At 37.6% G+C, this 83,145-nt stretch carries 74 protein-coding genes and 2 tRNA genes (1 of these 76 cut by a window edge); 31 read left to right on the top strand and 45 right to left on the bottom strand.

The features are described from left to right. Together ACFSQP_RS00585 and uvrB are read left to right on the top strand one after the other, a co-directional pair. Nucleotides 1-617, top strand: a 617-nt coding sequence (locus ACFSQP_RS00585; RefSeq protein ID WP_376891021.1) for a T9SS type B sorting domain-containing protein, incomplete at its 5' end; no start/stop codon positions are given. A gap of 136 nt (nt 618-753) precedes the next feature. Continuing rightward, complete coding sequence (gene uvrB, locus ACFSQP_RS00580; protein WP_376891019.1) at nt 754-2,757, top strand: excinuclease ABC subunit UvrB; 2,004 nt, start codon at nt 754-756, stop codon at nt 2,755-2,757. 36 nt (nt 2,758-2,793) lie between these two features. Here the strand turns inward: uvrB and ACFSQP_RS00575 are convergent, their stop codons facing one another. Continuing rightward, entirely contained in the window at nt 2,794-3,174 is a 381-nt protein-coding gene (locus ACFSQP_RS00575) for a TerB family tellurite resistance protein (RefSeq protein ID WP_376891018.1), read from the bottom strand. A 258-nt stretch (nt 3,175-3,432) separates the two neighbouring features. On the opposite strand from ACFSQP_RS00575, the gene ACFSQP_RS00570 reads away from it, so the two are divergent. Further along, nucleotides 3,433-3,732 carry a DUF1456 family protein gene (locus ACFSQP_RS00570; protein ID WP_376891016.1) on the top strand — a complete coding sequence of 100 codons (300 nt, stop codon included), beginning with the start codon at nt 3,433-3,435 and terminating at the stop codon, nt 3,730-3,732. 100 nt (nt 3,733-3,832) lie between these two features. Here the strand turns inward: ACFSQP_RS00570 and sucC are convergent, their stop codons facing one another. The 10 genes from sucC to ACFSQP_RS00520 form a co-directional block, all read right to left on the bottom strand. After that, nucleotides 3,833-5,023 carry an ADP-forming succinate--CoA ligase subunit beta gene (sucC, locus tag ACFSQP_RS00565; protein ID WP_376891014.1) on the bottom strand — a complete coding sequence of 397 codons (1,191 nt, stop codon included), beginning with the start codon at nt 5,021-5,023 and terminating at the stop codon, nt 3,833-3,835. A 125-nt stretch (nt 5,024-5,148) separates the two neighbouring features. Beyond that, complete coding sequence (locus ACFSQP_RS00560) at nt 5,149-6,159, bottom strand: T9SS type A sorting domain-containing protein (protein ID WP_376891013.1); 1,011 nt, start codon at nt 6,157-6,159, stop codon at nt 5,149-5,151. Nucleotides 6,160-6,322: 163 nt separating this feature from the next. After that, complete coding sequence (locus tag ACFSQP_RS00555) at nt 6,323-7,693, bottom strand: M20/M25/M40 family metallo-hydrolase (protein WP_376891012.1); 1,371 nt, start codon at nt 7,691-7,693, stop codon at nt 6,323-6,325. Nucleotides 7,694-7,753: 60 nt separating this feature from the next. Beyond that, nucleotides 7,754-8,632 carry a PPK2 family polyphosphate kinase gene (locus tag ACFSQP_RS00550; RefSeq protein ID WP_376892104.1) on the bottom strand — a complete coding sequence of 293 codons (879 nt, stop codon included), beginning with the start codon at nt 8,630-8,632 and terminating at the stop codon, nt 7,754-7,756. Between the two features lie 132 nt (nt 8,633-8,764). Beyond that, a complete protein-coding gene (locus tag ACFSQP_RS00545; protein WP_376891010.1) occupies nt 8,765-9,928 on the bottom strand; it encodes a sigma-54-dependent transcriptional regulator in 1,164 nt (387 codons plus the stop codon). Between the two features lie 2 nt (nt 9,929-9,930). Then, nucleotides 9,931-10,824, bottom strand: coding sequence for a mechanosensitive ion channel family protein (locus tag ACFSQP_RS00540; protein WP_376891008.1), 894 nt, complete (start codon nt 10,822-10,824; stop codon nt 9,931-9,933). A 7-nt stretch (nt 10,825-10,831) separates the two neighbouring features. Continuing rightward, entirely contained in the window at nt 10,832-12,142 is a 1,311-nt protein-coding gene (locus ACFSQP_RS00535) for an ABC transporter permease (RefSeq protein WP_376891007.1), read from the bottom strand. Between the two features lie 3 nt (nt 12,143-12,145). Next, nucleotides 12,146-13,072: an ABC transporter ATP-binding protein gene (locus ACFSQP_RS00530; RefSeq protein ID WP_376891006.1), complete on the bottom strand. Its 927-nt coding sequence runs from the start codon at nt 13,070-13,072 to the stop codon at nt 12,146-12,148. Nucleotides 13,073-13,360: 288 nt separating this feature from the next. Continuing rightward, nucleotides 13,361-14,488: a molecular chaperone DnaJ gene (dnaJ, locus tag ACFSQP_RS00525; protein WP_376891005.1), complete on the bottom strand. Its 1,128-nt coding sequence runs from the start codon at nt 14,486-14,488 to the stop codon at nt 13,361-13,363. A gap of 3 nt (nt 14,489-14,491) precedes the next feature. Then, nucleotides 14,492-15,049, bottom strand: coding sequence for a nucleotide exchange factor GrpE (locus ACFSQP_RS00520; protein ID WP_376891004.1), 558 nt, complete (start codon nt 15,047-15,049; stop codon nt 14,492-14,494). 155 nt (nt 15,050-15,204) lie between these two features. Between ACFSQP_RS00520 and ACFSQP_RS00515 the strand changes: the two genes are divergently transcribed. Beyond that, complete coding sequence (locus ACFSQP_RS00515; protein ID WP_376891002.1) at nt 15,205-15,861, top strand: YceI family protein; 657 nt, start codon at nt 15,205-15,207, stop codon at nt 15,859-15,861. Between the two features lie 99 nt (nt 15,862-15,960). On the opposite strand, the gene ACFSQP_RS00510 is transcribed toward ACFSQP_RS00515, so the two are convergent. The 4 genes from ACFSQP_RS00510 to ACFSQP_RS00495 form a co-directional block, all read right to left on the bottom strand. After that, nucleotides 15,961-16,863, bottom strand: a complete 903-nt coding sequence (locus ACFSQP_RS00510) for a TIGR01777 family oxidoreductase (protein ID WP_376891000.1) — start codon at nt 16,861-16,863, stop codon at nt 15,961-15,963. A gap of 195 nt (nt 16,864-17,058) precedes the next feature. Then, nucleotides 17,059-17,742, bottom strand: coding sequence for a tRNA (5-methylaminomethyl-2-thiouridine)(34)-methyltransferase MnmD (mnmD, locus tag ACFSQP_RS00505; RefSeq protein ID WP_376890999.1), 684 nt, complete (start codon nt 17,740-17,742; stop codon nt 17,059-17,061). Nucleotides 17,743-17,748: 6 nt separating this feature from the next. After that, nucleotides 17,749-18,195 carry a hypothetical protein gene (locus ACFSQP_RS00500; protein ID WP_376890998.1) on the bottom strand — a complete coding sequence of 149 codons (447 nt, stop codon included), beginning with the start codon at nt 18,193-18,195 and terminating at the stop codon, nt 17,749-17,751. Further along, complete coding sequence (locus ACFSQP_RS00495; protein WP_376890996.1) at nt 18,195-18,701, bottom strand: DUF4920 domain-containing protein; 507 nt, start codon at nt 18,699-18,701, stop codon at nt 18,195-18,197. The genes ACFSQP_RS00500 and ACFSQP_RS00495 overlap by 1 nt, the downstream gene beginning before the upstream one ends. A 109-nt stretch (nt 18,702-18,810) precedes the next feature. Here ACFSQP_RS00495 and ACFSQP_RS00490 point away from each other — a divergent pair, with 109 nt between their 5' ends. Then, on the top strand, nt 18,811-19,881 hold the full coding sequence (locus tag ACFSQP_RS00490; protein ID WP_376890994.1) for a branched-chain amino acid aminotransferase: 1,071 nt from the start codon (nt 18,811-18,813) through the stop codon (nt 19,879-19,881). Nucleotides 19,882-19,901: 20 nt separating this feature from the next. Here the strand turns inward: ACFSQP_RS00490 and ACFSQP_RS00485 are convergent, their stop codons facing one another. Both ACFSQP_RS00485 and ACFSQP_RS00480 read right to left on the bottom strand, forming a co-directional pair. Beyond that, the gene (locus tag ACFSQP_RS00485) at nt 19,902-20,300 is read right to left on the bottom strand and encodes a pyrophosphohydrolase domain-containing protein (RefSeq protein WP_376890992.1); all 399 of its coding nucleotides are present in this window, start codon (nt 20,298-20,300) and stop codon (nt 19,902-19,904) included. A gap of 515 nt (nt 20,301-20,815) precedes the next feature. After that, nucleotides 20,816-22,864 (bottom strand): dipeptidyl-peptidase 3 family protein, encoded by a 2,049-nt coding sequence (locus ACFSQP_RS00480; RefSeq protein WP_376890990.1) that lies wholly within the window; start codon nt 22,862-22,864, stop codon nt 20,816-20,818. Between the two features lie 87 nt (nt 22,865-22,951). Here ACFSQP_RS00480 and ACFSQP_RS00475 point away from each other — a divergent pair, with 87 nt between their 5' ends. After that, nucleotides 22,952-23,971 carry a transcription activator effector-binding protein gene (locus ACFSQP_RS00475; protein ID WP_376890989.1) on the top strand — a complete coding sequence of 340 codons (1,020 nt, stop codon included), beginning with the start codon at nt 22,952-22,954 and terminating at the stop codon, nt 23,969-23,971. 6 nt (nt 23,972-23,977) lie between these two features. Next, nucleotides 23,978-24,343: a fluoride efflux transporter CrcB gene (gene crcB / locus ACFSQP_RS00470; RefSeq protein ID WP_376890986.1), complete on the top strand. Its 366-nt coding sequence runs from the start codon at nt 23,978-23,980 to the stop codon at nt 24,341-24,343. A gap of 3 nt (nt 24,344-24,346) precedes the next feature. Here crcB and ACFSQP_RS00465 read toward each other — a convergent pair whose 3' ends face one another. Further along, a complete protein-coding gene (locus ACFSQP_RS00465) occupies nt 24,347-24,949 on the bottom strand; it encodes a DUF1684 domain-containing protein (RefSeq protein WP_376890984.1) in 603 nt (200 codons plus the stop codon). Between the two features lie 192 nt (nt 24,950-25,141). Further along, on the bottom strand, nt 25,142-25,594 hold the full coding sequence (locus ACFSQP_RS00460; protein WP_376890983.1) for an Lrp/AsnC family transcriptional regulator: 453 nt from the start codon (nt 25,592-25,594) through the stop codon (nt 25,142-25,144). A gap of 117 nt (nt 25,595-25,711) precedes the next feature. On the opposite strand from ACFSQP_RS00460, the gene ACFSQP_RS00455 reads away from it, so the two are divergent. Then, a complete protein-coding gene (locus ACFSQP_RS00455) occupies nt 25,712-26,107 on the top strand; it encodes a hypothetical protein (RefSeq protein ID WP_376890981.1) in 396 nt (131 codons plus the stop codon). 6 nt (nt 26,108-26,113) lie between these two features. Here ACFSQP_RS00455 and ACFSQP_RS00450 read toward each other — a convergent pair whose 3' ends face one another. Both ACFSQP_RS00450 and ACFSQP_RS00445 read right to left on the bottom strand, forming a co-directional pair. Beyond that, nucleotides 26,114-26,725: a DEAD/DEAH box helicase gene (locus ACFSQP_RS00450; RefSeq protein ID WP_376890980.1), complete on the bottom strand. Its 612-nt coding sequence runs from the start codon at nt 26,723-26,725 to the stop codon at nt 26,114-26,116. Nucleotides 26,726-26,864: 139 nt separating this feature from the next. Next, nucleotides 26,865-30,314: a methylmalonyl-CoA mutase family protein gene (locus ACFSQP_RS00445; protein WP_376890979.1), complete on the bottom strand. Its 3,450-nt coding sequence runs from the start codon at nt 30,312-30,314 to the stop codon at nt 26,865-26,867. A gap of 301 nt (nt 30,315-30,615) precedes the next feature. On the opposite strand from ACFSQP_RS00445, the gene ACFSQP_RS00440 reads away from it, so the two are divergent. The 5 genes from ACFSQP_RS00440 to ACFSQP_RS00420 all read left to right on the top strand — a co-directional run bounded on the left by ACFSQP_RS00440 (nt 30,616) and on the right by ACFSQP_RS00420 (nt 33,989). Next, the gene (locus ACFSQP_RS00440; protein ID WP_376890977.1) at nt 30,616-32,193 is read left to right on the top strand and encodes a sensor histidine kinase; all 1,578 of its coding nucleotides are present in this window, start codon (nt 30,616-30,618) and stop codon (nt 32,191-32,193) included. A 1-nt stretch (nt 32,194) separates the two neighbouring features. Further along, the gene (locus tag ACFSQP_RS00435) at nt 32,195-32,593 is read left to right on the top strand and encodes a response regulator (RefSeq protein WP_376890975.1); all 399 of its coding nucleotides are present in this window, start codon (nt 32,195-32,197) and stop codon (nt 32,591-32,593) included. Between the two features lie 19 nt (nt 32,594-32,612). After that, nucleotides 32,613-33,359 (top strand): DUF4197 domain-containing protein, encoded by a 747-nt coding sequence (locus tag ACFSQP_RS00430; protein WP_376890973.1) that lies wholly within the window; start codon nt 32,613-32,615, stop codon nt 33,357-33,359. A gap of 142 nt (nt 33,360-33,501) precedes the next feature. Further along, nucleotides 33,502-33,705, top strand: a complete 204-nt coding sequence (locus ACFSQP_RS00425) for a Lacal_2735 family protein (RefSeq protein ID WP_376890972.1) — start codon at nt 33,502-33,504, stop codon at nt 33,703-33,705. 71 nt (nt 33,706-33,776) lie between these two features. Next, nucleotides 33,777-33,989, top strand: coding sequence for a hypothetical protein (locus tag ACFSQP_RS00420; protein WP_376890971.1), 213 nt, complete (start codon nt 33,777-33,779; stop codon nt 33,987-33,989). Here ACFSQP_RS00420 and ACFSQP_RS00415 read toward each other — a convergent pair. The 3 genes from ACFSQP_RS00415 to prfA are packed head-to-tail and all read right to left on the bottom strand — an operon-like array spanning nt 33,952 to nt 36,674. Beyond that, entirely contained in the window at nt 33,952-34,749 is a 798-nt protein-coding gene (locus tag ACFSQP_RS00415) for an ABC transporter substrate-binding protein (protein ID WP_376890970.1), read from the bottom strand. The genes ACFSQP_RS00420 and ACFSQP_RS00415 overlap by 38 nt on opposite strands. Then, a complete protein-coding gene (pyrF, locus tag ACFSQP_RS00410; protein WP_376890968.1) occupies nt 34,739-35,560 on the bottom strand; it encodes an orotidine-5'-phosphate decarboxylase in 822 nt (273 codons plus the stop codon). The genes ACFSQP_RS00415 and pyrF overlap by 11 nt, the downstream gene beginning before the upstream one ends. A 37-nt stretch (nt 35,561-35,597) precedes the next feature. Further along, a complete protein-coding gene (prfA, locus tag ACFSQP_RS00405; RefSeq protein ID WP_376890967.1) occupies nt 35,598-36,674 on the bottom strand; it encodes a peptide chain release factor 1 in 1,077 nt (358 codons plus the stop codon). A 105-nt stretch (nt 36,675-36,779) separates the two neighbouring features. Here prfA and ACFSQP_RS00400 point away from each other — a divergent pair, with 105 nt between their 5' ends. Next, nucleotides 36,780-37,067, top strand: coding sequence for a hypothetical protein (locus ACFSQP_RS00400; protein ID WP_376890965.1), 288 nt, complete (start codon nt 36,780-36,782; stop codon nt 37,065-37,067). Further along, nucleotides 37,064-37,723, top strand: coding sequence for an ATP-binding cassette domain-containing protein (locus ACFSQP_RS00395; RefSeq protein WP_376890963.1), 660 nt, complete (start codon nt 37,064-37,066; stop codon nt 37,721-37,723). Before ACFSQP_RS00400 ends, ACFSQP_RS00395 begins: the two co-directional genes overlap by 4 nt. 191 nt (nt 37,724-37,914) lie before the next feature. Here the strand turns inward: ACFSQP_RS00395 and ACFSQP_RS00390 are convergent, their stop codons facing one another. From ACFSQP_RS00390 to ACFSQP_RS00370, 5 genes are all read right to left on the bottom strand, one after another. After that, on the bottom strand, nt 37,915-40,473 hold the full coding sequence (locus ACFSQP_RS00390; protein WP_376890961.1) for an adenosylcobalamin-dependent ribonucleoside-diphosphate reductase: 2,559 nt from the start codon (nt 40,471-40,473) through the stop codon (nt 37,915-37,917). A 173-nt stretch (nt 40,474-40,646) separates the two neighbouring features. Next, on the bottom strand, nt 40,647-41,612 hold the full coding sequence (locus ACFSQP_RS00385; protein WP_376890960.1) for a DUF3078 domain-containing protein: 966 nt from the start codon (nt 41,610-41,612) through the stop codon (nt 40,647-40,649). Between the two features lie 32 nt (nt 41,613-41,644). Beyond that, on the bottom strand, nt 41,645-42,826 hold the full coding sequence (locus ACFSQP_RS00380; RefSeq protein ID WP_376890958.1) for an AIR synthase related protein: 1,182 nt from the start codon (nt 42,824-42,826) through the stop codon (nt 41,645-41,647). Between the two features lie 291 nt (nt 42,827-43,117). Then, complete coding sequence (locus ACFSQP_RS00375; protein ID WP_376890956.1) at nt 43,118-45,304, bottom strand: glutamine synthetase III family protein; 2,187 nt, start codon at nt 45,302-45,304, stop codon at nt 43,118-43,120. Between the two features lie 118 nt (nt 45,305-45,422). Next, the gene (locus ACFSQP_RS00370; RefSeq protein ID WP_376890954.1) at nt 45,423-46,382 is read right to left on the bottom strand and encodes a calcium/sodium antiporter; all 960 of its coding nucleotides are present in this window, start codon (nt 46,380-46,382) and stop codon (nt 45,423-45,425) included. Between the two features lie 199 nt (nt 46,383-46,581). Between ACFSQP_RS00370 and ACFSQP_RS00365 the strand changes: the two genes are divergently transcribed. Together ACFSQP_RS00365 and ACFSQP_RS00360 are read left to right on the top strand one after the other, a co-directional pair. Further along, a complete protein-coding gene (locus ACFSQP_RS00365; RefSeq protein ID WP_376890952.1) occupies nt 46,582-46,941 on the top strand; it encodes a BlaI/MecI/CopY family transcriptional regulator in 360 nt (119 codons plus the stop codon). A gap of 2 nt (nt 46,942-46,943) precedes the next feature. Continuing rightward, the gene (locus ACFSQP_RS00360) at nt 46,944-48,773 is read left to right on the top strand and encodes a M56 family metallopeptidase (RefSeq protein ID WP_376890951.1); all 1,830 of its coding nucleotides are present in this window, start codon (nt 46,944-46,946) and stop codon (nt 48,771-48,773) included. A gap of 74 nt (nt 48,774-48,847) precedes the next feature. Here ACFSQP_RS00360 and ACFSQP_RS00355 read toward each other — a convergent pair whose 3' ends face one another. Beyond that, nucleotides 48,848-50,812 (bottom strand): endonuclease, encoded by a 1,965-nt coding sequence (locus tag ACFSQP_RS00355; protein WP_376890950.1) that lies wholly within the window; start codon nt 50,810-50,812, stop codon nt 48,848-48,850. Nucleotides 50,813-50,921: 109 nt separating this feature from the next. Here ACFSQP_RS00355 and ACFSQP_RS00350 point away from each other — a divergent pair, with 109 nt between their 5' ends. After that, entirely contained in the window at nt 50,922-51,074 is a 153-nt protein-coding gene (locus tag ACFSQP_RS00350; protein ID WP_376890948.1) for an SsrA-binding protein, read from the top strand. A gap of 55 nt (nt 51,075-51,129) precedes the next feature. Next, a tRNA-Arg gene (locus ACFSQP_RS00345) sits at nt 51,130-51,203 on the top strand. A 342-nt stretch (nt 51,204-51,545) separates the two neighbouring features. Here the strand turns inward: ACFSQP_RS00345 and ACFSQP_RS00340 are convergent. The 6 genes from ACFSQP_RS00340 to ACFSQP_RS00315 all read right to left on the bottom strand — a co-directional run bounded on the left by ACFSQP_RS00340 (nt 51,546) and on the right by ACFSQP_RS00315 (nt 56,338). Then, nucleotides 51,546-51,821, bottom strand: coding sequence for an ATP-dependent Clp protease adaptor ClpS (locus ACFSQP_RS00340; RefSeq protein WP_376890947.1), 276 nt, complete (start codon nt 51,819-51,821; stop codon nt 51,546-51,548). A 36-nt stretch (nt 51,822-51,857) separates the two neighbouring features. Continuing rightward, a complete protein-coding gene (prmA, locus tag ACFSQP_RS00335; protein ID WP_376890946.1) occupies nt 51,858-52,700 on the bottom strand; it encodes a 50S ribosomal protein L11 methyltransferase in 843 nt (280 codons plus the stop codon). Between the two features lie 11 nt (nt 52,701-52,711). Next, nucleotides 52,712-53,461, bottom strand: a complete 750-nt coding sequence (tpiA, locus tag ACFSQP_RS00330) for a triose-phosphate isomerase (RefSeq protein WP_376890944.1) — start codon at nt 53,459-53,461, stop codon at nt 52,712-52,714. A gap of 94 nt (nt 53,462-53,555) precedes the next feature. Beyond that, nucleotides 53,556-54,635, bottom strand: coding sequence for an ABC transporter permease (locus ACFSQP_RS00325; RefSeq protein WP_376892101.1), 1,080 nt, complete (start codon nt 54,633-54,635; stop codon nt 53,556-53,558). A 12-nt stretch (nt 54,636-54,647) separates the two neighbouring features. Continuing rightward, nucleotides 54,648-55,745 (bottom strand): BT_3928 family protein, encoded by a 1,098-nt coding sequence (locus tag ACFSQP_RS00320; protein WP_376890943.1) that lies wholly within the window; start codon nt 55,743-55,745, stop codon nt 54,648-54,650. A 53-nt stretch (nt 55,746-55,798) separates the two neighbouring features. Continuing rightward, nucleotides 55,799-56,338 carry a DUF1599 domain-containing protein gene (locus ACFSQP_RS00315; RefSeq protein ID WP_376890941.1) on the bottom strand — a complete coding sequence of 180 codons (540 nt, stop codon included), beginning with the start codon at nt 56,336-56,338 and terminating at the stop codon, nt 55,799-55,801. A 187-nt stretch (nt 56,339-56,525) separates the two neighbouring features. Between ACFSQP_RS00315 and folP the strand changes: the two genes are divergently transcribed. From folP to cdaA, 3 genes are read left to right on the top strand one after another with little or no spacing between them, the layout of a single operon-like run. Further along, nucleotides 56,526-57,350 (top strand): dihydropteroate synthase, encoded by an 825-nt coding sequence (gene folP, locus ACFSQP_RS00310; protein WP_376890939.1) that lies wholly within the window; start codon nt 56,526-56,528, stop codon nt 57,348-57,350. A gap of 3 nt (nt 57,351-57,353) precedes the next feature. Further along, nucleotides 57,354-58,019, top strand: coding sequence for a hypothetical protein (locus ACFSQP_RS00305; protein WP_376890938.1), 666 nt, complete (start codon nt 57,354-57,356; stop codon nt 58,017-58,019). Nucleotides 58,020-58,055: 36 nt separating this feature from the next. Then, complete coding sequence (gene cdaA / locus ACFSQP_RS00300; protein WP_376890936.1) at nt 58,056-58,841, top strand: diadenylate cyclase CdaA; 786 nt, start codon at nt 58,056-58,058, stop codon at nt 58,839-58,841. Between the two features lie 23 nt (nt 58,842-58,864). On the opposite strand, the gene ACFSQP_RS00295 is transcribed toward cdaA, so the two are convergent. Both ACFSQP_RS00295 and truA read right to left on the bottom strand, forming a co-directional pair. Continuing rightward, on the bottom strand, nt 58,865-60,634 hold the full coding sequence (locus ACFSQP_RS00295) for an ABC transporter ATP-binding protein (RefSeq protein WP_376890935.1): 1,770 nt from the start codon (nt 60,632-60,634) through the stop codon (nt 58,865-58,867). Next, nucleotides 60,615-61,373: a tRNA pseudouridine(38-40) synthase TruA gene (truA, locus tag ACFSQP_RS00290; protein ID WP_376890934.1), complete on the bottom strand. Its 759-nt coding sequence runs from the start codon at nt 61,371-61,373 to the stop codon at nt 60,615-60,617. The genes ACFSQP_RS00295 and truA overlap by 20 nt, the downstream gene beginning before the upstream one ends. Before the next feature lie 121 nt (nt 61,374-61,494). Between truA and ACFSQP_RS00285 the strand changes: the two genes are divergently transcribed. Then, entirely contained in the window at nt 61,495-61,986 is a 492-nt protein-coding gene (locus ACFSQP_RS00285) for a metallophosphoesterase family protein (RefSeq protein ID WP_376890932.1), read from the top strand. 207 nt (nt 61,987-62,193) lie between these two features. Here the strand turns inward: ACFSQP_RS00285 and ACFSQP_RS00280 are convergent, their stop codons facing one another. The 3 genes from ACFSQP_RS00280 to ACFSQP_RS00270 form a co-directional block, all read right to left on the bottom strand. Next, nucleotides 62,194-62,358, bottom strand: coding sequence for a hypothetical protein (locus ACFSQP_RS00280; protein WP_376890930.1), 165 nt, complete (start codon nt 62,356-62,358; stop codon nt 62,194-62,196). 108 nt (nt 62,359-62,466) lie between these two features. After that, nucleotides 62,467-62,655: a hypothetical protein gene (locus tag ACFSQP_RS00275; RefSeq protein ID WP_376890929.1), complete on the bottom strand. Its 189-nt coding sequence runs from the start codon at nt 62,653-62,655 to the stop codon at nt 62,467-62,469. Between the two features lie 533 nt (nt 62,656-63,188). Continuing rightward, entirely contained in the window at nt 63,189-63,599 is a 411-nt protein-coding gene (locus tag ACFSQP_RS00270; protein WP_376890927.1) for a DUF4293 domain-containing protein, read from the bottom strand. Nucleotides 63,600-63,803: 204 nt separating this feature from the next. Here ACFSQP_RS00270 and rho point away from each other — a divergent pair, with 204 nt between their 5' ends. Next, the gene (gene rho, locus ACFSQP_RS00265; RefSeq protein ID WP_376890925.1) at nt 63,804-65,492 is read left to right on the top strand and encodes a transcription termination factor Rho; all 1,689 of its coding nucleotides are present in this window, start codon (nt 63,804-63,806) and stop codon (nt 65,490-65,492) included. A 157-nt stretch (nt 65,493-65,649) separates the two neighbouring features. Here the strand turns inward: rho and rpsT are convergent, their stop codons facing one another. From rpsT to proS, 3 genes are all read right to left on the bottom strand, one after another. Continuing rightward, on the bottom strand, nt 65,650-65,901 hold the full coding sequence (rpsT, locus tag ACFSQP_RS00260; protein ID WP_376890923.1) for a 30S ribosomal protein S20: 252 nt from the start codon (nt 65,899-65,901) through the stop codon (nt 65,650-65,652). 25 nt (nt 65,902-65,926) lie between these two features. After that, nucleotides 65,927-65,998, bottom strand: a tRNA-Glu gene (locus ACFSQP_RS00255). A 158-nt stretch (nt 65,999-66,156) separates the two neighbouring features. Beyond that, nucleotides 66,157-67,635, bottom strand: a complete 1,479-nt coding sequence (gene proS, locus ACFSQP_RS00250; RefSeq protein ID WP_376890921.1) for a proline--tRNA ligase — start codon at nt 67,633-67,635, stop codon at nt 66,157-66,159. Nucleotides 67,636-67,734: 99 nt separating this feature from the next. On the opposite strand from proS, the gene ACFSQP_RS00245 reads away from it, so the two are divergent. After that, a complete protein-coding gene (locus ACFSQP_RS00245; RefSeq protein WP_376890920.1) occupies nt 67,735-68,763 on the top strand; it encodes a hypothetical protein in 1,029 nt (342 codons plus the stop codon). A 29-nt stretch (nt 68,764-68,792) separates the two neighbouring features. Continuing rightward, complete coding sequence (locus ACFSQP_RS00240) at nt 68,793-70,316, top strand: OmpP1/FadL family transporter (protein WP_376890919.1); 1,524 nt, start codon at nt 68,793-68,795, stop codon at nt 70,314-70,316. A 515-nt stretch (nt 70,317-70,831) separates the two neighbouring features. Here the strand turns inward: ACFSQP_RS00240 and ACFSQP_RS00235 are convergent. Continuing rightward, nucleotides 70,832-78,811 carry a T9SS type B sorting domain-containing protein gene (locus ACFSQP_RS00235; protein WP_376890917.1) on the bottom strand — a complete coding sequence of 2,660 codons (7,980 nt, stop codon included), beginning with the start codon at nt 78,809-78,811 and terminating at the stop codon, nt 70,832-70,834. 206 nt (nt 78,812-79,017) lie between these two features. Here ACFSQP_RS00235 and folE point away from each other — a divergent pair, with 206 nt between their 5' ends. From folE to ACFSQP_RS00210, 5 genes are all read left to right on the top strand, one after another. Further along, a complete protein-coding gene (gene folE, locus ACFSQP_RS00230; protein ID WP_376890915.1) occupies nt 79,018-79,695 on the top strand; it encodes a GTP cyclohydrolase I FolE in 678 nt (225 codons plus the stop codon). 381 nt (nt 79,696-80,076) lie between these two features. Continuing rightward, nucleotides 80,077-81,555: a cysteine--tRNA ligase gene (gene cysS, locus ACFSQP_RS00225; RefSeq protein ID WP_376890914.1), complete on the top strand. Its 1,479-nt coding sequence runs from the start codon at nt 80,077-80,079 to the stop codon at nt 81,553-81,555. 97 nt (nt 81,556-81,652) lie between these two features. After that, nucleotides 81,653-81,889, top strand: coding sequence for a membrane protein insertion efficiency factor YidD (yidD, locus tag ACFSQP_RS00220; protein ID WP_376892098.1), 237 nt, complete (start codon nt 81,653-81,655; stop codon nt 81,887-81,889). Between the two features lie 151 nt (nt 81,890-82,040). Further along, on the top strand, nt 82,041-82,970 hold the full coding sequence (gene lgt / locus ACFSQP_RS00215) for a prolipoprotein diacylglyceryl transferase (RefSeq protein WP_376890913.1): 930 nt from the start codon (nt 82,041-82,043) through the stop codon (nt 82,968-82,970). Between the two features lies 1 nt (nt 82,971). After that, nucleotides 82,972-83,145 carry the 5' portion of a DUF192 domain-containing protein gene (locus ACFSQP_RS00210; RefSeq protein ID WP_376890911.1) on the top strand. Its footprint extends 321 nt past the window's final position, so 174 of the gene's 495 nt are visible here — the first part of the coding sequence; the start codon lies at nt 82,972-82,974; its stop codon lies beyond the right edge, outside the window.

Genomic DNA, 83,145 nt, shown 5'->3' with positions numbered 1-83,145 from the left:
CTAACGGAACGGGAACGCCGCTTTTTGCTGGGAATATTATAACAAGCACGCAGACAATTTATATTTATAACGAATCTGGCACCACACCTAACACCTGCTCTAACGAATCTAGTTTTACGGTTAGCGTTTATCCTGCTATAAATTTCACGCTAACCGAAAACAATATTTCAATAAATGGCGATACCGTAACGGTTACTATGGCAAACACAGCAATTACTTATGAGTATGCGCTAGATACTGGCAGTTTCCAGTTAGGCAATATATTTAGCGGCTTAACGCCTGGAACGCATATTTTATATGTGCAAGACGAAAATGGCTGCGTCATAAAATCTGTTATGTTTGAAATTGAAGGACCTGAATCCATAATAATCCCTTTATTTTTTACACCTAACGGCGATGGACAAAACGATATCTGGCAAGTAACAGACCCAAAAAACAGCATTCAAAGCATCGTTATTTTCGATAGGTATGGAAAACTTTTAAAGCAACTAGCGGTTCGATCTAAAATGTGGGACGGTTTTTACAACGGTAACCTCATGCCTTCAAATGATTATTGGTACTTGATAACCTTAAAATCTGGAGAACAACGCACAGGTCATTTTACCTTAAAGCGCTAGATTTTACGTATTTTTGTAATGCCTTTTCGGCAGCTGCTAGGTTCTTTTTTGGCAGCACTGTTTCAAGGCAAGGGCTTGGGCTGTTTCAAGCTTCAGAAGTCTAAAAATTATACCGTATTAGTAACAAGAAGCTATCATGAAATTCAAAATAAAATCCGATTTCAAACCTACAGGCGACCAGCCGCAAGCCATTAAAAAACTGGCAATAGGTATTCAATCTAATGAAAAATACCAAACATTACTTGGTGTTACAGGATCGGGTAAAACCTTTACTGTTGCCAATGTTATTCAGGATGTGCAGAAACCCACATTAGTATTGGCACACAATAAAACGCTAGCAGCCCAACTATACTCGGAGTTTAAACAGTTTTTCCCTGAAAATGCTGTAGAATATTTTGTGTCCTATTACGATTACTACCAACCAGAAGCCTATATTCCCGTTACAGGAACTTACATAGAAAAGGATTTATCCATAAACGAGGAAATAGAAAAAATGCGTTTAAGTACCACCTCCTCTTTATTATCTGGTAGGCGCGATGTTATTGTAATTGCCTCCGTGTCCTGTTTATATGGTATTGGAAATCCTGTAGAGTTTCAGAAAAATGTTATTTCAATTCAACGAGACGACGTCCTTTCCCGAACAAAATTATTGCACCGCTTGGTACAAAGTTTATATTCCAGAACAGAGGACGAATTTAAACACGGAAATTTTAGAATAAAAGGCGATACGGTAGATGTATTTCCTAGTTATGATGACCACGCATTTCGCATTCATTTTTTTGGAGATGAAATTGAAGAAATTGAAGCATTTAACGTGCAAACCAATGAGGTTATAGAAAAATACGACCGCCTAAATATATATCCTGCTAATATGTTTGTTACCTCGCCAGATGTGCTTCAAGGTGCTATTAAAAACATACAAGACGATTTAGTAAAACAATACGACTATTTTACCGAAATTGGCAAACATTTGGAAGCTAAACGGCTAAAAGAGCGCACGGAATTCGATTTAGAAATGATTCGCGAACTGGGTTACTGCTCGGGTATTGAAAACTATTCGCGCTATCTAGATGGCAGACAACCTGGCACCAGACCATTCTGCTTGCTAGACTATTTTCCAGACGATTATTTAATGGTTGTAGATGAGAGCCATGTAACCATTTCGCAGGTGCACGCTATGTACGGCGGAGACCGCAGCCGAAAAGAAAATTTGGTAGAATACGGTTTCCGATTGCCAGCGGCTATGGATAACAGACCACTAAAATTTGAAGAGTTTGAAGCCCTACAAAACCAAGTTATTTATGTGAGTGCTACACCAGCCGACTATGAAATGGAAAAAACAGACGGTGTTTACGTGGAGCAAATAATTAGGCCCACCGGTTTATTGGATCCTATTATTGAAGTAAGACCAAGTTTAAATCAGATTGATGATTTAATTGAAGAAATTCAAATCCGTGTTGAAAAAGACGAACGCACCTTGGTAACAACCCTAACCAAACGGATGGCCGAAGAGTTAACTAAATACCTAGACCGCATTCAAATAAGGTGCCGTTATATACATAGCGATGTGGATACTTTAGAGCGCGTAGAAATCATGCAAGATTTACGAAAAGGCTTATTTGATGTTTTGGTTGGTGTTAATTTACTTCGTGAAGGACTGGATTTACCCGAAGTATCTTTAGTAGCTATTTTAGACGCAGATAAAGAAGGCTTTTTGCGTAGCACCCGATCCTTGACACAAACGGTGGGGCGCGCCGCCAGAAATTTAAATGGAAAGGCCATTATGTATGCCGATAAAATTACCAAAAGCATGCAAAAAACCATAGACGAAACCGAGTACAGACGGGAAAAGCAAATTGCTTACAACACCAAACACAACCTTAAACCAAAAGCCTTAAACAAAAGTTTGGATAATGCCTTAACGCAAAATTCGGTAAGTACCTACAGTTATGAACTTGAAGCTGCCAAAGCGGCAGAACCGGAAAGTGCCTATTTAAACAAATCTGAATTAGAAAAGAAAATACGCGAAAACCGAAAACAAATGGAGCAGGCAGCCAAGGAATTAGATTTTATGCAAGCCGCTAAATTTAGAGATTTAATAAAGGGGTATCAAGAAAAACTAGAAGCGCTTAAAAGTTAATTATAAATAGGCTTTACATGGTAACAACTTGGTTGTTTAATTATATTGCAATTTAAAAATATCAATTAAAACGCCAGTTGGTACTAACCTATTCGGGAAATTTTCCATTAAGAACAGTACTTTGTTAATGGACTCAAAATTTAATCCCATACGCAGGCCATAGTTATAAAGCTTTACCTTTACTTTAGCTGAAGGCGTTCCATTAATATTCATTAATAATATCAATCTATGAAACTGAACAATGCGTTCGCTATGTGTTTTTAAATGAATATAATTAACCGGATGTTCAATAAGGTAGTCAAAATCTTCGCGAGAAATTTCTAACTGTCTGGAAACAGCTAAAAGGAAGTTATACTCAACCGATTTTATATGATTATCGTGTTTGGCAAAGGCAATCATTTCAGAGAGTAGACTCAATTTTTCAACACGGTTTATCATTCTATAGCTGGTTCCTGTTTGTTTCTAAAGATACGCATGAACACCATTTAATAATCCGTGATAAATTGTAACTTGTCGAAAAAAATAACACATTTAAACGATTATAAGCTCATTTTATCTGTATAAATTTTATAAAACACTGTTTTTATGCTAATTATATAAAATAAACAATAAAACGGTTAAACGCTAAAAACCTTATTTTACATAACATTAAACCAATTTATATTAAGAAATACCATGACCAATAATGACATTTTTAAAAAATTGCGTGTGGCCTTGCAACTTCGCGACGACGACATCATTAAAATTCTAGAACTGGTAGATTTTAGAATTACAAAAAGTGAATTAGGTGCCTTTTTCAGAAAAGAGGACCATCCAAAATATATGGAGTGTGGCGATCAAATTTTAAGAAACTTCCTAAACGGTTTGGTTATTCACTTACGTGGCCCAAAACTTGAAAAAAAGCCAAAATTAAAAGGCAAAGTCCCTCTGGACAAAACACCCAAAAACACCAAAGATGCGCCAAACAAGAATTAAAGTTGTTTGGCACCACAACCTTTAAGCTAGTGCTAACTAGTAAAAACAAAAAACTCTCCGAAACGGAGAGTTTTTTTATCTACAAAATTAATTTGTTTTATTATGAAAGTACTTCATGCACCTTATCTGCGGCTTCTTGGAATTCAGTGGCACTTAAAACAGCTAAACCAGAATTGTCAATAAGTTCTTTGGCTACATCGGCATTAGTACCTTGTAAACGTACAATAATAGGCACTTGAATATTACCCATGTTTTTGTAGGCATCAATAACACCCTGCGCAACACGATCGCAACGAACAATACCACCAAAAATATTAATTAGAATGGCTTTTACGTTTGGATCTCTTAAAATTAGTTCAAAGGCTAATTCCACACGCGCAGCATCAGCAGTACCTCCTACATCTAGGAAGTTTGCTGGCTCACCACCTGCTTGCTTAATAAGGTCCATAGTTGCCATAGCTAGTCCAGCGCCATTTACCATACAACCCACGTTACCGTCTAGGTCTACGTAGTTTAAGCCAGCTTCTTTGGCTTCTACCTCTACTGGGTTTTCCTCGCGTAAATCACGTAATGTAGCATAGTCCTTATGACGGAATAATGCATTTTCATCCATGGTTACTTTCGCATCCACAGCCATAATTTTATCATCGCTGGTTTTTAAAACCGGATTGATTTCAAATAAAGACGAATCGGATTTGTCGTAAGCCGTATATAAGGCTGTTACAAATTTTGTCATTTCTTTAAAGGCCGTACCAGACAAGCCTAAATTGAATGCAATTTTGCGCGCTTGAAAAGGCATTATGCCCACTGCTGGATCAATTTCTTCTGTAAAAATTAAATGCGGTGTTTCTTCGGCTACTGTTTCAATATCCATACCACCTTCCGTAGAATACATAATCATATTACGACCTGTTGCACGGTTTAATAACACAGACATATAGTATTCCTCTGGCTCACTATCGCCTGGGTAATACACATCTTCGGCAACTAAAACTTGATGCACACGCTTACCTTCTGCAGATGTTTGCGGTGTTACTAAATCCATTCCAATAATTTCGCCAGCAATACGCTCTACTTCTTGCAGGTTTTTGGCTAATTTCACACCACCACCTTTTCCACGTCCACCAGCATGAACTTGGGCTTTAATTACGTGCCATCCTGTACCAGTATCTTCGGTTAGTTTTTTGGCCGCTTCAACCGCTTCTTGAGCATTTTGGGCAACAATACCACGTTGGATACGTACACCAAAACTACTTAACATTTCTTTTCCTTGATATTCGTGTAAATTCATTTTATAACTTGGTTTGGAGTTTTCTCACTAAGAGAAAGTCGTTTAATTTTAGTTGCACAAAAGTAAGCAACCTCGCGGTTTTAACCAATAAAATTTAAAAGTTGTTTTAGCCGCTACTTAAAATTTTATTTCTTCAAAAACTTTTGAGTAAAAATACCATTTTCCGTTTGTACATAAACCACATACATACCGCCAGCCAAATGTGGCAAACCAATAGTGTTTAAAGGCCCTGATGTTTCGGCAACCTTACGCCCGTGCATATCGCATACGCGAATAGATTTTATAGGATTTTGGTATTTATTTTTAAGGGTTAAAACCTCTGAAACAGGGTTTGGCACAACCTGAAAAGCATCAGCCACATCTTGGTTAATAACCTCTTGAGACAGCGGATTACTTAAAAAGCTTTCGTATGTAGAAATAGTTTCATTCACATTCACTAAATCAAAAACCACAGTTGCTGTATTCGATCTAAAAATAAGATTACCCGAAGCGTTATCGTAATAGTAATACGAAGTTTGGGTGACAGTCCCTTCAAAAATTACGACTGTAAGTGTTAAATTTTGGACCACTTTTAGCCTTGTTACGTTGCCAGTATAAGCGCCTTGACCTACATTGTTTGTAGTAAGCGTTCCGTGTGCATCCACCGTGGTTACAATGGTTCCAACAAAAGATCCGGAGGCATCCGGACTTGAAAATGTGCCACCAACGGCATCCGTAACTTGATTTTGATACATGAGCGGAAATGTTCCTAAAAAGGCATTATCGCTGTTGTAATTTAAAATAATGTCACCTGCAGAAACCCCTGTAAAATAAAAGTTATCGGCTTCGTTTTTAGCAAAAATAGTGTTCACATTGTCCGACCCTGTAGTTGTAATTGACAATACATTAGTTGTACCTGGATAAGTTTGTAATTGCTGACTGGTAGGTGCCGCATAGGTATCCGTATTAACGCCAAGAGGTGTTAAATTTGTAAAATCCCAAACCATGTTTGCTCCCGCCGTTGTTTGATCCAGCCCTCCCGTAGGCTCAACCAAGGCATATTGCGACATAGGCAGGCTGAAAAAATTAGTAATGGGTGCTTGCGCAAAACTAAAGGTAGTAATTAGTGTTAAAATGGCTTGTAATGTTGTTTTCATAATCGAGCGGTTTTATTAATAGCTTCGGAAAGGTAATAAACCAAAAAAACAACAGCGAGTTAAAACCGTTAAAAACCTATTTTAATAGTTAAAAAACACTTTACGTTATCTGTTAAAATACAAAGTCTGCAAGGTCCAATTACTTAAACCTAGCAGCTGCAAGCTAAATACCGTATTTGTCTATTAAATATATTAAACTCGCCATGGTTGCTGCTCCCAGCTCTAATTCGCGTTTGTTTACATGTTCAAATACGTCATTAGCGGCGTGGTGATGATCGAAGTAACGTTGCGAATCTGGTCTTAAACCAGCACACACGTTGGAATCTGTTTTTAGCGGTGCTACATCGGCGCCACTGAAACCTCTTTCGAAATAATGAATTAAATACGGTTTAAATAAGGGTTCCCATTTTGCCATTTTATCCATAAAAGCATCATCGCAATCGAACTGGAAGCCGCGTGGTGTAAAAGCTCCTGCATCACTTTCTAATGAAAAAATATGATTTTCATTTTTTTGTTTTGCTTCTTCCGCATATTTTTTAGCCCCCCGGAGACCGTTTTCTTCGTTCATGAATAACACCACACGCAGGGTGCGTTTTGGTTTTATACCTAATTCCTTAAACAAGCGTAGCACTTCCATAGACTGAGCACAACCGGCACCATCGTCGTGCGATCCGTCGCCTAAATCCCATGAATCTAAATGGCCACCAACAATAATATATTCGTTTGGAAATTCGCTACCTATTATCTCGCCAATAACGTTGAATGATTCCACATCTGCTAACTGTCGGCAGGTTTGATTAAAGAAAAATTTTAATGACGGATCCAACGCAAGCATAGCACTCAACTTTTCGGCATCGTTGGTACTAATTGCAGCGGATGGAATGCGTTGTGCATTGGGCAAGTTGCCGTAAGTCATGCTTCCCGTGTGCGGTAAATCGTCCATTCTTAATGTTAAAGACCTAACTATTACACCAACAGCCCCCAATTTTCCGGCCTCCATAGCACCGGCATACCGTTGGTCTACGCAACCACCATAAGCTTCGAATGTTTGAATAATATCGGGCTGCATGGGTCTGTTAAAAAACACAATTTTTCCAGCCACCTGTTCTTTACCTAAAGCCTGTAAGGACGCTATACCATCTACCTCCAAGACCGGCGCTTTTAAACCCCCAATTGGTGTTGCCACAGAGCCCCCAAGCGCACAAATATTAACCGTAGTTGTAACCCCAGAACCCGACTCTATGAAAGCATATTCCTTATTGCCTCTTACCCATTTTGGCACCATTACGGGTTGCAACCAAACCTTGTCTAAACCTAATTTTTCCAGCTCCTCTTTAGTATATTGCACCGCTTTTTCCGCATTTAAAGACCCCGACAAACGCCCGCCAATTTGATTAGACAAATAGTCCAACCACTCATAACTTTTCCCTTTGGTTAGTGAGGCACTGTAAATAGATTTAAAAACTTGGGCATCTGTTTGGGCAAAGCCGCTGAAGGACAGGAGCATGGCCAGAGTAAGTGCAAGGTGTTTCATAATATTTTTTCTACATTAAATTAGTTCAACAGGTTTAATAAGGCCTGTTTGGTAGGTTTATTAGTCGTTTTCCAATTGATTTATATAAGCCGCCAAATTGTCTTTTATGGTCTCGTCCAGTTCAGGTTCCTTAATATCGTCGTACGTTTTTAAGGTGTCCAATAAAATTTTAGCCACAACGTACCGTGCGGTTGGTTTATGATCTGAAGGAATAATAAACCAAGGTGCATATGGTTTTGATGTTTTTGTAATTAAATCCTGATAACAAGCTTGATAATGTCCCCAAAGTTTGCGCTCTTCGAGATCGCTAGGCGAAAATTTCCATTGCTTATTTGGTTTGTGCAAGCGCCTTAAAAGTCTATTTTTTTGTTCGTCTTTGGAAATATTTAAAAAGAATTTAAAAATTAAGGTCCCGTTTTGCGAAATCGTTTTTTCAAAGTTATTAATCTCTTCAAAACGACGCTCCCAAAAATCGTGGTTTACATCTGCTAAAGTGGCCACATTTGGTAGATTTTCGTTTAAAATATACTCGGGATGAACACGTGTAATGAGGACGTTTTCATAATGCGTTCTGTTAAATACACTAAACTTACCACGCTCTGGCAAGGCCACATAATGCCGCCACAAATAATTATGTCGTAACTCTAGGGCTGTGGGGGTTTTAAAACTGTGTACAACAATACCACGAGCATTGAATTCTTTAAAAACTTCGCGAATTAAGCTATCTTTTCCTGCAGTATCCATTCCTTGAATACAAATTAAAACAGCGTATTTTCCATGGGCATACATGGCGTTTTGAATTTTAGCCAGCTTTTTACAGGCTTTTTTTAAGGTCTGTTCTATTTGAGCGTCATCGGCCTCTAGATTCAAATTGGTGGGGTGCTTTTGTAAGGGCACCGTTGGTTGTGCCTTAAAATCTTGTAAATGAATAGATTTTATAGAATTCATAGCCGTTTCTAGTTATATTTTTAAGATACCAACACCCATTATTGGGATGTTTAGCCACCAATATACGCATTTATAAAAAACCCCAAAAACCCGGCTTGTTGTATTTACAATGCAAAACACAGGCTATTTGGATGCAAATAAGTTTACATCCTGAACACTAATTTCCTTTTCACCTAAAATAATTAAACGCTCCACGACATTGCGCAATTCGCGTATATTTCCGGTCCAATCGTAGGCCTGTAATTTTTTTATAGCCTCTTTGGAAAACGTTTTCTGGGCCGTGCCGTGTTCCTGCGAAATCTTTTCAGAAAAATGCTCAATCAGTAGGGGTATATCTTCACGCCTATCGTTTAAGGACGGAACTTGAATTAAAATAACTGCTAGCCTGTGGTATAAATCCTCCCGAAAGCGTCCTTCTGCAATTTCAGTTTTTAAGTCCTTATTAGTTGCCGCAATAACGCGCACATCTACTTTTATATCTTTATCGTTGCCCACACGCTGAATTTTATTTTCTTGCAAGGCTCTTAAAACTTTTGCTTGGGCGGACAAACTCATATCGCCAATTTCATCTAAAAATAGTGTTCCACCATTTGCAGCTTCAAATTTTCCAGCTCGGTCTTTTACGGCGCTGGTAAAAGCGCCCTTTACATGCCCAAATAATTCGCTTTCTATCAGTTCGGCTGGTATTGCAGCGCAATTTACTTCCACTAAATTGCCTTTGGATCGCTCACTTTTTTGATGTAACCAGTGTGCCACCAACTCTTTACCAGTACCATTAGGTCCCGTTATAAGCACACGGGCATCAGTTGGTGCCACTTTTTCAATCATGTCCTTAATGTGCGCAATGGCATCGCTTTTGCCAATCATTTCGTAATTTTTGCTAACCTTCTTTTTCAGCATTTTATTTTCAACCACAAGCACTTTAGTATCCAGAGCAATGCGCACAGTGTTTAATAGTCTATTTAAATCTGGTGGTTTCGAAATATAGTCGAAAGCGCCTAAACGCATCGTATTTACAGCAGTATCCAAATCGCCATGACCTGAAATCATAACCATTGGAATTTCTGGTTTTAATTTTTTCACGGCCTGAAGCACTTCCACGCCATCCATTTTTGGCATTTTAATATCGCAGAATACCAAATCGAAATCTTCATTTTTTATTTTTTCGAGCCCTTCTAAACCATCGGCGGCTTCAGCAACTTGGTAGCTGTCGTTTTCTTCTGAAAGAATTTTAACAAGTACGCGCCTAATGGCTGCTTCATCTTCAATAACTAATATTTTTGACATACTTATGTAGTTTTTGGTTGTATAAGGTGAACATCCCTTTGCGGAAATGGTATGGATATATTGTGTTCTCGAAATAATCTATCTATTTCAAAACGAATATCGCTTTTTGGAAAAACGGCTTTAAAGCTATCTTTTACCGTAAAAATAACCTTAAAATTTAAGGAACTGTCTCCAAAATCGGTAAACAATACAACGGTTGATTCTTTTTCGAGTACCTCGGGATGTGAGTTAGCTGCCTGAATTAATAATGTTTTTACCAATTGTATATCGCTACCGTAAGCAACACCTATTGTAATATTTTCTCGTGTGGAAATATCGTTTTGTGTCCAGTTATACAAACTATTGGTTAGGTACAAGTGGTTGGGAATAACTAACACCCGATTATCGATGGTTACTGCACGTGTGGTTCTTAATTTTATCTCATCCACACGACCTACCTTGCCTTCTATTTCAATAATATCGCCAACGTGCAAGCTTTGATCGACCAGAATAAAAACGCCCGAGATAATATCTTGAAATAAGGTTTGCAGGGCTAAACCAATACCAATAAGCAAAGCTGCAGAAGCCGCAAAAATAGCTGTAACATTTACCCCAACTGAATCGAAAACAATTAAAATAACAATTAAGTAAATTAGCCATCTGCCAAAAGAGAATACGGTATTAAATTTGGCTTTATCTTCCTGTGGCAAGCGTTTGGCATACATACGCTTTACAAAATTTAACACCAAAGTAGTACCACCGTAAATAACAATTAACAAAAGTATGAGCCCAATGGTAACATTAATTGGATTTTTTTCGGAACCCAACTGAAAACCAATATTTAGAAAATCAATTATCCCGTCAATTATACGGCTATCGCCAACAACTTCTTCTAAATTATCTAAATGATTTTGCATAACTTATTTAGTATTTTATCCATTTTAAAATATCCTTGTAGCTGGCTTTTTTCCCATACATTAAAATACCAACCCGATAAATTTTGGCTGCAAACCAGACCGTAAACATAAAAGTACTGATTAAAATTAAAACCGAAACTATTTGCTGCCAAACAGGCACACCAAATGGAATACGCATAAGCATAACCACGGGCGAGGTTAATGGTATAAACGAAAATACAGTAGATACGGTGCCATGGGGATCTTCAATAACGGTAAAAAATCCGATATACACTGCCAAGATGAGCGGCATTAAAACTGGAAACAAAAATTGTTGCGTATCGGTTTCATTATCTACAGCAGCCCCAATGGCAGCGTAAAATGAACTGTACAACAAATAACCGCCAATAAAAAATACCAAAAACGCTGCTATTAAATTACCTAAAGGTAAATTAACAAAAGCCTGTAAAATAGCTGCTACCATATCTGCAGAAGCTTCTTGATTTGCCGACTGACTCATAATCTGCCCAGATGGAGTAGCTTGAACCAAATCGAGCCCCAATAAAGCGGATACACCCGATATTAAAATAGCGCCTAACAAAATCCATATAACAAATTGGGTTACACCAGCAAGCGAGGTACCAATTATTTTGCCTAACATTAATTGAATTGGCTTTACCGAAGAAATAATAATTTCGATAATACGACTTGTTTTTTCTTCTATTACCGAGCGCATAATCATATTCCCATAAATAATGATAAACATAAAAAGTAAATAACCAGCGGCTCCACCAAAAATAAGCTTTACCAAACTATCGGCTTTAGATGTTTTTTGACCAAGAAAACTCTCCTGACTTATAGTTACATTGGTTTTAGCCAATTCTATTTTAGCCACATCTACACCTTGGCTTTTAAGCTTTAAGTTGGTAAAATATGTTTCCAGCTGTTGCTCCAAATTACTAATTATGGATAAGGACGGTGTCTCTTCTGAATAGAATTTTATTTCAGGAATGCCAGCTTGAGAGCTTGTACTATTAGCCACATGCAACAAGCCATAGTAACTTTGTGTACTGGTAAGGGTTTTGGCTGTTTCCAGGCTTATATCTTCAAGCACAACAAACGCTACATTGGGGGTGTTTTGGATGGCTGGAGCCACTAACCCAGACGCATCTAAAACAGCTATATTACGCACCGCATTATTATTTAACTGCGATAAATAGGCCACAAGTGCAATAAGTCCAATCATAATAATGGGACTTAAAAATGTCATGATAACAAAGGATTTGTTGCGCACCTTGGTAAGGTATTCACGTTTTATAATAAGTGGTAAATGATTCATGATCTAGTTATTCTTAATAGCTTGGATGAAAATATCGTTTACGCTAGGTATGTGTTCCACAAAATGGGTTACCTGCCCTTTGGTAGTTAAAAAGTTTAATAAACTATTTGGTGTTTGGTGACTTTGCAGTTTAACAATGCGCTTAAAAGGACTGTCTAGCGTTACAAAATTACCAGGCGTTACGTCAAAGTTTGCTTCCAAAGCCCTGTCCACTTCCGTGTTATTGGTACCCCGCATGCCAATTTGAAACGTATTGGTTTTAAATTGGTTTTTTATATCGATTAATTTTCCGTCTAAAATTTTGTTAGATTTATGAATGAGTGCAATATAATCGCACATCTCTTCAACAGATTCCATACGGTGCGTTGAAAATATAACCGTAGCACCTGCATTGCGCAGACGCAGTATTTCATCTTTAATCACATTAGCATTAATAGGGTCGAAACCAGAAAAAGGCTCATCAAAAATAAGCAGTTTAGGCTCGTGTAATACGGTAACAATAAACTGTACTTTTTGTGCCATGCCTTTGGAAAGCTCTTGAATTTTTTTATGCCACCAATTACCAATATCAAACCTATCGAACCAATATAACAAGCGTTTTTTAGCCTCTGCTTTGCTCAAACCTTTTAATTGGGCCAAATAAAGCGCCTGTTCGCCAACTTTCATGGATTTATACAAACCACGTTCCTCTGGCAAATAGCCAATATCTTTAATATGATGTGTTTGTAGCGGCTCGTTATCTAGAATTACCTGTCCGGAATCGGGCATTGTAATTTGATTTATAATGCGAATAAGTGTTGTTTTTCCGGCGCCATTAGGCCCTAATAGTCCAAAAATACTCCCTTTAGGAACGGCAATAGACACGTTATTTAAAGCTTTATACTGCCCGTATTGTTTAGAAACCTGATGTGTTTCTAATAAGTTGTTCATACCTGATTATTACGTAAGTGAAATAGCTGTAAAGATATTAAATGCCTTAGGCTAACACTATAAAATAGATTTAAATTTTTTTTAAAATTGTTATAAAAACAAAACCCATCCTAAAACTTGCGCTAAAGGATGGGAAAAAATTGCTATGAAAAAGAAAAATTATTACTATTCTGCATAGTAATAAATCAAATATAGTAATTTTTCTGTAACTACGCTAAAAAGAAACGAATAACCTATTTCAAAAACAGAAAACAGGTATGTTTCTGATGGGATTACAGAATTTAGTCGTTAAGAAAACATGTCTTTTACTTTTTCAAAAAACGATTTATCGCCAACTTCTGGCTTTGGTTCAAAATGACTATCATCGCGCATGGATTCGAAAAACGCTCTTTGGTTTTTATCCAATGTTTTTGGTGTCCAAACATTTACATGCACCAATAAATCGCCTTTGCCGTAACCGTTTATAGACGGGATACCTTTGCCGCGTAGCCTTAAAATTTTACCAGATTGAACACCGGCCTCTATTTTAATGCGCACTTTTCCGGTTACGGTATCTATTTCTTTAGAAGTTCCTAAAACTGCATCTGGTAGGCTAATATACAAATCGTAGTGCAGGTTATCACCCTCGCGCTGCAAACTAGGATGATTTTCTTCTTCAATAGCCACTAGCAAGTCGCCAGAAATACCATTGCCTGGTGCCTCGTTGCCTTTTCCAGTAACCTTTAGCTGCATACCGTCTACCACGCCCGCAGGAATTTTAATAGATACGGTTTCCTCTTTAACCAGCATGCCTTGGGCATCGGCATCGTTAGGTTTTTTATCAATTGTTTGGCCAGCACCACCGCAGGTTGTACAAGTTGTAGCGGTTTGCATTCTTCCTAAAATGGTGTTGGTAACGCGCATTACCTGCCCTGCTCCGTTGCAGGTTTCGCAGGTTTTGTAGGTAGTACCTGGCGCTTGTACCTTACGCCTTACTTTAACTTTTTTCTCGACACCATTAGCTATTTCTTCCAATGTTAGTTTTACCCGAATACGCATATTGGTGCCCTTAACACGGCGTTGTCCGCCACCGCCAAAACCACCACTAAATCCGGAAAAACCGCCGCCGCCAAAAGCACCGCCAAAAATATCGCCAAACTGGCTAAATATGTCGTCCATATTCATGCCGCCACCGCCAAAACCGCCGTTACCATCAAAAGCTTGATGGCCATACTGGTCGTAGCGTGCCTTTTTGTCTGGATTACTTAAAACCTCGTACGCTTCGGCTGCTTCTTTAAATTTTGTTTCTGCTTCGGTATCATCTGGGTTTTTGTCTGGATGATATTTAATAGCCATTTTCCGGTATGCCTTTTTAATTTCGGCAGCCGTTGCATTTTTATCTATCCCTAAAACCTCGTAATAATCTCTTTTTGCCATATTTTATTGTCCTATAACTACTTTTGGAAATCTAATAATTTTGTCGCCCAGCTTGTATCCATTTTCTACCACATCCACAATTTTTCCTTTTAACGAGTCGTTAGGCGCTGGTATTTGCGTTACCGCTTCGTGTACATCTGGATTAAAGTCGTCGCCGGCTTTTAATTCTATTTGCTCCAAACCTTTATTATTAAGGGTGTTTCTTAATTTATTTTTAATAAGTTCCACACCTTTAAGTAAGTCTTTTTCTTGGGTTTTTGATATTTCGTTATAAGCCCTATCAAAATCATCCAAAATAGGAAGCAACGCAATCATTACGTCCTGATTAGCTGTTTTAAACAAGTCTATACGCTCTTTAGCGGTGCGCCTTTTGTAATTTTCAAACTCTGCAAACAAACGCATAAATTTATCTTTCTCTTGCGCAAGTGCTTCTGTAAGCTTTTCCTCCGGTGTTTGGTCGGTATTGGCATCAGAGGTTTCTTCTGTTGCTTCGGTTGTATCGGTTGTTTGATTTTCTAATAAATCATCTGTAGCCGTTTCGTTTTTATCTTTCTTACTCATTGGGATGCATATTTTAAATACAGTTTTTGAACGGCAAAAGTACTGCCATAATTGGAAAAATGACAGAATGTCATAAAATATTTTAATATTTTTTTAAAGCTTTTGTAATTCAAAAATACTACTTTTGACCTAAACACTAATTTAAATAAACTATTATGAAAACACGCTATGTATCAATACTTGCAATAGCATTTGCCCTAACTTTTTCAAGCTGTGGAGACAAGGCTAAAGAAGCCGAAACAACTGCTGCAGAAGCACCAGCAGCAGAAGAAACTGAAAATGCTGTTAATTATGCCGTAGACACTGAAGCATCTACCATTATGTGGAAAGGCTTTAAACCAACTGGCTCCCACACTGGAACCATTAAAATAGAAAACGGCGAATTTGCTATGGCAAACAATGCTATTGAAAGTGGTAAATTTACCATTGATATGGCTTCATTGTATGTTACCGATCTTCCGGAAGACTCTGAAGGTCATGGTAAACTATCTGGCCATTTAAAAAGTGCCGATTTCTTTGATGTTGAAATGTACCCAACTTCTACGTTTGAAGTAACTGAATTTAAAACTGAAAATGGCGCTACGCTTCTTTCTGGTAATTTAAAAATGAAAGATACTGAAAACAACGTAACTATACCAGTAATGGTAACTGAAACGGACAACATGGTAACTATTAAAAGTGAAGCGTTTACTATAGATCGTTCTAAATGGAATGTAAAATATGGTTCTAAATCATTTTTTGACGATTTAGGCGACAAGTTTATTAACGACGATATAGAATTACAACTGTCTATTACAGCGAACAAGCAATAAGCCTCGGCCCAAACACATTTAAAAAATCCGCTACATATGATTTATGTAGCGGATTTTTTGTTTTTAGACAAGAGCCCAATTAATAAGTTTGTATGTTTATTAAAGTAAATTCTGTAAAGCCGGCTTAATACAAACAAATTGAAACTGAAAACCAGCCTCTTCAATTTTTTTACTACTTACTCGTTGACTTTCAAATAACAGAATATGCATCTCTCCTAAAACCAATTTCATTGCCGATTTTGGAATATTTGGCAGAAATAGCGGTTTTTTTAACACGCTGGCAACTGCTTTGGTTAATTCGGTATTGGTGACTGGATTTGGTGCCACCGCATTGAACACGCCAGGCATTTTTTGTTCCATTACAAACATAAAAACTCGTGCTAAATCGGTTATATGGATCCAAGATTGCCATTGATTGCCACTACCAAAAGCGGCGCCTGCTCCAAATTTTACAGGTTTTACTATTTGTGGTAAAGCACCTTCTTTAGCATCTAATACCAAACCTATTCTAACTTTAGACACCAATACATTTAAGGATTTAAACTGATCTGTCATGGCCTCCCATTGTTCAACCACCTGCCCCAAAAAACTGGCAGACACACCAGGTGTATCCTCGTCGTAATAATTGGTTAAAGAGTCCGGATATATCCCAATGGCGCTAGCCGATATAACATGACTTACGGTGTGCGGATTGTTCTCCAAGGTTTGCTTCATTAAACGCAACGTGTTTAAGCGGCTATTTAAAATCGTATTTTTATAAGCGGCCGTCCACCTATTGGCAATTGTTGCACCAGCTAAATTAATAACCACCTCAACACCCTCCAAACAAGCCGTATCTATTTCATGATTGCTTGGATTCCAATAAAATCCTTTATAATTTTCTTTATTTTCAAGTTTATCTTTAGAGGTTGTTAAATAGTGAACCACTATATTTTGCTGATGACATTGCGCCACTATTGCCTTTCCAACTAAACCTGTTGCACCTGTAATTAATACCTTCATTTACAAATTTTTTATAAAGATAGGCATTGCAAAAGGAGTGATAATTCTTTTTAGAGAAGGTTTAACAGAATTAACGAAAGCTTAAGTTTTTAGTATCTTCACCGCCGTTAAATAGGTAAAGATGTTTTTAAAGATACCCGCGTAACCAGCTAAATTGAAGTGCAGAGTAAAAGTAATTATGAAAGCAACATAAATCTAGCTACTAGTTTTTCTGGCACGTAACATTTCTCGTTTTCCTGGCGGACCAGGTAAGCGCTCCACCGTAAAACCAACAGCCTGCATGGCACGCCTAACACTACCTTTGGCCGAATAGGTAACTAAAATACCATCTGGTTTTAAAGCCTGAAACATTTTTAAAAATATAGTCTCTGTCCATAATTCTGGTTGAACGCGTGGCCCAAAAGCATCGAAATAAATAAGATTAAACTGATTGATAACCGTAATATCCTGAAATTTTTTTTGCTGCTTCCGTAACTGAAAATTAGGACAAATAACTACCTCTTGCTCCCAAGGCGTATTGTGCATAGCATAATAAGGTGCTTGGGCCAGTTTGGGTGTGAGTAGGGCTGTGTAATTTAGTTGCTCTATTTCGTCCTTGGAAACTGGAAATGCTTCCACGGCAGTGTAACGCACATTGCTTTGATACTTTTTAGCTGCTAACAGCGTTAAAATGGCGTTTAAACCTGTACCAAAACCAATTTCAAGAATGGCTATTGGGTTAATTTTGGTATCGGCTTCAAGAATAGCTTGTAGGCCCTGTGTTATATAAACATGTTCCGCTTCTTGAATGGCACCATGAACCGAGTGGTATTGCTCCGCCCAGTCGGTTATTTGAATGGTTCGAGAGCCGTCGGCGGTTGTAATGATTTCCCGTTTCAAAAAACCTTATTTAATGTGTAGTTTTTTTATTCTGGAAATAGGTCCTGTGCATTCTGTTTGGTGGCATGCAATGCACAAATTTACAACATTGTTAAACCTACTAACTTGGGAGGTTTCTGCATCCGGATTGTAGAGCTCTTTTTGGGCTAGAATAAATAATTGGGAAAAACTTTGAAATGTTTCATTTCTGTATTTAAATTCCGATAATTCTGCTGTATGAATTTCTAAAAAATCCATCGGGAATTGACCAATATCCTCACCCGCTAATATCGCCTCTTTTACCGTTTCGTTGTGTGCATACATAGCATTCATAAGGTTTGCCATTTCAGAAGGTTGGTACATGTCGTAAACTATTTTTTCTGAATTTTCTATGGCAGCAGGTTGCTCCTGTTCGGCGTTCTGACAACTCATTACCAATAATAACAAGCCGAAACAGCTAGACATTATTTTCATTACTCTTCTATTAATAACACGCCATCTGCTTCAAATGAAAGTGTTCGTTTTGGTTCGGTAATGGCTGCTATTTCGTCGGTAGATTTTCCGGCATCTTCGGCGTAATGACGCAGTTCATCTACAGATACTTCCGTGATATACGCCTTACCGTTTATAATAACTTCTTTGTCTGCTATATTTTTTGGCATAAAAAAACCATAGTCTTTAAACTTCACCATCACTTCCTCATCATTCTCTAAATCCAATCGCATCCAACAGCCTTTGGCTTGACACACGCTATTTACTTTAGCCATAACCTTTGTTTTAAGCGTATCGCCAGGTTTCATATTCTGGTACTGCAAACTTATTTCTGCAGCGCTCAAAGCACTATCGGCTTTAATTTCTTCACCAAAAGGCACATAAACAATATTGCTTGCATCAGATACTTCTACCGCTTGCGATTTTTCGCTGTTGTTGCAGGATACCATAAAAAGTAAAATTGATGCCGCAAAGAGTATATTTTTCATTTTCTTGGGTTTATAAATTACTGTCAAAAGTACAATTTTTTTTAAGACAAGTTTAATTTTTTATCAGCGTAAAAATGAGTATTTTCGCAAAACATTAAAATGAATACACATGACGGATCAAAAGTACTCGGAACTAGCCATAGAAAAAATAGCAAAAACAAAAATTAACGACGTTGATTTTGATAATATTAACTTTGGCCGCAAGTTTACCGATCATATGTTTTACTGCGATTTTATTGACGGTGCTTGGCAGCAGCCAAAAATAGTACCTTACCAGCCAATGACTTTGGAGCCTTCTGCCCGTGCCTTACATTATGGTCAGGCTGTATTTGAAGGTATGAAGGCGTATAAGGACGACAATGGAAACGCTTTTTTATTTAGACCAGAGGACAACCACAGACGCATAAATATTTCGGCTGCCCGTTTGGCTATGCCAGAATTCCCGAAAGAATATTTTATGGAAGGCCTAACTACCCTAATGAAAATGGATAAGGATTGGATTAAACCTGGTGTTGGGAATTCACTTTACGTAAGACCATTTATGTTTGCTATAGACCCAGCTATTGCGGCAGCTCCATCGGAAGCTTATAGGTTTATGATTATCTGTTCGCCAGCTAAAGCGTACTACACCAGCAAAATTAGAGTTCTTTTTTCCGAAAAATATAGCCGATCTGCTGATGGCGGCGTAGGGTATGCCAAAGCGGCTGGTAACTATGCAGCGCAATTTTACCCTACAGGCTTGGCACAAAAACGCGGTTACCAACAAATAATTTGGACCGATGCCAAAACACATGAGTTTTTGGAAGAAGCCGGCACCATGAATATTTTCTTTAGAGTTAACGATACCTTGTTAACAGCGCCTATTAGCGACAGAATATTAGATGGTATAACTAGAAAGAGTGTTATCCAATTGGCAGAAGATAGTAACATACCTGTAGAAGTGCGTCGCGTTACCGTAAGTGAAATTAAAGAAGCGGCTACAAACGGTAGTTTAAAAGAAATATTTGGCGCAGGAACAGCAGCTGTTATTAGTCCGATTTCGGCTTTTGAACACGGCGGCGAAGTATTTGAAATTCCAGATACCGAGAATTCATATGCTTTAAGACTTAAAAAACAATTATTAGATATCCAACATAACCTATCTGAAGATAAACACGGATGGCGTTATGAAGTAAAATAATTTTAAAGCAAAGCAGTCTTTTAAGGCTGCTTTTTTATTTCAAGTACCGCTTTAACATTGGGCTTGCAGTAATTAGGACCTTTTAACACTTTGCCATCTGCCCTGTAAATTGGTTGGCCATTAGCACCCAGCTTACTCATATTACTTTGTTGTATTTCATTAAATACCGCATCTATTTTATCCTGTAATCCGTGCGCAATTATGGTGCCGCATAACACATAAAGCATATCGCCCAAGGCATCGGCTACTGCCACTAAATCGTTATCAGAGGCAGCTTGAAAATACTCCTCATTTTCTTCGCGCATTAATTTGTAGCGCAACATGTTTTTATCGGCACCCAAACTTGCTGTTGGCTGCGTATTGTATCCTAATTTAAAGGCCTCATGAAAAGCTTTTACTGCGTTAATTTTATGTTTCATAGGTATGTTGTTTATTGTTTTATATTGCTATTGCAACTCCTGCATAACATGGTAGCTTCTAGTTAGCGCACACATCGTGTTTTCGCTAAAATGTATAAAAATACAAATTTCAAGAAGAACAAAAATTGTGCTTATGCCGGTTCCAGACCAGCAATTTTACCCATTAGCAGGATTATATGATTAAAAGAATAATTAAAATGGGTTTGTTTTCGTAAATTCGCAAAAAATATGCGTTATGTTTAGTAGAGGTCAATTAATTTTTACCGGGTTATTTACAATAGCTTTTATTTTTGTTTTAATTTACGCCTATCGTAAAGATATCGTACTTCACAGAAAGCACTACAAAGGTACCTTATGGGTGTTGTTAGCATTTATAGGTTTCATTCTGTTTATTGCCTCTATAAAATGGTTGTTTCAATAACCAATTTACAGAACCAACATTAAATGTATTCGTTTTTTAACTAATAAAGCCCCAACTATTTGTTGAGGCTTTACATTACTAACTTTTAGTTGTTTTAATTTACTTCTGGCAGAAAATTATACGTTTTACTGTACATAAGCATTTGTTCGGCAAAGGTTTCTGGTTGCTTAATAGTAATTTTTGTAATAACGCCATTAGCGTCCATTTCTGGCACTAAAACCGGATTTACAAAACCACTGTATGGCGCCGCATTAAATTGTGCGTTGCGCTCCAATACTTCTGCGTGAATCTCCTGATCTACTTTTACACCATAGCCTTCTACTAACGCTTGCGCCGCTTCAAAATCGCCTTCAGATTTAATACGCTGTGTTTCGCGCAGTAATTCGCCAAACAAAGCGTGTAATTTATCGTAGTCGGTTATGTTAAAATAAGTTTTTCCATCGCGTTTTACCTTTTCTATAACCTGATTTTCTTGTCCTTTTTCAAAAACCCAGGCGCTAACCCATTGTCTGTTTCGCATGTGGGCCTCTTCTACATCGTCCCCTAATTGTAAGCGTATTAATTGCGTCATTAAACCATTTCTGATGTAACCGTCGTAGGCCGCTTTTCCTAAAGATTTCCAATCGTCTATTAAACCCAATTCTTGTAATTTAGGATTGTAAAGAAAGTACAATCCTACTAAATCGGCACGACCTTCCTCCAATGTAGAGGCATAATTTTTTAGCGTTTCTTTCGTTTCGCCCACACCAGGGTTTAGTTGTCCAGAAGCATGCCCAATAACCTCATGCAAGGCGGTGTGTAATTTATCTGCAACTTGTCCGTACTGTTCTTCCAAAGCCACTTCCTCTGCATCATGAGCAAATTCTTTTAAACGGCCGGTGCTACCTGCATTATTGTAGGCATGAATAATGTTTCCGAGCGATACAGATTTAGAACCTACTGCCGCACGAATCCAGTTGGCATTTGGTAAGTTTACACCTATAGGCGTACTTGGAGAGGCGTCGCCAGCCTCGGATGCCACATTAACAACCTTATACGAAACACCCACAACATTTTTCTTTTTGTGCGCTTCTATTAAAGGCGAATTATCTTCAAACCACTGGGCATTTTCGGCTAAAACGGCCATTTTTTCAGACATGTCGAAATCTTTAATTTGAACAATAGATTCAAAACTACCTGTATAGCCAAGTGGATCGTTATAGACTTCAATAAAGCTATTTATGTAATCTATATTGCCTTCTGTGGCAGCCGTCCAAGCAACATTATAGTCATCCCATGTTTGTAAATCGCCTGTTTTGTAATACGAAATTAACAAGCCAATGGCATCTGCTTGTGCTTTGTTTTCTGCCACACCCTGTGCTTTTTCTAACCATTTTACAACCTCATCGATTGCAGAACCGTATAAGCCACCCGACTTATATACTTGTTCTATTATCTGGCCATTTTCTTTTATTAATTTCGAATTAATACCAAATGACAGCGGTTTTTCTGGATTTGGTGACTTTTTAGTTTTATAAAAAGCTTCTACATCGGCATTAGTAACATTGGGGCCATAAAAATTAACCGCCGAAAGCAACACATTGTCCACATCTTTAGCTTGATTTACCTTTTTGGTATCTTGATCATTAAATAACACATCTAAAATCTGCTCATCTAAATCCGTTTTAGTTTCTGACAACAATTGTTGTAAATATGCTTTTGAAAATTCAGGTTTTAATTTATCGTTGGAATAATGGTGATGAATACCATTGCTAAACCACACGCGTTTTAAATAGGTTTCAAAAGCTTGCCAATCTGCTGAAGTTTTATCGCCATTGTAATTTGTATACACCGCCTCTAAAGCTTTTCGGATACTTAAATTGTGGCGGTAATTCTGATCCCAAATTATATCGCGACCAGCTAAACCAGCCTGACCTAGGTAATACACCAAGGTTTGTTCCTTTAAGCTTAATTGGTCCCAGCCAGGAATTTGATAGCGTAAAATTTTAATGTCCGCAAATTGTTCCACATTAAAATCGAATGGTTGCGTAGCTACTTCGGCAATCTCGGTATTGTTTGTTTCTTCAGCTTCTTTTTTTGTGTTATTACAAGCGTAAAAAATAGGCACTATTAGCGCCATGGTGATTAATTTTTTAAATTTCATGGATATGCATTTTTATAAGTAACACAAATGTAACATTTATTATGAACGACTAAAATTGTTTATCTTTGATTATTAACTAAATTTACAATGAAAGCTTTACAATATCTGTTATTCTTAATTCTTATTTTATGTATAGGTGGATCCATCTATATTGCTGTGCAACCAAATGATTACGACATAAGAAGAACTCAAACTATTTTGGCACCTTCCGAAGTTATTTACACCCATATTTCAGACCTGTCTACATATTCTAATTGGCTCCCTTGGCTAAACCCTGAAAGTAACGCGCAGTTTTCTAAAATAGACTCTATAAGTGCACAGCCTGTAGCCATTTATTGGAGTGATAAGCAAGAAACAGGTTTTTTAGAAATGGAACAAACCACACCTCATAAAAATCTGAAACAAATACTAAAACTTCCTACTAAAAGGGCCCAAACTGTTACTTGGAATATTAGTGAAACCAACAGAATGGAAAGCACCGTATCTATAAGTCTTGCGGATTCTAGCTTAAGCTTTTTTGAAAAAGCAAAAGCCCTTGTAAATGGTGGTTTCGAAAAAATTTACGGACAGCAGTTAGAAACCACTTTAGAAAACTTAAACACTAGTGTTATAAGCGCCATGGCTGTATACAATATAGAAGTAAACGGCATTACCACCTATGGCGGTGGCTTTTACCTGTACAGTACTACAGCCAGTAAAATAACCGATCTTCAAACAACTATACATAAAGTAATGCCACGCTTAAAAGCCTATGTACAAAATAACAACATAACTACGGCTGGGGCGCCTTTTGTAATATACCATAATTGGGATACGCTTAATAATGCCGTAACCTTTTCCTGCGCTATACCTACCACCAACCCTATAAATACTACAGAAAGCGACATTTTAACCGGACAATTAATTCCGTTTCGTGCAGTAAAAACGACACTTTACGGCCACACCAATAATTTAGCAGAAGCCCGTAACGCTAACGATGATTATATAAACCAATACAACTTACAGGCGACTCCCGAAGGCCCCATGTTAGAAGTATACCTAACAGACCCTAATAAGGTAGCAAACCCTGCAAACTGGAAAACAGAACTCTATACAGCCATTAATTAAGCCTTTATGAAACAGGTGTTTTTAGTTTTTATTGGAGGTGGTTCAGGCAGCGTGCTTCGTTTTTTAATAAGTAAGCACTTAAACGGATTAGAACACAGCTTGCCCTATGGCACATTTTTAGTAAACATACTTGGTAGTTTACTCATTGGATTCATATTAGGCTTTGCAGCAAAAAACCCGGAATTTAGTAACCAGTACGTTATTTTATTGGCCACCGGATTTTGTGGAGGGTTTACAACCTTCTCGGCATTTGCCTATGAAAACCATTTATTTTTAAAATCTGGCGACCTTATAAGCCTAGCCATTTATACTTTGGGCACGTTTATAGTGGGCTTTTTAGCTGTTCTGCTGGGTGTTTATATTGCCAAATAAGTGCTACTCTGCAGGGATAAAGTTTTTTTCACCAGCAGTAACAGCAACATTTAGGGTGTTTTGCTGTGGTACGAGAGGACAGGAATACGTTTCGTTATATACACAATAAGGATTATAAGCTTCGTTAAAATTGATAAGCATGGTATTGCCTTCCGGAATGCGTAAATCCAAATATCTACCACCGCCATAAGTTGTTTCGCCATTTGTATCGTCAATAAAAGGTAAAAATAGATAGTCTTCCATACCTTCTTGTGCCATGGTTTCTTCGCCTTGGTAAACTGCTAATTCAAAATTTTGTTCCTGCAAAGAAAAAGATAGCATACCATACACGCGTTCTTTACTAACACGATCGGTAGTAGTAGGCATTGAAAACCAGGTAGAATCTGGTGTTCTGGTCAAAACGGCCTGAACAATGAAAGAAGAATCCACTGGAAAAAAATCTAGGGTTTTAAAATTTTTAAGATCTTTCTTTTTTAACGGTGATTTACTAGCATCCTTAAAATCGGCATTTTTTTGTCGCTGCCAATCTGTATCGCCCAAAAGCGGTTCCTTTTTTTGGCAACTCACAATACTAACTAGTAAGCATAAAGCAATTACTATTTTCATGACTCCTTTTTTTATTGAAATTCAAAAATACAATTTATTCATATTTTGCAGGTATGTGAACGCTAACTATTGCATAAAAATAATCCTACCTACAAGAATTGCTGCGCTAATAAAAAAGTAAACCATTAACCAAGGTAACCTTTAATACACTACTTTGGCAACTGCCAAAACAAAACCAAAAGATACCCCTTACTAAGAAGACGTTTTTAACGGTTTTACCGCATTGTGCTTTACCACGTGCGAAAGTATAATTTGAGTTTTGGTTTCGCCATAAACTATTAATTGGTCTATAAAAGCCTCTAGGTGTTTCTGATTTTTTAAAACAACCTCCATAACAATATTCTCATTACCTGTAATGCGGTAGCAGTTTAGCACCTCATCGTAGGTTTTCACCTTTTCTAAAAAAGGTTTTAACATGCCCATAAAAGCACGAATGGTAATGAGTGCTTTTAATTGGTAACCAGCCTCCAAAGGCGAAACTGTGGTATGATAATTTTGAATAACACCAGCATCTTCCATTTTTTTAATGCGTTCGGAAACGGCAGGCGAACTGATACCTACTTGCCTACCAATTTCGGCATTGGACATCTGGGCATTTTGTTGCAAACAGGTTAGTATTTTCCAGTTTAAAGCATCTATACTCATTTTAAAGAAAAATAATAAATATTACTTAAATTTTAAAGTAAATATACGCTTTTACTTTAATAAACAAGTTAATAAATCCAAACTTGTAGCTATTTTTGATAAAATTGCAATGGATATATGAAAACCCCAATCGCTTCCAGTTTATTTCAGTCGCCTATTTATCAAAAGGCTATTGATATTATGTCGCTTTCGCATAGTATTTCAAACTACTTACATCAGGATTTAGCGCATTTACAAGCGGATGGTTCGGAAAATGCGTACATTTATTTTTCAGGCGATATTATACAACAGTCGGTTTCGTTAGCTCCCGAAATAGCTAAAGCAGAAGAGGCGCGCTTTTCCGATAAAAAGTACAAACATATTGCTACGGTAAAACGATTAACACGCTTATTAAACAAAACGATTAAACGTTTGGAGCAGTGCAATAGTAATGGTAAAGATTATTTACCGCTGTTACGCAGCGAACTTAAAAAGTTTAAGCAGTTGCAACACACGTGGACTCTAACTTTATAAACTAGTTTACCCAACAACCAATTCGGCATGATGCATCATGCTATGTTCCAAACTTTTTAATTTAGCTGAAAGCACTTCCGTAAAAATAAGGTACTGGCACTTTTTTAAGCTATCGGAAACACGTAGCACATCGTTTTGAAAATTAGCTTGCAAAATAAGATGCGCATCGTCCAGTGCCAATATTTGTAGTTCTCCCAAATGAATTCCGTTTATAAAATACAATTTGTTCAATCGTTTTGGGGTGGCAATAATTATATCAGTTCCCACATAAATGTCGTCTTTTTGTTTTTCGATGGAGCTAGTATCATGTACACAATAAATACGTAAATCTGTGTTAGCGGTAAACCGTTCAAAAGTCTGTTTCAATGCCAATCCGCTTTCCTTATCCTTTACCATAATTAACGCCCTTGGCGAATCGCCTTTGGCTTGTGCCTGTAATTTATGTACTGTTGCCAATACTAAAGCAGTAGTTTTGCCCGTTCCGGATTTAGCCACAACATACATATTTATGCCCGATTTTAATTTAGGCAGTAAGGTTTTTTGCAATGGCATTGCCGCGTGCATATCCTGTGCAACAAGGGCCTCTTTAAGTAAGGGGTGTAGTTTTTTAAAAGACATTTTTAATTGGTTTAGTTTATTATTCTGAAACAAACAGATTACGTTGTTCCTACAATAGCTGGAGGGCACAAAAACAAAAGAGCCCCGAATACAGGACTCTTTTATCGTTTTTTTTAAGCGTTTAGTGCCGCTAAAATGGCTACATATTTCGCCTATATTGGCCACCCACTTCAAATAAAGCATTGGTAATTTCACCTAAACTACACACCTTACAAACATCCATGAGGGCTTCAAAGATATTTTCATTTTGAACAGCCTTTGTTTGAAGGTTTTTCAACAGATTACTTGTATCTGTGGCTTCATGCAGATTTTTCAAGGTTTTTATTTGATTTTGTTTTTCGGTTTCGGTAGCCCGTATTACTTCAGCTGGTTGCACGGTAGGCGACCCTTTAGAACTTAAAAACGTGTTTACGCCTATTATTGGGAATTCGCCATTGTGTTTTAACGTTTCGTAGTACAAACTCTCTTCTTGAATTTTGCTTCGTTGGTACATGGTTTCCATAGCACCTAACACACCACCACGCTCGGTAATTCTTTCAAACTCCAATAGCACTGCCTCTTCAACTAAATCTGTTAATTCTTCTATAATGAAAGAACCTTGTAATGGATTTTCATTTTTAGCTAAACCTAATTCCTTATTAATTATTAATTGGATAGCCATGGCGCGGCGTACAGACTCCTCGGTTGGTGTTGTAATGGCCTCGTCGTAGGCATTGGTATGCAACGAGTTGCAATTGTCGTAAATGGCGTAAAGTGCTTGAAGCGTGGTTCTAATATCGTTAAAATCTATTTCTTGAGCATGCAAACTACGTCCAGACGTTTGGATGTGGTACTTAAGCATTTGCGCGCGTGGGTTGGCACCATATTTATGTTTCATGGCTTTTGCCCAAATTTTTCTAGCCACACGACCTATTACAGCATACTCTGGATCGATACCATTGGAGAAGAAAAAGGATAAATTAGGACCGAATTTATTGATATCCATTCCGCGGCTTAAATAATACTCCACATAAGTAAAGCCGTTGGATAATGTTAAAGCTAACTGTGTAATAGGATTGGCTCCTGCTTCGGCAATATGATAACCCGAAATGGAAACCGAGTAAAAGTTACGCACGTTATTTTCAATAAAATACTCTTGTACATCGCCCATTAAGCGCAGTGCAAATTCCGTTGAAAAAATACAGGTATTTTGTGCTTGGTCTTCTTTTAAAATATCGGCTTGAACGGTTCCTCTTACTTGTGCAATGGTATTTTTCTTAATTTCTGCATACACATCTGCAGGCAACACCAAATCGCCAGTCACGCCCAAAAGCATCAGACCTAAACCATTATTGCCCTCTGGCAGTTCGCCGTGGTATTTAGGTCGTTCTTTGTTTTTGTATAGTTTGGCAATTTTAGCTTCCACCTCTGCCTCTAAACCGTGCTCTTTAATGTAAATTTCACATTGTTGGTCAATGGCCGCATTCATGAAAAAAGCTAGCAGCATAGGTGCTGGCCCATTAATTGTCATACTCACGGAGGTCATGACATCAGCCAAATTAAAGCCTGAATACAGTTTTTTGGCATCGTCCAAACAGCAGATAGACACCCCTGCATTTCCAATTTTACCATAAATATCTGGACGTAGGTCTGGATCATTTCCATAAAGCGTAACACTATCGAAGGCCGTAGACAAACGTTTGGCAGGTAACCCGGCACTTACGTAATGAAAACGTCTATTGGTGCGTTCTGGCCCACCTTCGCCTGCAAACATTCTGGCGGGATCTTCGCCTGTTCGCTTAAACGGATACAAACCAGATGTGTATGGAAACTCGCCCGGCACATTTTCTTGTAAGGTCCACCTCAAAATATCGCCCCAAGCCTGATATTTAGGCAGCGCTACCTTTGGAATTTGCGTATGTGATAATGATTCCGTGTGGGTTTCAATTTTAATTTCTTTATCGCGTACTTTAAAGGCATATACCGGATTTTTGTACTTGTTTACTTTCGCATCCCAGCCTACAATAATTTCCCAGTTATATGGATTTAAATCTAGTTTAACTCTGTCGAATTCTTTTATAAGCAATCCTAAAAACATGCGGTCTTGCTCATTTTTCGCGTAGGACATTATAGCATCCACATCCAACTGCAATTTTCCTATAAACGATTTTTCATCAGCATCGGTTTTAACATCTGTAACCGAGCAGATTGTTTTGTAAATACCATACAGTTTTTGCGCTACGGCTACTTGTTGTGTTACGGTTTTATCGTAAGCTCTGTTGGTTTCGGCAATTTCCGATAAGTACCTAGTTCGGGATGGTGGAATAACAAAAATCTTTTCGCTCATTTCATTAGAAATATGGAATGTAGATTTTAGAACTGCTTGAGCTTTTTCCACCAATGTATCCATAATAGCCTTGTACAAGGTATTCATACCAGGATCGTTAAACTGCGATGCTATGGTACCGTACACAGGCAATTGGTCCTGGGGTGTATCCCATAAATTATTGTTACGCATGTACTGTTTTTTCACATCGCGAAGCGCATCTAAAGCGCCTCGTTTATCAAATTTATTGATGGCTACTAAATCGGCAAAATCCAGCATATCAATTTTTTCTAATTGCGTTGCGGCACCAAACTCTGGCGTCATTACATACAAAGAAACATCGGAATGTTCTATAATTTCGGTATCCGACTGACCAATACCGGAGGTTTCTAAAATAATTAAATCGTAACCAGATGCTTGCAAAACTTGTACCGCCTCATGCACATATTTTGAAAGTGCTAAATTAGATTGGCGCGTGGCCAAACTACGCATGTAAACACGCGAATTATTAATGGCATTCATGCGAATCCTATCGCCCAGCAAAGCTCCGCCAGTTTTGCGCTTAGACGGATCGACCGACACCAAGGCTACTTTTTTGTCTGGAAAATCTGCTAAAAAGCGACGTACTAACTCATCTACTAATGACGATTTACCTGATCCTCCGGTACCGGTAATACCTAAAACAGGACAGGCATTTTTATTATTGGCAGCAATAGAAGCAAAATGCGTTTCAAAAGCATCGTGATCATTTTCGGCAAACGAAATTAAACGGGCAATGGTATTTACATCCTGTTCCTGTAATAATTCTGCTACATTTTTATTTTCTGGTAAGATTAATTTTGGACTAGGAAAATCGGATTTTTCTACCAAGTCGTTAATCATTCCTTGTAAACCCATTTCACGACCATCGTCTGGCGAATAAATGCGCGTAATGCCATAGTCCATTAGCTCTTTAATTTCCGATGGCAAAATAACACCGCCACCGCCGCCAAAAATTTTAATATGTCCCGCTCCTTTTTCGGCTAATAAATCGAACATGTATTTAAAATACTCGTTATGACCGCCTTGATAGGAGGTTAAACAAATAGCGTTAGCGTCTTCTTGAATAGCTGTGTTTACCACTTCTTCTACGCTTCGGTCATGGCCCAAATGGATAACTTCCACGCCGGTGGCTTGAATAATACGCCGCATAATGTTTATAGAGGCGTCATGGCCGTCAAATAAGGAGGCCGCGGTTACAATTCTTACTTTGTGTTTTGGAGTGTATGGCGTTGTAGCTTGCATGCTTATTTTATTTTTTTTGAAGCACAAATTTACACATTATTAGGTAAAATACAGCCCTATTAGTATAATATCTAAAAGACCTATAAGCTACTTAAAACAGAGCATTAAAATGGTATTATTTTATTTTTAACAACCTGTTTAGTCCGCCTAATTTTCATTTAAATGTGGTAAAAGGTCTTTTTTTAGCAACGAATATTAATTTTGCACGCGTTGCACATGACCTTATTAAAAAATAAATACTAACTTTAACAAGCTAGTTATTAACCAAACCTTCCCAATGCATTATCCCTATTAAGCACACATGGCAAATTCTTTATTTAATTTTAAGGCTGTAAACAGACTGTTGTTTTCGTTTAAACTAACAGCTGTAGTTATTTTAGTAGCCTCATTAGCCAATGTTTATGCATGGTTGGCAGGTAACACAAATTCTATATTTACAGGGTATAGCGTAAACCCATTGGCAACCATGAAAATAATAACAAGTATTAGTTTTATTGTTTTGGGAGCGCTTTACTTTTTGAAGAATAAAAAAATTATTCACTATGTACTTGCTTTAGGGCTTTTTATCCAGGGCTTGGAACTGGTTTTTTCCGTATTTAATTTGGAAACGTCCTATTATTGGGCATTAAGTTCTCCTGCTACAATAATAATGTTTGTTTTCAGTTTTTTGGGTTTTTATTTTTTAAGTGTTAAACCAAAAAGACAACTATTTTTACTTTTTAACGGAAGTCTCTATATTCTAGCCTCATTTTCTGTATTCTCATATCTATTAGAAGTTGGCCAACTAAACACCTACAAAGGCTTTGAAACCTTGAGCTGGAATACCTCTATTTTGTTTTTTATTCACGCCATATCTATGTTCGAGTTTAAACTGGTTAAAATTGTAGACAAACTCCAATTACAGAACGTAACCCCTCAAGAAACACACCCGTATTTGTATTATCCGCTATTTTTTTTAACCCCCATTGTACTTATAACATTCACTTCAATTCTGACACATTTTAACTATTTAAGCGTATTGGATAGCGCCTTAATTATTATTTTATTTTTAAGCGTTTCCTCCTTAATTAATATGTTTTTATATTTCTCTAATTTTATAAAGTACTCCATAGAAAGAAATGAAAGAGCGGAGCTATTAATTTTAAAAAATAGCGAATTAACCAACTTAAATAAAAAACTTCGTAAATTAAATGGGGTTCTAAATAAGAAAAAAAGCTATTTAGAAGATTTTGCCTCCATTACATCGCACAGTCTTCGCGAGCCTATAGTAGCATTAGGTGAATTACAAAAAGTAACCGATTACCAATCAAAAGAAAAAGCTATTGCACACAATCAGCTATTTGGCATGTACGACTCTGCCATTCAGCGGTTAAATCACGGTATAAATTCGCTTATTAATTACCATAAATTCATAAATACGGAGTACACACAAAAAAAGCCAGAAATGACGCTTTCAGAAAGTATTCAGTATACGCTTAACAAACTAGCCGCGTTAAAACCAACGGACATGGCATTGGAACTAGACATAGCATCTGATCCTGTTTTACCCAAAGTACATATTAATAATATTTTAGAAAATCTTTTTACCAACGCGTTTAAATTTAGAAAAAACACGGAACCTTTGGTGGTTAAAATTTCTGCCTATCGCGTTAATGGATGTTATAAAATTATTTTCCAAGATAATGGTATCGGCATTAGCAACAAGGTAAACAGAGCGGATATTTTTAAAAAAGGCAAACGGTTTCATCATAATAGTCGGAGCCATAACGGATATGGTTTGTTTTTTGTTAAATTGTATGTATCCAGATTAAACGGTAAAATTAAGGTGTACAGCACAGCCCAAAAAGGAACCGCTTTTGTAATAGAAATTAAGTCCTGATATGAATAAAATTGCCATAATTGATGACAACCTCATTTTTAGAAAGGTTACCAGCATGCATTTACAAAAGCTAGGTTTTTTAACTGACGATATTTTAGTTTTTGAAAATGGTCAAGAAATTTTCGATTTTATAAAACATCATATCAATAACATTGCCCAGTTACCAAAAACCTTGTTTCTTGATTTAAACATGCCCATTATGGATGGGTGGGACTTTTTAAAGCAGTTACAGCAATTAAAAATTGAACACCTTTACCAACCCCAAATTTATATTGTAACCTCATCTGTGGACGATAAGGATTATAACGACGCCATGCGCAGTCAAAGCGTTCACGGGTTTCTTGTAAAACCAATAAATGCGGCATCACTTCAGGGGTTGCTTCAAAAACACAATAGTTAACCCATAAAAAAACCAAAACATGATTTATTTATTAGCCAAAACAAAAAAACACCTAACGCTTTTACAACGTAGCCTTATTGTTACCATTATAGTCTGCTTAACTAGCTGTGCCGAGCTGCAACAAGTTGTAGATAATTTACCTGAAAACGCACCACAACTATCCAATGCCGATATTGCCATGGGCTTACGCCAAGCTTTAAATCAGGGTATAGACCAACAGGTAAGCTCTTTAATGCAAGAGGACGGTTTTTATAAAAACGATTTGGTTAAAATTTTACTTCCAGAAGAACTTCAAAAAGTAGATAAAGCCCTACGAAATGTGGGCTTAAGTAATTTAGCCGATGAAGGCCTAAAACTACTTAACCGAGCCGCCGAAGATGCTGTAAAAACAGCTACACCCATTTTTATTGAAGCGGTAAAAGAAATAACTTTTGCCGATGCCAAAGCTATTTTACTTGGCAATAACGATGCCGCCACCCAGTATTTAGCACAAAAAACAAAAGCTCCTTTATACCAACAATTTCACCCGGTCATAAATAATTCATTTAATAATGTGGGGGCCAACACTATTTGGACGTCTATAATTGAAACCTACAATGATTTACCATTTACAAGCGATGTCAATCCTAATTTAACAGACTATGTTACCGAGGAAGCCTTAAAAGGTGTTTATAAAATGATTGCTATTGAAGAAAATGCTATAAGAACAAGCTACAAATCAAGAACAACCACTATTTTAAAACAGGTTTTTGCACTACAAGATTAAATACCTAATTTTAGTTTTTACAACAAACATGTTTTAAAAATTTATTTTTTACAAAAACTTAACAATTTCAGTAATAAAAATTTAATTTTTTGTTGGTATTTCTCGAAAAAAATAAATACATTTATTTTAAGTACCAGTAACAATGAAAAAAACCTTCAATCTTAAGCAATCACAAGACATGCTGCAAGCACGTTATCGAGAACTTGTGGAGCAAGCCTACAATTTAAGACAAACCGATTCTGCCCAAAGCGATATTTCAGCATTTAAAGCAGTAAAAGTTTTAAACAAATTAAATAAGCTATCTTATTTAAACAGAGAGTCTCCACAAACTGCCAAACAGCTATAGTTTTAGCTAATATTTAACGTTTATAAGCATCTATAAACTAGTGGTTTCCGTATATATTTAAAAAAGAATATATGGAAACGCAATTCTGTAAAATTGGAAAAACAAAAGTTAGTTTAAAAGATCTTTTAAACCTTAAGGCTATACACGACACACATGCCGTTTACGCACAAAATACACCAAAATCGCCTATGACTAGTCGCGATGTAGACACACTTTTGAAATCTGAAATAGACAGTATAAAAGATCTTATTTTGGCCTCAAAACGAAGTTATGTAATTTTTTAAAATAGCTAAAAGCTAGTAATAATCGGCTGCCATACCAAGAAAACATTTCGCCATCTATTAATTCTACGTGTGCATTGGGAAATTGAGGATGTATTAAATCCTTGTGCAAATCCTTAAACGGATACGGTTCGCTGGACAAGAATACAAAATCCACATGAGCATATACCGTGTTAGGGGCTAGTTCGGGGTACCTTTTTTTATGAGCAAATGCGTTCGTAAACTTATTTAGCTCTAACATGTAATGTATAAAGGTATTATTAGCGGCCAGCATCCAAGGATCTTTCCAAATAAAGTAAGCCACTTCCCTTGTTGGTAGTGTTTTTGTAAATTTTTCAAAATCTGTTTTGGCAGTTGCTATTTTTTCCGCAAGTTGTTCGGCTCGGGGCGCGCAATTAAACACTTGCCCATACATGCGTATAAGTTCAATGCAGTTGGCTATAGTATTAATATCACTAATATGTACAGGTGCTATCGCTTCTAATTCCGCAATCATTTCTTGCGTATTTTCCTCTTTATTACACAAAATGATGTCCGGATTTAAATCGCGAATTTTATGATAATGCACCTGTTTTGTACCGCCAACAACCGTTGTTTGTTTCCTTATATGTTGCGGATGCACACAAAATTTGGTAACACCTACTAAAGCCGATTCCAAACCCAAATCGCAAATTAATTCGGTAATACTAGGCACTAGGCATACTATGCGTTTTGGCGTACTACTAAAATAGCACTCCCGGTACAACTGGTCCTTAATCCACATGTTTTAAAATATAAGACATTTCCTGTTGCATTTCACGAGCTTTCTGTGCTGCTGCCTCCGCAAAATTGGCCGTATTGGAAGCATAAATAATTCCCCGAGAAGAGTTTACAAGCAAGCCCACATTTGCAGCCATACCATATTTACAAACATCTTTTAACTTGCCACCCTGGGCACCAACACCTGGAACCAGTAAAAAATTATTAGGAATTATTTTCCGAATTTCGGCAAAATAGTCGGCTTTAGTTGCCCCAACAACATACATCAAATTTTCGGAATGCGCCCAGGTTTTCGAAGTTTCTAGCACTTGTTTATACAACTCCACACCTGCTACTTGCTTTGTTTGAAAATCGAAAGCACCTTCATTAGATGTTAAAGCCAATAGTATGGTGTGTTTATTTTTAAACGCCAAAAATGGTTCAACCGAATCCTTTCCCATGTAAGGTGCTACCGTAACACTATCGAAAGCCAAATCTTCAAAAAAAGCTTTGGCATACATGCTACTCGTATTTCCAATATCACCACGTTTAGCATCGGCGATGGTAAAAATATCTGGATGGTTTTCATTGAGGTAGTTAATTGTTTTCTCTAAGGCCTGCCAACCTTTTAAACCGTAAGCCTCATAAAATGCTGTATTTGGTTTGTAGGCAACGCACAAATGGTGGGTCGCGTCTATAATGGCTTTATTAAATGCAAAAATAGGATCGGATTCTTGGAGTAAATGTTTTGGAATTTTATGTATATCCACATCCAAACCAATGCACAAAAAAGATTGTTTTTTTAAAATTTGCTGGGTTAGTTCTTGTGTTGTCATGGCATAAAAAAACCTCCATTACTAGAGGCTTTCATTTTTAAATATGTTCATCGCTAGCCTTCAGTTTCTGTGTATTTTCGGCTAGCATTAATTCATCTATAATTCTTTGAATATCACCGTTTACAATATTCGACAGATCGTAAAGCGTTAAACCAATTCTATGATCTGTTACCCGTCCTTGTGGGTAATTGTAGGTTCTAATTTTAGCACTTCTATCGCCCGAGGTAACCATACTACCACGTAGCGCGGCATCTTCTTCCATTTTTTTTGCCAACTCCAAATCGTATAAGCGCGACCGCAGTACTTTAAACGCTTTTTCCTTGTTTTTATGCTGCGATTTTTGATCCTGACATTGTGCCACCAAGCCAGTTGGTATGTGCGTTAATCGTACCGCAGAATAGGTTGTGTTTACCGATTGACCACCCGGACCCGATGAACAGAAAAAATCGATACGGACATCTTTGGGGTTTATCTCTACATCAAACTCTTCTGCTTCTGGAAAAACCATAACCGTAGCGGCACTGGTATGAACACGTCCTTGGGTTTCCGTTTGAGGTACGCGTTGCACACGGTGTACACCGGCCTCAAATTTTAAAGTACCATAAACATCTTCACCTGATACTTCAAACTGAATTTCCTTAAAGCCACCATTGGTACCTTCGCTATAATCTACGGTATCGACTTTCCAACCTTTACTTTCGCAGTATTTTGAATACATACGAAACAAATCGCCTGCAAAAATACTTGCCTCATCGCCACCTGTTCCCGCACGCAATTCCACAACCGCATTTTTAGAATCTTGAGGGTCTTTTGGTATAAGCAAAAATTTAATTTCTTCCTCTAACTTCGGAATACCTTCTTTAGCCTCTTCATATTGCATTTTGGCCATTTCCACCATTTCTGGATCGCTACCATCCTCAAGAATTTCTTCGGCTTCTTTTAGGTTATCTGTTAATTCAACGTAGGCTTCCCGCTTATCCATTAGCAGGCGTAAATCTTTATACTCTTTATTTAAAGCTACGTAGCGTTTTTGGTCGGATATAATATCTGGTTGGATTATTAAATCGCTAACCTCATCAAAACGCTGTTTTATAATTTGTAATTTATCTAACATCTAGTTTTTTCAATTGTTCCGTAAAAATACGATAATTTATGAATTGTAATATTTTTTGCGTGTCACTTTAAAAATTATTCATCTATTTTTTTGTAAATTACATCTATGCATCAACTAGCTGCTTTATTTCAATTTTATAAACCCTATTTATTTTGGTCCGTTTTAATTACAATTATCTTAAAAAGTCTGGGATCGGAATTAGTTGTTATTTGTATTTCTAAATTCGTTTTAATTGGCTTTTTATGGTACACGTTTACCGAAACTACCTTGAAGCGTCAGTTCATTTTTTATAAAAATTTAGGCATTACAGCAGGACAACTTTTTGGTGCTATGTTTTTGTTCGACTTAATGGTTACCTTATTAATTTCCATTATTCTAAATAGCTTTTTATGACATTAGAATTAGATAATGTAGAACTTTACTTCAACCGTAAATGCATTTTAAATGGTGTATATTTAAAGGCACAAACTGGCCAAGTTACAGGAATATTAGGCCGAAATGGCTGCGGAAAAAGCTGTATTTTAAACATCATTTTTGGATCCTTGCTACCAAAATATAAACTTATTCGTTTAAACAACAAGCCCATTACAAAACCGCTTTACCAAACAAACATGGTGCGCTACTTACCGCAATTCTCCGCAACACCAAACAACCTGAAGCTGCAACGCGCTTTTCATTTTTTTAAGATATCTTGGCTGGAATTTATTACTCATTTCCCGACATTTGAAAAATATAAGCAGGTTTCTTTTCGGCATCTTTCAGGTGGGGAACGTCGTATTATTGAACTGTACTTAATTTTAATGAGTAGGTGCAAGGTAGTGCTCCTAGACGAACCCTTCTCGCATATCGCTCCGGTTTATGTGGCACGTATTAAACAGCTCATTAACCAAGAAAAAGCGCATAAAATAATTATTATTACAGACCATTTATTTAGGGATATTATTGACATAAGCGACAGGCTATACCTAATTAAAAACGGACACACCAAACTGGTTTCCAATTTGGAGGAACTGGAAAACCAAAATTATATTACTAGTAATATGTTATAAGCTGTTATAAAACTTAATAAACTCATTACTGCAAGTTATCTCAACAAAAAAGCCCTCCAAAAACACGAAAGATTATTAGGTTTTGCCAAGACTTCAAAAGCTGCTGTGTGGTGCAACATTTTAAAAACCTTTTGCTAAACGGAATCCTTTCGGGAATTTGGAAAGCTTTTCGGTATTAGTTTAAAACCGTATTACCCGCATTTAGAGGAGCCACAATCCTTACAAGTTAGGCAGCCTTCTTGATAAATTAAATTTTCAGATTTACAATTTGTACAAGTATACCCTTTGGCTTTTGTACCATCGGCTACATAACGTTTAAGTGCTCTACCCACACCGTTTTTCCAGGTATTAATAGACTCGGAATCTAGTTGTAAACTATTTATTAGTTCTACAATATTATCTATTGGCATACCGTGTCGTAAGGTACTTGAAATTAGTTTGGCATAGTTCCAAAATTCTGGATTAAATTTATGCGATAAACCTTCGATAGTGGTTTTATAGCCGCGTTTATTTTCGTACTGAAAATCGTAACGAGACGTCCCGTCTTCATTTTTATTTTTAATAATTAGGCCGTTTTCTACCCATCGCGGAATTAGAATACCATCCTCGTCGTCCGACAAACCGGTGAATATTTCGTACGGTTTTCCGTCTATTAACCCAATAAAGGCAATCCATTTTTCTTTTTTATTTTGGAAGCGCACCACGTCTGCCTCCAAAATTTGTGGTCGTTTTACCGGGAAATTAGTTAATGTATCTGCTTGGTCGGTTTCTTTTTTATCATCGTTAGAAATTAAAACACCAGATCGCGAACCATCGCGATATACGGTTACGCCCTTACAGCCAACTTCCCAGGCTTTTAAATAAAGCTCTCCTACCAATTCTTCGCTAACATCGTTAGGCAAATTAATAGTTACAGAAATAGAGTGGTCTACCCATTTTTGAACAGCTCCTTGCATGGACACCTTACTTAACCAATCTACATCGTTGGATGTTGCTTTGTAGTATGGCGATTGTTTTATAAGCGCATCCAATTCCTCTTGGGTGAAATTTTTAGTTGAATCGATGCCATTTACATCCATCCACTGCTTAAAACGGTGATGAAAAACAACATATTCTTCCCAGGAATCGCCTACCTCATCCACAAAATCTACACGCGCTTGCTTATCGTTAGGATTTACTTTACGTCTGCGCTTGTAAACAGGCATAAATACGGGCTCAATCCCGGAGGACGTTTGCGTCATTAAACTGGTTGTTCCAGTAGGCGCAATTGTAAGCAGCGCAATATTGCGGCGACCGTGCTCTAGCATGTCAAAATACAATTTTTCGTCGACCTCCTTTAATCTTAAAATAAACGGATTATTCTTTTCGCGTTCCGAATCGAAAATAGCAAAAGCTCCGCGTTCTTTAGCTGCTTGCACAGACGCTCTGTAAGTTTCTAAAGCCAGTGTTTTATGAACTTCTACAGAAAATGCATTTCCAGCCTCGCTACCATATTGAATACCTAGGGCTGCTAGCATATCGCCTTCTGCTGTAATACCAATTCCCGTGCGTCTGCCCTCTTCTGCTTTTTTACGTATGTTAACCCATAAATTACGCTCGGTTGCTTTTATATCGGCTTGCTCCGGATCGGCATCTATTTTTGCTAAAATGGCGTCTATTTTTTCCAACTCCAAATCGATAATATCGTCCATAATACGTTGTGCTGCCACAGCGTGTTTTTTAAACAAGTCGAAATCAAAAGATGCTTGTTTCGTAAATGGGTTGTTTACGTAGGACAACAAATTAATTGCCAGCAATCGGCAGGAATCGTAGGGACAAAGTGGAATTTCGCCACACGGATTTGTTGAGACTGTCGTGTACCCTAAATCAGCATAACAATCCGGAACAGATTCGTTTATAATAGTATCCCAAAACAGAATCCCCGGCTCGGCAGATTTCCAAGCATTGTGTACAATTTTCTTCCAAATACCGTTAGCGTCTATAGTTTTAGATACTTTAGGCTGCGCACTAAATACAGGATATTTTTGGGTATAGGTTGTATTGTTTTTTACTGCATGCATAAAAGCATCGTCTATTCGTACCGATACATTAGCGCCAGTAACCTTACCTTGTTCAAGCTTGGCATCAATAAAATCTTCAGAATCTGGATGGTTAATAGACACCGAAAGCATTAAGGCGCCACGACGCCCATCCTGCGCCACCTCGCGGGTAGAATTGGAGTAACGCTCCATAAAAGGCACAATACCCGTAGAGGTTAATGCCGAGTTTTTAACAGGCGATCCTTTTGGTCGGATATGAGACAAATCGTGACCAACACCGCCACGGCGTTTCATAAGCTGCACTTGCTCCTGATCTATTTTCATGATACCGCCATAGGAGTCTGAACTTCCAGCATTACCAATTACAAAACAATTAGACAAGGAAGCTGTTTGATGCGGATTCCCTATGCCAGCCATGGGGCTGCCTTGAGGCACAATGTATGTAAAGTTTTTTATTAAAGCCAAAACGTCTTGTTCAGACATAGGATTTGGATAGCGACTTTCAATACGTGCTATTTCTTTAGCAATACGCACATGCATATCGTGCGGCGTTCGCTCGTACAAATTGCCTTCTGAATCTTTTAATGCATATTTATTAATCCAAACGCGTGCTGCAAGATCGTCGCCCTTAAAATATTGTACAGAAGCCTCAAAAGCCTCTTCTTGCGTGTAGGTTTTAGCACTGCTAACTGTTTTAACCTGTGTTGCCATAGTGGAAGATGGTTTAAATTGGTGAAATTATTTGTTTAGTAAAGAACGTAATTTTTTTCTATTTAAACCACTATAAAAAATAAAAAGTTTTCAGCTAATATTTTTAATTAACTAAAAACCAATTATTTATATATTTGTTAACAACCAAAAGTTAACAAATAATTTTTATTTATTTAAAACTCATAAACCACACCTACACCTAACAACTGCTTCCATTGCACCCGCGCTCCCAGTTCAACGAGTTCGGTTTCTTGAGTTTCGGAGTTGGTAATTTCTTCTTTTATTTTGATGTCGTTATCATATTTAATATGCGAGCCAAGTGTGGCTTTTATAAAGTTATTAACTTTAAAGTCGAATACTATCTCCCAGTCTACATCCACGTTTCCAAAATCGTTTATATAGTCGGTGTAAAAACTCATAAAATTACGAAGGGACACATTATCAAACAAGGCTGTTTCATAAGTACTTGTAAGTAGCATACCTAATTCCTTCCTAACGCGCTCTCCCGAACGTACCAAATTACCCTCTGCATCATATTCCGCAGGCATAACACCAAAGGATCCTGCGTTGGATAAAGCCTCATCAAAAACAAAGGTTGTTTTAAGCGTTGCTGGAGAAAAGTAAGTAGAAAATTTATCGATATTTTTTCCATATTCAATACCGCCCCCTAAAAACAAATAACCTGGCGCCATAAATTTGGATATCGGATTATCTCTGTTGGGATAATTATACCCGTTAGCAAACTGTGTTTTAAAACTAAATCTAGCCGAATAATACCAATTTGTAAGTTTATTTTTCCGAAACCCCAAACTAGATTTTATTTCAAGCAAATCGTCTGTTTTTCTAAATTCCTGCTCCTCTTGCTTGTTTAAACCATAGCGAGCCGCCAAATTGCTATCCCAAATAAAATTTCGGTATTTGTAGCGCAAATCGCTGGCAATACTAACCAAACCAGAAATAGAATTACTACCACCCGAATTCCAGTTAACAAACGCGACCTCGTTTATATCCAGCCCCGCTGTATTGGAATTGGACCAAACCGGTGCATTAAAATTTTCTGCTGGCTTAAAAAACAACGAATCAGGTTGCGCAAAACCATTTTGAGTAAAAACAAAAAATACACTAAAAAAAACTGTCAATATTGTAAATCGCATACTAATAAACTACCAAATTAATAATACACAAACTCTCCAAATGGACTTTTTATTGTTAACTGCTTTTTTTCTGCAGCTTCAACACGCCCAACAATTTTGGCATCCACCTGAAATGATTTAGAAATATCAATGATTTTTTGGGCAATTTCTGGGTTTACATACAATTCCATACGATGACCACAATTAAACACCTGATACATTTCTTTCCAGTCTGTTTTGGATTGCTCCTGAATAAGCTGAAATAAAGGAGGCACTGGAAACATATTATCCTTAATAACATGTAAGTTGTCCACAAAGTGAAGTATTTTGGTTTGCGCACCACCGCTACAATGAATTATTCCGTGAATATCTTGATTTGTAAACTCCTGAAGTATTTTTTTAATTATAGGGGCATACGTGCGTGTTGGCGACAACACTAATTTACCTGCATTAACGGGCGCACCTGGTACGGCATCGGTTAACCCCACTTGCCCAGCGTATACCAAATCCTCCGGTACCGAGGCATCGTAACTTTCAGGATATTTTGATGCGAGTGCTTTGTGAAACACATCGTGTCTTGCAGATGTTAATCCGTTACTTCCCATACCACCATTGTAAGCCGTTTCGTAACTAGCCTGTCCAAAGGATTCTAAACCAACTATTACATTGCCAGCTTTTATATTCGCATTATCAATAACATCGGTGCGTTTTATGCGTACTGTAACGGTAGAGTCTACAATAATAGTTCGCACCAAATCTCCCACATCGGCCGTTTCGCCACCAGTTGCGTGAATGGTTACCCCAAACGCTTTTAAATCGGCTATTAACTCTTCGGTTCCATTAATGATAGCCGATAAAACTTCGGCCGGAATATTATTTTTATTTCTACCTATTGTGGAAGACAGCAAAATATTATCGGTTGCACCAACACAGAGCAAATCGTCTATATTCATAATAAGCGCATCTTGGGCAATACCTTTCCAAACAGACAAATCGCCCGTTTCTTTCCAATACATATAGGCTAAAGAAGACTTTGTTCCAGCGCCGTCTGCATGCATAATAACGCAGTATTCCGGGTCGTTGGTTAAATAGTCAGGAATAATTTTACAAAAGGCTTTTGGAAACAAACCTTTATCGATATTTTTAATGGCATTGTGAACATCTTCTTTGGCGGCCGAAACGCCGCGCTGCGCGTATCGCTTACTAACTTCTTGACTCATATCATGGAATTGAGCCACAAAAATAACAATTGTTATCTATTTAGCATTAGGATTTAAGTTAGATTTCAAAAATCCAATACAGCGGTAACTCCTTAAAGGCTATTTGTAATTTTGCAAACCATTTCACTCCTTTAAAACCTATAAAAAAGAAACATTTTCGCCTAAAAAAAATAAAGCCATATTTCATTAAATATGGTTTTATTAACTGTGCAGCTATATGAGTAATTATTTTTTTGTAGGAAAACAACCTAAAGTATTAGCGCGGTATTATTTTCTCACCAAAACAGCGCGCTATTTTGTAAACAACAACTCCCTGTATTTAGTTAGTGGCCAAAGCTCGTCGTCCACCAAGAGTTCCAACTTATCGCAGTGGTAGCGAATGGTATCGAAATACGGTTTTACTTTAAAGCAATAAGCCTCTGCTTTTTTATCTACATCACCAAGTTTGTTAGCAATTTTACGCTCGTTAATCATTTTAGTAACATCGGAGTTTATAGAAGCAATATGTTCGGAAATATCCTCAATTAAATTAAGCTGCTCTTGACCAAACTTTTTAAAATCTTCACCATAAATTTCTTTCAGACCCTTTACGTTTTCAATTAAAATATTCTGATAACGCACGGCTACTGGTATAATGTGATTTCGCGCAATGTCGCCAAGTACGCGCCCTTCAATTTGAATGCGCATGGCATAGTCTTCCATTTCTATTTCGTAACGCGCCTGGGATTCTACACGATTCATAACCCCCAAATCTTCAAACAAGCGCAGTGCTTTTTCAGAAACCTTCGCTTTTAAGGCCTCGGGTGTTGTTTTATGATTACTTAAACCACGACGTTTAGCTTCCATTTCCCACTCTTCGCCGTAGCCATTTCCTTCAAACAATACATTTTGAGATTGCTTTATGTATTCGCGCAATACGTTAAAAATAGCCTCGTCTTTCTTTAACTTTTTGGTGTTAATAAGCACATCTACCTCGGCTTTAAAGTCTATTAACTGTTTAGCCATAATGGTGTTTAACACCGTCATGGGGTTGGCACAGTTAGCTTTTGAACCTACGGCTCTAAATTCAAACTTATTACCTGTAAATGCAAATGAAGACGTTCTGTTTCTGTCGGTATTATCTAATAAAATTTCGGGTATTTTTCCAACCACATTAAGTTTTAAATCGGTTTTTTCCTGTGGCGACAACTTACCATTTGTTACATTTTGCAATTCATTTAACACATTTGTAAGTTGCTCACCTATAAATACCGATACAATAGCGGGTGGCGCTTCATTAGCACCCAAGCGGTGATCGTTACTAGCCGAGGCAATAGCTGCACGTATAATTTCTTCGTGATCGTTTACAGCCTTAATGGCATTGATAAAAAAGGTTAGGAACTGAAGATTGCTCATGGGTGTTTTTCCGGGACTAAACAGGTTTACACCTGTATCTGTAGCCAAACTCCAGTTATTGTGTTTTCCGGAACCATTTACGCCTTTGTAAGGTTTTTCGTGAAAGAGCACTTTTAAATTATGACGCTCGCCTACCTTATGCATTAAATCCATTAACAAGGAGTTGTGATCCACTGCCAAATTGGCCTCATCAAAAACGGGTGCTAATTCAAATTGGTTTGGCGCTACTTCATTATGCCTTGTTTTGGCAGGAATACCTAACAACATGCACTCTTTTTCCAAATCGCGCATAAACTGCATAGCCCTTGCGGGGATTGTACCAAAATAATGATCGTCTAATTGTTGCCCTTTTGCTGGCGAGTGCCCAAGCATAGTACGTCCGGTAAGCACTAAATCTGGCCGAGAAGCCGCCAAAGCACTATCCACCAAAAAATACTCTTGCTCCCACCCTAAAGACGCGTTTACTTTTTTAACATTTTTATCGAAATATTTACACACATCCACAGCTGCAGCATCTACAGCTTGTAATGCCCGTAGCAAAGGTGTTTTATAATCTAATGCTTCGCCAGTATAGGCAACAAATACGGTAGGAATACAGAGTGTCGTTCCATAAATAAAAGCTGGCGATGTAGGATCCCAGGCCGTATAACCACGAGCCTCAAAGGTGTTTCGGATGCCACCATTAGGGAAACTAGAAGCATCTGGCTCCTGTTGCACTAATTGCCCACCACCAAATTTTTCAATAGCGCGCCCGTTTCCAATAGGCTCGAAAAAAGCGTCGTGTTTTTCGGCTGTTGTACCTGTTAATGGTTGAAACCAATGTGTATAATGTGTAACACCTTTAGAAATGGCCCACTCTTTCATTCCTGTTGAAATATGGTCAGCCACCTGTCGGTCTATTTTAGAACCATTTTGCATGGCATCCATAACACTACTGAACGCCTCTTTGGTTAAGAACTGACGCATGGTGTCCTCGTTAAATACGTTAGCACCAAAAATAGCAGAGCGGCGCTCGGTTTCGGTTATAGTAATTGGTTGGCGATTAAGGGTTTCTTTAATAGCATGAAATCGTAAAGTAGACATGTGTTGTGTTGTTAAAATTACGCCACAAATGTACATTAATTTTAATAAAACAAAAGCATACCCTATTATTTTTAGGGTCTAAACACCCAAAAAAGGGTTTTTACAAACAGAACCCCTATTAATTATTACCCATAAACGCTAAATAAACGAAAAGAATATAAGCCCCTAAAAGCAAACCACCTTTGTAACGACCCAATTGAAGCCTTTTAGGCAGAAAAGCCAGAGGCAGCAGCACAGCAGAAAACCCTAACATCCAAAAAATATCTTGCGATAAAATATTAGGGTTATTAACAGGAATGGGATGAATCATGGCCGTTAATCCTAAAACCGAAGCAATATTGAAAATATTAGAGCCAATTAAATTTCCTAATGAAATGGCTTTTTCCTTTTTTAAAGCCGCAATTACAGAAGCGGCTAATTCGGGCACACTCGTACCAATAGCCACCATAGTAACCGAAATTACACGCTCGCTTATACCTAAAGTAGTTGCCAAATCCTTGGCCCCAACCACCAACCATTCACTACCAAAATACAGCGCTGCAGCACCTATAAGTAACCACACAATTACTTTAAAATTTGAAGTAGTTTGTAGGGTAACATCCACTTCATCGGTATCGGTACTCATTTTTCCGGCTTTTTTAGATCTTCGGATAAGAATAAAAAGAAATAAAATAAGCGCTAGCATTAAAGCCAGTCCTTCCTTAAAATCTAATAGCAAGCCGGTACTTAACATAACATATAGTGCTACCGAAAGAAGCATCATCATAGGCCAATTTAATAAGTAAAAATCCTTATCAATAGCTAACGGCGATATAAAAGCCGTAACCCCCAACACCAAACCTATATTTGCAATATTAGAACCAATTACATTACCAAGCGCTATATCTGGCGATCCATCCAGAGCTGCTTGTAAACTCACCAATAATTCGGGCGCCGATGTTGCAAAGGACACCACTGTCATACCAATAACAAGTTTAGAAATATTAAATTTAAAAGAAAGTGCTACAGAAGAGCGTACTAAAAACTCACCACCCACTACGAGCAACACCAATCCTAAAAGCATCCAAATTACACTCATTATCCTTTAATTTTTTCTATTTAATTATTGCTTATTTCTGGTTGCGAAGATACTATTTCCGCCGATTTTTATAACAAAACTAAAAAAATCGTTATTTAACTATTATTTTAGTTTCAAAACTATAAAAATAGTTATATATTTACAACGCTTGCATACGTGCTACACGCGTCAGAAAAACAAACCCTTTAAAAATTTATTTATGCAAAAATTAACTAACAAAGAAGAAGAAATAATGCACATTTTATGGCGTTTAAAAAAGGCCTTTGTAAAAGATGTATTAGCAGCTATAAAAACAGACAAACCACACTACAACACACTTTCTACCATTATCCGAAATTTAGAGGAAAAAGGGTATGTTAGCCATAAGGCTTATGGCAAAACGCATGAATACTTTCCCGTTGTTAGTAAAGAGCAATACAAGAAGAAGTTTATGCATACGGCCATTACTAATTATTTTAATAGTTCTTATAAAAACGTGGTTTCCTTTTTTGCTGAAGAAGAAAAAATAAGTGTGGCTGAACTGAAAGAGATTATTGCCTTAATTGAAAAAAACAAGTAGTTATGGACTATTTATTAAAAGCATCGGCCGTATTAACCATTTTTTATGTTTGCTATATATGGTTTTTACAACGCGAAACCTTTTTTAACTCCAATCGTTGGTTTCTGCTTATTGGCCAATTTTTTGCATTTTTATTGCCACTACTTGTTATTCCCATTTACGTGACCGTTGCCCCTGAAGTTTTTAAGGCATCGTCGCGTTCCAATATGCCTATTACAGCGGCGTCCGTGGCCACGCTCCCATCAATAGAAACTGTATTAATATGGATTTATATTGCTGGGGTTGTATTCTTCTTCGGAAAATTTACTATCAATATTCTATCGCTATCCCAATTGGTACGCAGCCAGCCGTCAAAAAAAATGGCAGGCATCTATTACACAGAAACAACCAACACAGCAGCACCATTTTCATTTTTTAATAACATCGTTTACAACCCTCATAACTTTAGTGCAAAGGAACTGGAACTTATCTTAAATCATGAACGCGTTCATGTAAGGCAATGGCATTCTGCAGACGTACTTATTTCGCAGCTCTCTTGTGTGGTATTGTGGTTTAATCCCGTTAGCTGGCTATACAAAAAAGCAGTACAACAAAATTTAGAATTTATTGCCGATGGTAAAACGCAATCCAAAGCTAAATGCCAACAAAGCTACCAACGCTTATTGTTAAAGGTAAGCTTGCCAACAAAACACCAAGAACTGGTAAATAGTTTTAATAGTTCATTAATTAAAAAACGAATTTATATGTTACAACAATCAAAATCGAACACCCTGAAAAGCTGGAAATACGCTTTACTAATTCCTGTTTTGGCGTTATTTTTAATGAGTTTCAATACGCAAGAGGTGTATATTTCGGAAGCGACTTTTCAAGCTCAAAATTCAAGTAAAAAACATATAGTTACCGCCTCAACTTCGGATGCCGATTTGGCTAAAATTGAATCAGACATGTCAAATACACATGTCGTTTTAAAATTTAGCGATATTTCCAGAAATGCCGATAATACCATTCGGGAAATCTACATTAAAACAAAACATAGCGGTGGTAGCAGATACAACAAACGTGTTACCGTAAAAAACGATAAGCAGAAAACCATTAAACCATTCTCATTACAGCTAACAGCGAATAAACAAGATATCTTGTTTCAGTTTTCAGATGATGAAGCAACTTTGGTTGCCAAAGATCGTATTACGTTTGGAAAAGAAGCCACAACCCGATTAGGTACTCAAAAAACTTTGAGCGAAGCTGATGGATTAGGCGAAAACCCGCTTTACATTATAAATGGGAAAACTTATAGAAAAGAAACGCTAAAACATCCAGCCCATTTTACAACAGCTAAAAGCATAACAATTATTAATAAAAAGGAGGGCTTAAAACGTTATGGTGCGGCAGGAAAAGACGGTGTTATTATATTTGAAGGAATAAGTGGCTTTAAAACTTTAGATACAGCAACCACCAAACCACATGCTGGGGAGGCCAAACCGCTAATTCTATTAAATGATGAAGAGATAACGCGCGAGAAAATGGATAGCATAGATCCAAAAACAATTATTAAAACTGATGTCATTACTAATGCGGCGGAGCTTGAAAAGTACGGAAGTAAAGCCAAGGATGGTGTTATTATAATATCCACAGGAGATACGGATACAAAACTTATGGAAATTCCTGAAAACCCCCTTATTTTAATAGACGGAAAAGAAGCAACTCAAAACGATATGCAGGCCATTAACCCCGAAAACATTCAAAACGTTCGTGTTTTAAAACCAGAAATGGCCAAAGCTACCTATGGTAAAAAAGGGACACATGGCGCCATACTTGTAACCACCAAACCTTAATAACTAGTACAAAAATCAAAAAAAAAGGTCCAAACACCATTAGGTTTGGACCTTTTTTTAGGTATCCTTTAATCTTATTTAATACTAATTTTTTTGGTCGTACTGGCGCCTTCCGAAACAATTTGTAGGACGTACATACCACTGGCTAGGTTTAAATCTATATACCCATTGCTTATTGCTTTTGAAACCAAACGCCTACCATCCAAAGAAAAAATAGTAAAACGTCCAGGCTTCTTAAGCCCTTTAATATATAAGCGTCCTGAAGTTGGGTTTGGATACACTGCCAAAGTATCCAAGGCATTTTCCGCCACACCAAGTGGCTGGTTCCAGGTTTCGCCTACGTTGTTTCCCCAAATATATTCAATTAACTCGGGCTGATCTATAAAGGGATTACGGTTATATTGCCAGGTATAAACCACGTTGTTTCTATTCATTTCGAAATCGTCTGGCGGATCGTTTCTGTGCCATTCTAATAGCGTTTGTAAATCACCAAACTGCCCTACGTTACCATCTGGAAAGCCATTTACTATTTCTAGTCCATTGTACCGTATAGCCAAATAGAATACACTTCGTGCTACATCGCCCTTAAAACTTCCTATTGTACCTGCGGGTCCATTATACTGCCCGTAAAATTGATTGCCTCTGGAGCTATTTTCAGGACCATCGGCAGCTCTTAAGGCGTGGGCATCACTATTGCCATGACGCAAGGAATCTGCATTTGTTTCCCAAAAAACATCTTTACCATCGGCTATTTCATCGGCTTCAATGCTGTAATAACCGGCTCTTGATCGCGGAAAAGTATGTTCTCTGTTCCATTTTCCGGTGCTTACCGAACCCAATTGAAAATCTAATTTCGCACGACCCGCTTCCAAATAAACCAACCAGACCTCATTACTATTTTCAGGGTTTTGATCGGCTTCTTTTAAAATATCAATTACATCTGTATAGGTTTGAGCCCTTACAACTTCCGGGTTCGCAATAATATCTTGAAGCGCTTGCTTTAAGGCATTATCAGCCAAACCATCTAGGGGGTTATAGTAACCATCGGGTTGTGTGCTGCTTACAATTCCGAATGTAGGATTAGTTGGCGCCCCATAGTCTGCTACTCTAAAATCGTTATCAATAATTCGGAATTTTAAACGGTTGTTAAACGGAATAAAAGGCTGGTTTAAATTAACAAATTCGATAACAGCTTCCTCATCCCCCTCATCTAAACCATCATCTGTAACCGTGATTAAAGTGGATACCGTATTGGAACCAGAAGGTATGGTTACCGTAGTGTTTCCGGTAAAATCGTTTGTATTAAAACCATCATTATTAAGTGAAAAAGAAAATGTAACATCATCTAACACCGTTATTTGAGAAGTAAAAGTAATCGTTACGGTGGCGCCTTCTTGATACTGTTCAGCATCCGTACTCATGGCAATGGCGTTAAAAACAATTCCGCTACCATCGTTTAATGCGCGCGGGGTTGGTGTGGTAACCGTATAACTTCCGTCATTATTTCGTTGAATGGAGTTTGTATTATTGCCAGACCCTTCATTTATTTGTTCAATATTGGTAAAATTGGGATGGGCACTAAAAATGGCCAGCATATCGGTATCATCGGCATCCGAGGTGTCGTAAACCAAAACATCAATTAAATTGGTAATATTAGCAACTGTGCCTTCTGGAAAATCTGTTTCAGCGGCTTGATAAATTGCTACGGCATCGGCGCCATTTTGAATAACATTAGGTGGAATTAAAAGCTGTGGAAAAGGTGTAACGGAGTCGCTCCCAATTAAAAGCAAGCCATTGGCATCAGTGGTATAGCCATTTAAGTCGATAGTAAAATAACTGGCATTGTTACCAGAGGTAGAGCCATTAAAAAACACGACAATATAGCCATCCAAGTTAAAGTTTGGCGTATTGGATTTTAATTCCAGAAACTCTTTGTCGTCTATACCTGGCGTATCGCAATCTAATTCGTTTATAACTATCTGACTAAACAATGGCATTACAGATAGGCATGCCAAAAGAATAAGTAAGTTATTTTTCATGGTTAGGGGTTTTTGGCAAAGGTAAGTAACTACTTCAGTAAAAATTATTTTAAAGATTAATAAATTATTAAATTTAACATCTTGAATGTCAATTTTGTTATCAGGTAATATGAAAAAACAAGTTTTTAAATTTTTAGCCAAATTGAACAAGGTTATTTTACCTAGTTTTACCAAGCAGCAGCTTGATTTGAGCAAAGCCAGCCGACTACAAATGATTATTTTTGGATGGAAATTATATGTTACAAAAAATGCCCTAGATTAATTGGCTTTTTATTTGTGCAAAACGATAAAAGTAATTATATTTGCACCCACAAAACGGCCTCGTGGCGCAACTGAATAGCGCACTTGATTACGGCTCAAGAGGTTACAGGTTTGAATCCTGTCGAGGTCACTAACTTTACTAAAGCTTTCAAGAAATTGGAAGCTTTTTTTTGTTTTAAATGGTACTACCATTTACGTACTTTATTTTGATAATAGGCCTGGCATAGAGGCCTAACAGCCACACTTTCGTAACATATAAAAAAGCATATTGGAAAAAGTGTGCACCTAAACAAATCTGCCCATAGTTTTAAAAACGTCCGATTTTTGTACGTATAGTAGTTATTTACAAGTTTTTAAAATCGTGTAAAAAAAATGCGCTTTGTAAAAAGTGATTTAAAATTATTGAAACATAAAACATACTAGGCTTTTGTAAACACATAACACCATAACAAGCCAATTTACGTTTTAACCATTAGTTTATTTCCGCACTTAAACCCGCCTCCAAAAGCTGCGAACACTGTGGTTCTAATTCCTTGTAAGGTCCGGTTTTAACAGTACATTTTCCTTTGTAATGTACTAAAATAGAGCACTGTTCGGCTTGTTCTGGAGTGTGTTTACAAACCCTAATTAATGTATTGATAACATGGTCGAACGTATTTACATCGTCGTTAAAAAGGATTATTTCATTCTCTAATAAAACATCCTCATTCAGTAGTAAATCCTCTAAAGTCTGTTCTCTGGTACTCATGATAGTTGTTTTTTGTTTACTCAAACTGTATGTGTGTTAGGCTTTTTCAAATTTTAAGGCTACCCAATTGTTTTGCTCCAAGGTATCCAGAAGTGTTAAACTTTCGTGATTGCAGGCGGCTTCAATAGCTGGAATATCGTCTTGGTAAAAACCGCTTAAAAATAACAAACCTTTGGCATTTAAGCAAGTAGCGTAAACAGCAATATCTTCTAACAATATATTACGGTTTATATTGGCAATAATTATATCGTAATGTTTGTTAGTTAATAGTGTGGCATCGCCTTCCAAAACTGTAATATGCTGGCAATTATTACGAGTTACGTTCTCCAAACTATTTACATAACACCAGTTATCTATATCAATGGCATCCAATTGCTTGGCGCCTTTCATTTCGGCAAGTATGGCTAAAACACCTGTACCACAGCCCATATCCAGCACTGTTTTATTCGTAAAATTGTTTTTTAGAATGTGTTGAATCATCATGTGGGTAGTTTCATGATGCCCGGTTCCAAAACTCATTTTAGGTTCGATAATGATATCGAATTCGGTATTTGTTTTTTCGTGAAATGGCGCGCGTACGGTACATTGGTTGGCTACTACAATAGGCTTAAAATTGCGCTCCCATTCGGCGTTCCAGTTTACCTGTTCTATTTCGTTAAACTTATAGGAAATTTGAAACTCCTTGGATTGCAGTATTTGAATACCGTCCAACATATTTGGGCGCCAATCATCTTTCTGAATGTAAGCCGTTAGGCCGGTATCTGTTTCCACAAAACTTTCAAAGCCTGCAAAGCCCAATTCTGCAATTAAAATTTCTACAGCCGGCTGTAATGGTGATACTTCAAAATCGTATCCTATGTAAATGATGGTATTGGACATGGTTTTATAAACTAAAAAGCATTAACTATTTCAAAAAAGTGTGTAGCATCCAAAGCCGCGCCACCAATTAAACCGCCGTCTACGTCGGGTTTTGCAAAAATTTGTTTCGCATTTGTAGGCTTCACACTTCCACCATATAAAATAGAAACAGCATTGGCCACTTGTTGGTTGTACCTATTGGCAATGGTTTTTCTAATAAATGCATGCATGTCCTGTGCTTGTTCGGGCGTAGCAGTTTCGCCGGTTCCTATAGCCCAAACGGGTTCGTATGCTAACACGATTTGACCAAAATCTTCAGGACTTAAATGAAATAAGGCATTTTTAATTTGATTGGAAACAACCGTTTCATGCTGCTCCGCTTTCCTGTCGGCTAATGCTTCGCCTACGCAAAAAATAACACGCATGTTATGCTGTTGTGCGGCATTTACTTTTTTAGCCAATAAGGCATCGGTTTCATTAAAATAAGCACGGCGTTCGCTATGACCCAAAATTACAGTTTTAACCCCTACACTTTTTAGCATGCCCGGACTAACTTCTCCCGTATAAGCGCCACTGTCTGCAAAATGCATATTTTGTGCTATAACTTCGATATTTGTCTCTCTTAAGGATTCAAAAGCCGGCCACAAATTGGTAAATGATGGCGCAATCATTACCTCTGCTTCCGAAGTTTTGTTAGCACGTTTTAGCTCGGTAATTAAAAGTTGGGTTTGTGCTAAATCATTGTTCATTTTCCAATTTCCAGCAACTATGTGTTTTCTCATGTTATATTGTTTTGGTCTCGTTTAAAACGAACTAATTACTTTTTTAAAAATTTATTTTCCCCTTACATACATATTGCCTCGTTAACGGCTGTTATTAGGATTCTAGCGATACTTTTGGATCTAGCCATGCGTAAATTAGATCTACAAAAATATTAATAAGAATGAATATAAGAGCAATTATTAGCACCGCCCCCATAATTACAGGCAAATCTAATGTATTTAAAGCATTTACTATTTCTTTTCCCAAACCATTCCAGCCAAAAATGTACTCCACAAAAACAGCACCTGCCAACATGGAGGCAAACCATCCAGAAATAGCGGTGACAACGGGATTTAAAGCATTTTTTAATGCGTGCTTTTTAATTATTTGGTATTCCGATAAACCTTTAGCGCGTGCCGTGCGAATAAAATCCTGATTATAAACCTCTAACAAGGAATTTCGCATAAGTTGAATTACCACGGCCAAAGGCCTTATACCTAACACAACTGCTGGAAGGATTAAATTTTTCCATTGTATTTGCATGGCGTTTCCATAATCGTCTAAATTATACAAGCTACCTGTCATTTCTAAATTTGTGTAATTATGTAGCACATAACCAAAAAACCAAGCCATTAAAATAGCGCTAAAAAAAGATGGCACGCTCATACCCACGGTACTTACAATTTGAATAAATTTATCCAACCATGTGTTTTTATAAATGGCGGATACTACGCCCAAGACGACACCTAAAATTAAAGCAATACAGATAGCCGTAACGGCCAAAATAGCCGTATTAGGCAGTGTTTCGCCAATAACTTCGGCTACTGGCTTTCCTTGCTTTGTAAACGATTCGCGTAAGTAAGGCACCTTAAACGCCACCACAGTATTTTTAATTGAAAATAATGGTTTGGCCCGGTATTTTCCTTTTTTTAGAAATGTGTAATCCGCTTCATTTTTTGAATGAATGGAAACCGGCAACAAATCGTTAATGTAATAGGCAAACTGTGTAATTTTTGGCTTATCGAAACCGTACTTTTTACGAACAGTTTCCACTTGTTCAGCCGATTGGTTTTGACCCAACATCATTTTAGCGGGGTCGCCAGGCAGGACATTAAATAGTAAAAATACCACGGTAACTACACCAAAAAGTGTTAGAAAGGCATACCCTATTTTATGATAAACATAGCGGACCAGAATTTCTAGGTTTTAAAGCTTTATTTGTTCCATATTTTTCCAATGGGCCTTATCTATCACGGTTCCTTTTTCTAGCTTAACAACCCCAGGGCTTGACCTAACAACCGTTTTGAGTGCTTTTTCATCGCACAAATAAAAATCGAAATTAAGTTTGTGTGTGGCTTTAAATTGTTCTTTTTCGGCTGCACCAGACGCGGATAAACCTATAACTGTGTAACCCGCTTTAAGCGCCTTGTCTGAAAAACTCTTTAGCTTGGCAACACCGTCTGGCTCTGCTGTAGCCAAATTATACACCACCATCATGATTAGTTTATCTTTATTTAAGAAATATTCTGTTAAATCCTCTGTTTCTGTTTCTATTGAAAAATCGGCTATTGGTGGTTCGTAACCGGGGTCAATTATTTTGGTTTCTACATCCACATATTCGCCATCCACATCGGGATAGCTTCCATCGGTAACAAATTCTTTTTCTTCACCATTTACCATAAATACCCAAGTAAATTCCTGAACGGGTTTTGGCGCATTTTCTGGAATACGCATACCCTCCGGAATATTAGCACCAATTTTATAGGCTCTAAAATCTATGGCTGGCAGGTTCATAAGCACGTAATAGGCAAAGGACAGCGACGCTAAAAAACTAACTAAAGCTGTTGCTGTTAAAACAACAGGCCTGTTAAAAACAGGTTTAATATAGCGTATACCCGCCAAAAGTATAAGCACAAAAACTAACAGGACTACGTCTTTTGTAAAACTTTCCCATGGGGTTAATTTTAAGGCGTCGCCAAAACAGCCACAGTCCTTTACTTTATCGAAATAAGCCGAATAAAAGGTTAGGAATGTAAAAAACACAATCATAGCCAACAGGCTGTAAACTGTAAATTTTGGCTTGTAACCAATAAGTAGAAAAACACCTAAAACCACTTCAAACACCACCACCAAAATGGATATTATAAGTGCGTATGGTTCTAAAAATGGCAGATTTAAAACGCCTACACCAAAATACTCCTCTAACTTATAGGAGAATCCTAGCGGATCGTTAAGCTTAATGAAGCCCGAAATAATAAATAGGATGCCTACAAAAATGCGACTAATCTGCACAAGATATTTCATATAACTACTTTTTTAAAATTCTTATTTATGGTTACTTCCTTTTTATAATAGGTTTATTTTAATTCTAAATGAATTAAGGCAAAAACAGCATAATTTATCATGTCCTGATAATTAGCATCTACACCTTCACTTACCAATGTTTTACCTTGGTTGTTTTCAATTTGCTTAACGCGTAACAACTTTTGTAAAATTAAATCGGTTAAACTACTTACGCGCATGTCGCGCCAAGCCTCGCCATAATCATGATTTTTATTTAGCATGAGTGCCTTGGTTTGCGCAATTTTTTCCTTGTATAAGGCCAAAGCTTCTTGGGTAGATAAGTCTGGTTGCTCTGCTATGCCTTTATCTATTTGAATTAAGGCCATCACACAATAATTTACTATGCCAATAAATTCGCTAATTTCACCTTCTTCAACCTTTTGAACGGCATTTTGTTGCAGTCCGCGTATGCGTTGTGCTTTTATGAAAATTTGATCGGTAAGCGATGGCAATCGTAAAATGCGCCAGGCACTGCCATAATCGGACATTTTTTTCTCAAAAAGATTGCTACACACGGTAATTACCGCATCGTATTGCTGTGCTGTGTTTGGCATGGGTACAACTAAAAATTATGTAAATTTCGCTTAAATTGTTCAAAGTTCAAAGTTACGTGATGAATGTTTTTATTTTTCATAAATAGCCAATTATTTTAAATCGATTATGTTAATTTTGTTTAAAAATTTAGACAAACCTACTAAATACTACCAGTAGGTTTTTCAATACAAACTAGAATACAACCAAATGACCATTAATTGTAACGGCCGCTTAATTGATGTTAGCACCCCAAAAGTAATGGGTATTTTAAATCTGACACCCGACTCATTTTACGATGGTGGTAAGTATAAAAACACCTCGCAAGCACTCCATCAGGTAGAAACCATGCTGAACCAAGGCGCCACCTTTATAGATGTAGGTGCCTACAGTTCTAAACCCAACGCCAGTTATATTTCGCAAGCAGACGAGCTGCAGCGTTTAATACCTGTTTTGGAAACTATTATAAAGACTTTTCCAGATATTTTATTATCTGTAGACACTTTTAGAAGCGAAATTGCCAAACAAAGCATTTTAGCTGGAGCGGCGATTATTAACGATATTTCTGCTGGTAAACTAGACACCAATATGCTGCAAGTGGTTGGCCAATTAAAAGTGCCGTATATTATGATGCACATGCGCGGCACCCCGCAAACCATGCAAACATTAACGGAATACACTAATTTAGTTAAGGATATATTGTATTATTTTTCCGAGCGCATACAGGCCGCTCATGCGCAACAAATAAGCGATATTATTATCGACCCCGGTTTCGGCTTTGCTAAAACGCGCGAACAGAATTTTGAGCTATTAAGCCAATTACAGCATTTTAAAACGTTAGAAAAATTACTTTTGGTAGGGGTGTCTCGAAAATCCATGATATACAAAACTTTACAAAACACGCCCAACGAAGCCTTAAATGGCACCACCGTATTAAACACTGTAGCATTACAAAAGGGCGCCCGCATTTTACGCGTGCACGATGTTAAAGAAGCTATGGAATGTATTAGCCTAACCAACGCATTAAATAAATAAACCATGAAATACCTTAAATTTTTAATTCCATTAATTGTATTTGCATGTAGCTCGGATAAAGTTATTTTATTGCCAGAGGTAAGTAATGCACCAGTTCACGAGGTTTTAGACCTGTCTCCGGCTTACTTGTTTTACGATACTACGGCTGTTAATGGTGTTGAATTAAATAGACGCAACCTTATTGTTTCTACAAACTGGCTGGTAAATGTAGATAAGCGCTTAACGCTAAAACAGGCCATTCCAGAAATTCAATTTATACAATTTAAAAAACGCGATGCCGGCATGCATAAAAATGAAGCAGCCAAAAACTACTATTCCTGTAATGATACGGGCATAAAAAATTTGGGTTTTATAGATTTTACAGATGTGTTTTACCACACCAGCGATTCTGCAAAAGCTACAATTCGCGCACGCGAAACTATTAAAAGTGAACACCTAGCCGCAAAAGTGGACGCGTTGTCCCGAATAACTGTTTCCAATTTAGAAGGCAGTCTAAATTTAGAAGATTTTATAGCTTACCTGTCTGCCCAACCACTTCCAAAACCCACTAATTTGGTTTTAAACCTATCCGAAAATTTAACGTTTCAGGATTATATTACTTTAAAAGCGGCCTTAATTGAAACCGATTCGACTGTTGTAACAGTAAACCCTAATGAATTTATTTATTAAACCAAAACCATTACATTTACCTAAAAACCAGTAACCTTGAATATTTTTAACGACCTTTTAAAAATAACCGTAATAGACATTCTAGACGTGGTGCTTGTGGCAGCACTACTCTATTACATTTATAAGTTGGTAAAAGGTACCGTTGCTATTAATATTTTTATTGGCATTGTTATTATTTACCTAATATATTTAATAACAGAAACCCTTCAAATGAAAATGTTAAGTAGAATTTTAGGAGGGTTTATGAGTGTGGGTTTAATAGCCTTAATAGTTGTTTTTCAACAAGAAATAAGAAAGTTTTTACTAATGGTGGGCTCCACTAATTTTGCCAAGCGTGGTAAATTTTTAAAACAATTTAAATTTTTAAAAACTGAAACCGAAAACCCTACCGATATAGCTAGTATTATTGCGGCTTGCAAAAAAATGAGCAGTACCAAAACCGGGGCTTTAATAGTATTTGAAAATCACAACAATTTAGATTTTTTAACCACCACTGGCGACGCCATGAATATAACCGTATCGCAGCCCATTATTGAAAGTATATTTTTTAAAAATAGTCCGCTGCACGATGGCGCCATCATAATAGCGCATAATATTGTTAAAGCCACACGCGTTATTTTACCCGTAAATAATGATAAAAATTTACCAAGTCGGTTTGGTTTACGCCATAGGGCTGCTGTAGGGATTACCGAAAAAACCGATGCACTGGCTGTAGTGGTAAGCGAAGAAACGGGTCAGATTTCCTATTTTAAAGACGGCGAATTTATAATGTTTAAAGAAGCCGACGAACTCATTGAGTTAATTAAAAAAGATTTAAGCTAGTTCCATGAAGGACGCACAGGTTTTTACAAAACTTCTTCCTGAACAAATTGCACCTCATACAGGTTTTTGTAATAGCCATTTTCCTTTTTCAATAAATTAGTATGGGTACCTTGCTCTACAATTTTACCAGCATCCATAACAATTATTTTATCAGCCTTTTTAATGGTAGCCAACCTGTGAGCAATAACTATAGATGTTCTGTTTTTTGTTATTTTATCGGTAGCATTCTGAATTAACTGTTCCGAATAGGAGTCTACAGACGATGTGGCTTCATCCAATACCAAAATACTCGGGTTGGTTACATAAGCGCGTAAAAACGAAATTAGTTGGCGCTGCCCAGACGATAGCATGGCCCCGCGCTCTTTTACGTTATAATGATAACCGTTTGGCAAGGTCATAATAAAATCGTGTATTCCAATAGCTTTTGCAGCTTCTTGCACATCCGTTTCGGTAATGTGCGGATTATTAAGTGTAATATTATTTAAAACGGTGTCTGCAAACAAGAACACATCTTGTAACACCACCGCAATTTGCTGTCTTAAAGACGCCAACGTAAAGGCTTTTATATCTGTACCATCTATTTGAATAACACCTTTATTAATTTCGTAAAAACGGTTTAGCAAATTAATAATTGTGGATTTTCCGGCACCGGTAGCTCCTACAATGGCAATGGTTTCTCCGGCTTTAACCTGCAAGGATAAATCTTTTAAAACCGGGTTATCTGGTACATAACTAAACCATACGTTATGAAACTGAATAGCGCCTTTAAAATGGCCTGCTACTTGTGTTCCTGTATCGTCAATTTGAGACGTTGTTTCCAACACTTTAAATACGCGGTTGGCAGCCACCATACCCATTTGCAAGGTATTAAACTTATCGGCAATCTGGCGCAGTGGACGGAATAACATAGGAATCATCATAATAAAGGCGGTTAAGTCGCCCAATGTTGCCGTGTTATCTATTACAGCATTTAAGCCTCCATACCAAGCCACCAAACCAATAGTTATAGAAGAAGACAATTCGGCAATTGGAAAAAATATAGAGTTATACCAAACTGTTTTTAACCAGCCTTTCTTGTGGCGTTTGTTTATGTCAACAAATTTTTTGTATTCGGTGTTTTCTCGTGTAAATAGCTGTAAAATTTTCATACCCGTTACCCGCTCTTGTACAAAGGAGTTTAGATTAGACACTTCGGTACGCACTTCCTCGAAGGCTTTTTTCATGTACTTCTGAAAAATGCGGGTAGCATATAAAACTAGTGGCAACATTAAGAACACTATTAAGCTTAATTGCCAATTCATATAAAACATTACGCCGGAAACGACTAACATGGTAAGCAAATCGCGAAAAATCATAAACAAGCCTTCGCCAAAAATGGCTGCAATACGCTCCATATCGGTTACTGCTCGGGTAATTAACACGCCCACAGAAGAGGTGTCGTAATATTTCATTTTAAAACGCAGCATGTGGTTAAATAATGCCACCCTAATATCTTTAACAACCGTTTGGCCTAACCAACTAGCATAAAATATAAATAGCACCTGACTAATAACTTCAAACAAAAGTAAACCTGCCATAAGCAAAATGTAGGGCAAAAACCCTTCTAGCTCTTTGGTTACCACATTGCTATCAATAGCTTGCTGTAAAATGTATGGTCTGGCAGCGCTTACAACAGACAATAAAATGACCACAAAAAGCACCCCATAAAAAATACGCTTATAGGGAACTAAAAATTTTATAAGCTTTTTAAGGAGCTTGGTATCTAATATTTTATTATCTGGTTTTGTGAGCATTTTTTATAGTTTCGGGATACGAAATGTGTGTTAAATACAAACCATGCGCCGGCACGGAATATCCTGCTTGCTGTCGGTTTTTAGATGTAATAATCGTGTGCAAATGGGTTGCTGTAATTTTTCCGAGCCCCACATTAATAAGAGTTCCCATTATGGCACGCACCATGTTTCTTAAAAACCTATCGGCCTGAATGGTAAAATGTAATTCGTCTGCTACCTGATTAAATTGTGCCTTCATAATTTGGCAATTATAGGTTTTTACATCGGTATGCGTTTTTGAAAAACACTGAAAGTCTGTATAATTTAAAAGCACTTTGGCAGCCGTTTCCATGGCTGTTATATCCAACTCCTTTTTTAACAAATATGCTTTATCAAAATTAAACGGATTTTTCTGCAAGGCTATTCTGTACAAATACGTTCTGCTAGTAGCATGAAAACGGGCATGTGCATGGGGTGCCACTTCAAAAATATTTAAAATAGCAACACTTGGTGGCAACAAGGCATTTAAGCGGTATTGTAACATGGTACAAGAAAAAACCTGACTGCTATCAAAATGAGCAAACATTTGTTGCGCGTGTACACCGGCGTCTGTCCGCCCAGCTCCCGTAATTGCAATAGGGCTGCCTAGCAAGGTGGTTAACGCTTTTTCCACAACCTCCTGAACCGATATGGCGTTGGGCTGGTTTTGCCAACCGTGAAAATCTGCTCCGTTATATGCCAGTTCTATAAAATATCTCAAAGGTTTGTGCTATTTTTGTAAAGCACAAAGATAGAATTTTAATTGCTCCCGAAATTTCAAATAAACGTTAAATATAAACCTTGTAAATTACTTTAAAACCCTATCCATTTGGACTGTTAAAATGAAAAAAATACTACTTCTTTCCGATACCCACAGCCACATGGATGACGCTATTTTAAAATACGTAAAACAAGCAGACGAAGTTTGGCATGCTGGCGATATTGGCGATTTAAAAGTAACCGATGCCATCAAAGCTTTGAAGCCTTTACGTGGCGTTTACGGCAATATAGATGACGAAAAAGCTCGATTAGAATTCCCGCTAGACAACCGCTTTATGTGTGAAGGTGTTGATGTTTGGATAACCCATATTGGTGGATACCCGAATAAATATAATGTGAGAATTCGGGACATAATACAAGAAAACCCGCCGCGTATTTTCATTTCAGGACACTCGCATATTTTAAAAGTCATGCCCGATAAAAAACTCAATTTAATACACATGAATCCTGGAGCCGCTGGAAAACATGGTTTTCATAAAGTACGTACCATGTTGCGATTTACCATTGATGGTAGAAAAATTGAAAATTTGGAAGTAATTGAGTTTAAAAAGTAAATGGAAGTTGCTATCAACACTAAACCAACCTGGTGATAGTATCTACTTTGTTTATTTATAATCCAAGCTAATATAGGCTGTTACCCCTGTAAATATTCCTACAAATAGTGACGTTAGCATAGAAAAATTCGCTAGTGTATAGAGAACAATTGAAAGTACGCCACCTCCTATTAAATGTTTTATGAGCGTTTTTAACATAATTTAAAACTATATCGAGTTTAACAAGGCAACAAATCCAACACCTGCTGACGCATTTGCTCCATAGGCTACGGCCGATGCAGCCACTACATCTAAATCACCAGAACCTCCAACAATAGCTATTAGCCAAACTAATGCACCCATACCTGCTCCGTAAGCATTAGCGGTTGCCATATCTGATATCGTATCTTGAAACCAATTCCAACCATAACAAGTAACTTTAGAACTTGAATTGTTAAGTAAACTATTCCATTTATCACTATGTGCCTCCCAATAATTCAATTAACTTATAGCTCTAACAACTGCAGACATTAAAATTATTTTCTCATCTCCTTGTAAATCATTTTCAATTGCGACTTTAATTGGCTCTAAATTTGCTTTTATAGTATTTAGATTATTTTTGCAACTATTTTTCACTTCATCAATAGTGGTCTCTATTAAATCTAAATATTCTTTTGATTCTTCAATCACTAAATTATTCTTTAATTCTAACTGGAGTACATCAGCAACTTTTTAAGAAAAATCAACTGGTATAAAAGTATCTTTTCTTGATTTCAATTCGTTCACTACTACACCATATACATCTTTGTCATAAACAGCACTAATGTAATTACTTGTGGCTTCAACTAAATTAATTGCACTAGGGTCTGTAGAATTATTTTTAAAATATAACTATATAGAACCCTAAAGCGTCGTTATGTTTTTGACCTATTTTGGAAAAATGAATACCAATACTTTTATTTGTTATATTCAAATTTGTACGCTTCATTATCCTGTGAACAACCTTGAATACAAAGGACAAAAATTAACAGAAATAATAAGCTTGAAATGTGATTTTATTTTTCATTTTTATAAGATTTGGGTTTGGCTCAAAAAAAAAATCAACAAACAAGTTTATTAAGTATAATGTTTAAATTTTTAAAATCGTCAAGTGATTAAGCATATTAAAAAAGCCCAAGATCTTCACCTTGGGCTTACGCACTAATACTACTAAGATGATAGGTTTATCGCAATCGATCTACAGATTTTACAAGATCTTCATCCTTTTTGATGGCCTTATTAGCCAAAGCTAAAAAGACGATAGAAACAATAGGAAGAAAAATCCCAATACCTTTCTCAGAAACAACCGTTTCTCCAGATAAATTTAGAGATTGATACACAAATAATCCTAGTAAAATAAAGTTTAATATGATGTTAAGTCGCCCTAATACAAACTGCGACTGTCTATTTGTATATTTAAAAATGCTAATTACCGATAATAAGGCAGATAGCAAGAACCCCACTAATACATATACCACATCTGTTGCAAACATTTTTTCACCCGCTGGGGTGGTCCACAAATGGAACACGAAAATAAGGCCACCAGAAACAATAGCGGCCAATAATAAGTACAATGTTTGAATACGTTGCAGCATGTAAGTTTTTCCTTTAACGGGACACAAAAATAACAGTTTCTTTGAAAATAAAGCAATAAAAAAGAAAATAAAGTTGTATAATTGCACAACTGATTTGCAACTATCAGAGTTGTAAGTCCTTATTCTTCTGAACCACACGGTTAATTATTCTTCGGAATTAGTCAACTTAAAAAACATTAAAATACAACATTCAATTCAACATCAATGTTTGAAATATCTCAATTAAAATCCATGAAGCTTCCTGAATTGCAGGAAATTGCTCAAAAACTTAAGGTGCCCAAATACAGGTCTTTAAAAAAATTGGATTTGGTGTATCAAATTTTAGATCACCAGGCCTCTAACCCAAAAGCTGCTAAAGAAGTAGCAACTTCAGAACTAGCTGCTGCGCCTAGTAAAGCAGATTCAGCAGAACAGCCCGCTGAAAAGGTTAAGGAGAAAAAGCCAAGAAAACGCGTACAAAAAGCTGTTCGCGCAAGCAAAACAGATAATACGGCAGAAACCGCAACTAATAAGCCACAAACGCCAACAGAAACTACCAAAGAAGACGTTGCGAGTCCAGATACGAAGCAGACAAACGCCGAGGCCAACAGAAACACGCCGAAACAAAACAAACCCAATCCCCGTCCAAAGCCTACTACCGGCAACAAACGCGACGATAAAAACACCAACTCCAAGGACGAAAAATCGAAAGAAAACCGCGGACAAAATCAGAAACAAGACAAAAAAAATAATGGCAACAAAGATACGCGTAACAGGTATCGTGAGCCCGACTTTGAGTTTGACGCTATTATTGAAAGTGAAGGAGTTCTAGATATTATGCAAGACGGATATGGCTTTTTACGTTCATCGGATTACAACTACCTATCCTCGCCAGACGATATTTATGTGTCGCAATCGCAAATAAGATTATTCGGACTAAAAGTTGGCGACACGGTTCTTGGCCGCGTAAGGCCGCCTAAAGAAGGTGAAAAATACTTTCCGTTAATAAAAGTAGTAAAAATTAATGGTCAGAACCCCGATGTTGTTCGCGATCGCGTATCTTTTGAGCATTTAACACCACTTTTCCCACAGGAAAAATTTGATCTTGCCGGCAAGCAAAGTACCATTTCTACCCGAATTATGGATTTGTTTTCGCCTATTGGTAAAGGACAACGTGGTATGATTGTGTCGCAACCAAAAACTGGTAAAACAATGCTTTTAAAAGATGTTGCCAATGCTATTGCTGCCAACCATCCAGAGGTTTATCAAATGATTTTATTAATAGACGAACGTCCAGAGGAAGTAACCGATATGCAACGTAATGTACGCGGCGAAGTTATTGCTTCTACATTCGATAAGGAGGCGCATGAACACGTAAAAATTGCCAATATTGTTTTAGAAAAAGCCAAACGATTGGTAGAATGTGGCCATGATGTGGTTATTTTACTGGATTCTATAACGCGTTTAGCACGTGCTTATAATTCCGTACAACCTGCTTCCGGAAAAATATTAAGTGGTGGTGTAGACGCCAACGCCTTGCACAAACCAAAACGCTTTTTTGGTGCCGCCAGAAACATTGAAAATGGTGGTTCGTTAACCATTATTGCTACGGCCTTAACTGAAACAGGATCCAAAATGGATGAAGTTATTTTTGAAGAGTTTAAAGGAACTGGTAATATGGAATTACAACTGGACAGAAAAATATCTAACCGTCGTATTTTCCCTGCCATCGATTTAACGTCATCGAGTACCAGACGTGACGATATTTTGTTGGACGAATCCACTATACAACGTATGTGGGTAATGCGTAAATATTTAGCCGATATGAACCCGGTAGAGGCCATGGAGTTCATTAACCAGCGTTTTAAGCAAACTAGAAACAACGAAGAGTTTTTAATTTCTATGAATGGTTAAACCCTAAAGTAACTCAAATAAAAAAATGCCTTGAAATAATTCAAGGCATTTTTAATTATAAACAAAACTGGATTTAAACTTACTAAATCTAAATTATTGGGCATAAAAAAAAGCTTCTCTTGAAAGAGAAGCTTTATATTTTACATCTATAACAAAATTATAGAGTGGCAATATGCTTCGCTAAACCTGACTTTAAATTTGCAGCTTTATTAGCATGAATAATATTCTTCTTTGCTAACTTATCAATCATTGAGGTAACATCAACAAATAACTTTTGCGCCTCCTCTTTGCTGCTAGTTTCACGTAACTTTTTAATTGCGTTACGCGTAGTCTTGTGCTTATATCTATTTCTTAAACGCTTGGACTCGTTACTTCTAATCCTTTTTAACGCTGACTTATGATTTGCCATTTGATTTTTTTCTTATTAAAAATTGTAGCCCGTAGGGGAATCGAACCCCTCTTACCAGGATGAAAACCTGGCGTCCTAGCCGATAGACGAACGGGCCATTTTGCTCTTGAGTTTGCAAATATAAAAACTAATTTTTAAACCTGCAAATCTTTTTTTTTGTCAAAACAACTTATAACTTTGTCGTTGCGGGTGCAAAAATACAACTTATTTTAAATGTTGCAACAACAAATGCGATTTTTTTTGTTTTTTTTTTAGTTAGTAAGCTTTCGCAAAAAGCACGCGTCTGGCAGATGGTTTTCCAGTATACACACAATCACCACTTTGCGTGTTTTCATCCATAGGAATACACCTGATGGTGGCTTTTGTTAATTCTTGTATTTTTGCTTCAGTTTCCTCTGTGCCATCCCAGTGTGCAGAAATAAAGCCCCCTTTTTCTTCTAAAACTTTTTTAAACGTTTTAAAGTCGTCCACCTCTGTTGTGTGCGCTTCCCTATAATGTAATGCTTTTTGGTACAAACTAGTTTGAATTTCCGTCATTAAGCCTTTTACCTTTTCGGTAAGATTATCTATTGCTATAACTTCCTTTGTTAAGGTATCGCGTCTAGCTAACTCCACGGTACCATTTTCCAAATCTTTCGGGCCAATAGCAATTCTTAATGGCACGCCTTGTAATTCGTGTTGCGCAAATTTAGCGCCTGGCCTAAGCGTATCTCTATTATCAAATTTTACAGTAATGTTATGCAAACGCAATTCGCCCATAATAACGTTTACCAAATTTGTAATTTCTTGCAATTGTTCTTGCGTTTTGTAAATCGGTACAATAACAACCTGGTTCGGGGCTAAATTAGGTGGTAATACCAAACCATTATCGTCGCTATGGGTCATAATTAAGGCACCCATTAAGCGTGTAGAAACTCCCCATGAGGTGGCCCAAACATACTCCTGACTCCCCTCTTTGGTGGTAAATTTAACATCAAAAGCTTTAGCAAAATTCTGTCCAAGAAAGTGCGATGTACCAGCTTGAAGCGCCTTACCATCTTGCATTAAAGCCTCAATACAATAAGTTTCTTCAGCACCTGCAAAGCGTTCGCTATCGGTTTTTACGCCTTTAACAACCGGAATGGCCATAAAATTTTCCACAAAGGTGGCATACACATTGTTCATTAACTCGGCTTCTTTAACCGCTTCTGCTTTGGTTGCATGCGCGGTATGCCCTTCTTGCCACAAAAACTCTGCAGTCCTTAAAAACAAGCGCGTGCGCATTTCCCAACGCACCACGTTTGCCCATTGGTTTACTAGTATTGGTAAATCGCGATAAGATTGAATCCAACCTTTATAGGTATTCCAAATAATGGCCTCGCTAGTTGGCCTAACTATAAGTTCTTCCTCAAGTTTTGCTTCTGGGTCTACTCGCAACTTGCCTGGTTTATCTGGATCACTTTGTAATCTGTAATGTGTAACAATAGCACATTCTTTGGCAAAACCTTCGGCATTTTTTTCTTCAGCCTCAAATAAACTTTTAGGCACAAACAACGGAAAATATGCATTTTGGTGCCCTGTTTCCTTAAACATTCTATCTAGTTCTGCTTGGATTTTTTCCCAAATTGCATAGCCATAGGGCTTAATTACCATACAACCACGTACGGCCGAATTTTCAGCAAGATCAGCTTTTACCACTAATTCGTTATACCATTTGGAATAGTCTTCCTTTCTACTTGTTAGTTTTTTACTCATATACAGGGTTTTGGCACAAATATTGTACTTATGTTAAAAATAGAAATAATTTCGCAAAACTAATTATTTTTGTTATGTTCAACAATAAAACACAAAGATATGTCCATTAAAAACTACATCCTAGATAAAACACCTACAATAGCGGTTTTAACAAGCTTGCTTTTTGTAAGTGCATGCGGCACATACCAGCAAGCAGGTTCGGACGCCGATGGTATTTATAATACCTCAACAACAGCTGTTGAACAAGAAACCAACACGGCTGTAGACAACAGTGTATATTACCAAAATTATTTCAAAGAAAAAACATCGGAATATGCCGTATACACCAATGACGAGGTGTTTACAGATGTAGATGAATACTCTGGAGAATACGTAGAAAACGACAGCATACAATACCAACCACAAGCATACGCTGGGTGGGGCCAAGAAACTTCCAATGTATCCATTAATGTGTACAATGGCGGTGGCTTTTATAACAATTTTTATGATCCCTTTTATTTTGGATATTACCCACCCATTTGGACGAATCATTACTTTTACCGCCCTTACTACTACACTGGTTATTACAACCCATGGTGGCACGGCGGGTATTATGGTGGTTTTTATGGTGGCTATTACCACAATCCTTGGAATAATTACTATTATGGAAATCACGTCGCTTTTATAAATGGCAGACGCGGTGGGGCTTACAATATGCCTGGTCGCTACGGCAGCTCGAGGTACTTCGATTCTAATAGAATTTATAACGCTGCACCAAGACGCGATTACACGCGAAGCAGCCATGTAGGCAGACGCGACAGAACACAAACAGATGCAAGAGCTACTAGATCTACCCGTAGTACCGTTAGAGATGTTAGAAGCACGCGTAATAATTCAAATAATGTTGCACCAAATAGCACGCCGCGTGTAAGAAATAACAGTACACCACGAGTAAGAAATAACAATACGCCACGAGTGCAAACCAATAGCACCCCGCGCCCACGTGTGAGAACCAATTCTACACCAAGAACTAACAGCAATTTTAGCACACCAAGAAGAAGTTCCTCACCAACCATACGAAGTGGTGGATCTAGTCGCGGATCGTCTGGCGGCATGCGAAGTTCTGGAGGCAGACGCGGCGGCATGTAAACAAGAGATATAAAAAATTAAAAACACCTATGAAAAAGATATTGTTATTTGCGCTGGCATCCACGCTGCTGCACCAAGTTCAAGCGCAAGGTATTTCGGATGCCTTGCGATATTCGGAAGATAATATACAGGGTTCTGCTAGATACAGGGGGTTAAGTGGCGCATTTGGCGCGCTTGGAGGCGATATAAGTGCTATAAGTATCAATCCAGCTGGCTCGGCTGTATTTAATGACGGCATGATTTCCTTCTCGTTAGCCCATATGAAAACAAAAAATGAAACCACATATTTTGAAGGAAGCGCCAATACATCGGATACCAATTTTGATATTAACCAAACAGGTGCCGCTTTTGTTTTTCAAAACAACAATCCTAATTCTGCTTGGAAAAAATTTACTTTAGCTGCTAGCTACGATAAAATTAACGATTACGAAAACGATTGGTTTGCTTATGGCACCAATCCAAACACATCCATTGCCGATTATTTTTTAAACTACGCTAATGGACTACGATTGGACGAAATTAGTGCTTTTCCCGGTGAATCGTTCTCTGAAGCTTATCGCGAAATTGGCAGCTTTTATAGCTATGGCCACCAGCAGGCTTTTCTGGGATACGAATCGTACATATTAAACCCATTAACAGCAGACGACGCTAATACAGTATACACATCGGCTATAGCTCCGGGTAGATTTTACCAAGAGTATACTTACGCCTCACGGGGATTTAATGGTAAGTTCACGTTCAACGTGGGAGCACAAGTAGGAGAAAAGTTGTTTTTAGGGATAAACCTAAATTCGCATGTTATTAACTACGAACGCTCTACTTTTTTATATGAAGCAAATAACAACGTAGGTTCTGTGGTTAATACCGTTCGTTTTCAAAATAATTTATTTACCAATGGCTCGGGATTTTCTTTTCAGCTTGGTGCCATTTACAGAGTTACACCTAGTTTGCGAGCAGGATTTAGCTACAATTCTCCTACATGGATTACCTTGGAAGAGGAAAGTTCGCAATCTATATCTACCTTAAGACAAGAAAACGGTGGTAATGTTAATCAAATTGTAAATCCGTTTATTACTAACATTTTTCCAACTTATAAATTGCGTAGTCCAGGTAAATATACTGGTAGTGTTGCTTATGTTTTTGGTAATAAAGGCCTTATTAGTTTTGACTATAGCATAAGAGATTTTAGCAACACCAAACTAAAACCTGGATCTGACCCATTTTTTAGTCGTGAGAACAAACGCATAGAAAATCTGTTAAGTACCGCAGCTACTTACAAAATTGGGGGTGAATATAAACTACAACGCTTTAGCTTTCGGGCTGGATACCGATTTGAAGAAAGCCCTTATAAAAATAACAAAGTTGTAGGCGATTTATCGGGTTATTCTGCGGGAATAGGTTATAACTTTGGTAATTACACGAAGCTAGATATTACTTACGACCAAACCAACCAGACCAACAAAAATCAGTTATACACGGTTGGCTTAACAGATAGTGCCTCTGTAGATAGCAAAGTAGGTATTATTACCGCTACTTTAAGCTTCAGTTTGTAATACAATTTGCCTGAATTTTAACAGAAACCCGAACTTTACGTTTCGGGTTTTTTTATAATCATAAGTTGGGTGCCACTTAAAAAAGTAAAAAAACGGCGCGTTTACAACTGGTTACCTATATTACCCACATCTGCCTTTTATTCTATCTATTACCTAATTACAAGTGCACAGCTAAATAGCCCAATACCGGTAAAGTTAGAGCTCTTCGCTTACCTTACCTTTGGTGCATCTACGTCATTTTATACACCGTTTATATCCTGTAAAATTAACCACATGGCCATGCTCCAGAAAATGCTTGTATTTTAGGTTTACAAGCTGCTTTATTAACACATAAATAAGGGAAACAGTTCTGAAAGTTTGTAGTGTGTAAATGCCTATAAAGGTAGCCTTAACAAATGGTAAAATTAGCTTTACATATTTAAAATATTCATATAACCTTTACCAAAAAAAAAGACCAAACCTTATATTTCTATAAGCGTTCGGTCTTTCTAAGGTTGGTTAGTATTTAAGTTGGTTTAGCGCTTCAAGGTAAAGTGAGCTTTAAATTGTTTCATCCCTTCGGCGGCCGATTCTTGGTAATCTATAGTAAACCAATAGTCGCTTGTTGGCATCTGCTCACCATTGTAAGTACCATCCCATCCTGGACCATTTGGATTTAACTGTTTTAATAGTTTACCAAATCTATCGTAAATATAAATTTTAACATTCTGTAGGTGCTCTACACCAGCAATTTGCCATGTATCGTTATCACCATCGCCATTAGGTGTAAAGAACAACGGATAATCTAACACGAAAACTTCTACACTGGTTTCACCACATCCATTAATATCGCGAGCTTTGATAATATGCGATCCAATAGATACATTGGTAAAGGTATACGTATTGTTATTTGGACTATTTGATACCCAAGGCCCGTTATCGATACTGAATTCGAAAACAGACGAGCCATCACCACTAGCCGAGGCCTCAATAACATGATTATCTGCAAAGGCTAAAGTTGTTACGTTTGCTTCCAGCACTGGAGGCGAACTTACAATTACCGTAGTAGATAAGAAGCTAAAGCAGAAGTTATTTACGTCGGTTACTAACACAGAGTAAGTACCACCAGCAGTGGCTTCGTAGCTTGCATCGGTGCCAATTATAGTAGTAGGATTAGAAGCTTCGGTCCACTCGAAGGTGTACAAGCTTGGATCTAGATTGGTATCTAAAATAGGACTACTTACTACTTCGGAACCATTTGTATTAACACACAACGTATACGAATCTGCTAACGTAAAGGCTGGAATTGGATCCACTATTAAAGTCATCGTCGTGGTATCGTAACAAATATCCTCTGGCGTGGTATCATTATCCACGCGTACGTAAATAACTTGTGGGTTCACGGTATTTTCAAAAGGCACGCTTAAATCGATAGCGTTTATAGCTAGGTCGGCATCTGTTTGACTGGTGTAGTAGGACACTGTAAAGTTTGCAGGATTTTGCCCATCCAGGACATTTGCATTTTGAGATGCTAAATCGAAGCCTACTGAATCGTTTGTTGGATTGCCATCAAACTCCATATTGTCATCGCAAAGGGCATACTCCAGTGGATTGTTGTCTGGGTTTGCTGTAGCCCCTTCTTGTACAATTACAAAGAAGCTTTGCGTAACAACATCGCAGCCCGTGGTTGTATTTCTGATGTTTACAAAAATCTCCTGCGGATTAACCGTGTTTGTAAAAGCGCTTGGGTTAGCAATACTACCTGTACCCGCCTCTGCAGCTGCTAAAGACGTGTAATAAGTAACTTGAAAACCTGTAGCACTTTGACCGCCAAGAACATCTAAATTTCTTTGCGTTAAATCGAAAGTAAATACATTATCAAATGGCACATCGCAGGCTATAATGTCCTCTAGACTATCTGGTGTAGCTGGCAATGGGTTTACAATTATATTAAATGTTACCACTGTATGGCAACCAGTACCCATATCGGCTGGGTTTGCAGGATCGCCAGTTTTTGTTACTCGCGCATAAATAGTTTGCGGAGAACTGGTATTTTGATATGCTGTTGGATCTGGTATCGGGTTATTACCAGACTCTGCATCGGCAGGAGTTGTGTGGTATGTTACCGTTTCATCGAATGCATTTAGCATTGCTGGTTCGTTTACCGTTAAATCAAACAGCTCTTGTAAATCGCCTGGATTGTTATCATCGCAGAGCTCCAAATCACTTAAATTATCGTTAGGCGTAGGTAGCGTATTAACTACTAACGTTAACGTTGTTATAGCTGAACAGCTTATACCACTAGACGTTTCTGTAACAGTTACAAAAATTGTTTGTGGGTTATGCGGCAGGCCATTTATAGACGTGTTGGTGTAATTTGTGTAATCTGGTATTGGCGTTCCGGCAGCAATATCAGCTAATGTTTCGTAATAGTCCACAGTTAAGGTGGCGTCGAACCCGGTAATAATATCATCTCTTGTTGTTAGGTCGAAACTTGCAAAACCGTCGTTATTAATACTATCATCACAAATTTGGAACAAGCCGTTTTCGGATGCGATGGTAGGTGGTAAATTCACTATTAAATCGAATTGCCCCACCGTTATACAACCATTGGCGCCTTCTAAGCGTACATATATAGTACGGTTTGCCGAGACATAATTAGACAATTGTGGTTGTACAATAGGGTTAATACCCGGTGTAGCTTCAGCATTTGCTAAGGACTCATGGTATGTTAACACATAATCGGCTGGATTTTGTGTGCCATAAATGGTGGCATCCATAGTTGTTAAATCGAAACTTGCAATACCATCATAATCATCGTCGCATGTTGCATACGGATCTATTGCCAATGGTACCTCTGGTGTTGGTTGTACAATTAAAGTGAGTTCTACAATTGTAAAGCAACCTGTTGTTGGATTTTCTGCACGAACATACACAATATCCGTGTTTTGATCGTTGTTTTCGTACATATCTGGCAATTGGTTAACGCCATCGAATGCATTTTCGTAAGTACCATGATACGTAATATTATTACCTTCACCGTTATCTATTTCTAACGTGGCTTGTTGTAAATCGAAAATAGCATAGCCATCGTTATCCACATCACACTCCGCTAGCGGCGTAATATTAGCTGTTGGGGTAGGTGTTGGTACGTTGGACACTTCCAATGTTAAGGTAGATGTATTGGTACAACCTGTAGTGCCATTAGTAACCAATACAAATATTGTTTGCGGATTATGAGGTAGCCCGCCAATAGATGTATTTGTATAGGCCGTAAAATCAGGAATTGGATTTGCTGGAATATCCGCAGCTGTTTCAAAATAACTTACAGACCAATTGGTATTACCACCCGTAATAATAGCATCCTGAACCGTTAAATTGAATACCGCATAACCGTCGTTATCAATTGTATCGTCGCAAATACTTAAAACTAAAGCGTCTGGCGTTGTTTCTGGAACTGGTAATGGGTTTACAATTAAATCCAGTGTGGTAGCCGTATAACAGTTAGTTGTGTTATTTTCTACACGCACACCTACTGTATGCAGATTTGGAATTGTATTGGTAAAAGCACCCGGAGTAGCTATATATGAAGGTGCTGTTGGACCAACATCCGCATCGGCAGGATCTGCATAATAAGTTACTGTAAAATCGGCTGGGTTTAAACCATTCAAAATATCAAGATTTCTAACCGTTAAATCGAATTCGGTTAATCCGTCAGCAACGGCATCATCACAAAGCGTTATAGGATCTGGATTCTCTTCAATAACCGGTGTTGGGTCTACAATAAGCTGTAATTCTACAATTGTAGGGCAATCTGTAGTAACTCCTGCGTAATCCACACGAACATAAATAATTTGCCCTAGTAAGTTAGATAAGGTTGTACCTAGTGGTAAAACGTCATCTATGGCATTTTGTAGTGTAAGGTGAAAGGTTACTTCTAGAGATGGATCTGTAGTTACTTCGGCAGCTACTCCAGATAAATCGAAAGTTCCTAAACCGTCGTTGTCTGGATCGCAGTAATGTAAATCTGAAGGCGTATTGGCTGCCGGTGCACTCACTACAGACAGTGTTAATGTTGTAATATCGAAACAACCGGTTGTAGCGTCTTCAATTCTAACTGAAATTACCTCGCCATCCGTACCCATATAGGCGCTTGCAGATGGTGATACTTCTGGTGTACCAGCAATAGCGTCGGCTGGTGAGTTGTGGAATGTTACCACATAGTTTGGGTTATTACCCGTAATTTGATTAACTGTTGTTGTTAAATCCATGACAGTCATACCGTCTGGCACGTTATCATCGCAAGCAAATAACGGATCGGGTGCTACAAAGGTTGGTAGCGGATTTATAGTTACCACAAAACTATTTTCGTCTGAACAGCTTGTATCGGTTGCATTTTCGGCGTATACATAAATGGTTTGTGTAGTCGTAATAACTTCACCTGCATTTAAAACTGTACCCGTTCCATTTGGACCTGTGTAATATGTACCATTGGTTAGAGCTGGCAAGGCATAGCTTACGCACTCTGTAACATCTAATGGGGCATCTACAGGAGGCGTATTATTTATGGTTACTACAAAACTACTTTCATCTGTACAGTTAGGAGTTGAACCGGTTTCGGCATAAACATATAAGGTTTGCGTCGTTGTAATTGTAGTGCCTGCACTTAATTGGGTTCCTGTACCTCCTGGACCCGTGTAGTAGTCTCCTACAGTTAACGCTGGTAAGCTGTAACTATCACAGGCAGAAACATTGGCCGGGGTATCTACTGTTGGCGTGACATTAATAGTAACTATAAAACTATTTTCATCGAAACAATTAGGTAGCGTGCCTGTTTCTTCGTAAACATAAATGGTTTGGCTGGAAGTTATAACCTCTCCTGCGTTTAAGATAGCACCAGTTCCATTTGGACCTGTGTAATATGTGCCACTTGTTAAGGCTGGTAATGTATAGCTATCACAAATTGTTACATCCAAAGGCGCATCAACCACAGGGGTTGTATTAATGGTAACATCAAAACTATTTTCAGCAAAACAATTAGGTGTTGTTCCTGTTTCTGCATAAACATAAATAGTTTGCGAAGTTGTTATTACATTGCCCGCATTTAACTGGGTTCCAGTACCACCTGGTGCTGTGTAATAGGCACCTGCTGTTAAGGCAGGTAATACATAGGAGTCGCAGGCAGTTACATTAGCCGGAGCATCTACCACCGGGGTGTCGTTTACGGTTACCAAAAAGCTATTTTCGTCCGTACAGTTAGGTGTCGTTGCCGTTTCGCCGTATACATAAATAGTTTGCGTAGTAGTTATAATGTCCCCAGCGCTATAAGCCGAGCCTGTTCCGTTAGGTCCAGAAAAATAATTACCACTTGTTAAAGCCGGTAGCGTATAACTGTCGCATACGGTAACATTGGCCGGCGCATTGACTACCGGTGTATTATTTACAACCACCGTAATTGTGCTTGTTGCGGTATCAAAAGGCGCGGACAAACCGTCGTCTACCAATGTTACTTCGTAAGTAATTGTTACTGCTGGTGGTGGCGATAATACTAATGTAGGGTTGGTTCCTAAAACTGTAGGATTACCTTGCACTGTCCAACTATAGCTAAAATTACCAAAAGCTGTAGCTGGTGTTGGTGTAGCCGTTAGGGTTACATCTGCACCTGTTGTACTACAAATTGTTGGTGTGTCTGCAGCAGCTGATACCGATATGGTACAAGTATTAACTGTTACTAAAAAACTATTTTCAGCGAAACAATTAGGTACGGTACCTGTTTCGACATACACGTAAATGGTTTGTGTACTGGTTATTATACTACCCGCATTTAAGACTGTACCAGAACCACCTGGACCCGTGTAATACGTGCCATTAGTTAAAGCTGGCAAGGTATATTCGTTACAAACCGTCACATCAGTTGGGGCGTCTACAAGTGGAGTTGTATTAATGGTAACATTAAAACTTAATTCGGAAGAACAGTTTGGCAATGTACCTGTTTCTGCGTAAACATAAATAGTTTGCGACGTTGCTATTGTATCGCCGGCATTTAACTGGGTTCCTGTACCGCCTGATGCTGTATAATAGGCACCTGCCGTTAATACCGGTAGCGTATAGCTATCGCAAGCTGTAACATTTGAAACAGGGTTAAGTACTGGGGTATCATTTATAGTCACAACAAAACTATTTTCGTCTGTACAATTAGGGGTGGTTGCCGTTTCGGCATAAACATAAATTGTTTGTGTTGTTGTTATAACTTGGCCAGGGTTAAGTTGCGTACCGCCGCCATTTGTAGCCGTAAAGTAATTACCACTTGTTAAAGGCGGTAGCGTATAGCTGTCGCATGCTGTTACATTGGTAGGGGCGTCTGCAATAGGGGTATTATTTACGGTAACTGTTACAGTATTTGTAACCACATCGTTCGGAGGCGTTAAACCACTATCTGTAAGTGTAACTTCGTAAGTTGTTGTGGTTGCTGGTGGTGGCGATAACACCAAAGTGGCATTCGTTCCTAAAACAGTAGCGTCGCCCTGAACTGTCCAACTATAACTGTATGTTCCTATTGGTAAAGCTGGAGAAGGTGTTGCTGTAAGTGTAACATCTAGACCGGCAGCACTACAAATAGTTGGTGTATCGGCAGCAGCTGAAACTGCTAACGAACAGCTATCTATAGTTACTACAAAACTATTTTCAGCAGCACAGTTAGGCGTTGTGGCTGTTTCGGCATACACGTATAATGTTTGTGTACTTGTAATAACACTGCCGGCTGTTAATAACGTACCGGTACCACCTGGACCGCCTGGGGCTGTATAATAATCGCCTCCAGTTGTTAATGCCGGTAAAATATATTCGTTACAAACAGTTATGTCTGCAGGATCATCAATTACAGGTGTGTTATTTACCGTTACCGTAGCAGATAGATTAACAGGACCGCCACATACTGAATTTAAATTATCGGTAGATATTAAGTTTATAGTTTGCGTGGTCGTAATACCCGAAAGCGTTATAACCTCGATACCAGTAGGATCTAAAGTTACTGTTTGCGTTGGGCCGCCGTTAATATTGTATTCCACTACATCGTTTTCTGAACCTGTAATGGTAAAAATAGCATCGCCTGAATCACAAACATCAGCACTAGCTGTAACGGTTACAACGGGAGTTGGCTGCACGACTACTGTAATTGGACGAAAGGCAATATATTCGACACCTGTCAAGGCATCGGTATAAGTTACTTGTGCTACATAAGTGGTAGTTTGACTGGGTGTAACCACTAATGCCGTAGGATCTGTTCCTAAAATTGTGCCGTCTTCGGCTATCCATTGAAAACTTGTTATAGTTGTACCATTTGGTACAAATTGCCAAGCCTCTGGTGCCGTAAAGGGAATATCCCAAACCCCTGTATTTCTACCTGGGGGAGCGTAACCAACCGTTCCTGCCGGGTTTTGGATGCCAATGGCTGCGCGGCCACCAGCCCATGAACTACAAACAGGTTTTTGAAAAATATAGGTTTCAACTACATTGGTTGTTTCATAGAACATAATCATTTGTGATGTTTTAAGTGGCGTACAAGGACTACTAAAATGCGACACATTAAAGAAACTAAAAACAAACACTCTAAATGGCGCTTCCCCTTTAATACTATAGGTTATATTATAATCCGTACCTAAAGCTCCTGAAGTGGCCGGGTTCATATCATGAACGGCTCCAAAAATGTTTCCATCGCCTAAAGCGCCATCTGTATTGTTAGGAATTAAAGCACCAGCAGCTGGAGTCCAAAAATGAAATGTATTTGCGTTGGAAGTATCAAAACTAATAGCACCATTAGTGGATAACACACAGTTGGAATAATTTTGTTGAAAAAACTCAAAATCAAAAGCAAAATTAATTACACCGCTCCATATATCATCTGTTGTTAATGAGGTACCTGTTGCCGTATCGCCAAATGAAAACGGTGGATTAAACGGAATGGCATTTACCATGTAGCTGTTGGATTCACCTATTTCTTGAAAATCGGCAGATAACGTAAGCGGCGGAATTGTACCGGTGTTTAAGTCCAAACAAAACGGATCTGTAATACAAACATCTCCCCCACAATTAACATTACCAGAGCTTGCCGAAATAGACATTTCAGAAGATCCAGAACCAGAACTAATAGTACTTGGGAAAACGCGTATTTCAATAACTGCAGTATCACAATTAGTTGGATTAGCGTTTTCACAAATCTGGTAGGTAATATAATAAATACCTTGCGGCGTATTGGCACCTACCGTAACAAAACCTAAAGGGTTTAATGTAACAAAACCAGACGGATCTGGCACGGTTTCAGTAATAGTAAAGTTTCCAAAGGTACCGAACGTTATAGCGGTTCCATTAAAATAATCGTTTAAGAAAATACGATTCCCTGTTGATGAGGCAGCCGCCGGATTATCAGCACGACCAACAACCACGTCATCAATGGCTATAAGCTGCGCATAGGTTGCACTAACCAACAACAAACAAACTAAAGTAATTATCTTTTTCATAAGAATTTAACTGTACTATATATAATAGGTATGAGTAATCCTGTTATATAAGTTTATTAGACTATTAATATTTTGTGGTGTAAATTAAGAAAAAATTAAGGAAACCAATTACATTTTGAAAGGAAATTAATTGTTTGTTAATAGCCTTAACTAAAAATTGGAATTTCCTATCTTTGCAAATTGCAAACCTATTTATTTTTAAAATAATGAAAATTAACGATAACACAGCTGATTTTGATACCATTGGCGAGGAACATGTAGGAACGTCGGCTGATACTCCTTTGCGTGATGATGCTTTTGTTTTAAGTAACGAAGAAAAAATTAATTTAATAAAGGAAGATGTGCGTCATATAATGGACACATTGGGACTAGATTTAACAGACGATAGTTTAAAAGGTACCCCAAACAGAGTTGCTAAAATGTTTGTTAACGAAATTTTTGGCGGTCTTAATCCCGATAAAAAACCAAGTGCCTCTACCTTTAGCAACAAATATAAGTACGGTGAAATGCTGGTTGAAAAAAACATAACTGTGTACTCCACCTGCGAGCACCACCTATTGCCCATTGTTGGCAAAGCGCATGTGGCCTATATTTCTAACGGGTCTGTTGTGGGGTTATCCAAAATGAATCGTATTGTCGATTTTTTTGCCAAGCGCCCACAAGTACAAGAGCGGTTAACCATACAAGTTGTTAAGGAACTGCAAAAAGTTTTAAATACAGAGGATGTTGCCTGCGTAATTGATGCAAAACACTTATGTGTTAATTCCAGAGGTATTCGCGATACAGAAAGTAGTACAATTACAGCAGAATTTGGTGGCAAATTTAAAGAAGCCGGCACCCGACGTGAATTTCTAGATTACATTAAATTGGATACTGCCTTTTAATATTAGTTACAGCGTTTTATGATGTAAAAATGCATAACTAGTATTTAAAAGACACATTTGGCCTGAACTCTTTAATGAAACGCAGTTCTGTTTTTTTGTCTTCAAATTGAAGATAGTACAGCTTAACCAATAACGAAAAAGGGCATGCTATGCCGATTGCCTATGGTTTTCGTTTGAATTATTAAAGCAACTTATAAGTTCAAAAGAATTAAATATCGTTTTAGAAGATACCTTTAAAAATATTAAATTAGACCTACAATTAATTACCAATAAAAATTAATGCATTCAGAAATTATGTTCTGAATGCTTAAAATAACTGTTCCAACAGAAGATTAGTTTAGTTTACTTTACAACGCTACATTAAATACCAAACAAAAAAACATGCAACGATACAAACAACACGAATTAAAAGTATACAATTCGTTATCAGGAACCAAAGAAACCTTTACTCCTATTACAGATGGTTATGTAGGCATGTATGTTTGTGGGCCTACGGTTTACAGCAACGTGCACTTGGGTAATGTGCGCACCTTTATGTCTTTCGATATGGTTTTTAGGTATCTAAAACATTTGGGGTATAAGGTACGCTATGTACGCAACATTACAGACGCCGGCCATTTGGAAAATGACGCTGATTCCGGAGAGGATAAAATAACAAAAAAAGCACGTTTGGAGGCCATAGAACCTATGGAAATTGTACAACGTTACACAGTTGATTTTCATAATGTATTAAACACGTTTAACCTGTTACCTCCTAGTATTGAGCCTACCGCTACAGGCCATATAATTGAACAAATAGAACTTATACAATCCATTATAGACAATGGTTTGGCTTATGTTGTAAACGGCTCGGTATATTTTGATGTTCATAAGTACAACCAAACACACGAATATGGTATTTTAAGCAAACGTAAGCTTGAAGATCTTATTCATAACACCCGAGCGCTAGATGGCCAAAGCGATAAAAAGAATCCGCAGGATTTTGCACTTTGGAAAAAAGCAGAACCCAGCCATATTATGCGCTGGCCGTCGCCATGGAGCGATGGTTTTCCTGGTTGGCATCTAGAATGTACCGCCATGAGCACCAAATATTTAGGCGATTATTTTGATATTCATGGTGGTGGTATGGATTTAAAATTTCCACACCACGAATGTGAAATAGCTCAAAACCAGGCATCTAAAGGGCAAACCCCAGTAAAATACTGGATGCATGCCAACATGTTAGAACTTAATGGTGCCCGTATGAGCAAATCTACTGGTAATTATATAAATCCAGCCGAATTATTATCGGGCGAGAACAACATCATGTCCAAAGCTTATAATCCTAGCGTGGTACGCTTTTTTATGATGCAAGCCTCGTACAGAAGCGTTTTGGATTTAACCGATGCGGGTTTAGAATCGAGCGAAAAAGGTTTTAAGCGCCTTATGGAAGCTATAAAACTAGTAGCCAAACTACCTACAGCCGCTAATTCTACCTTTCAAATTTCGGAATGGCAACAAGCTTGTTACCAAGCCATGAACGACGATTTTAATACACCCATACTTATTGCGCACCTATTTGAAGCTGTAAAATACATTAACCAAATTAATGAAGGTAATGCCACCATAACGGCATCCGATTTGGCACTGCTTCAAAATACCTTAAACACATTTGTTTTTGATGTACTTGGTTTGGAGGAATTGGAAAAAGCAGATACGGCCTCTACCAAACTATCGGGCGCGGTAGAATTGCTTATTAAACTACGCCAAGAAGCCCGAGCCAATAAGGATTTTGCGCTTTCAGACCAAATTAGAGACGAGTTGGCTTTATTAGGCATACAGTTAAAAGACTCCCGAGAAGGAACAACCTTTAGTTATTAACCGGCCATAAAAAGTATGGTATTAATACCCTGTTAGTGCTGTTTTCTTAAACTACTGTTTCAAAAAAACAACCAATTACCACACATGAATTTTTGTGATTAAAAAAATACTAACATATCCATTTTTGTTTCTCATTAAGGTGTATCAGCTTTTTATATCGCCGCTTACCCCACCGTCTTGTAGGTTTCAACCTACCTGTTCGCATTATGCTAAAGAAGCTTTAGAGGTGCACGGTTTTTTTAAAGGTGGCAAGTTAGCGCTTATTCGTATTTTTAGTTGCCACCCATGGGGAGGCAGCGGTTACGATCCCGTTCCTAAAAAAGACAGCCACTAAGCATACACATTCCTAAAGGCAAGTACTAAAAACCAAACAAATTAACGGCTGTTTGTGTTTATAATTCAGGATGGAAATAAGAGGCAGATTAAATTGGATACTTTTGTATACAAACACAGATTGTATATATTTACGCTCTTAAATACAACTTATGTTATTACTTCAATTTGACTGGAATCCAGTAACTGGAATAGATATTTTCGGAAATTTTAAGCTTCACTTTTACAGTGTCATGTGGATAGTTGCCTTTTTATTAGGCTTCCAAATAATGAAACGTATTTTTTTAAAAGAAAAAGTAAGTTTAGAATACCTAGATCCTTTATTTATTTACACCGTATTAGCCACCATGTTGGGTGCTAGAATTGGACATGTTATTTTTTATCAATCCGAACTAATAACCGAAGACTTTTTTAGTGTGTTTCTTCCATTCAGTTTTAGGAATGGTGTGGAGTTTACAGGTTTTCAGGGTTTAGCCAGTCATGGTGCCGCCATTGGTATTATTATAGGCATGTATTTGTACCGTAAAAAATACACCTATAAATCGCTTATTTGGATTTTAGATCGGGTAGTTATTTCTGTTGCAGCAGGCGCCGTTTTTATACGTTTTGGAAACTTTATAAACTCCGAAATTATAGGAAAAATAACCACATCGCCATTTGGCGTTCGTTTTATACAGGAATATTATAGCAAACGCCAAATTATAGAAGCCACTGGTATTAAGGACTATAAAGAAGCGTATGCAGCCGTAACCAATAATCCGCAGTTTCAAACCTTACTCGAAGCCGTGCCATACAGACACCCAGCACAACTTTACGAATCTTTTTGCTATATTTTTGTTTTTCTAATTCTTTGGTTTGTGTACCAAAAAACAAACAAGGGGCAACAGGGCGGCTTTTTATTTGGTTTATTTTTAGTTTTGCTTTGGACAGTTCGCTTTTTTGTTGAGTTTGTAAAAGAACCACAAGGCGATGAGTACATTACTTTAATGGGCTTAAATACAGGGCAAATGTTAAGTATTCCTTTTATACTTATTGGCTTGTATTTTATGTTTGTATATAAACCTAAATCTAGCAATACGTAATATGACAACCCGGTATTTAAAATTAGTTTTCCTTTTAGCCTGCTGTTTTTCAACCGTATATACCTGTAAAGAAGCGCCTAAAAAACCGAAACAAGTAGCGGTTTCCTTTACAAAAGAAGGCACGCTACAGCTTCTAAAACAAAATACTGATTCTGTTATTGTTACATTAGACATA

It is taken from the genome of Bizionia sediminis (assembly GCF_042684585.1).
GTDB lineage: Bacteria > Bacteroidota > Bacteroidia > Flavobacteriales > Flavobacteriaceae > Algorimicrobium > Algorimicrobium sediminis.
This window is presented reverse-complemented; position numbering and strand designations above follow the sequence as displayed.

What these genes read in the sequence shown, in the direction of transcription:
- uvrB (WP_376891019.1), top strand. Translation starts at nt 754, where the DNA reads ATGAAATTCAAAATAAAATCCGATTTCAAACCTACAGGCGACCAGCCG.
- ACFSQP_RS00570 (WP_376891016.1), top strand. Translation starts at nt 3,433, where the DNA reads ATGACCAATAATGACATTTTTAAAAAATTGCGTGTGGCCTTGCAACTT.
- sucC (WP_376891014.1), bottom strand. Translation starts at nt 5,023, where the DNA reads ATGAATTTACACGAATATCAAGGAAAAGAAATGTTAAGTAGTTTTGGT.
- ACFSQP_RS00560 (WP_376891013.1), bottom strand. Translation starts at nt 6,159, where the DNA reads ATGAAAACAACATTACAAGCCATTTTAACACTAATTACTACCTTTAGT.
- ACFSQP_RS00555 (WP_376891012.1), bottom strand. Translation starts at nt 7,693, where the DNA reads ATGAAACACCTTGCACTTACTCTGGCCATGCTCCTGTCCTTCAGCGGC.
- ACFSQP_RS00545 (WP_376891010.1), bottom strand. Translation starts at nt 9,928, where the DNA reads ATGTCAAAAATATTAGTTATTGAAGATGAAGCAGCCATTAGGCGCGTA.
- ACFSQP_RS00540 (WP_376891008.1), bottom strand. Translation starts at nt 10,824, where the DNA reads ATGCAAAATCATTTAGATAATTTAGAAGAAGTTGTTGGCGATAGCCGT.
- ACFSQP_RS00535 (WP_376891007.1), bottom strand. Translation starts at nt 12,142, where the DNA reads ATGAATCATTTACCACTTATTATAAAACGTGAATACCTTACCAAGGTG.
- ACFSQP_RS00530 (WP_376891006.1), bottom strand. Translation starts at nt 13,072, where the DNA reads ATGAACAACTTATTAGAAACACATCAGGTTTCTAAACAATACGGGCAG.
- dnaJ (WP_376891005.1), bottom strand. Translation starts at nt 14,488, where the DNA reads ATGGCAAAAAGAGATTATTACGAGGTTTTAGGGATAGATAAAAATGCA.
- ACFSQP_RS00520 (WP_376891004.1), bottom strand. Translation starts at nt 15,049, where the DNA reads ATGAGTAAGAAAGATAAAAACGAAACGGCTACAGATGATTTATTAGAA.
- ACFSQP_RS00515 (WP_376891002.1), top strand. Translation starts at nt 15,205, where the DNA reads ATGAAAACACGCTATGTATCAATACTTGCAATAGCATTTGCCCTAACT.
- ACFSQP_RS00510 (WP_376891000.1), bottom strand. Translation starts at nt 16,863, where the DNA reads ATGAAGGTATTAATTACAGGTGCAACAGGTTTAGTTGGAAAGGCAATA.
- ACFSQP_RS00500 (WP_376890998.1), bottom strand. Translation starts at nt 18,195, where the DNA reads ATGAAAATAATGTCTAGCTGTTTCGGCTTGTTATTATTGGTAATGAGT.
- ACFSQP_RS00495 (WP_376890996.1), bottom strand. Translation starts at nt 18,701, where the DNA reads ATGAAAAATATACTCTTTGCGGCATCAATTTTACTTTTTATGGTATCC.
- ACFSQP_RS00490 (WP_376890994.1), top strand. Translation starts at nt 18,811, where the DNA reads ATGACGGATCAAAAGTACTCGGAACTAGCCATAGAAAAAATAGCAAAA.
- ACFSQP_RS00485 (WP_376890992.1), bottom strand. Translation starts at nt 20,300, where the DNA reads ATGAAACATAAAATTAACGCAGTAAAAGCTTTTCATGAGGCCTTTAAA.
- ACFSQP_RS00480 (WP_376890990.1), bottom strand. Translation starts at nt 22,864, where the DNA reads ATGAAATTTAAAAAATTAATCACCATGGCGCTAATAGTGCCTATTTTT.
- ACFSQP_RS00475 (WP_376890989.1), top strand. Translation starts at nt 22,952, where the DNA reads ATGAAAGCTTTACAATATCTGTTATTCTTAATTCTTATTTTATGTATA.
- crcB (WP_376890986.1), top strand. Translation starts at nt 23,978, where the DNA reads ATGAAACAGGTGTTTTTAGTTTTTATTGGAGGTGGTTCAGGCAGCGTG.
- ACFSQP_RS00465 (WP_376890984.1), bottom strand. Translation starts at nt 24,949, where the DNA reads ATGAAAATAGTAATTGCTTTATGCTTACTAGTTAGTATTGTGAGTTGC.
- ACFSQP_RS00460 (WP_376890983.1), bottom strand. Translation starts at nt 25,594, where the DNA reads ATGAGTATAGATGCTTTAAACTGGAAAATACTAACCTGTTTGCAACAA.
- ACFSQP_RS00455 (WP_376890981.1), top strand. Translation starts at nt 25,712, where the DNA reads ATGAAAACCCCAATCGCTTCCAGTTTATTTCAGTCGCCTATTTATCAA.
- ACFSQP_RS00450 (WP_376890980.1), bottom strand. Translation starts at nt 26,725, where the DNA reads ATGTCTTTTAAAAAACTACACCCCTTACTTAAAGAGGCCCTTGTTGCA.
- ACFSQP_RS00445 (WP_376890979.1), bottom strand. Translation starts at nt 30,314, where the DNA reads ATGCAAGCTACAACGCCATACACTCCAAAACACAAAGTAAGAATTGTA.
- ACFSQP_RS00440 (WP_376890977.1), top strand. Translation starts at nt 30,616, where the DNA reads ATGGCAAATTCTTTATTTAATTTTAAGGCTGTAAACAGACTGTTGTTT.
- ACFSQP_RS00435 (WP_376890975.1), top strand. Translation starts at nt 32,195, where the DNA reads ATGAATAAAATTGCCATAATTGATGACAACCTCATTTTTAGAAAGGTT.
- ACFSQP_RS00430 (WP_376890973.1), top strand. Translation starts at nt 32,613, where the DNA reads ATGATTTATTTATTAGCCAAAACAAAAAAACACCTAACGCTTTTACAA.
- ACFSQP_RS00425 (WP_376890972.1), top strand. Translation starts at nt 33,502, where the DNA reads ATGAAAAAAACCTTCAATCTTAAGCAATCACAAGACATGCTGCAAGCA.
- ACFSQP_RS00420 (WP_376890971.1), top strand. Translation starts at nt 33,777, where the DNA reads ATGGAAACGCAATTCTGTAAAATTGGAAAAACAAAAGTTAGTTTAAAA.
- ACFSQP_RS00415 (WP_376890970.1), bottom strand. Translation starts at nt 34,749, where the DNA reads ATGTGGATTAAGGACCAGTTGTACCGGGAGTGCTATTTTAGTAGTACG.
- pyrF (WP_376890968.1), bottom strand. Translation starts at nt 35,560, where the DNA reads ATGACAACACAAGAACTAACCCAGCAAATTTTAAAAAAACAATCTTTT.
- prfA (WP_376890967.1), bottom strand. Translation starts at nt 36,674, where the DNA reads ATGTTAGATAAATTACAAATTATAAAACAGCGTTTTGATGAGGTTAGC.
- ACFSQP_RS00400 (WP_376890965.1), top strand. Translation starts at nt 36,780, where the DNA reads ATGCATCAACTAGCTGCTTTATTTCAATTTTATAAACCCTATTTATTT.
- ACFSQP_RS00395 (WP_376890963.1), top strand. Translation starts at nt 37,064, where the DNA reads ATGACATTAGAATTAGATAATGTAGAACTTTACTTCAACCGTAAATGC.
- ACFSQP_RS00390 (WP_376890961.1), bottom strand. Translation starts at nt 40,473, where the DNA reads ATGGCAACACAGGTTAAAACAGTTAGCAGTGCTAAAACCTACACGCAA.
- ACFSQP_RS00380 (WP_376890958.1), bottom strand. Translation starts at nt 42,826, where the DNA reads ATGAGTCAAGAAGTTAGTAAGCGATACGCGCAGCGCGGCGTTTCGGCC.
- ACFSQP_RS00375 (WP_376890956.1), bottom strand. Translation starts at nt 45,304, where the DNA reads ATGTCTACTTTACGATTTCATGCTATTAAAGAAACCCTTAATCGCCAA.
- ACFSQP_RS00370 (WP_376890954.1), bottom strand. Translation starts at nt 46,382, where the DNA reads ATGAGTGTAATTTGGATGCTTTTAGGATTGGTGTTGCTCGTAGTGGGT.
- ACFSQP_RS00365 (WP_376890952.1), top strand. Translation starts at nt 46,582, where the DNA reads ATGCAAAAATTAACTAACAAAGAAGAAGAAATAATGCACATTTTATGG.
- ACFSQP_RS00360 (WP_376890951.1), top strand. Translation starts at nt 46,944, where the DNA reads ATGGACTATTTATTAAAAGCATCGGCCGTATTAACCATTTTTTATGTT.
- ACFSQP_RS00355 (WP_376890950.1), bottom strand. Translation starts at nt 50,812, where the DNA reads ATGAAAAATAACTTACTTATTCTTTTGGCATGCCTATCTGTAATGCCA.
- ACFSQP_RS00350 (WP_376890948.1), top strand. Translation starts at nt 50,922, where the DNA reads ATGAAAAAACAAGTTTTTAAATTTTTAGCCAAATTGAACAAGGTTATT.
- ACFSQP_RS00340 (WP_376890947.1), bottom strand. Translation starts at nt 51,821, where the DNA reads ATGAGTACCAGAGAACAGACTTTAGAGGATTTACTACTGAATGAGGAT.
- prmA (WP_376890946.1), bottom strand. Translation starts at nt 52,700, where the DNA reads ATGTCCAATACCATCATTTACATAGGATACGATTTTGAAGTATCACCA.
- tpiA (WP_376890944.1), bottom strand. Translation starts at nt 53,461, where the DNA reads ATGAGAAAACACATAGTTGCTGGAAATTGGAAAATGAACAATGATTTA.
- ACFSQP_RS00320 (WP_376890943.1), bottom strand. Translation starts at nt 55,745, where the DNA reads ATGAAATATCTTGTGCAGATTAGTCGCATTTTTGTAGGCATCCTATTT.
- ACFSQP_RS00315 (WP_376890941.1), bottom strand. Translation starts at nt 56,338, where the DNA reads ATGCCAAACACAGCACAGCAATACGATGCGGTAATTACCGTGTGTAGC.
- folP (WP_376890939.1), top strand. Translation starts at nt 56,526, where the DNA reads ATGACCATTAATTGTAACGGCCGCTTAATTGATGTTAGCACCCCAAAA.
- ACFSQP_RS00305 (WP_376890938.1), top strand. Translation starts at nt 57,354, where the DNA reads ATGAAATACCTTAAATTTTTAATTCCATTAATTGTATTTGCATGTAGC.
- ACFSQP_RS00295 (WP_376890935.1), bottom strand. Translation starts at nt 60,634, where the DNA reads ATGCTCACAAAACCAGATAATAAAATATTAGATACCAAGCTCCTTAAA.
- ACFSQP_RS00285 (WP_376890932.1), top strand. Translation starts at nt 61,495, where the DNA reads ATGAAAAAAATACTACTTCTTTCCGATACCCACAGCCACATGGATGAC.
- ACFSQP_RS00280 (WP_376890930.1), bottom strand. Translation starts at nt 62,358, where the DNA reads ATGGCAACCGCTAATGCTTACGGAGCAGGTATGGGTGCATTAGTTTGG.
- ACFSQP_RS00270 (WP_376890927.1), bottom strand. Translation starts at nt 63,599, where the DNA reads ATGCTGCAACGTATTCAAACATTGTACTTATTATTGGCCGCTATTGTT.
- rho (WP_376890925.1), top strand. Translation starts at nt 63,804, where the DNA reads ATGTTTGAAATATCTCAATTAAAATCCATGAAGCTTCCTGAATTGCAG.
- rpsT (WP_376890923.1), bottom strand. Translation starts at nt 65,901, where the DNA reads ATGGCAAATCATAAGTCAGCGTTAAAAAGGATTAGAAGTAACGAGTCC.
- proS (WP_376890921.1), bottom strand. Translation starts at nt 67,635, where the DNA reads ATGAGTAAAAAACTAACAAGTAGAAAGGAAGACTATTCCAAATGGTAT.
- ACFSQP_RS00245 (WP_376890920.1), top strand. Translation starts at nt 67,735, where the DNA reads ATGTCCATTAAAAACTACATCCTAGATAAAACACCTACAATAGCGGTT.
- ACFSQP_RS00240 (WP_376890919.1), top strand. Translation starts at nt 68,793, where the DNA reads ATGAAAAAGATATTGTTATTTGCGCTGGCATCCACGCTGCTGCACCAA.
- ACFSQP_RS00235 (WP_376890917.1), bottom strand. Translation starts at nt 78,811, where the DNA reads ATGAAAAAGATAATTACTTTAGTTTGTTTGTTGTTGGTTAGTGCAACC.
- folE (WP_376890915.1), top strand. Translation starts at nt 79,018, where the DNA reads ATGAAAATTAACGATAACACAGCTGATTTTGATACCATTGGCGAGGAA.
- cysS (WP_376890914.1), top strand. Translation starts at nt 80,077, where the DNA reads ATGCAACGATACAAACAACACGAATTAAAAGTATACAATTCGTTATCA.
- lgt (WP_376890913.1), top strand. Translation starts at nt 82,041, where the DNA reads ATGTTATTACTTCAATTTGACTGGAATCCAGTAACTGGAATAGATATT.